Here is a 115,343-nt window from a genome sequence, read left to right on the forward strand (position 1 = left end):
GGCGGTTGCCCAAAGTCATATACATGTACAATCTGCAGACTTGGAAACAAAGCTTGACCAAATTCACCGACTCGTCGTAGCGCAAGGCTTGAAGCCGGAAATTGACATTATCTCTGATGGACTCTTGCGTTTTCGCGTGCAAAATTGCACGTTTTCTGAGTCTGCCAAAAAATATCCCAACTCCATCTGCAAAATGCATAATGCCTTGCTTACAGGAATATTTGAGACCTATCTGGGGAACATTGAATTACGAGAAGATGAATCGATGCAATGCGGATGTCAATCCTGCAATTATACGGTCATTCAGTATGGATAAGTCCAAAAAGTTCACGATTGTGTGAACAACTGCCAAAAAACCGTCATACCTTCCCGTTTACACGTGTTCACCTGTCCTATATAATGGGGAAGGAATCTTGTAAATATTGCCGATTACGCAAAAGGGGGGATACAGATGGATCGTATGTATCGCGTTCTTGGTTTCTGGACGATCGTGATCGCGCTGATGGCGTTCTGGGCACAGTTGTACCCAATGGCACTGATCTTCTTTGGTTTGACCGCTTTCTTCGTAGCCCTGAGCTACATGAATCTGACTGAGCGGGTATACTTAAACATTTTCTTTGGATTTATGTTCTTGTCCTTCGTAGGTTTCACCTACTATACATTCTTCGTAATGCCTGTAGGTCCACAAGAACACGCACTCCTGCAAATGATGCTGTAATAAAAAAAGATGCTCTCCATGAGCATCTTTTTTTAATGGAGAAAATGATCCGAGACTTACGACGGAAAAAATGAACAATCCTCCGCTACCTGTTTCCCCTGTACCATGACACGAAACCTGCCTCCCAAGCCCGCCGGATCGACAAGTTGAACGATCGCACGATTTCTTTTCATGGCGTGGCTAGTAAAAGGGTCCCGATCAGAATGGGCGACAGCCTTTTGCAACAGTCCGCTGCGCATGAGAAACTGATCCTGGCGCAAGTAGCTCAGAAGCTTCAGCCCCTCTTCTTCCCCTCTTCTCTTCCATTCGGTAAAGTTCACATGACTGGTGATATCCTGTTCTCCAACATTCAGAAAAGGATTATCATGCCCTTGATGCCGATGAAAACACATGAGGGTCCCTTTTTTGCGGCTCGGATGGTAGAGCTCCTCCTGCCAATCGCCGTAGTCGATCGTAATGACAAAGCCCTTGCTTAACAAGCGTGATACGTCATGGGCAGCCTGACCCATTCCCAGGTTTACCTCAATGCGCACTCCTTTTGGTACCTCAGCTCCATACTTTCGTACATACTCCTCTAGCTGTGGAGTAGGATCGCGTTCCATTTCAGCAAAACCATCCTCTGTGACGGTCACCCACACTTCACGCCAACCTGCATCTTTTTTGACTGCAAGATGTACCGGAAATGCATCCAGCCATTCGTTGGACAAAACAATTCCCTCGATGGGTCCCGCTGCCGCTGCTTCAGCCAGAGATCCGTGCCAGACAATCTCAATCTCATGACCCTGAAGATTTTCTTTTTGCAGTTGCCGATGATAGGGACTTGTCTCAATCATGATGACTTTTGCAGTCTGGTACAGAGCCGGGTCGCTCTCGCGCAGCCGATCTAACATATGCCGGCAAAGCACCCCCGTCCCTCCTCCGATCTCTACAAGGGTAGGTTGTCTGAGCTGCCCCGCATGGAACATCGCTATTGCTACATCCGCCAACGTTTCTGCGAAGACAGGATGGACGGTCGTACTGGTGTAGAAGTCCCCTTCCTTCCCTACCTTTTGCCGATCGGTCATGTAGTAGCCCCAGACAGGATGGTAGAGAGCAAGCTCCATGAACCGCATGAAGGGAATTGCCTGCTCCGGACTGCTTTTTATTTCTTCACGTATCCATTCGGTTAGACCCATTCTTCTCTTCTCCTGCTATCCAAATTCAACTCTATAAGGCTATAATACGAAAAGAAGTCATACAATGTAGAGACAAAAGTTCCTTTCAATAGGCCCAGAGTTGCCCATCACGATATAAAAGGTGAAAATATGCGCAAATTCCTGCTCATCCTGCTCCTCGTTCTGTGCCCCTTGACCGTGTTTGCCCAGGAAGAGCAGTCTGTTCCTCTGGAGCAGCTGATCTTGCAGCAGCATTTTACGCAAAAGGAACTGGAGCGAACGCTAACACTGATCAAGGATGAAGAAACCCGTACAAAAAGCGATATTGCCCGCCTGGAACTCGACATGCAACGGCAAAAACTAATGATAGATGCGATGCGCCGCCACGCGGGTGAAGTGGCGCGCGCCTATTACACAGGCGAACGCGCCGACCTCCTGACCCTGTTGTTTCAGGCAGAGAATTTCAATCAGCTGCTTCTGATGGTTGATTTTATGCAGTACCTCTACGAAAGGGATATCACAAGACTGGAGATGTTCCAGGAAGAACGAACCAGACTGGCAACCATGCAGGCCGATCAGCAGAACTACTTGACCGAGCTCGCTACGCTGCGGGCAAAATACGAAGTTCAGCTGACCGAAATGCTCGCCATTCAAGCGGAAAAGGAGCAAAATGTCCAAAAGCTGGACGACCCAACAAGTGTAGAATCTCTCATGGACCACCTGATCATTGATTGGCAGCAGCGCGGATTGCCTGCATTCCAAACCTTTTTCGGCATGCTTGCCAACGTTATGGTCCAGGTTCCGGAGCTGGCTACTCCTGAGCGGATCCAGTCAAGCGGCTTTTTCACCCACACGCTGACGATCAAACAGGATGAGTTCAATCAATTCCTCGCTTCCAAGGACGAAATGTTCAAGCAATCCAAATTTATTTTCAGCGATAACAAGCTGATCGTGGAAGGTACCTATGACCATATGGAGCTTCGGCTGATCGGACGGTACGAACTGGTCTCACCCAAGCATTTGAAATTCCATATCGATTCTCTCTATTTTGACGGGTTCGAATTACCGCGCTCTACAGTGGATGAAATGGAGAAGATGTATGATCTCGGCTTCTACCCAGAGCTGATCTCCCCGAATATCCAAGTTGAAAAGATGAGCTTGAAGGATGAGGAGCTTAAACTGCAATTAAAACTAAATCTGCCCTTTGGGATGGGCAAACAGTAAAGCCAGCTACTGCGTTAGCTGGCTTTTTTCTGCGTGACTTCTTGAATCACATGGACGGGAATCTCTTGCTGCAAACGATTCATGTACTGAATCGCTTCTTTGGATACATTTACATCTTTCTCACTATTCTTTAGTTTTTCCAATGTTTGGGGAACAGGATAGATCACGTAGCTGCGCTTGCCGTTTTTACGTGAAAAATAGACATAAGTCGGAATCATTTCAGCATGCTCGATACTAGCTTCGCCATTCTCGCCCTTGTGCAAGGTCAGCTTGAGTATAGCCCCTACATCCTTGTAGTCCCAGCGTTGAGCCGAGATAAAGTTGCCCAGCGAATAAGCGATCAATCCTTTGTGCTCCTGCCCATCCTCAAGGGTCACAGTCTTCCACTCGTACGGCTGCACGACATGGGGATGCGCACCGAGGATGAGATCTGCTCCGTACTGAAGCGCCGATTCAGCTGTTTGTTTTTGAAAAGCATTAGGTAGACGCTTGTATTCATCACCAAAATGGAGGGCAACCGCTACGAGATCCGCTCCTTTTTCTCTCGCTCTGGCGATGTCTTTTTTCATCAGCTCATGGTCAATCAGATTGACCAAATAGGGTTTGCCCTCGGGTATTGGAATGCCATTGGTTCCATAGGTGTACGAAAGCAAAGCCAGGGTCAGACCGTCTTTACTGAGCATAAGCGACTCATCCCGCTCCTGCGGATTTCGAAACGTGCCCGTGTGCAAAAGCCCCACCTGATCGAGATGCTCGATCGTTTTGAGAACACCAGCCTCTTTGCGATCCAGTGAGTGATTGTTGGCTGTGGAGACAGCGGTGAATCCGACATCTATCAACGTCTGTGCCAATGACTCCGGCGAGTTGAACATAGGGTATCCGGAGTAGCGGGCCTCCTGTCCGGTCAAGGTCGTCTCCAGATTGCCGATAACCCAATCCGCTTCTTGAAACAAGGGTTGAACATGGACAAAGGAAGGGAGGAAATCATAGGATTTTTCAGCCGAGTTCCATGCACCTTCCAGCTGCTGGTCGTGGACCATGATATCTCCTACGGCCATGACAGACACCCGTGTTTCGGGAAAGCGTGAGGCATTTTCTTCCTGCAGAGGTTCAGGCGGCGGCTCATAGCTCACTTGCTCTGTGGCAGGCTCAGTGGCTGCTGAGGGAGGCATCGGCGGTGGTGGTTGAACTCTATTTTGTTCTTTCAGCTGTGTATTCGGCGGGACACAACCTGCGACCATTGCCAGGGCAAGAGCAATCGCCAGCGCCCCGCAACGCCATTTCACTTTCATGCTTGTCGCTCCTTTTTCTTTCGTGACCCCATCTTGTTTCGCCAAAAGTTTACAATTTCCTCCAAGTCCTCGTGTTGTTCTCTCTGGCGACCTATCGAAGCAGCCCTGTTACGAAAGGATTGTAGGTCTTTTCCGTATCAATTGTAGTTTTTGGTCCATGACCCGGATAGACGATCGTCTCATCATCCAGCTCAAACAATTTATCCTGAATACTCATCATAAGCGTCTCGTAATCCCCACCCAACAGGTCTGTACGTCCGATACTTTGGGCAAACAAGACGTCTCCACCAAAGCAATGCTGTCCGATCACAAAGGAGCAGCTGCCTGGCGAATGTCCCGGTGTATGCAGAACGCGAATCGACAAACCAGCCAATTCCAGTAGCTGCTCATCCGACAGCTCTTGCTCTGCCCGTTCACAAACGATCGGCTCAGGCAAATTCCAGCGGCTGGAGCCATTCAAATCTGGATTCGTTAGCCACTCCTGCTCAACCGGGTGAATGTAAACCGGTGCATGGGTCAATGCTCTGACCTGGTTCAATCCGCCGATATGATCCAGATGAGCGTGAGTCAATAAGATTGCGACGACATTTTTGTTGGCAATTGCCTTTAGGAGAACATCTGGGTCCATCCCTGGGTCGATGACAATCGTTTCTCCGTTCTCTGTATTTGTCAGCACATAAGCGTTTGTCTGAAACATTCCCAGCGCATAGCTCTCGATAGTAAAGGATGCTTTATTCATAGGAACCTCCCTGTTTTTTTGGTACGATAAGGTAGAAAATCGTGATAGGTGGTGGGTCTCATGCAGCGTATGTACGGTATCGAAATGCACGTACCCGTCGGCAAATTGCCCGGCTTCTATGCTCAAGTCATACATAAAATCGGGGATCATGTCAATGTGTTTGATCGTGATGATCTGCTTTTTGTCGTGGAATCTGAAGAAGATTGTGAACAGCTGTCCACAATACTTCAAAAGTCGAACATGCTTGGCGACCGTTTTGAGCTTCTTTACGTTCCTTCATCGGCATCTCTTGAGCAGCTCCAGGATATAGGCTTCGTCAGTCAAAATGACCGTATGTATCTTTATGCAGACCGGGTCTCATGTTTTTCTTTTGATCTGCAAACAGGCAGCTCACAGGATCGTTGGGCAGCCCTGGAGCAATTAAAGGAGCATGTACGAGGAGAAATTCCTGGAGCGGATGGACAGTCCCCCCTCTATATCCTCGATAGCAGCATGCCCGATCTAGCAGAAGGCATCGCAAAAGCTTATCAAGTCTCGCTGCAATGGTTGCACCGCTAAGGTTAGCATGCCACTCAATTAGAAAACTTGGCTACGCCAAGCTTTTGGCGGAGCCTTAGTTGCACTTATACTATCTTCCGCTAATCTTTTTAGCGCTTTAGCGCACTTAAACTTTCCGATAGTACAAAAAAGTGCGTTCATCAAGAACGCACTTTCATCCTCCCATTACAAGCGATCAAAACGGAACCAGACAACCTGCTCATTGATAATTCCGAAGCTGGCCGTCTGCTTGCTGCCTTTGTACACCACTTCTTTTTCCCCAGCAGCTTCGCCATACAGTTTTTTCAATTGTACCTCGCTGTCATACATGGCCAAACCGCGATTCGTTTTAAGCTCCTGTGCTTGTTCCTCGGGTACTCCTGCCAGCATAATCGACTGGATCACCCCATGCTCCACCATGACGATGACCTGTGCACGATCTACCAGCATCATGCCCATCACCATTTTTCCCTGGCCAGACGCCATCTGCTCCACGGTGTATGCTTCGCGTGTCTGCATGTCCATAAAATCAGCCTTGGCCGGGCGCAGAATGTCGATAGCTTCCTGAATGTTCTGTCCTACATACGTACCGTTAATGCCGTATTCTTTTTGATTTTCCGGATCAAAAGAGTCGCCAAGCTCGCCTTTGGAAGCACAAGCCGGAAGAATCAATACCGCGATCAAAAAGAGCGAAACGATTTGTCGATGTCTCCAGTTCTTCATTGTCGCACACCATCTCCAGCCTGTTTGTACATCGTTATCTTAACTCAGGTACAACGATGGAGCAAGAGCGGCTATCGATCATCTCGAGGGCCCGTCACCTTCCGCCTCGGTCGGTTCGGCGGATGATCAGTCGAAACCTGCTGTTTGAATCCTTCCAAAATTTTCAATAGCGAAGCAAAAAAAGGTGATCCAAACACGGCTACAATCCCCCATAGCCACGTGCCGACTTGCCAAGGATTCTCTACGTATGCAGAGGTAGCGCCCAATAGGATGGCAGCTGGATCAAGACCCAAAGCTCCAAAAATAACCCCTGCTGATACGACAGAAATCAGGAGATTAAAAAAACGCTTGTAGTTCATAAACCGCGCTGCCTCATTATGATCCTCCCAGCAGTCTTCTTTCGGCTCGTAATCGGTTGCCAGGAACGGGACGATCGATTTGCACGCTTCTGTGACACCGGCAGCAGCGCTGGATACAGCCGTAATATAAATTAGAAAAGCGATAGATGAGTCCAGACTTACCATATAATACCTCCCCTCCTTCTTTACATATCTATGGGAGGGTGGACAAAAACATGTGGGCGATGCCATTCAAAAAACAGGCGATCCAAACTGTAAAACAAAACCGCCCCCAATAAGGGAGCGGTCCTTGTCGAGCCCGATATGCTTTTTATGGGGTATTACCGGTTATTCTCTTTGGCACTTCAACCTCCATTATAGAGTAAAGTCACCTAAAGAATTCGGTTAACGCCAACGCGACTTTCGTCGATTGCTTCATCATGGTTATCCACGGCTCTTCGCCTCCTAAAAGGTTGCACCGTTTTATCATGAATCATCGGGCTCGACAATAACTAGTATGTTCCGTTCTCTTCAGCCTATACATGTCCCTCACAATAAATCTGCGGCAAGCTGTGCCAGCACGCTTCGTTCTCCTTTTTCCAGCCTGATATGTCCAGCCAGCTTCTGATCCTTGAAAACCTCCACGACGTAGGTCAATCCGTTGTTGCTCTCATCCAGATAGGGATGGTCGATTTGTTCGGGATCCCCCATCAAAACAATTTTGGAGCCGTCCCCTACACGTGTAAGAATGGTTTTGACCTCATGCTTGGTCAGGTTTTGTGCTTCGTCAATAATGATGAACTGCTCGGGAATGGAGCGCCCGCGAATGTAGGTCAACGCTTCGACTTGAAGACTGCCCATTCCAGCAAGGATCTTATCCAGGTCACCTGGTCGCTTCGTGTTGAATAAATATTCCAAATTATCATAAATCGGCTGCATCCACGGCCTCAGCTTTTCTTCTTTTTCGCCGGGCAGATAGCCGATGTCTTTTCCTAAAGGCACGATCGGTCTTGCCACCAATAGCTTTTTATATTTTTGCTGATCTTCAATTTGCAGCAAGCCTGCAGCTAAAGCCAGCAATGTTTTTCCTGTCCCTGCCTTTCCTGTCATGGTTACCAGCGGAACATCATCACGCAGCAATAGCTCGATCGCCATGCGCTGCTGTACATTTCGTGCGCGAATCCCCCAGATCGGATCATCGTCTGTCACGAGCATTTCCAGGTTCTTACCATCGGTATCCACTTTTCCCACCGCGGATATGGAGGGATTGCATTCGTCTTTCAATACCAGAAATTGATGCGGATAAAAGCGATACCGCGGAAAACAGATGGGTAAATGCAGCTTTCGGTTTGCGTAGTACGATTTGATCACGTCGGATGAGACCATCATTTTTTGGTAACCGGTGTACAAGCTGGAGAATTCTCCTACTACGCGATCTGATAAGAAATCTTCCGCTGTCAGATTGAGGGCATCTGCTTTTACTCGCATCAGGGCATCCTTGCTGACGAGAATGACCGGACGTGGTTGTGGAGACAGATTTTCTTCCTCTTGCAAGTTGAGCGCTACGGCCAATATTCGGTTATCATTGCTCATTTCAGTGAATTGCTTTTGCAGCCTATGCAGGGATGAATGGTTCAGCTCTACGCGAAATAGTCCACCTGTCTCCAGGGTTATTCCTGAGTGCAGATGTCCGTGCTCACGAAAGCTGTCCAGCAAGCGCGATACATAACGGGCATTCCGTCCAATCTCATCCATATAGCGCTTTTTGGAATCAATCTCTTCCAATACTACAGCGGGTATGATGATTTCATTGTCAGCGAAGGAAAACATCGCCCGAGGATCTTGCAGGAGTACGTTGGTGTCCAGTACGTAGATTTTCTTCAAAATCTCGCCTCCTAATACCCATCTTATATACCCTATGCAATTTTTGAAAGGGATGCTCTGATGCAGGAGCGTGATGTACTACAGTCTATGTGGTTCTTTTAACAGATAGTCTTGGACCATTTCACAGAATGAAAACAGGTTGGTGGGAACACAATACTTTTATCCCTGCCCTTCTTTCGGAGGAAAATAAGGAAAAGGAGAATGCGTGTGAAACGGAGCGTAATTGGAACACTCAGCCTATGTCTCTTGCTTACGGCGTGCACGACGAACAACAAGCCACCTGCTAACCAAGCTGCTCCACAGCCGAATCAACATATTCAGAAGACACAGCGTGTCCAGCAAACGAATCCCACACCTCCCAAGAACCAGTCTGCCGCAGCAACTGCTGATCGTCTGGTTGAACTGGCCAAACGTGTCCCGAAAGTGAATGGGGCTACAGCTGTAGTGGTAGGAAAATACGCGGTGGTCGGCATTGACGTAAACGCCCATCTGGATCGACCTGAAGTGGGAGTCATCAAATACTCCGTCGCCGAGGCGCTGAAAGAAGACCCTCAAGGCGCCACAGCTTTAGTGACCGCGGATCCCGATATCGTCCAACGACTGAGGGAGATGGCCGCAGATATTCGCCGAGGTCGCCCGATTCATGGATTTGCCGAAGAAATGGGAGATATTGTCGGTCGCATTATCCCGCAAGCTCCCCGGCATGTTCAACAACGCGAGGACAAGCCTTCGCGTGAAAATGAGCAACGCATCAACAAGGATGGCAGGTCTAAGCCACATGGAAATGACAAGATCAATGCCAACCGTACACAGGCACCATAGGCTGCATAAGAAAACCTCTATCGAGGCCATTTCAATGACGTGCGACCGCGTTTTAGAGGTAGGTTATTCTTGCAGTATCGGGACGTTTTACTCACAGAAGTTTATACTTTCCGATACTGTAAAAAAAGACATTCGTCCCAGGATTACGCCCGGGAGAATGTCTTTTTCTCATTGATTTTATGTTCAAATGGCGGAAGTGAATCGAGTGCTTGTGCCAGATCCTGCACAAGATCCTCAGTGTCCTCCAAACCTGCAGAAAGTCGGATCAATCCGTCAGTAATTCCTCTTTTCTCCCGTTCCTCTACAGGCATGGATGCATGTGACATCGCAACAGGATACGAAAGAATCGTCTCTACCGCACCCAAGCTGACAGCGACGATCGGCAGCTTCACCTGATCAAAAATCGCTTTTGCCCGCTCCCGACTACCCACATCAAACGAAAGGACTGCGCCATGACCGCTCGCCTGTCTTTCCTGAACGTGGTGTCCCTCATGCGAATGCAAGCCAGTATAATAGACACGGCTCACAGCAGGATGCTCCGCAAGCCAATGGGCAATGTGGTCTGCTGAGCGTGTGCCGACATCCAGTCTTGCTTTCAGCGTTTTTAATCCTCTCATCACCAGCCAGCTATCCTGCGCGCCAAGAATGGCTCCCATGCCGTTTTGAATCATATACAGCTGATCTCCCAAGGCTGCGTCTTTCGTGACTGCCAGACCAGCCACCACGTCGCTATGTCCTCCGATAAATTTGGTTGCACTGTGAATCACCACATCTGCTCCCAGCTCCAGGGGTCGTTGATAATACGGCGTCAGGAAGGTATTGTCCACGATAACCAGCAGCTCGTGTTGTTTGGCCATTCTGCACACTGCCGCCAGATCTGTGACCTTCAGCGTCGGATTGGATGGCGTCTCCAGATAAATGCCTTTGGTAGCCGGAGTAATCGCTGCCGTCACTTGTTCCACGCGGGTCGCATCCACAAAGGTCACCCCGATCCCCATGCGGGACAGCACCTTGGTCAAAAATCGAAAGGTACCTCCATAGACATCCTCTGCGACAATGACGTGATCGCCCGAGGAAAAGAGCATGAACACACTGGAAATGGCAGCCATACCGGATGCAAAGGCAAAACCCCGCACTCCTCCTTCCAATACGGCAATTGCCTCTTCCAGCGCCTGTCTGGTAGGATTTCCAGAGCGTGCATAATCGTAGCGACCAGGGCATTCCAGATCTGCTTGATGAAAGGTCGAGGCTTGATAGATCGGTACCGAAGAAGCACCTGTGACCGGATCAAAACAAGATGTACCATGCAGCACTTTCGTTGCAAAGTTCATCGAACAGTCCCCCCTGCTACCAGGCTAGCGTCGAGTGCCTGTGTCAAATCCTCGATCAAGTCGTCAGGATGTTCAATGCCAACCGACAAACGCAACAACCGGTCACATACACCCACATATGCGCGAATTTCTTGCGGGATGTCTGCATGGGTCTGCGTTGCCGGATACGTACACAAGGACTCGACGCCACCCAGACTTTCGGCAAAAGAGATGACCTGCAGATTCTGTAAAATCACGGGCACCTGTTCAGCTGAACGGACACGAAAGGATACCATGCCGCTAAAGCCACTTGCCTGTTCCAACTGCGTCAGGTACCCAGTATGGTCCTGCAGCCCCGGGTAAAAGACCTCGGCAACGGCCGCATGATCTTTCAATCGCTGTGCTACTGCCCATGCATTAGCCTGATGACGTTCCATGCGCAGTGCCAGTGTCTTGAGGCCTCTGATCAACAGCCAGCTGTCTTGCGGTCCCAAAACAGCTCCGATGGTGTTATGCAAAAACTTCAGCTTCTCCGACAATTCAGCTCCTTTTGACACGATCAAGCCAGCCAGCACGTCATTATGTCCACCCAGATACTTGGTCCCGCTGTGCAGGACAATATCAGCGCCAAGCTCCAACGGCCGCTGACAATAAGGAGTCATGAAGGTATTGTCCACGATGGTCAACAGGCCATGCTCTTTGGCGATCTGTGCGATCAGACGAATGTCCGTGATCTGCATGAGCGGATTGGTCGGCGTCTCAACAAAAATGGCTCTTGTCTGCGAACGGATGGCAGTTCTCACTGCTGACGCATCACGCAGGTCCACATACGTAAATGCGAGTCCATAACGGGTCAATACCTGCTCAAACAAGCGATATGTACCGCCATACAAATCCAGTGAAACGAGAACGTGATCTCCTTGTGAAAACAAACCCATAACAGTGTGGATCGCAGCCATGCCTGAGGCACAGGCAAACCCACTGTCACCTGATTCAGCTGTCGCAATTGCCTCTTCCAGTATTGCCCTGGTCGGATTCGCCGTCCGCGTATAATCAAAGCCTGTGCTCTGCCCCATCCCCGGATGACGGTATGCGGTTGCGAAATAGACGGGAAAATTGATTGCCCCTGTGTTTTCGTCTCTTCCTACTCCTGTCTGAACCAGTTTTGTTTCCAAATGCATGATGATCTCGCTCCCCTCAAATTCAACTGCGAGGGCATGAAAAAAGCCCTCTTTCCTCTGAAAGAAGGCTTTGATTACGTCACCGTAAACAAATCCTTCTCATCTGTCAGAGTTGAATCACTCTGCAGGAATTAGCACCATTATCTCCCTGTCAAATACAGGTGATTGGTTGCCGGGCATCATCGGGCCAGTCCCTCCGCCGCTCTGGATAAGAAGAATACACTATTCATTTATGCTGTAATTGAACCTAATACTACCGGAATGGTTGCAATTTTGTCAAATCATTTTTTTCAAGAAAGTGGAATTGAATCTATGGACCTTTTCGAAGTGCTGCCATTACTTGACCATCCAGCTTCATCGCCGCATTTTTATCATACGTTTTCTCGTATTGTGGTTCTACAGAGATTCGGGAACCATAAAACATGATATCCCGGACCGAGTAAATCTCCATCTCAATCATCGCCAGCTTCAAAGGCACCTCTGCCATTCTGTCAGTCTTGATGGCTGCGCGTCCGTTGACAGCATATGAGGAGTCAGCTACGATCAGATGAAGCACGACCTCAGGCTGTTTGGCGATGTTTGCAAGGATCCGGGAACGGTTATTTACGGCGAAACGAATCAATTGCACAGATTCAGCAAACGTCCATGACAAAGAATGGAGCGCAGGTGCCCCTGTCTCATGGTCGATCGTCGCAAGTGTAACAAAGCGCTCTTGCTGCAGGAACGAAAACAATTCTTCGGACAATGTTTGGGAAACCGTTTCAGCCATGCCACTGCCCTCCCAGGAAAGATATGTAAATCCATTGTACTCTTCATTCGCCTGGATAGGCAACCGAAACTGCATGTTGGATCAAACCCGATCCAGAACAATCAGAAGGAGGCTAAAGCATGTCCCCAACAGAACGATTGCTTGCCCAAATCGATCATCTCTCCAAGGAAATCGCGGAAGTACGTAAACTGAATGAGCGAATGGACAAGATCGCCATGTTTCTTGAGGATATACGTTTAGCGGATGTCATTCAAAATTATACAGCCCCGCGCAAGCTGCTTTGGACGAATTTCCTCGCAGGTCTTGCCCGGGGGCTGGGTCTTACGATCGGGACTGCCATCGTATTGGCTTTATTCGGTTCACTTTTATCCCAATTTCTCTCGATTCCGATCATTGGCGATTACATCCGCCAGATCATAGACTATGTGGAGTCATATCGACAAATCAAATAAGATTAATCCTCATCTTCGTCATCATCGTCGTCATCGTCATCGTCTTCATCGTCGCGATCCTTGTCTTTCCCCTTCTTGTCCTGGTTTTTCCAATATCCGTAGGCATTGCCATTTGGATGCTTCTTATCTTTGGTCGTAACTGTTTTGTACGAGATTTCTTTTTCAATCACGAGCTTGCCATCTACATACAGCTCCAGCTTGACGTCGTCACCATTCCAAGACTTGTTTTTGCCAGAAAGAGAGAACGTGTGGTTGAACTCACCATGCGCATTTGGTTGTACAACCTTTTTCTGCCCATTCGGAGCGACAATCGCAAGACTTACATTTTTGTTCTTGTTTTTATCCCAGCCAGCAACCGTACCGCTGACCTTGATTTTTTTCTGCTTTGCATCGATTTCGGCAACTCCTGTAAGGGTATATTCCTTAGCCGTATTCTCCGTCTTATTAATCACCTGGACACCAATCGAAGAAGAAGAGAGCTTCTTATCTCCCTTGTAGATTTCTACCAATGCTTTTTCTTTCCCCTCTGTTACATCCTTGAGGGTAACGCTGAAGCTGCCTACATCATCCCACAGCTTTTGGACCTTCGCTGATTTTTTGACGCCATTGTAGGTAACGTATATCTTGTCTGCAGGCAACTTGACGATTCCGCGCAATTTCAGCTCGGATTTTTTGGCATCCAGCACCGAATAAGTATGCATCAAGAGCTGTGCGTCATCTTCTGTCTGTGGTACCAGCTTGACTTTTTCACTGTCCACCAATTTCGTTCCCGCATAGGCTTTCACAGTCGCATACTCATCCTTGGAGCTGCCATTCCACAAGAAACTGACGGCAAAGGTAAGCTCACTGGTCGGCACCACGGTGATGGAATCGCCATTCGGCTTGGTGACGACGATTTTGGTTACATCAGGTGTGACGATCCCTTTTATATATGCCTTGTCACCCTCGGTCTCTGCTTGGACACTGACGATTTCCTGATCATCCAGGAAGCGTACTTCCAGCCAAATATTCTTGTAGTGCTCCTGATAGATTCGTTCCCATTCCTCCGTATGGTCCTGCATGAATGTCTGCAAATGGGTATCCAGGTCGATTTCGTCTACAACCATATACAGATGCTCCGCTTGTTGCTTCAGCAGAATCTGCAAGGTGTCCGGATCGTTTAAGGCCAGGTCTTTCAAATTATAGCGCGTCGTTTTTTTCCCCTCGTCGTTCATGACGACCTTTGTCGATGTAGGCTTCAAACCGGAAGTAGCACTGGCTGTCATCTGGGCAGCTGGGCTTGCTGCTTTTTGCGTGCTCGCTATAAGCTCTTTGTTCGCGATCGGTGTCGTTGTGACTTCTCCCACTGTTACCTTGGCAGGGGTAGAGTGTGTTTCTACGCTTGCACTTGCCAATAGTGGTGTTACTCCACCAATCAAGACGGCCGTCGTTACAACCGCTACTACGGGCCTGGTCATATATTTTTTCATCGATGTTGCCTCCCTCAAGTCTACTAATATTTACCTACATCACCCTGCGGCAAACTTACTGACGAGGCGTATTCAAGAAAGGTTGCAACTCTTGAAAATCTATTTCTTTATACACAGGCCCAAAGTCCTCAGAAGTCAGCCTCCATGCATAAAAAGCTCCTCCAAGTCGCCCTTTGGATCTAGGGACTTGAAGGAGCTTTCTCATTTTGGCCTTTTATGTATTATACCGGGGTTCATTATTAATCGCGATCAACAAGGCTTGTACAGACTCTGCGGGGTATCTGCTTTCCCATTCTTCACTATCGGACCGCCCTGTCAAGACGTACCAATCACCATCCTGCCGATAAGACAGCTCATTCATTTCATGATCCTCACGCAACATCTCCCGAAAGAAAGAAGCTGTATTCAAAGCGGATTGATCATCTGGTCTGGCATCGGCTACGACTTGAATTTGAAGCCAGTTAAACAAGGCGTCATCACGCTTCATGCCGTATCCTCCTTAACTCCGTTTATTGGCATCAGGTTTAATCCGTACTTTCACAATCACTAAAATGGCGATCGCAACCATCATAGAGCTCTTCACCGGAAGCTGTACGTCTAAGATAGCAAAAATAAGTGAGCCAATAAACAAGAAAACAAGCAGCAATACCGTCTTCAATATCGGCATGCGCCAAGTGGTAGCAAATCCCAGATAGTACACGAGAATCAACTCCACGAAGATGATCCATGCCCGGTTGCTATCTGCCCAGATCCGAAAGCTATCATAGGCTGAGAGCTGGTCCGGATTTGCAGGAACGTATTGAGATGCAAGTATGAGCCAATCCATGTCTTATCCCTCCTGTTTCACCTGGGACAAGCCACTCTCGTGCAAGCCATGCAGGCAAACCTTTTCTTCTAGTACTTCATTTTCCTCGTCCACTGAAGCTTCCAGAATGACTGGCAGTTGTTCAAACATTGGAGATACGAAAAATTTCGTCAACGTCTCGCTGCAAACCGCATCCATGTCATTACGTATTTTCGTGTGAAGCCCCCGCGGGTTCCTGGTGAACGCCTGCAAGGACTCGGCTTCCATGTTCAACGCGTCCAGAGCAGTATGGTACTCATCCTGTTCGACGCGAATCTGGCATTCGACTTTCAATCCGGATCCACTCCTACATGATCAAGATCTATCCTTTTCACTTTATCAGGTGCACGTTGCCCTGTCAAAACTCCTGCTGCCCTGCACATCCCCGCGCTTCCCGAGCTGGCAAGCTTTGGAACGCACATGATATGATGGTTCTATCTGATAGAAAAAGGTGGGAATACCATGAGTATTTACGAGATTTCCGTCAAGACGATTACAGGAGATACGACTACGCTGGAGGAGTATAAAGGAAAAGCTCTGCTCATCGTAAACACAGCGAGCAAATGCGGTCTTACCCCCCAATACAAAGGCCTGCAGGAATTGTATGATCGCTATCGCGAGCAAGGCTTCGAAGTCCTCGGTTTTCCCTGCAACCAGTTTGCTGGACAGGAGCCCGGCAGTGAAGAAGAAATCGCTCAATTTTGCGATGTCAACTACGGTGTCACTTTTCCGCTCTTTGCCAAAATTGACGTCAACGGAGCAGATACACACCCGCTTTATCAGCATCTGAAAGCACATGCGCCCAATGGCGAAGGCCAGGACATCGAGTGGAATTTCGCCAAATTCCTTATCGATCAGGATGGCAGCGTCGTAAAACGAATTGGCGCTCGGGTACAGCCAGAAGAACTGACTTCAGACATCGAAAACCTGCTCAAGTAATGCCAACCAGCTCCTGCATGCGCAACGTGCGGGAGCTCCAAGCAGCATCCTCTTGAAAGCAAGAAAAAGCCGCCTCCTCCTGTACACAGGATAAAGCGGCTTTTGATCTATTTCATCCTTACGCTTGCGGCTGAGCTTCCCAACGTCTTTGCTTTTCGTAGCGCTCACGATCGGATTTGTTCAAATACTTTTTGCGGAGACGAACGGATTGTGGAGTTACTTCGCACAGCTCGTCGTCATTCAAGTACTCCAACGCTTCTTCCAGTGTCAAGATGCGTGGTGTTTTCATTTTCACCGTCTCATCCTTGGTAGCGGAACGAACGTTTGTCGCATGCTTTTCTTTACATACGTTTACCGTCAGATCGTTGTCACGGTTGTGCTCACCCACGATCATGCCTTCGTACACTTCAGTACCTGGATGAATGAACATAATCCCGCGATCTTCTACCGACATCAAGCCGTAGGTTGTCGCAGTTCCTGTTTCATGTGAGATCAATACACCTGCATGACGGCCACCGACAGCACCTTGTACCAATGGACGGTAGCTGTCAAAGGAGTGGTTCATGATCCCGTAGCCGCGAGTGATCGTCAGGAATTCCGTACTATAACCGATCAGTCCACGGGATGGGATAATGAATTCGAGGCGCACTTGACCGAATCCATTGTTAACCATGTTGACCATCTCCGCCTTGCGATAGCCCAAGGTCTCCATGACAGAGCCGGTATACTCCTCTGGTACGTCGATTACGAGCATTTCTGCAGGCTCCATCTTTTGCCCATCAATCAAGCGAATGATTACCTCCGGCTTGGAAACGGCCAGCTCAAAGCCTTCGCGCCGCATATTCTCCACCAGAATAGACAGGTGCAATTCGCCGCGTCCAGATACGACGAATGCATCTGGCGAATCTGTTTCGTCCACACGAAGAGATACATCTGTCTCAAGCTCAGCCATCAGACGGTCGCGAAGCTTACGAGAAGTCACGTGTTTGCCTTCGCGTCCTGCGAATGGACTATTGTTGACCAAAAACGTCATTTGCAGGGTCGGCTCATCAATTTTCAGCAGCGGCAGTGGATCTGGATGGTCAATGTGGCAAATCGTTTCTCCCACGTTAATGTCATCAATACCCGCAATGGCGACGATATCGCCGGCTTTTGCCGTTTTTTGCTCGACACGCTGCAAACCAGAGAAACCAAACAGCTTTTGAATCCGTACTTTTTTCACAGAGCCATCACGTGTCGTTACCGATACCATCTCGTTCACGCTCATGGTACCACGGTAAATACGGCCAATCCCGATACGGCCCAAAAAGTCATTGTAATCAAGCATCGTCACTTGCATTTGCAGTGGCGCATTCTCATCAGCCTCTGGAGCTGGCATATGCTCAACGATCGTATCAAACAACGGACGCAGGTCTTCCTCCAGCTTATCCGGCTCCAAACCAGCAATACCTTGCAGGCCTGATGCATAGACGATCGGGAACTCCAATTGATCCTCTGTTGCATCCAAATCAATGAACAAGTCGTAAACTTCATTAATGACTTCTTGCGGACGAGCATTCTCCCGGTCCACCTTGTTTACGACAACGATTGGAGTCACTTTTGCTTCCAATGCCTTTTTCAATACAAAACGCGTTTGCGGCATACAGCCTTCAAAGGCATCAACGATCAACAGAACGCCATCCACCATGCTCATGATCCGCTCTACTTCACCACCGAAGTCAGCATGCCCTGGCGTATCCAGAATGTTAATAGTGAACTCGTTATACTTGACGGAAGTGGTTTTCGCCAAAATGGTAATCCCACGTTCGCGTTCAAGATCATTCGAATCCATCATTCTCTCTTCTACTTGCTGGTTGCTGCGGAATGTGCCCGATTGGATCAAAAGCTTGTCGACCAGTGTAGTTTTCCCGTGGTCAACGTGGGCAATAATGGCAATGTTGCGTATGTCAAGACGCTTCATGTGTACCTCCTCTATTTTGCATACCTTCCATATTAGCAGTTCATGATTCTAGGCACAATGGGTAGTTTTAACGCCCCAAACTTCTGAGTAAATCCTCACATCCTTGCCATACTAAGGATGGAGGTGGCCCCCAATGACGAAACTCTGGTCCATGACCCTGACCATTTTTCTGTTGTCATCATCCTTGGTAGGTTGCGGAAACGCCGGAAATACCGGAAACACCGGACAGGGAACTGATAACAGTCTACAGTCCCAAAATTACCTTCGCCATGTACCCAGCCGTTATAACAGTATTGTTCACGACTTTAGGGCTTATCAAAAAGACACCAACGAAAACAACTATCGCAAAGGCTTTACATCCAATGGCTTCAACCAAAACCAGGCAGAATTGCTCTCGAGAGCGGCGAACGACATTCCTGGCGTGATCCGTACCAGCGTGGTCGTAAACGGTCCTGAGGCAATAGTCGGGATTATGACGCGAGATCATCATGTAGGACAACAGGTAAAGGTCATCGAGCAGCAGGTTCATTCCATTTGTCGTGCGACTACACCCAGTCTCAAAATCCACGTTACCTCGAACCCCGACCATTTTGCCAAACTGCGTGCCATGAATGCTGCCATTTATCATGAGTCCATCAATCGTGTGAACAACACTCCTGTGGCTCCCAATGTCAGTCAAGGCTCTGTGGCCACCGACTTTTCTGTGATGTTAAACGACCTCGGGGCAGGTCTTCGAACCAATCACCGCTAATCAATCCAGGAAGTACGTTTTACGCACATTTTTCACGGAAAAGAGGTGCGGACAAAGTTCCGCACCTCTTGAATACTTACTCATGAGTTACTTGCTTGCCATTTCAACGACTTTAATCTCAGGCTCAACTACTTGCAATTCACCAGTTCCACGAACCAGTTTCTTCGCGTAGGTTTTTTCCGGCTTCAGCACGGATACGAGATATTCAATGGCAACCTGTGGATCCACTGTGTCACCACAAGTGTAGCAATCCAAAGCAGCAAAGCCGCGCTCTGGATAGGTATGAATGGACAGGTGGCTTTCCGAGAGAAGAACCAGAACGGTAGCACCTTGAGGAGAAAACTGCTTCGCTTGTACACTCAGTACAGTAGCACCACACGCCTCAGCAGCCTCAATCATTTCCTTTTTCAAAAATTCTGCGTCGTTCAACAAGTCAAACTGAACTCCCCATGTGTCAACAGCAACGTGTCTTCCGAAAGTCGAGTATTCCATCTTTCGGTTCCCCCTTCCTAGCAAGTGTAATGTTAAACATCGCTAGGACCTGCGTCATTCACTAACGGGGGCGGTTTCTTCTTGTTATCCACCCTTTAAAGTGAATCCTGGTTCCTAATCCTGTTTCCAACGAAAACAAACATACCATGCTTATGCCTACTTTGACAATACCCTTTTTTGCGGTGAAAACTGGAAATCAGACAAACGTTAAAAATGTGCCTAGAGCTTGAACGGATCAAGTGTGGCAAAAGGCCGTTCTGACTGCATCACGCTAGGCGATTACGCGATTTGCCAAGCAAATGAGCACAAAAAAATGGGCGCTACAAGGAGCAGTCCCATTTTTTATCCTTACACTTCTAATTCAAATAATCGTTGAGACAATGCGGTTAGTCGTTCATCAATCGCACTTAGCTTTTTCGGGGCAGTTCTCTTTGCCCAATTTCGCAGATCCAGCCATCGGTCGGTCTCCTGACGAATCGACTCAATCTCCTCTTCGCCGCCTGTCTGCTGGAACAGCTGATCCAGCTCGCGCGAAACGTAAGAGGCAGTATTTTCAAAGATGGACAATTCTTCGTCACCGGTCACTTCATGGATACTGACTACCGATCCTTGATCGTAGTGGTATACCATCGTGAAGCCGTCGTAAATCCGGTGTACGATTCCTTGGCCTCGAAACGTTTTCATGGCTTTGCGCATCGCTTCAGCAAGCTGTCGATCCCGGATGAGATACGAGCTGTCGCATGAATATCGATTGCCTGCACGCAGGAAATTCAGCTGAATTTCTCCGCTCTTGTCATTCAGAATAACGTCGCGATCACCGTTGTCGCATACTTTGACATCGACTGAAATGTGTTCATTGGTGAAGAGAGAGACAAATTGTGCCAGCTCTTCTTCATTCATCGTAAAATAGGCCTTGGCGTAATTGGTTGCTAAACGCTGTGCCATACTATCTCCTCAATTCTTTTGGTTTGCATGGGCCAAATGTGACCGTTACAGCTTCCAAGTCATGAGGAGACACGCTAAGTGTCAACGAAGGAACGTTGTAGAACCTGGCCTTGCCCCGGGAATCGAGAATCGATTTGGGTATTGAAGGCGGATCACCTACTTTTTGTATTTACGAAACAGCCATCCTTGACAAATTAATTATACATCAAGGCTTATAAAAAGTCTTGAGCATTTAATGGATGAATTTTCGCAAAAAAGCCGATTATCCGGATTTAACCCTTGGGAGGGATGATCATCTCCCTCATTCTCTGCTATTCTAATCGTTTCAACGGAATTGCTCAGGTTCAAGCGCCGATTTGCGGATTCATCGCTTTACGGATGGCAGCCAGCTCCTCTTCGGATAAGGCGTATTCAGAATCTCCCGCTTGTACGGGCTTTGCATACACACGCGATTCTTCACGTCCAAAAATGCTCGTAATGACGACGCCATTTTGTGCGTCATCGACCAACGCCACCGAAAAGCTCAGGTCGCTGCCGCGTTCGCCAAACGCATTGTAGCGAATGACAGCAACATTGCTACATTGGCCAGCCATTCGTTGTGCAAGACGGTTGATTGTAAATTGCTGGTCACTTTGCAATTTTTTCACTTCACCCACCTGATCGAGCAGTCGATGCATACCTTCCTCCAAGTTCGTTCCACTTGTTCCCGTAAGAAGCCGATTCATGGATTTACGCAGTCGGCTAATACGGACAGACTGCATAATCATGATAAAAATGAGAATGACGAGAAGCACCAAGACGGCCAAGAGCAAGATCGGCATACTGGGGACTTGTGATAGGAGGTTTTCCATGAAACGTTTTCTTCCTTTCTATTGCTGGGGTTCCAAAAGACTTCTCCATTGTACCTCCACCGAGCCGACGGTTCAAATATTCATGCTGTATTTTGTGTAAGTTTGGAGGGAGACATACGGGTAAATGGTTCCGTTTCCTCTCACCAAAAAAAGCGACACTCATCACGAGATGTCGCTTTTTTTATTCCTTATACGTTTGTGTCGAGCTCATCGTCCTTTTGACATCCTCCAGTCGTGCTATACTTCGAGCAACAGCATCTCTCGGCGAAGTTGCTTCAATCTTTCTGTAGAGCGCTTCACTTGCGTTTTGTCTTCTTGTGTCAGAGCATCGAACAACGTGGCCAATTCATAGTCCAGCTCCAAACGCAACACGGGGATCCGTTCTTCTGAATCACGTCTCTTCAACGCGGCTATCACCTGGTCCATCGTAACGTTGCAAGATTTTTCGTAGATCACTTTTTTCTCAGCTCCTTTAATTTCCACTATTCTGACGGCTTCACCGTACCGAATGTACTTCATCAATACACTCTCGTCGTCCACACTTACCTTGACGACCGCATGCCCTTTCGCTTGCTCCACGAATCGGTACAGAATCACGGCTACCCGAGAATCCTGCACCGGGACACCAGCCAAATGGAGTCTGTATGAGCCATTTAGCTTTTGCATGATCCATTCGGTTTGACCATCAGTGGTTTTCACGAGGAGGTGAAACTTCTCGGGAGATTCTTTCCACGTGACATTCACCCCAACTTCCACCAGGGCCTGCAACATCGCGTGCAGTGTTTTTCGATTAAACCAAACAGCCAGATTCAAATACTCCAGATCATGATCCAGATGCATTCAGGCCCCTCCCAATTGCAGAATACTCTGATAAAAAAGGCGCCTGTTAAGGGAGCGAGTGGTATATCATATTATTCAGACTTCGGTTTTGCTATTCATTTCCTGGCGTGTATTTTTTTCCTGCTTGGTATGATATCATATGGAGGATTCCAAGCTCCCTTGACAGGGACGTGCGCCCTTTTCTTTTCAGTATCCGTCGATACTGGTTGAAAAGCTCCCCATCTCTTGTGCTGCCACTAATGCTTAAGCAGGCAATGCCGGAGGATTTCTTACGGCGTACGATGATTGTCCGAAATGAGGTGTCTGAACATGTCAACATTCAAAGGTTTTACGCAAGAAGATTTTGACGTTTTTGCCATTGACGGCCTAGACCCACGCATGGAGGCCATCAAGACCGTTGTCCGCCCCAAACTGGAGGCACTCGGTCATCACTTTTCTCCTTCCTTATCCATTGCTACTGGCAATGAAATGTTTTTTCACGTGGCCAAGCATGCACGTCGAACGGTTAACCCCCCAAGCGATACATGGGTAGCCTGGGCGGCTGACAAACGTGGATACAAAAAACATCCGCATTTTCAGGTCGGATTGTGGGGAACCCATCTGTTCGTCTGGTATGCTGTCATATACGAATCTCCAGTTAAGGATCAGATCAGCAAGGCAATGCGTGCCAACTTGGATGAAATTCTCTCCCTTGTTCCTGCGAATTTTCACTGGTCTCCTGATCACACCCTTCCCGACAGCACGCCCCAGTCTGAATTGGGCAAAGAAGGTGTGCTAAAGCTGGTGGACAGGCTGGCTCAAGTTAAAAAAGCTGAGATTCTCTGCGGTATTCAGATTGATCGTCATGACCCGATACTCGCGGACAAAGATGCGTTGCTAACTCGTCTGGACGAGACGTTTGCCATTTTAAGCAAATTGTATCGCATGGGCCAAAGCCATTCTTAATCCGCCTTCTCCCATGTTGATAAGATATATGCAAAAGAACAGGTCCGCTTTCTTTCGAAAAGCGTTTGCCTGTTCTTTTGTTTTTGGCATAACACCGTCACGAGGGGAACACTAATGAACGAAGCTACTTGTTCGAGTATCCCTGAAGTCGGTCCAATGTAGCCTCTACACCCTGAAACATACGCGTGAAAAGCTCCTGTACGGACGGTACGTCATCAATCAGACCGATGACTTGACCAGCCCATCCGAAGCCTTGCTCCGCGTTTCCTTCATAAATGAAGATGCAATTATTTTCGCCGCTGATATACGATTTTAACTGCTCATAGCCTGCTCCCTCTTGCTCCATTTGCAAGATGCGATCCGAGCCTTTCGTACGAACCACGCGTGCAGGAGCCCCCATGGTTCGCTTGATGACAGCGGTATCCTGCTCGGTTGCTTGCAGAATGGCTTCTTTATAGGCAGCATGCGCATGAACGCACTCCTGGGTAGCAATAAAACGGGTCCCCATTTCCACACCTTCTGCCCCGAGTGCCAATGCGGCAAGAATGCCGCGACCATCACCGATCCCTCCGCTTGCAAGGACAGGGATCTTTACAGAATCCACGACTCTAGGCACGAGCACGAAGGTGCCAATATCATCCCGTCCGAGATGGCCGCCACCCTCCTGACCAACTGCCATGACGGCATCTGCCCCAATCGCTTCCGCTTTCTGTGCCTGTCGGACGGAGGCGACCAGTACCAGCTTCTTGACATCGTGACCATCCAGCCTGCGAATCAAGGGCTCCGGATTTCCGCCTGTAACGGAGATGACAGATACACCTTCTTCCAAGGCGACATCTACCATACCCTCATAGGTGCGATTGTATTGTCCGATGGCAAAGTTTACACCAAATGGCTTATCAGTCAATAAACGTACTTTTCGAATTTCTTCTCGCAGCGCTTCTTCGGACGGTAGGGACATTGCTGTAATTTGACCTAGACCGCCAGCGTTGGAGACGGCAGCAGCTAGATCTGCGTAAGCCAGGTAGGCCAAGCCTCCCTGGACCACTGGATACTGGATTTGAAGCAGTTCACTTACCCTTGTTTTCATGCCTATCACCTCGTTACTGCTAAAAAATTCGCGGCACCTATTCCGAACTCCTTCTATGCCTATAATGATGAATAAAAATTCGCTTGCTTTCCCCCCCTATTTTGCTATACTCAATTTGTTTGTTTTTTCCCCTTTTATTCTTTATTCGTAAAGCGAGGCGATCGTAGTGAGACAAATGAAAACACCTTTGTTCAGCGGGTTGTTGGAGCACGCCAACCGGAACCCGATTCAATTCCACATTCCGGGCCATAAAAAAGGCATGGGCATGAATCCTACATTTCGCGAATTCATCGGCGAGAATGCTCTCTCGATTGACCTGATCAATATCGCGCCACTCGATGACCTGCATCATCCGAAGGCCATGATCAAAGAAGCTCAGGAATTAGCCGCCGAGGCGTTCGGCGCTGACCATACATTTTTTTCCGTTCAGGGGACAAGCGGTGCCATCATGGCCATGATCATGGCTACCTGCAACCCTGGCGACAAAATCATCGTCCCACGAAACGTGCATAAATCTATCATGTCGGCGATTATTTTTGCAGGCGCCTATCCGATTTTTATCCATCCCGTCATGGACGAAAAACTCGGGATTTCTCATGGAATCACCGTCAAATCCGTGCAAAGGGCTCTGGAAACCCATCCCGATGCAGCAGCCCTTTTGGTTATTAATCCGACTTACTTCGGGATTGCAGGCAACCTGCGAGAAATCGTTCGGACTGCGCATAATTATGAAATTCCTGTATTGGTCGATGAAGCTCATGGTGTGCATATTCAATTCCATGAGGATCTTCCTATCTCTGCCATGCAAGCAGGTGCCGATATGGCCGCGACCAGTATGCACAAGCTCGGCGGCTCTCTGACCCAAACCTCCATCCTGAATGTGCGGGAAGGCTTGGTTGACGTGGACCGGGTCAAAACTGTGATGAGCATGCTTACGACCACTTCTACATCCTATATTCTCTTGGCATCTCTGGATATGGCTCGCCAGCACCTGAGCCTGAACGGTCACCTATTGAATGAACGCGCGATGCAATTGGCTGAAAAGGCCAGAAACATGATCAACGAAATTCCTTGTATCCACTGCGTTGGCCGTGAAATTCTTGGTAAGCCAGCCACTTTTGCAATGGACACCACGAAGCTGTTGATCCATGTTCGCGATCTGGGCATAACCGGATGGGAAGTCGAAAACTGGCTGCGCGACAAGTACAGCATCGAAGTGGAAATGAGCGATTTGTATAACATCCTTTGTTTTGTCACAGCTGGAGATACCGAGGATACGATCCAAATTCTCGTGAATGCCTTGCGTGAATTGGCTGTTGAATTTGCTCATGTCCAGGCAGAAGACAAGCCGACCATTTCGCTGCCTGAAATTCCAGTACTTTCGTCAACACCACGAGATGCCTTCTACGCGCCAACGGAGACAATCCCCCTGACAGAAGCAGCTGGCCGGGTTATCACCGAATTTATTATGGTATACCCACCTGGGATTCCGATCTTTTTGCCGGGTGAAGTAATCACGCAGGAAAACATTGCGTACATCCAGGAAAATATCCGCGTCGGTCTGCCGGTGCAAGGACCAGAAGACGAGTCCTTGAAGACCATCAAGGTCGTGAAGCGACAAACGGCTATTTCGGGTTGAGCTACGAAGAATGAAGATAAAGCAGGCTGATTGGTATTCCACATACCATCAGCCTGCTTCTTTTTAGTCGCTTTACTTGTAAACGCGGATACTCAAATCATCCATACCGGCATCATCGAGTAAATCCAGCAAACGATCACTATCATCCAATGCATCATTCAAATATAGAACGATTTCTTTATTTGTCCGAGCAAAGGCAACAAAAGCAATGTCATCGAAATCATGGTTGTCTAGAAGGTCGAGGAACAGATCATCTTCCAATGCTTTGGCAAACGGATAATCGGTGTAATCCCCATAATCGATCCCGCCGTTATCTGTATCATCGTCGTCATCTTCGTCTTCACGTGCTTTTGCAAATGCCATCGTGTACACAAACGGATCTCCATCCCGCTCATCGATCCACACGACACGGTTTCCGCCTATGCGAGGCGATTCCATCTTCGCTTCGTCTTTCCAGTAGTACTTGCTGAAAGAGTCTTCTTCAACATCAAACAACTCAAAGTAAAAATCTCTAGGTTTAGGCGACAAGCGGTTGTCCGTAAAGAGAACCATGTTTCGCGACGCTTGAGGATCCAACTGATCACGAGAATTCCATCTCAGCAAAAGGTTGGTTCTACCACGATCGAGGTCGTAATAGTACAAATCCCAAGAAGGATCAGTACCTTCTGCATATTCGCTCCATACGACAAAATTGTCGCCAATGGAAGCTTTCTCCACTTGTACTCCTGAGCGAATTTTCGAGTCGCGATCTCTGTCGATGTCGTACAGGTAAATGGTTGCTTTGTTTCGGCTGTCCTCCAGAACCCAAGTGATGTATTCACCGTAGATGTCAATGCTTAACGGGTCTTTGCTCAAACGAGCGACATCTACATTTTTTCCGGTAGACAGGTTTGTTAAGACGAGCTGGTTTCTGCGATCTTCATTGATCCAGATCAAATTGTTGCCATCCAGCTCATAATAATCTCTGAGCGGTTTTACTGATTTATCCGTGACTTTGGACAATTTTCCTTTTCGGATATCATATGACATCAGAGCTTTATCCGACTTGTCATACCAAACCGCATAGCGGTTGCTTACCAACGGACGAATTGGATCTGAATCGGTCTTGCTGATGACTTGGCTTGCTCCAGTCTCCACATCGTACAAAATGACGTTAGAAGCTCGTTTTGCAGAGGAAACATACACAACATAGCGATCCGAGCCAGCAGGGTCTGAAGGATCACCTGATTCTCCGCCAAGTGTCACCTCTTCATCTTCATCCAGGTCGTACATATGCAGGCGTACTCTGCCTTCTTCATCAGTCTTGGCAAAGAGAATGTAGTCTTCACAGATGCGTGGCTGTAATCTGGAGTATACGCGAGAGGAGATTTTCTCCACATCATCTTCATCAACATCACCAAGCATCAGCGTGCTTTTGCTCAGGTACACGTATGTATCTTCATAGAGATGAGGTACACTTTTTATACTGCTGTCTGAAGTGAGCTTTTTATTCCTTTTGGTACGAATCGTATACATGTACAATTGGTCGCCACCGAATTGTTCGTAAACGATTTGATCGCCATCGATGACTGGGTTCGTTTGCTCCCCGGTGCTGACAACCGCTTCTTTTTCTTCCTGTGCTTTAATGTCGTAGTAATAAATATCAGCGTCTTTTTTATTGCGTTTATCCTGCCATGCTACATAGGATTGGCTTACGGTTGGCTTACTCGCTGCACCGCTAGTGGAAACCTGCTCCTCTGTATCTGTCGAGATATTATACAGGTATACATCCGTTCCTTTGTTGCGTGTGTCGGTCCAGACGATGTTGTTTCCGTAGATCTCGATATCTGTTCCTACTGTTGAATCACTGGTGATCCGCTTCTCTTTCTTTTTGGAAATGTCATAGAGATAGACATCCGAACCACCATGCCGCGAATCGATCCACACGACATACTTTCCGTCCACTTTCGGATTGGTTTTTGCAGATCTGCTATCTCCAATTTTCGTCTCGGTCGAATCATCAAGATCATATAGGGTAATGGTTTTTTCACCCTCTACAATCCATACAGCGTAATCTTCGGCAATGTCGAAACCGTCCTTGGAGATTTGCGGCTGTCCCGAGTTGATTTTCACTTCTGCTCCAACGCTATTGGCAAACGCAGGCGTCCCGCTCCACAGAGTGGTGACCAGCATAACAGCGGCCATCATACTCTGGATGGGTTTTCGCTTCATGCAAAGATTCCTCCTTTACCAACAATTTTCATTCTTCCATATCCACACTATTATCCCCCATCATGAAAAGGTTGTCAAAAAAAATAGGACTCTCCATGAGTCCTGCGTACCTAGTATATTAATGATTTTCTTGTTTTTCATTCAGACATCCGTCGCAATTGCAAACGGCATAAAGCGTTTTCACTTGATTGCTTTCGAAATGTTCGATAATCGTTCCACAAGTTTGACATACAATTGTACCCATGTGTCGTTCCCTCCGTCATCACCTTGCCTCAGGCAATGTGAGTGAAATCATGCTCAAATAAGATGGTACCTCTATCTTAATATGTTATACTATTCGGAGTCAATACGGTAATTTCACACAATTATTTATCAATTAGTATGTCACATTTCGTTTTATCTCTTGATTCATCCATTCTTCCATCTGGTTTAAAATTTGCTCTTTTTCCGGTTCATTCAAGATTTCGTGACGAAGCCCTGCATATTTTCGGAAGGTGATTTCCCCACGGACACCATCTACAAAATTTTCAACCGCTTTTGCATTTACCAGGAAATCATCGCCCGCTTGCAAAACGAGCATCGGTACATCCAGCTTGTCTCGATTCGCCCATGCTTGATCCATCGCATGATGCAGCTCCTGAAACCAGCGCACACTCACTTTATGATAATTAAACGGGTCCGTACGATAACGCAGTTGGATATCCGCATCCCTGGAAACCATATCCGGAGTTATGCCATTTGGAATGGTCAGTGTAGGCCAAAAGCGATTCAAAGCTTGCGCTAAATGTGCTTTCCACGCAGGCACTTCCAACTGCAACTGCAAACAGGGAGAAGTCAAGATAACCCCGCTTAGCTTTTTGCTCTTCTCGTCATTTTGTACAAATCTTGTCACGATCAAGCCTCCCAGACTGTGGCCCATAATAAAAACGGGTCTCCCCTCGGCATCCGCACAGGCTTTGAGCGTCCATTGCCGCACCGTGTCCACATATTCGTGAAAGGAATCGATATGCCCCCTCTTCCCCCCGGAACGCCCACAGCCAGGTAAATCGCCAGTATATACGTCCCATCCTCGCTCATTGAAGTAATTTGCAACATGCTCATAGCGTCCATGGTGCTCGCCAGTACCGTGTACAAGCACCATCGCTGCCTTCGGGTCTTTTGCAGACCATTTATGTGTGTACATGTTTATTCATCCTCCGATACCTATCCTGCATGACATCAGCTAAATAAAATCAAACGAGCAGAAGTATAAACTTCTGCTCGCTACCTAATACTGATTTTCTTCAAAGGAAATGGTAGGTAAACACTCGTGGAAAAACTGGGCGAGGGCTTCCGCTTCACTCGCAGAATCTAGGCGAAATACTTTTTGCAGATAACCTGGATTCACCGCATCCTCCGAACAAAGGAGTGTCGATTGCCCGGTTTGCATACAGATGACCAGAGGCTTTCCAAAAAACTTGTGGGTAAATACAATCCCGAAGTCATGTCGAGTTCCTTCTGAGGCAAATCCGAGAAAACGTACTTTGGCGTTCTCAGATTCGTCGTACAAGTGGTCGAAATGCTCCATCAGCAATCCCTCCTCGTTTGAAGTTTCACACCGAATCGAAAATTAATGAAATATTCGGTGTAACATTAAGTATAAAGCAATTACCCTATTTTTTCCACCCCCTATTATCAGCTAATCAGATGCTGTTGGTTGGGAATTCTGTCTTCGCCCTCCTGAATCCAGCGCACCTTTTCTGAACCGTGCAAGGATTGAGCCAGGAAGGACAGGCATTCAAAGAACAATTCTACTACTGCTGTACTGTAGCGTTCCTCCATTTTCTCCAAAGCATACGTCAAACGGAAAATAGAGGGTACACTTCGACGACTTGCTTCAATGACTTCTTTCCCTTTGGGGGTTGGATAGACATGAACGACACGTCCATCTAATTCTGACTTTTCAATCGTGACCATCCCTTTATCCATCAATTTCTTGATGTGGATGACGATCGACGATGGATGCCAAAAGGTCCATTCAGCAATCTGTGTGACACGCACCCCTTCGTAGCAGTAGATAATCCAAAGAATGTTCAGTTGAACAGACGAGTCCAGTTCAGCCTCTTTGGCAGCCCTTTCCCAGTCTTCTTTGTTCACGACATCAATGGCGCGCATCGTGTTTAATGCTTCAAAAACATTCCTGATAGAGACCTCCTGCATGGCTTATTCCCCCATGATCCTTTATCATTCTACGAATCTCATTTAAATAATAGTTATATTTTACACTTTTCAGAAAAGACACGCAATTAAAATTCGCTACAATTTGATACATTGCCAAAGAGTGGAAGCAATGCTACACTAAACAAAGTATTTCCATGTACGAGGAGTGATGGCAATCGTGAAGCTGCAATCCGCCTACATTTATTTTGTAGAGGGCTCAACAGCCACTCATGCAGACATTGAAGATGTTAAAGCCAAGTTTACACGATACATCGAAATGACGAAAAAGACCGGCGAACAGCTCGGTTGGTCATATGCCGAATCTGCATTTCCCTATGTGCTGGAGGAACGTCCAGAAGGGAAGGGCTCCTGGTTCCTTTTGAAAGGAATAGATCCCACTGTCTACAAAATGATCGTAATTGGCGTAGGCTCGAAAGAAGAGGACGGCAAAGAAAAACACTACGTGCAAGTCTCGCTACCTGAATCTTCAACAAACGGAGACAAGGGAAAGGCCAATGAATTCTGCCGTTATCTTGCACGTGATTACAAGGCAGAGCTACATCTTTTCAACAACCGCGTACAGTATTTCCAACCTCGCAAGCCTTAAAGGTTCAACCAAAACAGCCGCGCATCCTGCGGTTGTTTTCTTTTTTCCACCTTTCCCTCATACCGTTCGGACCTCTGTTCTCATACTATATAAGGAATTGTGAATATTGAAACGAGGTGACCGTATGGAGCAACAAGCTTTCATCGACCTGATCGCAGGGTCTGCACGTCAATCGTTTTTGACACATCATCTATTTCCCTCCGTCACGATCGCCCAAGCCATCCTGGAATCAGGCTGGGGCCAAAAAGTACCTGTCGATCCCGCAACGGGGCGTTCCTCCTATAACTTATTTGGCATTAAAGGTACGGGGCAAGCAGGTTCCGTCACCGTACGGAGCAAGGAAGTGGAAAATGGTGTTACAGTTGAACGACCTTCTCTATTCAGAGCTTACTACAACTATCAACAGTCCTTTGACGATCACGCCCAATTTTTACAAAAGCCAAACTACAAGTCAGTCCTAACATCCGCTACCCCTGAACAGGCTGCACAGGAGCTGGAAAAAGCAGGGTATGCCACGGACCCGCAATATGCTGAGAAACTGATACGCTTGATTCGCACCTATAATCTTACCCGCTATGATCAATTCTCACCGACACATACACTTCCTTACCCGCCTTGGAAAGTAGATCTGGGCAAACGAGCATTGACGGAAGGGCTGCTCACCTCACCCGAATGGCTGAGTAAGCTGGATGAACCCATGCCAGTCTGGGCTGTACTTGCAGTAGCTCTAAGGCTACTGGACCAACAACGGAATGGAAATTAGCAAAATAATGCCGGAGAAGGAAAGCAAAAGAAAAGAGGCCCCAAGACGTGAGCCTCTCTTGAATGAGCACGATGATCAAATCATTTGAGATCTCGACAGCGAGTAGAACCTTCCATCCACCATCCGGATTCCCAGATCGACGCAATAGGACAAGCCTTGCGTAACGCCGTAGAGAATCCACTCTGAAGAGAGGTGGTTGATATCAAAATCTGTGTAAAGGTCACTGCCATCCTCACGTATCTCTTGCCGGTCCGTCAGATCGAAAAGGCGAAGGACAAACGGTAGTTCGGCGAAGGGAATGGCGAATTTTTTCTCCACGTCCTGCTCGAACTCCTTTGTCATGCTCCACTTTGCCTGGATAGAATGCTCATCCTTCCAAGCAATGCAAATACTCGGGCCTTCTACGTCTGTTGATGACCGCGCGGGATTTGTCTCCATTTGCTCCCATCGTTCCTTTCTATCATGTACTTGCTGTTTACAGGTATTGATACATTTGTCTGTCATTATACCATGTTCACAAGCCATGTGAAAACGCATCCAAGCTATTCTTTTATCTTCCGACTGTAAAAGTATTCTCGCCTACCATGATGTAATCCTTCGATTTTTCGTATTTCATGTGTACCTGCACCTTGTATGTCCCGTATTTATCCAGCTTGGTCGAGACGAACGGTTCGGAGAAATAGAAGCTGTTTGCGTTTTGCGTCGAATACTTCCATTCTTTTCCCTGATCCACTTTCTTGCCATCAGGTGAAATCAATTCCACTCGCATTCTCAGGTCCTTCGCGATTGGTGCTTCATCTACCTCTACAAATACGTTGAATGTGCGCGGAACATCCTTGTCGCTGTATCCTTTGATCGGGTTGCTGAAAACCACCGTTTTATTGCGAGTCTGCTGAATTCCCTCGAGAACCAGTATATTCACGTTCGGCTTGATAATTTCCATCTTTCCCGTACGATCGTCGTAGTCGACAAAACCACCCATGCGGTTGATTACATCTTCTACTGGTTCAGCTGAGGAAGCCGGCAAATTGTTGGCAACTCGCTCACCACCAAGGAATACACGCATTTCCCCTTCTCCCACCGCAGCGCTGCTCCCTACACCCGCTACCGCCAGTACCATCAAGGCAGATAACCATACTTTTTTCATTCCACAATCCTCCAATATGAGTGCGCAACTGCGCGTATTATTCCGAAAATGTTACCCAATATATAAGACGCCCAAACACGCAAATAGTTGTGGCATCTTCATAAATTTTTTCAACAATATCCACACTATCCACAGCCCTCTGGATAATAGGCACAAAGACTTATACACAGGGTTTTGTGAATAATTTCAAAGGATCATGAACAAAAAAAGAGCATCCCCCTGTAGAGACGCTCTTACCCTCACTGATTATGCTTTTATTGGCTGTGAAGAGAGATACACAAAATAACGAGACACAGTCCGAATCGCCACATCGATTGCCTCTTCATTCGGCTCGATCTTCGCATGGTGCAGCCCAAATGGAGTATTGACCCCCAGCCAGAATAAAAAACCTGGTATCTCTGACAGGAAATAGCCAAAATCTTCACCCGTCATAGCTTCCGAACAGTGGATCAATGTAATGTCTGGACAAGCATCCTGTACCCATTCCATAAACGCTTCGGTCAAGCTTTCTTCATTATAGACTTGACAATAGCCGCATCCGTAATCAATTTCCGCAGAACATTCAAATCCTGCCTCGATGCCTTTTACGAGTGCCTCAATCCGGCCTTTGACACGAATCATGGATTCCATCGAGAACGTACGGATCGTTCCTTCGAGTCTGCCTTTTTCCGCAATGATGTTCTGTTTGGTCCCGCCCACGATCTTGCCAATCGTAATCACTGCGGAATCGAGTGGATCGATATTGCGTGCTACGACCGACTGCAATTGTGTCACCAGATGGCTCGCAGCGACCACCATGTCATTGGTCTTGTGCGGAAACGCAGCATGGCCGCCCTTGCCAAGCAGATCAACGAACAATTCTGAAGTGTTGGCGAATAGAATACCCGGTTTGGTAGCGATATGCCCTACTGGATACTCGGGAGCGATATGCAAGGCAAAGATGCAATCAGGTCTCCAAGCGGCGAATTCCTCACTTTGCATCATCGGCTCTGCTCCACCAGGCCCTTCTTCCGCCGGCTGAAAAACGAACAGCAAGTCGTCAGAGATCGGATGGTGAACAAAATGGGTCAAGAGACCAAGCGCAATGGCCATGTGCATATCGTGACCACATGCGTGCATATACCCCTCATGCAAGGAGCGGAACGGATAAGAGGTCTCCTCGTAAATCGGCAGTCCATCCATGTCCGTGCGCCAGGCAATCGTACGCTGCGGGTTCGTCCCGCTCACACGAACCAAAACTCCGGTACGCCACGTCTTGATCTGCATGCGCTCTTGTGGAAGGCTATTCAGATAGTCAAGAATGTAGCGCTGTGTCTTGACCTCCTGAAAACCCGGCTCGGGAATCTGGTGCAAATCCCTCCGGATCTGAACAAAGGCAGAGGTACTCATCCGTTACGCCTCCTTGGCAGAAATCGCGTTCAAATGTCGCGTGAAAACACCAAGGAAGAAATCGACATCCTCTTTGGTCAAGGTTAATGGAGGCAGAAGGCGGACAATCGTTTTTTGCGTAATATCGACCAAAATTCCGTCCTCCAGAAGATTTTGTTGCAAGCGACTGGCTTCCTCCGGAGACACACTCAGCGGAATTCCCACCATCATCCCTTTGCCACGCAATGCCTGCAGCTGCTCTGGCAAGCGCTCCTGCAAGCTGACCAAGCTGCTCCACAAGTATTCAATCACTTCCTCCACATGGGAGGCAAAAGCAGGATCTGTCCATTCATCCATGACCGCGTTCCCCAGGGCAGCGGATAGTGGCGAAGGAGCAAAGGTGGTACCGTGGTCACCCGGTTTGAACTGGTTCATCAGTCTCGGACCAGCGATCACGCCCCCCAAAGGAAGTCCTCCCCCGACGCCTTTTGCAAACAAAATCAGGTCTGGTGTAATGCCTGCGTGCTGGTAAGCAAACAGCTTTCCAGTTCTCCCCATCCCTGTCTGGATCTCGTCCATCGCAAGCAACATGCCTTCTTCCTGACAGACTGCAGCTACGTCGCGCAGAAAGTCCTCAGATAACGGAATTACACCGCCAGAACCAAGTACCGGCTCCATCAAAACAGCAGCAGGCTTCTCGTTTTTGCAGATCGCTCGCAAGCCGTCCATGTCCTCAACCTCCAGCTCATAGACAGGAAAGGAAGGTTGCGGGAAATCCTGGTACACATGAGCTTGTCGCGTGAGGCGAACGGCCCCCAACGTCCGGCCATGAAAGCTGTTGCGCAGGACGACAATCCCGTCTCTTCCTGCTCCATCGGTTTTCGACCATTTGTGGATGAGCTTGATGGCTGCCTCTGTCGCCTCCGCTCCCGAGTTGCTGAAAAAGACCTTTCCCGGGATTGTCGCGTCCACCAAACGTTTTGCCAGTTTGATAGCAGGCTGATTGAGGAAGATATTGGAGATGTGCAAGAATTGCGTGCCCTGTTCTTTGAGCGCCTCCACAATTTTTGGATGAGAATGACCAAGCACGTTAACAGCAAGCCCAGTAAACAGGTCTAGATAGCTTTTCCCTGTGGTGTCGTACAGGTAGTTGCCCTCACCCTTGGCAATTGCGATCGGCAAGCGTTTATAGGTTGAGATGATGTATTGTTCATCGAGCGAACGCCAGTCCATGAGTCAACTCTCCCTTAGAGCTGACGCAGCTCTTGCATGATTTCGGTTTTGGAGCGTGTTTTGTCATCGATTTGCTTGATCACGCGTGCAGGAGTTCCCGCTACTACCACGTTCGGTGGTACATCATCAATGACGATAGCTCCAGCAGCTACTACCGAGCCTGTACCAACGCGAACGCCTTCCAGGATCACCGCATTGGCGCCGATCAAAACGTCATCCTCGATGATTACCGGTGTAGCAGATGGTGGCTCTACAACACCCGCGATGACAGCGCCCGCACCGACGTGGCAGTTTTTACCTATCGTTCCACGTCCACCTACAACAGCATTCATATCAATCATGGTACCTTCGCCAATAACGGCTCCAATGTTAATGGATGCGCCCATCATAATGACGGCATTATTACCGATGGTAACCTGATCACGAATGATCGCTCCTGGCTCGATACGTGCTTGAATACCTTTCATGTCCAAAAGTGGAATAGCGGAGTTGCGGCGATCGTTTTCCACCACGTAGTCTTCAATTTTTTCGGCGTTCTGAGTCAATACAGGCTCGAGATCTTTCCATTCACCAAACACCACACCTGTATTTCCCGTAATGAACGCTTTGGAGTTCACACCAAAATCGATGCCTTCCAGTTCTCCTTTTATGTAGAGCTTCACAGGGGTTTTCTTTTCGCTTTTCTGAATAAACGCGATAATTTCATGGGCATTCATCATGTTCATGGGTAAAATCCTCCTTTTGATTAAAAAGCATGTAAAAAAGCAATGAGTGCACATGCTATCTCATTGCTTTTGATTTCTCGCCAGCAAATCGTAAATAGCACTCCAAAAAAGGCCCTATGCCTTCAATGACAGGATTTTGGTTCTTCACGTCAATCCCAGCTCTTGCTATCTACGGGGTGTAGCAAAAGCTTCGGCGCTTCAGCCTTTCCGTCTTTTCCTACCCCCCGGTAGTTGATGAAAAGATGTACTCTTCGTCAGCGCACCTCTATTTAGATTTATCTATTGAATTTCATTTAACTCTACCAAATTCAACTTCAGGTGGCAACAGCTTTCTCGACCATGAAGATGAGACTTTTATGAATAATCTCCTTAACAACAAAAGGAATTTTGTGGTACACTGTCGATCCACGTCTGATAATCAAGGAGAGTCAATCATGCTCATACGTAACCAAGAAGCCATTTATCTTCGTCCTATGCAAGTAAGCGATGCATACGAACTGCACTCCCTCCGCACGCGCAACCATCATTTCTTGCAGCCGTTTGAACCCATTCGTCCTGCTGCACATCTCACACTCACAGGTCAAACCGAGCAGCTAGCGCAAGCAGAACGTGATTTTGCAGCCGGGACCGGATATGCTTTTGGCATTTTCCTGAACGATACAGACCAACTGATCGGAAGAATCGCATTGTCCAATGTGGTGCGTGGTGCTTGGCAAAACGCAACACTTGGCTACTTTCTCGATCAAGCCCAAAATGGCAAGGGATACACTTCGATGGCTGTGGGTCTTGTACTGGACTTTGCGTTCACTACGGCTGAATTACATCGTGTACAAGCCGGCGTCATGCCTCATAATTTGCCTTCCATTCGCGTGTTGGAGAAAAACGGATTTCGTCGTGAAGGTCTTTCCCTACACTATTTACAAATCAATGGTAAATGGGAGGATCATCTGATTTTTGCTCGTACCATCGAGGATACTCAATCTCCTTCCTTATGATTCCGATCGTTTCCATAAGCATTGGTTTCTGAGTAGCTCTACGATGAATTGTCGCAAGTCATCTGCGTGGGCATACTGCTCTACTTTCTCCAGCTGTATTTCGACTCCCGTCTTCCTATGCTTTACAATGCCCTCTTCCACATGAAAACCGTACGACTTCAGCATAATTATTTGCTCCTCTGTCATCGAATGACCTCCAGGTACACGTAAGACCCTCGCCGTCAGCAAGGGTCTTACATGCGCTATCCTTTATTTTACTTCTACGGTGAATACCAGTCTTTGGACGATTTTTTCATCGTCGATTTTCTTTTTATATGCGCTGTATCTTTCCACAATTATGCACGTGCGGTACGTTAAGGTGTTCTCAACCTCTACTGTATATTCGCCTGTTCGTCCATCTTGTTCAATCAATCTGCCCAGATCAAGGGAATCGTATCCGCCCGGTTCATAGTCCTCTGATTTGCGCGGTTTATACGCTTTGATGACTTCCCCATTATACTTCACCACTAATTCGTTTTTGGCAGAAATCTCACCGTCACCGAAGTCAAACATCGCCCCATACGGTACGGCACCATACTCCCATTGCAGATTGGTGATGTAAAGAAATCTGTTGTCTTTCTTTCCTTTATCCCGCCTGATTTTTTTCAAGCCCTTGTTGATTACATGTGTGGCCGATAGCTGCAGCTCTTCCAATTCATCAGGAGAGTTGACAACCATTTTGTCACCATTTGCGTACTCCTTGCCATCCTTCGTACGCAGCTTCATCGGGGTTAGTGTAGGAACTGTCCCCTTGTCCCCAACCTCACAGGATTGGGTAGATGCGGTCGGTGGCGTGTCTTCAATAATTTCGATGTAGCCACACCAAGACAATTCAGGATTTGCTTTGCTGTAGTAATTAATTTTATGGCGTCCCGTTTTGTAGCGAGATAATTCCAGACCTGTATGATCCCCGTTGAGGTAGGAGGTGTCTACGACCACATTATTCACCGCCCAAACTCCAGGCCCTTCTTCTGCTGATCCAGAGCCAAACCTGAAATGATCCGATGCCGTAGCTACCCAGACCTTATGAATCGGATTTTGATAAATTTTTACGGTTGCATCCGATGAGTACAGGTTCGATCGCTCCTCCTGCAAAGAAGAGGATTTATTGTTCTGGACCAGGACATCCAATGTAGTTCTCGCTGAGCTCACATCACAGCTCTGAGAATCTCCAGGTATTTGGATTTGGATGGATGTCGCACTTCTCGACGCTCGCTCTGTTCCCTCATCTTGATCTGGTTCGAATGTGACGGAGATGGTCATGCCCTTCAGACTTTCTGGAATCGCCACATCAATGTGTTGGGAACCTGAAAGGGTCTGCCCTGTACCATCCACCCACCATCGACCTGAGGCGGATGAAAACAGCTGAATCGTTCCCGGCACTGATTCAGCTGAGATTTTTTGGCGATCAGATAACTTCTGACCATTCGAATCTGTTCCAAGGTATAGGGACGGAAGCCCTACCTGAATCGTAATCTGCCAAGGAGACAAATTCGCATCATCAGGTATAAAAGTCAGTCCGTAATCACCGGCTAGTAACACTCCCGTAGAAAAAACCTGCCCTGTGAAATGATTGACTTCACTATTGGAGCTTTTCTTCACAAGTTTCCATGTTCCAGATTTGTTGCTGGTATACACCTTGGAGCCGTACTGCCCAAAGAGGGATTCCGTTGCACCGGTGGGAATGCTTGCGCCTGCTGCCTGCTCTCCCGGATAAATAAACGGAAAATTATACGCCTCGACACGGAATCGCACATGTACCGTACTTTTCGTATCGACTGCATCCGAAACAACAAAGCTCAGTGTATGTACTCCTGCTGACAACTGAGCAGCTGGAATCGTAAAACGCGGAACCTCCCATCGAAATGAGGTCTGATTGTCAGCTGTCACAGATGAAAATTCCGGCATCAGAACGCCATCGAGATAAACCTCTTTTTTATTCATATTCGTGCCGCTGCCGAAGGTCGTTTGGATCAAATCAATATCGAGTGGCGTGTCAGGCGGTAGGATAAATTCGTCATTTTTTACCCAATTCCAGCCTTCTTCACTCAATCCCGCTACCTGATAATCATTGAATACAATCAATTCGTGAACTGGCTTTTGATGTTTGGTAGTCTGACTATCCCGTTTCACGGCTTTTGTCGCTCCAAAGGCAGGAGAAACAGAGGCTTCTGAGTAAAAACTGCCTGTCACCAGACATACCAGAAGCACGGATGCGAGCCATTTCTTCACGTTCTTCCTCTCACTTTCTGTATGGCAAACTTCATTTCGTTCTTATTCGACAAAAATGCTTGTTTTCCTGTCGTTTAGCAAAAATAGAAACGTATGTCTAACTTCCATTTCGATAGGTAAAAACTATTGGTTTTATAATTTATATAGATTTGACTTATAGTCTATCGGACTGGTAAAACAGGGGTAAGGAGGGGTTTTGATGAGTCAAGCGAATCAATGGAACGCAGAATTGTACGATGAAAAAATGAACTTTGTCTCCTATTATGGCAGAGGTTTAATCGAATGGCTACAACCTGTTTCAGGCGAACGCATTCTAGACCTAGGCTGCGGTACAGGAGATCTCACTGCCCAACTCGAAAAGGCTGGTGCCACAGTAACCGGGATGGATTATTCGAGTGAAATGATTGAATCTGCCAGAATAAAATATCCTCATCTCCCTTTCTTGGTTGCAGATGCTCATTCGTACCGCACAGATGAAATCTATGATGCCGTCTTCTCCAATGCAGCCCTGCACTGGATGACGCGGCCAGCAGAAGTGGTGCGCTCTGTCTGGCTGGCACTGGCCCCAGGGGGAAGATTTGTCGCTGAATTCGGAGGAAAAGACAACTGTCAGCAGGTCGTAGATGCGATCGGGACTGTTCTTGCCAAAAATGGCCTCTCCGCCCAAGAGCGCTTCCCGTGGTACTTCCCTTCCATCGGAGAATATTCAAGCCTGTTGGAAGCACAAGGATTTCGGGTAACTCTCGCCTCGCATTTCGATCGTCCGACGCGGATGCCTGACGGAGATCTTGGACTTCGCCATTGGCTGAATTCATTTGGTGATTCCTTTTTCGCAGGCATGTCTGCAGAGGAAAAAGACGAGGCCTGCGCACAGGTAACGGAGCTGTTGCGTCCAGCACTTTTCGACGAGGACGGCTGGATCGTGGATTACAAGCGAATCAGAGTGATCGCATACAAATAATAAATCCGGAGCTGGAGCTTGTGAAGACAAAGAGACACGATTGTAAGAAAAATCCCCGAAATGCAAGATGTAATGTCCTGCCAACGGGGATTTTTCAATTCAACACCGTTACATGCCGCCCATGAGCAGCACTTCGTCTCCTTCAGCCAAACCACTCACGATCTCCAGATAATCCGTACCTTCTACGCCAATCTCCACTTCTTTCGGCATCGGCTCTCCATTTTCCGGATTCTTCACCATCACCGTGCCTTTGCCTTCTTCCATGACTTCAACAGCATTCAGCGGCAGGCGAAGGACGTTCTCTTTTTGCTCGATGAAAATGTCGCAGTCTCCCGTCATACCATGCTTCATTTCAGATGACTCAGCGAGCTCTACCTTTACCTCGAAACGAACTGCCTTGTCCTCCTTGGTGCCTTCTTTTGGCACTTCAACGACCTTCCCGACAAAAGGACGATTTCCAAAGGCTGTCACGTAAACTTCTACAGCTTGACCAAGCTTGATTGCCGGAATATCGATTTCATCGACTGCTGCCATAAAGTAGACAGATGAGGTATCCATGATGACTGCTACAGGCTCTCCGCCACTTGGTGTTTCCCCTTCCTTGACATTGAGCTTGGTAATGACGCCGCTGATCGGTGCTTCCACTTGTTTTTTCTCAATCTCACGTTTCTTTTGCTCCATTGCCAACAAAGACTCTTTGACGGAAAGCTCTTTTTCCCGAAGCTCCAGCTCTGCTGAGGAAACATCCATCTTGAAGAGCACTTGGCCTTCTTTGATCATGTCGTCTTCCTTGAACATCACCGAATCAATTTTTCCATGTGTATCGGCAACGACTTCCAGGTCATCCGGAAGCTCCAACGGAGTGGGATACTGACTTGCAAATAAAACGCCTTTATCGTTAGTAAATTGTACTTCCCCCATATCTCCGGCATACAAGGCACCTTGCTTACGCACCAAGACTTCCACGTCATGCATACCGCCACCCACTCCCTGAACCTTAGAGCCAGTCAAATCTATTTTACTGATGGTGCCATCCACATACGTGAGGGAAGCCCTCAAAAACACCTTCACTTTTTGACCTACTCGAAACCGCTCGGCTTCGAAGGCAGTAAACTTGCCGTTAATTTTCAGATGGTCAGTATCGACAAGTTTGGCTACTACTGTATCTGGAGTCACTTCAGCGCCTTCCTTGACCAGAATCTCCTTCACTTTACCCGATTTTTTGGATATGATCCGGTCCTTTTTTTCCTTGAGTTCTGCCAGATCTTTTTGCGCCCGAGTAATCACGAGCTCCTGCTTTTGCAAATCGAGCAAAGCGTCTGTGGTATCTACCGTATACAGGAGATCTCCCTTACTTACCGTTTGCCCTTCACTGACCAGCAGCCGTTCCACTTTGCCGCTAACTTCCGGCTTTACTTCTTCTCTTGCTTTGGCTGCCACCGTTCCTCCTGCGAAGATGGTCTTCTTCACTTCCCCTCTCTCCACGTTTGCTGTCGGAAAGGAAGGCTGCTCCATCGTCATTTCGTCACCATTTGAAGGGGTAGCGTTTAAATAGGAATACCCGAAATATCCTCCTCCACCCAGAAAAACGACTACAGCTGAAATAATGATCCACTTTTTCTTATTCATCACATGTTCCCCACATTTCTTTTATTCAGATCGAATCGCTTGCAAGGCGCTTAAACGGGAAGCGCGAATGGCAGGGAAAATTCCAGCCAGCAAGCCGATAATAAATGAAAACCCGATTGCAAAGAGAGCCAGCCAGCCAGGAATGTAGGCAAGGCGCATATTTTCACCATTCGGCCCAAAGCCCATGTTCAGACTATCCATCATGCCGCTGGAGGACCCGAGGTAATTGACAATCTCGACCGCTCCCCATGCCATTCCCAATCCGGCCAAGCCACCAATTAAGCCGATAAAGCCCGACTCCATCAGGAACAACCAGCGAATGTTGAATACGGTAGCTCCAATTACCTTCATAATTCCGATTTCCTTGGTGCGCTCCAGGATGGACATGATCATCGTATTGACGATCCCGATCGTAGCGACCAGCAGAGAAATCGCCGCGATACCGCCCAGGACAAGCTGAATGACGAAGAAGAAGTTGTTAATCGTCTCCAGTTCACGCGCTGGCGACCAGACCTCAAATCGCTTCTCTTGCAGGGCTTTGACCACACTCTCAACCTGCTCACGCGATTCGACTTTAACTGTAATGGAATCGAACTCCATCTCATTTTGCTTGTTTGCTTGTTCACGAGTACGCGGCGATGACGTACTGCCTTCGTCCCCACGACTGCGCATGACCCAGTCATTCAATTCCTTAATTAATTCGATCGGAGCATAAACAGCTCGCTGATCCCGGTAGCCTTCCGTCTGGAGCAATTGCCCGACTACCCGTACACGCACTTCTTTTTTCTCGTATTTAGGCTCGTCATCTACGCGATATTCACGTGTTAATTCCAGAGTGGCTGCTTTATCCACCAGATTGAAGGAAGAAGCTTGCCCCCCCATATCAGGAGGCTGCTCCCACATCTGCGGATCGCCTTGCTGTCTGCCGCTGTCTGCATTGCGTCTGCGGGCTTCACGCTTTTCCCGCTCTACGTCGCGCAATTCGCGAGTGACACCGAAAGCCACTACGACTTCTTGGGGCGAACCACTTAAATAGGTTCCTTTTTCGATATCGTTTTTCCGGTAGTCTGCCGATTCTCGTACATCCACCCCGATCAAATCGACATGCCCTTCCCGTCTGCCGACTTTCAGCTTGGCTTGCTCGTACAACCGCTTCATCGGCATAACAGCTGCGACACCCGGAATCGATTTCAGCTCTTGCACAGCTGCTAGATTCAAACGCTTTCGTTGATCGTCCGGAATCATCTCTTCCGTTTTCAGGTCCCAGTACATCGGTTCTACGTCCATTTCAGTCAAATTCCCAAAATTCTCTAAGCTTTTTACAGCGTTGTCCTTGAGACCCAAGCTTAGTGCCATCATGGCTACAATAGCCGCCGTACCAATCATGACCCCGACAGAGGTCAAGGCGGTACGAAGCTTCATTCTCCAAAGATTTCTCCAGACAATACGAAAAGAATCAGTCCATCTCACTTGTTTCATTCACCTCGTAGCCAACTAGGCAGGCCTTGTTCTTTTTTGTACAATACGTCCATCCTGCATGTAGATCACCCGGTCAGAACTTTCAGCCACTTCCTGCTCATGGGTGACAATAATGAACGTTGTTTCATTTTCCTTGTTCATTTCTCTCATCAGCGTCAAGATTTCCTGTTCCGTCTTACTGTCCAGGTTTCCTGTCGGTTCGTCAGCGAGGATGATCGTCGGTTGATTGACAAGCGCCCTCGCGATACTGACCCTCTGCTGCTGCCCACCACTCAATTCGTTCGGCCGGTGGTGAATACGCCCTTCCAGACCTACGCGATTCAGAATTTCCGTGGCTTTCATTCGTCTTTTTTTAGGGCTCTCCCCCGAAAAGATCAACGGAAGCTCCACATTTTCCAATGCAGTCAAATTCGGAAGAAGGTTGTACGATTGAAAAATAAATCCCATGCATTTTCTGCGAAACAAGCAAAGCTGATTTTCATTAAAGCGTGAAATTTCTTCGCCGCTGACATAGATGCTGCCTTCTTCCGGCTTGGTCAGTCCAGCCAGCAAATTCAAAAGCGTGGACTTTCCTGAACCGGAGGAGCCGCACAGGGCGACAAATTCTCCCTTGTTGATATGAAGATTGATATCGAACAGCACCGGAACCTTGATCTTGCCTGTTCCATAGCTGTGATTAACATCCTTCACAGTCAATTCTCCTGCTGAATTCATCTCTTCTCTCTACACCCCTTTTACACATCGCTAAGAACATCATAAAGACATACTCCCATATAGACGTTACAAACTGGTAAAATGTAACGTCATTTTTGGTTATTATACAAATTTCATAAAAATGCAAGAAACTCTTCAAGAATATGTAACAAGCGCTTTAACATTTGCTCCCAGTCTCCTGATACAATGAAGTCAGTGAGAAACGAAGAGAGGGCAGATAGCGATGAGCATTTACCGATTTTTATTTGAAACCGCCACACGCCAATGGGTAGAAATCATCAAGGCACCGAGCATGTTTGAAGCCGCCAAGCAAGCGAAGCAGCTTGCTCTGAAACGCTCCAAGAGCATGTCTACGCCGATCCACTTCTCCTTTCATCACGCTGCTTCTGTGTAGACAAAAGCTCAAACAGAATCTACAGCCTTCTCCTTTATAAGAGAAGGCATTTTTGTTCGTTCCCCAAGGCGCATCCCTTATTGACATCGACCTTTTTTTCCTCTTCAATAAGAGATAGTACTAGATTCGCATTCCGTATTGTTGCGGTTATAAAAAGGGAGATAATCGAAAATGACTATTCGCAAAGCACTTACCATCGCAGGTTCAGACACCAGCGGAGGGGCAGGTCTTCAAGCAGACCTGAAAACGTTTCAAGAGCGCGGCGTTTTTGGAATGACTGCTATCACGGTCATCGTGGCACAAGATCCTCATAACAGCTGGTTCCATGAAGTGTTCCCCATCGATGTTGCCGTTCTGGAAAAACAAATCGAAACCGTACTGTCCGGGATTGGCGTAGATGCCGTGAAAACAGGGATGCTCGGCTCCACAGATTTGGTCGATCTCGCCGCTCGCAAAATGAAAGAATACAATTTGCAAAACGTGGTTGTAGACCCTGTCATGATCTGCAAAGGCGCGGATGAAGCTCTCCACCCTGAGATTGCGGTTAGCTTGCGAGAAGTTCTCTTGCCTCATGCCACTGTTGCTACCCCCAATCTGTTTGAAGCAGGCATCCTCAGTCAGCTGGGTGCACTGAAAAGCGTGGATGACATGAAAGAAGCAGCGAAGCGCATTCACGATATGGGTACTGCAAATGTCGTGGTAAAAGGCGGCGGAAAGCTTGCTCATGAACATGCTGTAGATGTTTTCTACGATGGACAAACCTTTGAGGTGTTGGAAGCTGAGCGTTTTCAAACAACCTACACACACGGTGCGGGATGCACATTCGCAGCAGCCATTTGTGCGGAGCTGGCAAAAGGGAATTCCGTACGTGAATCTGTGCTGGTTGCCAAGGATTTCATCACGGAAGCCATCCGCCATTCATTTGCACTGAATCAATATGTTGGCCCAACCCATCACGGTGCTTACCGTATGGCAAAACAAGGTTAACTCCAGGGCTAGAAAAAACTCCTGACTCTCTTGGCTGATCGGCCGAACTGTCAGGAGTTTTTTGCTTTTCCATCCTTATGTTCGCAGCGCAACTGGCTGAGATTTTTTCCGCAAGGAGCTGATCGTAAAGACGATCAGAGCTGCCCAGATGAAGGAAAAGCTGATGATATGCGTGATCGTAAAAGGCTCGCCAAAAATGAAAATAGCCGAAAACATGGAGATGGTCGGTGACAGATACTGGATGAAGCCGATCGTGGATAACGGCAGTGTTTTCGTTGCCTCGGCGAACCAGAATAGCGGCAATACCGTTGCCACCCCGGTCAGGGTCAGAAGCAGAATCTGCCAGCCTTGCATATCCCACGCCGTGGCCGTTCCGTTCGCTTGTATCGCGCTCAAATAAAGGAGGGCAACCGGTACGATCAGCAGGGTCTCACAAGCCACGCCGGTCAGCGCATCCACCTGCACCTTCTTCTTCGCCAACCCGTACAAGGCAAACGATAATGCGAGCGCAATCGCCACCCACGGAACTTCTCCGTATTGAAGGGTGTTGTATAGAACTCCGATGGCTGCTAGCGTTAGCGCAATCCATTGTCCCAGCTGCAGCCGTTCCCTTAAAAAGATGACACCAAAAAAGACACTCAAGAGGGGGTTCATGTAGTAACCCAAGCTCGTTTCGAGTACTTTTTCGTTATTAACCGCCCAGATATAAATGAGCCAGTTCGCTGATATTAAGATCGAGCTGAGAATCATCGCCCCTCTTACTTTAGCCCCAGAAAGAGCGCTCATCATGCTTCTCCAACGCTTCTTGATCAACAAGACGATTCCTACAAATACAAATGACCATAAGATCCGATGGGCAAGTATCTCAAATGCTCCTACGGTTTGAAACACGTTCCAGTACAACGGAAGCAAACCCCAGACCAAATACGCAATGACAGCGTATACGACTCCTCGTCTCATTCTCATTAGCCCCCAGTGGAGAAATGAAATCTCGTCTAATGCTCCTAGTGTAGCGGATTCACCCGATTCCTGCTATCACATTCTCGCTCTAGATTACAGGTAGACGGTTTTCTCCGTTATTTCACTACCACATTAGTAGAATAAAGTGCCAAAAATATTAATTGTACCAATTTTACCTCTATAGTACAATATTTTTATTCACCAAATTTTTATTGTATCGAAAGGAAGTTCACCTATGACATACTGGCGCTCTGTAATCCTCGTCTTGCTCGGGGCATGTAGCTATGGCGTATTATCCATGGTCATGAAGCTTGGTTTTTCAGCTGGCTACACACCCACCGAGCTGAGTGGCAGTCAGCTTCTTTTTGGCGGAATCATCATGTCTGTACTTGCACTCCTATTTTCCAAAGCACGGTTTCGCTTCAAATACGTCATGTCCCTTGTACCCGTCAGTCTGATGATGGCTTTTGCCAGTTATTTATATAATCTTGCCGTGAGTCATCTCTCTGCGTCGCTGGCTATTGTCCTGTTCTTTCAATTCACTTGGTTTGGCATTCTGCTTGAATCCATCTCCAAGCGTCAATGGCCAAGCCTGGATAAATGGATTTCGATCATCATGATCGGCGGCGGAACGGTTCTTGCCAGCGGCCTTGGCGAGACAGGCTGGAATGATGTCAGTCTGTTCGGCTTGGTATGTGGACTGTTATCCGGCTTTTCCTTTGCCGTCGTCATTTTTATGAGCGGCCGTATTCTTCCAGACCTGAATCCGTATCTGCGAAGTGCCATTTCGATCAGCATGGCATCCTTGATGCTCTCACTGGTGTACCCGCCGACCTTTTTACTGAATGGACGATTGCTGGACGGATTATTGCCATACGGGCTGCTCGTAGCCTTGTTCGGCTCGGTTATTCCGATCTTTTGTCTCTCCGTCAGTGTTCCCCGCCTTGGAAACGGATTGGTCACCATACTCAGCGCGATGGAGTTGCCTGCAGTTGTCCTGTTGGCCAGCTTTGTTCTACACGAGCCAGTCAGTTTGACCAAATGGAGCGGCGTCTTGTTGATCCTGGCAGCGATTGCAGTACCACAAATCAAATGGCGGCAAGTCCTCCCTCCATCACAAGCCATGAGGGAAAAAAGCGGTTGAGACGTCTATGCATACACAAGAAGCTGACTCCTGTCTACGAGAGACGAAGAGTCAGCTTCTTTTACAATAGAAAGAAACCAGCGATGCTGGCTCGAAGACCAACAAGCTGGTTTTGTTCGTGTACGTCCTATGTAGATAATGCGGTCGGCGAGACTCGAACTCGCACGGGTCGCCCCGCCACCCCCTCAAGATGGTGTGTCTGCCAATTCCACCACGACCGCATGGTTTAATAGGATAGTATATGTGTAGATTTTAAAAATGGGGCGATCGATGGGACTTGAACCCACGAGACGAGTTGACCCCGCCTACACGATTTCCAATCGTGCTCCTTCGGCCGCTCGGACATCCATCCAACATCATGCTCAAAAGACGAGCATGTGCAATGATTAATCTATCATAACTCTCCATTGAATTCAAGGGCAAGTCATGAGAGATTAACCACCCTGCTCCAGCACTTCTATTTGCACGACTCCCATCCGCTTCACATCATCTTCCACAATCGCAGACAGCTCATTCAAAAACTGCACCTGAAAGCTCCCTGGGCCTTCTTCTGCAGATTTTTTGGCCGCTTTTTCAGCTGCTACCCCATAGCAAACAAGGGCCGATGCCCCTGCCAGGAGCAGATCGCTTTCCACCGCAGCAAAAGCACCAATCACAGAAGTAAGCAGACAGCCTGTACCGGTCACCTTGGTCAAGATGGGATGACCGTTCCCGATGCGATACAGTGTTTTCCCATCGGTGATGACATCTTCTTTTCCCGTGATGGCAACGATCGTTCCTAATTGCTTGGCCGCTTTTTGGGCGAGTGCGACGACATCCTGATTTCCTTGTGCCGCATCGACGCCTTTGATCTGCCATTTTTCGCCGATGACATTCGCGATTTCTGCGGCGTTTCCTCTGAGAATCGAGATTTTGACCTGCTCGACGATTTTTTGAGCGGTTGCTGTACGGTACGCAGTAGCACCTACCCCTACCGGGTCAAATATGACGGGAACTCCATGTTCGTTGGCCGATTTTCCCGCAAGGATCATTGCTTCAGCTTCGGTTTCATTCAAGGTTCCCATATTGAGAACCAATGCACCTGCAATGCTTGCCATTTCGGCAACTTCCTGCTTGGCGTAGGCCATGACCGGCGAAGCTCCCAATGCTAAAAGACCATTCGCGGTGAAGTTGGTGACGACCACATTGGTGATATTGTGAATAAGTGGATTGCCTTGGCGTATTCTTTCCAGCGATTGTCCCACGACTTCCAATTGCACGGTAATTCCTCCTCTCTATGCGCTTGACTCGGAGCGAGAAAGAAGCTTATGTACCTCCAACACCTCTCCAAGCTCAGGATGGTATTGCATGACCCCCATAATCATATAAGATTGATTCAATTCGGGCAATTCACGTGAATGCGCCAATACCTTGTTTACTTCACCATCCAGGCAAACTACTTGGCCCAAATACACATAGTGACCGGGACCTTCCTTCATGATCTCGATCTCTTTGATGTGTCCTGTAATTTTTATCCTTTCGTCCTCTTCCCTAATCGCTTGCTCATCGACCCACTTTTGCTTCAAATCCTCGATGGACAATTCATGCGAGCGAACCAGAAAATCCCAATCTCTGGAATGCGGGAAAATATGCTTCGTTTCTTCTAAAAAAACATTATATTCATCATGCAAAAGATCTACATAGTGTACGACGTCCTCTGAGATGATCCGGATTGAATCCTCTCCACATTTATTGATGTGATAGGCAAGAAATTTGAATGATTCGATCATGTCAAAATTTCCCCATCCCCATGCCTGGCTTCCTAAGGAACCTCCTCTGGTCCCACACTTTGTACAAGTGAAATAATAGTAGGTTGTCATCGTGAGTTCCCCTTTATCCATTTTCTTCTCTATTCTGGTATCGGATGTGGAGGCTAAGGGTTTTATGCGCCGTTAGTCGCAACATTGCGTATCATTGAAAAAAAAAAAAAAATTGATCAAAACTAAACACCCCTCCATGCAGACAGGCAACTCCACAAAGGGGTTCCCATCTCATCATGAAGGGGTGTCAGTATCAGTCGTTCATCGCGACGTTTGATCAAGAAGTGTTTATTAGATGCGATGCGTACCACTACGCACATCTCTTTCATTATCGATGGTTCAGGGACACGCGCCCATGTCCGTGACCTTGATGAGCCTCCATTTGAGGTGCAGCACCAAGACCCATACTCCAGTTAATGACGCGACTGGAGATCACCACTGCAAGAATCGTGTAAAACATCTCTTTTGCAGGCAAATACCAGAAGGAAAGACTGAGGACCATCACGTCCATCAATAGGAAAATCGTCCCTACTGTAAGTCCTGTGTATTTGCTGAGCAGCAAGGAAAGGATATCGTCACCGCCTGTAGCGGCTCCAAAGCGCAATACCAGCCCTGTCCCAAGTCCAGTGAGGACACCGGACAACAGTGAAGCAAGCGGCATCATGGAGCTCATGTCCAAAACGATAGGCGAATACTTTTCAAACAGCTCGTAAAAACCCGTAAAAGAAAGAGATGCGACCACCGTGTTCCAGATAAACTGACGTCCTTTTACCAGCCATGCCACCAAAATAAGTGGGATGTCTAACGCCAGCATCATGAGTGCCGGTGACAAGTCAAAGATGTACTTGGCCAGTAAGCCCAGCCCGACGAACCCTCCTTCTGACAGGTGGTTCTGAAAATTAATGTGATAGTAAGCAAAAGCAAGCAAACAAGCTCCAAACAAAATCATACCGTAACGTTGAATGAACTGCAGCGCTCTCTTCATCTTGAATTCCTCGCATTTTTGTCGGTTTAGGCATGGGCTGCCAACCGACTACGGAGGATATTCGCAAGTATAAGTCGCTACTCATACAAATGGCCTCGCTTTCGTAGTAGGTTAACCGCCCGAGTGACGATCGACTACTACGAAGCTAGATGTAGGAGAGGTCAAATTGTTTCCAAATCGTCCTGTGGGGACGCATGGTATCCTTATCCCTTCCATTGCTTTTTTTTAATTATATCATAAAAAAAGCGATTATAGAAGCCTTCACAATGCCCGTTACCATGATCAGGACGATGGTCACACATGCTGTCCAAGCGTTACCCAAGGCTGCATGGGCTTGATCGCAAAATACTTTTCCAACAGCTCAGGATAATCGCTGCATTCATCCAGAACGATTGCATGACAGAGTCTGCTTTTTTGCCTACTGTTCAGAACAGAAAGCTCAACCATGGCTGCAATGCCGCTGTACTTGAGCACCCTGGCCTGCAGTCTACGATTGTCCTGGTGAAGCTCCTCAGGATGTTCCAGCAGTTCAGACAATGCCTCTCCAGTCGGAAACAGCGTTTTCATCCATGCATACGGAGTAGCCAGGTCCGCATATCGTTCCATGCTGTAAGGAACGGATGCAGCCGGAAGAAAACGGGTAAGCGCGTCTCTTAGGACCTCAAGCGGAGCTTCGCCTTGTTGAATCGTTGTTTTTATCTCTACCAGGTAAACGTAAGAAATCCATTCGGCTAGAGACGTATCCTGCAAAAAACGCTGGACGAGAGAGCTCCAAAGTCCCTGTATCGTCCCCTGATCAAATTGCTGTCCCGTTATACGGCTGACGAGCTGCGACAGTTTCTCATTGATCGCGCACTCTGCTTCCGGAAACAAGAGATACGTTCCGATGAGCCGCTTGCTATCCGAACGAAATCTTTCCTGCTGCAGGACGAATCTAGCCAAATCAAAGGGAGCTCGCTCTGGACGTTTCGGATCGGCTTGATTCTCGGCCAACAGTTCTGCGTCAACCTGGACATGGACTTTCATCGGCCGATCAATCTGTCCATGAAAAATAACGGCCTCTCCTTGCTTCAACCGAATGATTTCCTGGATCTGTTCATCATCCAGTCCGATGGCGTCACCAACCAATTGCCTGTCATCTTTGGCGAACAGCCGATGAATGATTTTCAGATTCGTATTTTTGATAATATCAGGAGACAGCTTTGTCGGTATCTGGTCTGCGATAATCATGCCCTGGCCGTACGTACGGATCTCGGAGAGCATGTGGTTGAAGGTCTCGACAGCTTTTCCCCGCAAATCGCCAATTTCCTGATTCGAGGAGCGTTGCGCATTTTCCAACAGGCGGTGAGCCTCTTCGATGACAAGCAAATGCTGAAGAGTGCCGCTATGCTTCCCCTCGGAGGAGTAGTGCTCGTAAATGGAGACGAGAAGCAGCCCCATGAGAAACACCTTTTCTTGGTCATCTCCGATATATTCGAGCTCCATCACCGTTGGCGTCTGCAAAAGCTCTGAGATGGAATGACCCTCCTGCGTGTTCAATATGCTCCCTTTCGCGCCACTGAGCAGACTGCCGATCCGCACCTTCAATGCCCCGCGAATATCGCTGGTCAGATCAGCTGAATAGCCTACAGCCTCTATAGCCTGATCGATGGCTTGATGCAAATCTTCCATAGTCGGGAAAAGCGCTTGGCGTTCCAATTGTTCAGCAAACAGATTGGTACCGGAAATGAAATCCCAGCCGGTGCGCTGATAGATGTGATAGAATGCCGTCTCCAGAATATAGGGCATCGGTCCATACATCGGAAAGGCTGCGACGAATACCGACTTCAAGTGATCCAGATGGGTCTGAATATGAATATGCTCTGGAAAAGCAAAAGGGTTGATCCGAAATCCATTTGCACCCTCGATGCCAAGTGTATAGCGACGCAGGTTCGGAACCTGATTTTCGAGGTATTTGTACTCGGTCTTAGCAGGCTCCAAGACTAAAAACGGCTTCTTCGCCTCTACGGCTTTCATCAGGAGGCTCTTGATCGTGCTCGTCTTCCCGCTTCCTGTGACACCCGAAACGAACACATGCTTTGTCAGATCCTTCAACGCGATCTGGACAGGAATACGGGTAGCGTGATGCTTGACCAGGGTACCCAGCTCGATTGCGGGATACTGAGGTTCTTGCAGATCGACGTCGAATTCAACGCGTCTGTTCAGCTTGATCCCAGGGACGCCGCTCGTCGGCAGCGCGATAATGGGTGCAATACAGTTCGCGGCAGCATAGTTGACATACTCCAGGCTGCTGCTGGCTTGTTTGCGCAGCTGATACATGCTGAGCGATCCAGAGCGTCGCGCGAATGACTCCATTTTTTTCGCTATTAGGGACGCAATGCCATCCCCAGCGTAAATATGATAGTCCACCTGCTTGAAAACAGTGCCTTGGGTGCTCAAGACGTAGAGATGATTCTCCAATACTTCCAGCTGTTGCTGAGCAGTCACATCCTTCAACTGATACGACGTGTTTTCTCCTCCAGCAATCATTTTCATCAGATTCTCACCAAGATGCCCCTGCTCGCCCACCTGAGTCATGCTTTTTTGCGAAAGCTTGGCAATGTGATCGTGCAGCAATCGAAGCTGTTCCTTGAAGACTGACTCTTGCTTCAGGTGGAATTTGACCTGGATGAGAAAATCCTCCCGTGGGATCATCTTCACAAGTTCGTCCAGCAGGTTTTCTTTTCTATCCTGTAAAACGAGTGGGGACACACTGCCCGATAGCGTTACTTTCTCCGCAGCAAAGGCTGTATCCAGGTCTCGAGGCAGCTTCTCCCACACGCACGAAGAAAAGTGCTTGTTCAATTTTTCGCGAAGCTCACTATCAGCGGTTCCCAGCATATAGGTGAGCTTTTCCTTTTGATAGACGATATAAAGGGACAGCGGTTCACTCGCCTGCGAATGATGCGCGATAAACTCCACAATCTCCTTGGCTATCGAAAAGCCGAAATTCAACTGGATCTGGATCTCGTCCTTACCCTGATAAAAATAATAGCTGTCATGCTCACTGGTCCGATCTAATTCTGTTAATTGATAAAATGGCACCTGCTTCCAACTCCCCGGTGTTCCATATCAAAATAAAATGCTCGCTTGCTTCATTCCGCACAAGCGATTGGAACAAGCTCTCCAATTCTGACGGTATCGCAGCTTCGTGCTTGTCCATCAGTTCTTTTAACTCATGCGGCCCATACAAGCCATTGAGCAGGCTGCTTTTGAGAGCAGGCTCCTGTATGTCATCCCACTGTGCAGCAGAATAGCATGCCGGTTCAACGCTTCCGCTTTGGAACAGCTGATGGATTCGGACTTCGATCTGTTGAGCAAAGGCATGCAGTTTTTCAAGCGAGTCCACTTTGCTGGCAAAAGGCAAATCCCGATCTGCTGCCGCAACAGAGCATGACGCGTACTGCTCATAGAGGGTCTGCAAGGTTTTATCGTCCGATTGAAGAATCAAGACTTTCATTTCCACTTCACTCACGCCCTTCCTTACTACAGGAACATAGCCATTTGTACGGATTGCTTAGGCAACCCCACAATCAGCTTCCCGCCTGCGTCTTGGATTTGTTCGATCACAGCTCTGGCTTGCTCTGGACTTTGCAGAAGCGCCTGTGCCGTATCTTCATTAATAACCACAAAGGAATGGTCCGAAATCTGTCTTCCTGCCTGAATCTGCTGCTGCAGCTCCCCTGCAGCCAGTTCTTGACGAAGATAGGGCATTCCGCCGTTCTTCACTTCGTACGAAGCAGAATCACCCTTCATCACATCGTAATTGGCATCCACCACCACGTGATCTTTGTCCAGTCTCAGCTCCCACTGCTTTAAGCTCGCGTCCGATTCAAGCAATTGAAGGTCAATTTTATTGCCAGTCGGGACGCCATCCAGCTGGACTCCGATTTGTGTCCGGACTTCGCCATGCTGCATGAGGACGGATTCCATCAAGCTTTCCCCGAATTGACCTTTCAAATGAATGTCATTGTAAGCTGCTCGCACCATCTCTGGCGAGTGCTGAGACAATTCCCGGAATTCGGCCAGTTTTTTATAGCGATCCTGCTCCAACAGGACGTTGATGTTTTCCATAACCTGCTTGTTCATTTGCAGCTCTGCCGCGCGGTTCCATTCTTGCGCCATACTGCTGACTTCTGCCAGCTTCTTGCCTGCCTCCTGAATCGCAAGCGTCTCTGCTGTCTTCTCCGCGACAACCGCCGTCATGACTGGTTCCATAGCCGCCCCTCCTCCCCTTTACATGCTCGCCTTTGCTTTTGGTGGCTCCAGCTCATATTGGACTTCTCCACGGCTGAGCAGCTCGGCTTGAGCCTCTTTTGTCAACCGGCTCAAGGGTACTGTTTTCCCGATCTGTTTTTGAATCCATTCGCCTTGTTGATTCTGAAAGTACATCTGGATATCGAGGCGGATGCTGTCAACCTCCGCTTTCTGCATACAGAATCTGCCCCCGACATAGTACAAGGAGCCTTTTTCTGATCCCAGCTCGATCATCCGATCACATTCATCCGAATATTGAGCTGCCAACTCATCCAATGTGACGCGCTGGTTGTCCTTCTTCATCTTGTGCTTCCACATGAGATAGCAGCCAGCTGTGACAAGCCCACCCACGATAATGGTTTCTTTAATCATGTTGTTCACCTTTTTCCGGATGGGTAAGTTCATAGGCGATCCGTCTTTCTTGTTTCAGCGCACGCCTGTCGTCCAAAATCAATAGCTCGATGGGATATTTGCTGCTTTTGTTCTTTTTCACAACCCATTCACCGTCCGTTTTTTGAAAAAAGGCCTCCATCCCGACCAGAAAATGCTGTTCGTCCTCCGTGATTTCAATAGTAAAGGAGCCACCTATGAATAGTAGCCTTTCGCGTGCAATCGCTGCGAGGATGACAGCGTCGCAATCCGCTTCGTAATGCTTGGCAATCGCTTCAAACGTGTTTTTTTCTTTGTTGAATTCAATGATCAGGTTTTTATGTAATAAGTCACTAAACTTCTCGACCGACTTTATCATCTTGCCCGGCATTTCTTTCACATCATCTCACCCCTACAGGATCAGCTTTAGCTCATCTTCCAGTTCTTTGGAAATATCGACTTCCTTGTTGATCACGCGGGCTTTCTGACGAATTTCAGGCGGGACCTCTGATTCCGAGACGCGCTTGGTTTCGGTGGTTTCATACCATTGTCCCTTGCTGTCCTGCTGATATGTCTTGGCAATTTCTTCGTACGCTTCTTTCATTTTTTTCAAAAAGATCTTTGCGCCGATCACCGTTGCTTTCACTGCTTTCCTTGCTTTTGCAACCAAAGATCGCATCCAGTTCTTGATTTCGTCCCAAAAAGAAATCGCCAATACGGCAACTGCGCCGATCAGTAACGCGGTAAGTATCACCCTACTTCAACTCCTCAAGCTTCAATTGGCTTTTGACGTATTCTTCACTGACTGGTCGCGTTTCCACTTTGACCGAATCGGAACGGTCGGACCACGTGTTATTCGCCCTTTTACTCTTCATGATTCCTTGCAAAGCATCCGCCAGGTATTCATGTTTGACGAGTGGTTCTTCCGCTCTCGCTGCACGAAAAGCCGCCATGAGAATCGCGTTGGAGATATCGCTACCGGAAATCTGGTCAAACTCTCTAGCCAATTCCTCTGTACGAATATCGTGTGGGAGCTTTGTCGGAATCAGCTTTTTCAGAAGTCGAACACGACAGTCAAAATCAGGCAGTTCAAAATCGATGTGTGCCAGGATTCTGCGCATAAAGGCTGGATCGTAATTGGAGATGTAGTTGGTCGCAAACAAGATGACACCCTGGTAATCGTTCAGAAGCGTAAGCATAACCGAGCGAGTCTGATTCACACTGGTATCGGTCGCATTGTTCATATTCGTTACTCTTCGACTCAGAATCGCATCTGCCTCGTCAAAAAATAAAATGCTGTCAGAATCTGTGGCGATGCGGAAAGCCTCGGTCAAATTTTTTGGCGTGTCTCCCACAAATTTGGACTCTATGTCGGCATAGTTGATGACTAACAGCTTTTTACCCAAATATTCTGCGATCGCATGAGCGACCATTGTTTTTCCCGTGCCCGGCGGACCGTACAGATTTAACCCTACCTTGCGCGAGTGTTTATGCGTTTCCGAAAATCCCCAGGCGTCAAAAACCTGATCACTTTTATCTTTGATCGCGAGCGCATTCTGGATGGCTTCCAGCGTCCGGGCTGGCAAAATGACGTCTGCAAAGCTGTACTTTGGCGATTGCGGGATAAATGAAGCCGCCTGGGGCTTGCTGTCTTTCCCTGCTTCTGCAACAGCCTGCTTTACTGGCTCTGTATTTTTGGGTCCAACGATAGACCCTTGTGCGCTCAAAGGCATAGTGGGCGTGCTTTGATCAATCCTTCTGCCGATTCCCATGTCAAATCCCCTTCCTCACTCAGTCCAATCTTATATGCTTGGTAATAACTCCGTTCGGATACTCGCGTTCGTCTGTCCAGCGATACACGCGTTCTTTTCCCTTGAAATCCAAGACCTCCAGTTTGCCCGTATCCACGAAATGCTGGACGGCTCTTCTCATCTCAGAGCGATCCATCTGACCTTCAAGTCGCAGCTTCTCGTGGAGCTCGTCCATCGTTGCCATTTCGATATCGAGAAAGATCCGCTTTACTTTTTGCCCTGTACTCTCCGGCTTGAAGTAGACGATGGCCGTCACAATCAGGCCGCACACGGCAAAAATGGCAATCGACCAGTAGCCGATGACGGTGTACAAATAGTAGAAACCATATAGAATACCGGCTGGGATCAGCACGTACAAAGAGAGTTTGAACAGCTTCCAAAGGATAACCAGAATGAAAACAATCGCGTAAAATAAATACTTGAGCAACGTCACGACCAAGCCAACTGCTATGAATAAAAGAACGATACCAATAATAATTTCCATGTTAAGTCTCCTTTGGCTATCGCGTCAGTTGAGCTTCCAGTTCATCTGTGATATCGGTCTCGCGGTACTTCTGGGCCATCGCTCGGATGTCTTCTGGAACATCTCGTTCGTTGACCTTTCTCGTGATCACCGTCTCCTGCCAACGTCCATTTTCCTTGGCGTAATGCTTGGAAATTTCCTCAATAGCCTCACCGATCTTCTTAATGAATACCTTGGTTCCATAGACAGCAGTCTTGATCACTTGTTTCACTTTTTGAAGGCATCGCTTGAGCCAATCGACAATACTGTTCCAATATTTCGCCACCAGGCTTCCCCCTACCAAAAGGGCAGCTCCTATCAATAACGCTTCAATAATCATTTGCATCGACTCCATTCCTCATGTTCCATTTAATACCCAGATCCAGACATGGATTAAACATTGCCTGCGACCCCATAAGTACATATACCCATATTCAATAGCCCCATAGACGGATTCTAGGGACTACTTGCTATAGAACTTTATTCCCACTAAATTATTTATCATACTACGATATTTTCAGACAATTGTCGATCTCAAAATTGCCAGTTTCTTCTGTCTGACAGCAATTCAATGATGAAAAAAAAGAAAGAAGGCATTGCTTCACCTTCTTTCTCACTAAAATTGAAAGGCTTGCTTTTTCATTTCCACCGGGATGCCAGCCGTGACGAGAAAAACCTGCTCACATTCCTGGGCAATACGCTGATTCATGATACCGGCGACATCCCGAAAGACTCTCCCGAGTGGATAATCCGGAACAATACCGTAGCCCACCTCGTTTGTAACAAGCAGTAGAGAACCTGGAAACGTGCGAATGACCTCCTGCAATGCCATAATCTGCTCAAGTAAATGCTCTACTGAAGGGTGCCCTTCTCCACGCACCAACCAATTGGACAGCCACAGAATCAGACAATCGACCAAAAGGACAGTGCGACCATCCTGCACGTCCGGCCGTCCACCTAGTTCCGTCAGTTTTTCCGCCAGCTGAAAAGGTTCTTCTACCGTCTCCCAGTGAAAGGGAGAACTCTCCCGTCTTACTTGGTGCTGCTTGACCCGCTGCTCCAATTCCTCGTCAAAAACGGGACTCGTCGCGATATAGATGCCTCGTTCCCCGAGATGAGCGGCGTATCGCTCCGCAAACGTACTTTTTCCACTACGGGCTCCGCCCGTCACCAATGCAATCATCCTGCACCCTCCAAACGCTGATCCTTCCCCTTGCGTCCTATCCACCTGCCTGCAGCATGATCTGCGGCAAATGATGAACCGGGTGCTCCAATACGATCGGTCTAGTGCCATAGACGTCTTCGATCAGACTGCTGCGCAATATTTCTTCGGGACTGCCCACGCTTACCTGCCTTCCCTTGTGGAGCATCAAAATCCGATCACAGTACAACGAGGCCAGATTCAAATCATGAAGCACCGCAACAACTGTAACCTGCGTCGTCTTTTGCCAGGAGCGCACGATATCCATCAGTTGGATCTGATAGCCGATATCGAGGTATGTCGTCGGTTCGTCCAGGAGCAGAACCATGGGCTTTTGCACCAATGCCTTGCCCAGCGCGACACGCTGTTTTTCTCCTCCACTCAAGTGATCGAGCGAACGCTGCTCAAGCTCACTCAGATTCAACATGTGAATGATCTCATCAATCAAGGGAGTAGGGTCCAAAGCTTCCTCGCCCAGCCAGTTCTGATAGGGGAATCTCCCCATCTCCAGCACTTCACGTACGAGAAATCCTACAGGTGGAAGAGCTTCCTGCTCCAGCACCGCCAGCATTCGGGCGAGCTCCTTGCGAGAGTAGCGCGTGAGCAGCTTTCCATCTAGACGAATCTCACCCTGGTCCATTCCGACGACACCAGAGATCAGCTTGCAAAGCGTCGATTTTCCGCTTCCATTCGGGCCGATGATGCCGAAAAACTCCCCCTTGCTTACGGAAAACTGGATATCCTGCAGGACAGGCGTCTGATTGTAGGATTTATGCAGTCCGCTTACCTGGATCATCTGACTATCCTCTCCCCTGTTGTTTTCTCTTCCTTAACAAATAGGCGAAGAAGGGCGCGCCCAGAAAGGCCGTAACGACACCCAATGGTATTTCTGTCGGGCTGAGCAGCATTCGCGCCAGCGTATCTGCCCACAGAACATAGATTCCTCCGAAGATCGTCGCCATCGGCAGCAGCAAGCGATAATCAGGGCCCATCATCAGCCTGACCAAATGCGGTACCACCAGTCCGACGAACCCGATAATTCCCGAGATGGATACTGCTGCTGCTGTTAACATAGTTGCTGTGACCAGGACAATCAATTTGGTTCGATCGACATGGACACCGAGATGCGCTGCCTGCCGCTCTCCCAATGCAAAAAGATTGAGTGAGCGCGCGTAGCTGATCAGCACAACCAATCCGATGATCAAATAAGGCAGCAGGACGTACGAAAACGCCCAGCCCCGAAAAGAAAGGCTGCCCAACAGCCAAAAGATGATCTCATTGACCATCTTGTCTGACAAAGAGACCATGAAGGATACCAGTGAGCCCAAAAAGGCTTGCACCACGACGCCAGACAGCAGCAAGGTCTCGGTCTGGATCTTGCCCTGTGTATTCGCGAGACGCATGACAATCCATAGACTGAAAAGCCCAGTCAGAAACGCGACTACGGGTGTGCTCCATTGTCCGAGAAAGGCAATTTGCAAGCCAAAAAGCAAGAGAAAGGAAGCTCCGACAGCAGCACCCGATGCTACCCCCATCGTGTATGGATCTGCCAGTGGATTGCGCAATACGCCTTGAAAGCCCGCACCTGCCAGAGAAAGGGACGCTCCCACCAGAATGGCCAAGACCACACGTGGGAAGCGCACCTTCATTACGATTTGTTCAGCAGACTCTGGCCAGGTGACCGGGATGTGCTCTGCCATACCAGGAAGCTGATGCAGAAGGATCAGCCACACCTGCGACAGCGGCAGGCTGGCAGCCCCCATCGATATACTCACGACGATAGAGAGGAGCAGCGTAGCAATTCCTACTCCTCCCCATGCAGCCAGTCGTCTCTTCATCCTACTTCACCCGATCGGGATAGATGGCCTTCGCCACTTCAATCAACCCTTGCGTGATCCGTGGCCCAGGACGGGACATGACATTTTCGTCCATGCCAAAAACCTGTTTTTCTTGGATCGCCTTGATTTTTTCCCATCCACTTCGTGTGACGATGATTTCCTCCAGATTTTTGCCGGTATTCTGATCGACGAGCCCTTTTGCATACAAAATCACGTCCGGATCATCTTGGACGATTTTTTCCTCACTGATCTGATTCCAGCCTGTAGTATCGGAAGCGATATTGATTCCCTTGGCCAGTGTAATCAGTTCATCCATAAACTCTCCCTTGCCCACCGTCCAGCCGGGAGCAAATTCGAGGTATACCTTTTTCATTTCCTCGGGCCCTAGATCTTGAACCGCCTCTGTAACCCGTTCGATATCCAGCTTCATCTGGCTGACAATCGCTTCTGCCTGTTCTTGCTTGTTGGTGATCTTGCCCATGAGCAAAATATTGTCCATGATTTCAGCCACGCTATTGGGGCGTGTGATGTAAATTGGCAAACCTAAAGATTGGAGCTTTTCTGCGATCGGCTTATCCATCGAAATGCCGCCGATGACCAAGTCTGGACTCTGGGACAGAATCGCTTCTTCGTTCGGCTTGACAACTCCCCCCACCTTTGGCTTCTTTGTTGCTTCGGCAGGGTAGTCATCAAAATCGGACACACCCACGATTTGTTCTCCAAGACCCAGGGCAAACAAGATTTCCGTCTCTGCAGGAGACGTGGAAACAATGCGCTCAGGTGCTTTTTCAAACGTGATCTCTTTTCCGGTCGCATCCTTGACCGTAAGTGGATACACGGTCTGCTTGGCAACCGATTCATCTGTATTTTGATGTGGTGTTTCCTGCTTTGCTTCAGGTGCAGGCTGAGCTTGAGGGGCTGCCTGCTCCGAACATCCCCATAATCCAATCGTCAACAGGACAGGGAGTCCCCATTTCCAAAAACGTTTCATCCGTGCTTCTTCCTCTCTTCTTCCATTCCATCATCACGATTCCTATGAAATCGACACCTACTAACGAAAAACCCTTTGAATCCACGAAGGAAACAAAGGGTCGGCTTTATGCTCAGGAGGCGTGGACACACAACGATATCCTATACTTCCCAATCCAGCCGATCCTCTCCGCGAAGGAACGCAGGTAAACGTACAACAGGCAGGTCTCCTGGCTCACGGGTATCAGATGCCCTCCCCTTCCCGTTTCCATAGAAACAGTGGCACGGAGGACCCTACCCGATTTACAGTGGCGGGACCGCGCCGGATTCTCACCGGCTTCCCTTTTCACCTGTCCATTTCGGACGAGGCACCTGTTGTTTTATACATAGTGAACGTGATGAATCAACCATATTCTCGTATCATCATAGCATTCCTGTCAGCAAAAAAGAAGGAGGAATGGCGAGGCTCACATGTATTTGTCCTGGTAGTGCGAAAGAGCGAGCAGAGGCCAGATCCACTGATAGCTATGGTAGGCAAAATACGTACCTCCTGGACGCCCACCCCCTGTGGGATAAAAGGAAGTCCAATCGCCAGCCGGCTTTCGTCTCGTCAAGAATCGAATGCCGTGCTCCACGGCAGGGGTAGGTTTGGGAGAGGCTGCGATCAGGGCATCAACCGCCCATGCTGTTTGGGAAGGCGTACTCGCTCCCAGAGGAATATAGGTTTTCTTCTCGTCGCTCAGACACGATTCCCCCCAGCCCCCGTCGGGATTCTGTATCCTTTGGAGCCAAAGAACCGCCTTTTGGATGGCAGGATAATCAGGCGGGAGACCCACAGCGATCATACCCGTCAGGGCAGCCCACGTCCCGTACACGTAGGCGATCCCCCACCTCCCGTACCAAGAGCCGTCAGCCTGCTGGTTTGCGAGTAGCCAGCTAATCGCACGAGCAATGCGTGGATCTGATACGCTCATCCCTGCATAACGACCGAGAAATTCCAGCGTCCGGCCCGTCAAATCCGCCGTGGAGGGATCTGTACTGACGGTATCCGCCCCTTCGATCGGCAGGTTTCGCACCAGCGCAGAATCCGTATTTTTTTCAAAGGCAGGCCACCCACCGTCGTCGTTTTGCATGGATAAGAGCCAAACCAGACCACGGTTCCAAGCGGCGGCTGCCAGTTGATCAGTCTTGGCCTGATTATGCAGGGCTCTCAAGGCAGCCGTCGTATCATCGATATCCGGATTCATCGTGTTGTGATCGGAGAATCCCCAACCACCGGGTTTCACTCCGGGATTGCGAATTTTCCAGTCTCCGTAAGTCGTTTGCTGTTTGCTCAGGAGATAACGATTGGCCTGTGAAATCGCGGGGTGAGAAAAGGAGAGTCCGCTGCGCTGCAAGGAATGGGACGATAGAGCGGTGTCCCAGACAGCGGAGGTCGCAAGCTGCAGGTGTACGCCAGCAGCTTGCGAGCATACAGAGGCTTTGAGCCCAGCTACAGCCTTCTGAATGACAGGATCTCGAGAAGAGTAGCCGCGTGCAAGCAGCGCATAAATCATGAGGGTGGTGGATGTGGAGTAATTGTACAGCGTTCCGTCCGGTTCAATACGCGAAAGCATAAACTGCTCCAGTCTTCGAAGGCCTACTTCGTGAAGCTTGCCAGGCAGAAAAGGAAGTCGCTGCACATAGTCGTGGGTCGAGGATAGCAAGGCTTGCCCATCTTTGGCGAAGCGTTCGAGGATACCATGTGGATAGATGCCCGGAGCGATGGGGTGAACGGCGTACAAATCAGACAGATCGGGTGTGTACGGGAGCTTTTTTACGTATTTTCGATCTGCACAAATCATCATAGGCGCCAAATGAACACGGGCATACCCGACAAAATCATAGAAGCTGACGGGCAAGCTCGGAGGAAGTAAAGCCAGCTCTACAGGAACGATAAAATGCGCAGGCCACTGGTATTGTCCTGTCAAAGCAGTTGTGATCTTGGTCAGCAGGTTCGCCTGGGTAAGCCCTCCCCTTTCTCGGATAAAGGAACGGGCTAGCGCCATTCTCGGCTCATTTTTCGTATACCGGCCAGAGAACAACAGGGCGTAGTAAGAATCAATCGTAGCAGACAAATTCCCTTGTGGTTCGTCCGGATACAGTTTCCATGAACCGTCATCCTGCTGCTTGGAAACGATATGGCTGACCAGTTTTTCAATCAATCCTTCATCATCAATAGAAAGGGTTCGCAATAGGATGATCATGTGCGAATCTGTCATGGGAGAGGTTTCTAGACAAAATCGCCAGGATCCGTCTGCCTTCTGCCATTCGACCATAGAGGTCTGAATACGCCGAATTTCCGTTTGTACATCGCTCACCTGGTTCACCTCCGCAAAAATATGCTAGTAGAAAACTTGGCTGCTCCAAGCTTTTGGCGGAGCCTAAGTACCCAAAAGGCACAGGTAAACTTTTCGATCGTACAACGAAAGGAGGAGAGATCTCATGGAATTACCGTGGTTCTTGGCTCCCCATCTCCTTTCCTTCGCTAAGGAATGTAAGAAGGTAAAGGCAAAAGGCCACGCAAAGCAAGCAGCAGCATCCCTTTCAGAGAAAGATCAGGAAACGATAGAGCGCATCCAACAACAAACGCGTGACTGGAATGGTGACAATATCAGTCGAACCAGTGCCTATCTAACTTTTTATCAAAAGCGCCCCGAGGTTCAATGGGCTTTACTAGCTCATCTGGTCTCCCGAAACGCCGGATGGAATATGACCGATCTGCGCGGAGAATTCCTTCCACGGCTGCTTTCAGCCAATTATTACTGTATGAGGAAAGCGTCAAGCAACAGACCAATCTTTTTCATCTACTCTCCCGGCTCCATGTCTCCTCGTTCATGCAGGGTGCCTGGAATCACTTTTGGAAAACAGGGGATCGCCAGCTTTTGACCATCAGCTTGATCATCAATGAACAGCACTATCTTGAAGAGCAGGTCATGCGAGATCAGAAGTACCAGAAAACAGTCATACAGACGCTGCCCTTTACCCTTCAGGAGCTGCTATCTCTAGGTCACATTCTTTTCCCTAGCCAGATGAAAGGATCAGGAGGAAGTCCGTTGCGGCTATACGGGGATAAAGTCTCACATTTTGCTTCCCTATCTGAGCGCATTGCATTAGGCAAAAAATTGTACGCGCTCTTGTTCAGGGATTCAGCTCGGTTGGAAGGAATTCTGGCATGGGCCGTCAACCAACCACACAGCGGGTCGAGAAAAGATTATTGGCCACATCTCTTTCACGATGTAAACGAATCGGTGCCCGGTCAGCCTAACGTCAAAAAATTGAGCAATTGTCGGCTCAGAGCCGGTGCGAAACGCCTGTATTCCCCTATTCTCCGGCATGCATGGGAGCCTGAAGAGCATGCACCACCGACGCATCAAGACTGGTATCGTGGTGATCTTAGCGTCTTGCGCATGTTCATCTCGTCCGAAAACCTTGTACGCGACGAAAAGATGGGGGACGTGTATTGCCACGCACTAGAGACGATCGAGCTTGCCGTGATCGCCCGAGGCAAAATTTTTCCTGCCTATCCTCGCTCTCCCCGAAAAAAACGGCTCCAGTTGCTTGCGCCGCCTTCTACGCATCGATCATCCTCTGAAGACGCAAAAAACCCTTGAATCCCTAAAGGGACCCAAGGGTTGGCAACTCAGCAGCCATGTGCATGTTAGGCATTGCTTTTCTTTTGCAAATAATCCTCAATCCCCATCGCACAAACACTAAGATCAAGCTTGATGATATCGAAAACAGCATGGCCATCGCCAATTCCAAGCGGCTTCAAATGTTCTGCAACTTTTGCCAGAAGTCTATCGCAAAGTACGTCATGCCCCAGACCTTCCGCGATGACTTTTTCTCCCTCCGCTACAAAAATCGGAAGCCACTCTGTTACCTGCCGGAACGCTTCTTCTACCTGCTCGCTCATGCCGAAATGCCCGAAGTACAGCCTGTCCAATTTTCGTTCCCGGAATCTCGCGATAGAAGCCAGCATCGCATCCGGGCTGAATTGGTTGGGAGATGTGGAGGGCAAGAAGAAATCGATTCCCTCCCTTTTCAAGGTGCAATAGTAGACACCTGCCGTATCTCCTGTAAACATCCCGTTACTCACCGGATCATAGATACTGAAATGATGATTGGCATGCCCCGGAGAATCCAGGAATTCAAGCGTGCAATCAGGCCCGATCGTCAGCTTTTCTCCATCAGCGCGAATGAGCAGCCTCTCCTCTGGAACGGGCAGGATCGGATCAAACAATTCATCGAACTGCTCGCCATAGACTGCCCTCGCTCCTGCAATCAGTCGGCTGGGATCTACCAGGTGGCGCGCTGCCTTGGGATGGAGCACGACTGTAGCGTTCGGGCACTCCTGAAGAAGCAACCCCGCTCCCCCAGCATGATCGAGATGAATATGTGTCAGGATCACGTATTTTACCTGCTCCAACGAAAAGCCTAGCTGCTTCAGCCCAGATCGGATGTATGGAACAGAAGGGCTTGGTCCCGTTTCAACCAAAGTCAGCTGCTCTTCTGCGATCACGTATGTGCCCGTTCGTTCCGGAAGCCCCCAGTCATAGCCGTCGATCAGATGAATCCGTTTGCCCAGTTCGATGGGTGAGTGGTCGTGCATGGTAACGCCTCCTTTTTCGATCACATCGGAATTGACCCAATATTTCCACTTTAAATGTAACATGAAAGCAGGCTGCCGGGCATCTCCCCACGGCAGCCTGCAATTTTTCTTTTTATAGTGCTTGGAACGTATCGGTCAAGACTGGTACAACTTGTTTCTTGCGTGATACGACGCCTTTGAGAACTGCCTTGTTGGCATTCAGCTGGACGTTGTAGGCTTTCTCAACGACGTGAGCCGCTTTTCCTAACGCCAAAGCCACGGAATCGTTATTCAAAATATCCGTTACGACGAAGAGGAACAAATCCAGTCCCTTTTCATCGATGATCGCGGTCAATGCCGCTTCCAGCTCAGCTTGACGATGCATGATATCATTTACATCTACTGCGTTTACTTGGGCGATTTCCACTTTCGCACTGCCCATTTGGAATTCTTTCGCATCGAGGGAGATCAGCTCTGCAATGGTTTTATCACTCAGGTCAGCACCTGCCTTCAGCATAGCCAGACCGTATGTTTGCAAATCTACGCCTGCGATTGCAGCGAGGTCGTGTGCAGCTGCCACGTCCTGCTCTGTGCAAGTTGGCGATTTCAGCAAGAGGGTGTCCGAGATGATAGCAGAAAGCATCAAGCCTGCGATTTCTTTCGGAATCTCCACGCCATTTTCTTTGTACAGCTTTTTGAGAATCGTGGTGGTGCAGCCAACTGGCTCTACACGCATATAGAGCGGGTTGCTGGTTTCGAAATTGGCGATGCGGTGATGGTCAATGACTTCCACCACTTGTACCTGCTCAATATCCGAAGCGCTTTGTTGACGCTCGTTATGGTCTACCAGAATGACTTCCTTACCTTCATTCGCTACGGTTTCTACCTGGCGAGGTGCTTCTACCTTGAAGTAGTCCAGCACGAATTGCGTTTCACCATTCAGTACTCCCAGGCGAACCGGTTCAACGTTTTCACCCAGTTTGGATTTCAGGTCTGCGTAAACCAGTGCAGAGCAGATGGAATCAGTATCAGGATTTTTATGGCCGAAGATCAGTTTTTTTTCCACGTCACATACTCCTTAATCTTGTTTTGGCGAGAAGATTATACCATAGTTTAGAGGATATTCGCACGTATCATTATAGGTTCATCTCGAAGGATTGGAAAGCCTTGCCTGTCGGTAATGCACGACTGCCGATTGTACAAACGCGATGATTTCGGGATCGATCGGATATTGAAAAGCAAGCTCGGGTGCTTCCTTCTGAATACGCCACGCCTTTTTTTGCAATTCTTCTCTTCCGGCAAAAATCTGATCCGACGCCTCCGCGATCCTCCGTGCCCAGCTTTGTGCCTTTTCCGATAAGGGATCGCGTTCCCCATCCTTTTTGATTTCGGAAAAAACCTCAATAAACACATTGGTTCGTGGGTCATCTGACTGCATGAGCGGAAGCTGTGTCCGTAGAAACTCCAGCTCATCCGGTGTGAACAGATGGTGTTGCACATGTACCTTGGAGTCTGGCTTTTCCTCATAAAGGAGGTAGAGATACCGGAATAAATTCTCCCAGTCCATTTTTCCCTCGAGCTTGATCGATCGTTGCACCACAAGGACGATTTCCTGCATGAGCTTGTATTTTTTCAATTGCTTTTCAATCTCTGTCAGCTGCTGTTGCAATAAATCCTCCCAGCCGAGAGCAGCTTCCTCAAAGATTAATTTTACTTGCTTCAGACTTAAGCCAAGCGATTTGAGCAAGCGAATCTTGTACAATTTTTCAACATCTTCATCGGTATACACACGATGTCCGCCATCCGAGACAAAAGACGGCGTCAAGAGGCCAATCTGATCGTAGAATCGGAGCGTTCGTTTGGTTGCACTGAGTTTTTTGGCGATTTCACTGGTGGAGTAGGTATTTTGAGTCAAGCTGGATCACTCCCTTACCGCTCATTGTAACGAATGAGAACGATGGTATGCAAAAAAGCTGTCAGCCTCTTGGCCAACAGCTTTTGGCAAAACACTCCTTTATCGAACCATGACTCCTCCGCCATCCACCATGATGGTCTGTCCCGTGATGTAATCAGAATCCTTGGAAGCCAGGAATACGGCTGTCCGACCAATGTCCATTTCGCAATCGCCAATTCGCTTGATCGGCAGTTTGGCGAGGGAAGCCTCGTAGGCCTGTGGCTCAGCCTGCGACCATGCAATCATTCCTGGAGAGTTGGCGAACGGGCAGATCAGATTGACGTTGATGCCCACGAACCGCTTCTTTTGCCGCTGCATAGGCTGCTTGACCGTATTGCCCGTCGATAGCAGCACCGGGAACACTCCTTGCATGAAGAAGAACGTGGACAACGTACCGGTCGAATACGCAAGGTGCAAGTCATCTGCAGTCATGTGCTCAAACGTCTTCACGCGTGAAGCTTGGGCGTTGTTGACCATGATGTCTACAGTTCCCCACTTCTCAACCACGGTATCGAGCGTCTGTTTCACCTGCTCCTGATCCAATACGTTGCAGGAAATGGCCATCGCTAGCGCTACGCCTCGTCCAACACCACGACCTGCTCCAGTGACAATAACAATCTTGCCTTCTAGTCGTTTACTCATATCTATCATCCTTTCGCGCTCTATCTGCAAGGTAATGTTCCATATAGATTGGTTGTACCAAGCTGTTCGTCACATCCTCATTGTAAAAGGTGACGTAACGTCACGTGCAAGAGGGTTTTTACATTTGAAAACTTGGCTACGCCAAGCTTTTGGCGGAGCCTTAGTTGCACTTATACTATCTTCCGCTAATCTTTTTAGCGCTTTAGCGCACTTAAACTTTCCGATAGTACAAAAAAAGGATGGGAAAAGTCCCATCCTCTTCGTTACTAGTGTTCTCCTACTTCAGCAGGGACACTAGCTTTTTTTATGATCTCGATTTTTCGCACACGATGCTTATCCTTTTTCAATACGGTAAACACCATGTCCTGGTGCTGCCACTGACTGCCTTCCTTCAACGCAGGGTTTTGATTGTACAGCCACCCACCAATGGTATCCAATTCATCTTCCTCGATGGATGCGCCCAGCAGGTCATTCACATCGGAGAGCAGCACTTTTCCATCCACAATCAGATGTTCATTTGGCTGCAACACTTCAATCTCCGCTTTTTCCTCACTGTCAAACTCGTCTCGGATCTCCCCTACGATTTCTTCAAGAATATCCTCGATGGTCACCATACCTGAGGTACCGCCGTATTCGTCGACCAAAATCGCAATATGTGTCCCTCTTTTTTGCATGGTCTTGAGCAAATCCTTCACGGGTGTTGCTTCCGAGACGGTGAGCACAGGACGAATCAGTTTTTTCAAATCGAGATTGCCGTCTTCTGCATAGCGCAGGAAGAATTCTTTCGTATTGATAACCCCGACGATCTGGTCCTTGCTCTCTGCAATAACAGGAAAACGTGTATATTGTTCTTCCTTGATCGTTTTCATGTTCTCTTCCAAGGAATCCTCACGATACAAGCAGATCATATCCGTACGCGGCACCATAATTTCGCGAGCAAGCAGCTCGTCGAAGTTAAAGATGTTGCTTACATACCCGTACTCAGATTGATTGATTTTTCCACTTTCGTAGCTTTCAGTCAAAATAATGCGCAGCTCTTCTTCAGAGTGGCTATCTTCATGCTCTTTTGCTGGTTTCATACCCATCAGCTTGATCAGCTTTGCAGCGGAACCATTGAGCAACCAGATCGCTGGGTAGAGTACCTTATAGAAGACAATAATCGGCTTGGCAACCCACAGACTGACTGCCTCCGCTTTTTGAATAGCAATGGTTTTCGGCGCCAGTTCCCCGACTACTACGTGCAAGAAGGTGACGATCGAGTATGCGATCAAAAACGAGAGAACGGCTACCACCTGTTCCGGCAGGAAAGGCTGCAAGATAGGATACAAAATGGCTTCTACGGTCGGCTTACCCAACATACCCAAACCAAGGGCAGTAATCGTGATACCCAATTGACATGCAGACAAGTAGCCATCAAGATTGTTCGTTACCTTTTGTACGGCAAGCGCGTTCTTTCTCCCTTCCATGACTAGCTGGTCTACCCGACTTGGGCGAAGCCGGATGATTGCAAATTCCGTCGCTACGAAGAATCCGGTAGCAAAGATCAGAAGTGCAATCAAGAACAAATTTAGCGTAAGCAATATCCTATCCCCTTCATATAGCTGATTTCTTATATGTACTTAATTGTAATGGATGCAAGGGAAACGTATCAAATCTCCCTGAAAAGGGTTCTGGCTGATTTTTACCCGTCTGGGGTGAATTTTTGATATTACGTCTATCGCTCTCCCGCTCAACTCTTCTTTTGACAATTAGCTTGACTAGTCATAATATGAGTTCATAAGAACTTAAAAATAAGGGGGACGTTATGGAAATCCTACAACTAACCCGAAAAGAAATGTCACAACTGCTACTCTGCTTGAATGGAGCTCGGGAAGACTCCCCTCTCACGATTCTTCGGGAAGCTTGGTCAAGCACGCATCAGCATGCCATTCAAAATGGACAAAGCTTTTCAGCCTTTATCACCACTTCTCTTTCTCCGATTTTCGAAAAGCTGATCAAGGCTGATAAAACCGAGCGCGGTCTCTCGCTGCATGATATCGTAGCACTGGGTAACCAGATTGAGTACACACACTTTTCGGTTACTGCCGTACAAAACTGGGTCAAACGAGATATGAAGGAATGGATTGGTACTCCCCGAAACGGGAAAAAGTATTCCATTGAGCAGGCGGCACTGCTGTACATTATAGAGGATCTGAAGGCAACGCTTGATTTCGAATCCATTCGCAAGCTGTTTTCCCTAATTTTCAACAATCCCGAGGATCATAAAGACGACCTGATCAATCCAATCGATCTGTATGCTGCCTACTCGTCCATTTTTGAGGAGATGGATGCGGACAACGATCATATCGTCGATACAGCAGCCGTGCAAAGCACGGGAGGCAGGGCAAAACCAATGATGGATTCCCTTATTCAGATCAAAGCAAGGGACTTTGCGGATACACTGACACACCTCAACGCCGATCAGAAGGAAGCTATCATTCATACTATCGTCATCGCTATCCTTTCCATACAATCCGCATTTTTCCAAACGCTGTCCAGACGTTCCTTGAATGCTGCACTTTTTTTGAGAAATCTTCATTCCTAATCCAACACGCAAAAAGGACCTCACCTGCATTTAGCAGATGAAGTCCTTTTTTTCTTTTCAGTCTGGCTTTAAGGAAGCATGTAGCTTTTCATAACCAATGTCATCTTGTCGTACTCATATCCCCCAATCATTTCCGCAGGTCGAGAGGCTACCTGTTCTCCTGTGGGCAGGCCGTAGCTGCCATCCATCAAACGAAGGGAAACGGGAGCCGTAGGAGTAGTGGTTTTTAACCGAAGAGTGACCCGCAGGCCCTCTACCGGCACCTGGTAGTACCTCACTCGCCAATTCCAGTTACGCTGCTCTGCGTAACGGTAATCAGGGGCGTTGCCATTGATTTGCACTTCCTCCACATCTGCATCCACTACTTCCAGCATGATGTAGTCTTTGGCACCCCTCCCCGTATTCAACAGGAGCTCAACCGTGCGGTACTCTCCGTCCTTCTCGTCCTGGAGTACAGACAATTGAGGGGACGACAATGCTTGATAGTTCGCCTCCTCAACCCAGACCCTCCGCTCTCTTCCTCCATCGATGATGAAATCGTTGAGATTGGTCTCATGAGGTTGCTGGAGAATGGTGCTGATCCATGCATCAGGACCTGTTCTACTCACCCAGTACGAGCTGCCTGTATCCGCATTTTCCACAAAAAACAGGTTGTTCAGTTCCGGCGTATCAGCACTTGGCTGGGTTTGATAATGAAAGCTCCCAAGCAAGACAACAGAAAGTACGACGAGTCCTAACGCAATGAGTCTACTACCCTGATTCACAAGAACGAGAAGAGACGGGTACATCCAAAATCCGATCAGGACAAATAACGTAAACAGGACAGGCATGAAGACGAGCGGCAAAAAGTGAATCAGAATGAAGAGAAAGGGCAGGAAAAACCAACCTACTAATGCAGCACTGGCTGCATGAAGCAACCATCCCCGCTCCCCCTCACGCTCACTTTCTTTTCCAAAAACAAACAGAGCATAATGCAAAAGAAAAGGGAACACAAAGAAAAAGCTGGCACCTGGAAGATAGAGCGTCGTGAGCCATAGCAGCAAGAGACTGATCAGCACCCCTGCTGCGTGCATATGCCGCAAATCGGCCCATCTCTGCAAAATGGGAAACGTACAGGAGATCAAAGCCAGGATCAATAAAAGCATCGCTGCTGCCATCCATTCGATTCGGTACAACAGCATATCTGTCGTCCAAAACATGGTTACAGCAGACCAGATCGCATACATCATGGCCCATGTCCCTGCCAATCCCCCCAAGATGAGCAGAATGGCCTTGCCTAAACTTTTCCACTGCAAGCACTGCGCTTTTCGGCGACGAATCAGCGTGTACACAATCACTGCTGTGATGAGCAGAGCAATGACAATACTCCATGTTTTGGGATAGGAGATCACTTGGTTCAACATCGAGAAATAAATGCGATCCGGTCCTTTGATCTCCAAAAGGTCAGCATGGCCAAAATGAACGATCGACTCAAAGACATTCTCTCCTTGATGCTGGAGCGAGCGCATATTGACATGTTCTAGATCATCCAGGGCGATATGATACGTATAGCCGCCTTCGCCGTAAGCAAAATTCAGCCCGATCACACCTTGCTCCCGTGCTATCGTAAAATCTGTATCATTGTTCAAAATTTCGTATGCATTGCTCATGCTGGAATTCGTTACAGGGTGCGGAAGAGCAAGAGCCATTTGCTGAATGAGCCAGCCATTTTGTTTTCCGGTTTCAAACATCATCGATGGTCCGGATGAACCTTTTGATTCATAATTCAGAACCATTCCCACGTCCTTTGCCCACGGATGGTCTCTCCAGAACGCACGGGCCCCTAATAAATCCAGCTCTTCCCCATCTGAAAAGAGAAAGATGACATCATTTTTCAATGGTTCCAGGTAGGTAAGTGCTCGCATCGTCTCCAAGATCGCCGCAACCGCTACTCCATTGTCATTCGCACCAGGGCTGCCGATTGCCGAATCGTAGTGAGCGGAGACAAGAATGGCCTTGCTGGAGGATGCACCCGGGACTCGTACAACAATATTATGCAAGGTGGCTGAGGTGACCAGGTTCCGATTTGCCCCTGTCAATGCATACTCGGCCACCTGAATTTCCGGCTTGTAGCCCCATCGCTCGGCCTCTGAAACAATATATTCCCTGACACGATCGTTTTCTGCAGAGCCTGTCGGATGAGGTGCACGGGCAATTTCCTGAAGAATCGCATACGCCCTTTGTGCAGAAAAGCTGTGATCTGCCGCTTGTGAGAGAGGCACCGGCGGCTGAATTTGCAAAATTGAGACAACAGCGACTCCAATGAAAAAGAACAAGAGTACTGCTTTTTTCAGGTAAGACATGTGTACGCCCCCATTGCACCAGTTCCATGATGTACCTATTTCTATGTAGTAAAATGGCCCCTTCATTGGCATGCTTCAACAAGACTGAAGTGATGAACGCTTAATGATCCCGCCATTTCGAATGCATGAAGCAGGCTTGTAATGGCAGGGTGGAGCCTTTGTTTTTGCTAAACATTAAAAATCCTTTTATTGCTCAGACTATTTTACCACCTCCTGGCTTGGGAACCCATCCCTTTTTTCTTCATTCTTTGCAAAATGCATTGGGTATTTTTTACCATTTCAAAAAAAGAAGTGTCCCCCAAGTCATTTCCAACTGAGGGACACCGTTCAAGCATTCGTTTACATAGTTACTTTGTCGGTTACCTGCGACTTTTTCGATGCACCGTACAGATAAACAAAAGCCACGACCGCCACCAACGTCACCAACCAGACCCAAACAAGCGAGATTCCTTGCCACACGCCTACCAATGACAAAAATGCAGGAACCGTAGCCGTGATCCAGGATTGAATCAACGTAACAAAACCGGTATACCGTCCAATATCTCGCTTCAAACCCAATAAGATAAAGAAGAGCGTCCATAAAAAAGACCACATCAACCAGATGATTCCGAATTTGATATCTCCAAAGTACATAAAGTTCACGAGAGAATACCCAATGGCTAAAATCGCCACCCACAAGGAATACCACCCAACCCCAGTCGTGTCCAGCTTGCAGAGGTTGGTAATTCCGACGTACAAATACGTAAATCCAAAAAGAAAGATGCCGGAAGCACCGAGAATAGCGGCAGTATCACCCTTTGCCTGAAAAATCAGGTACAGCGGAGTGATGACTTGAAGGACACCTACGAACAGATTAAAGATGCCCGCACTCTTCCCTTCCACTCTCCCCAGCAGCATGATGCTATTCAGAAACAATACTCCTCCAACGTACAAGAGACCTACATCTGACATCAGACATCCCTTCCTCTAGACTCTCAATGCCCTACCATCCAGGGTCTTTTGGGAGCGTGTTGATGAGAGTGATTGCTTTTGGCATGGGAGTGACCGCCTTGCTGACAGCTTCCCCCTTCATGCGAATGACTTTCTTTCCTCACGATCTTGGGTTCAACTCCCCGTTCAATGCGCTGACGCAGTGCTTGAGACGTGAAAATGAGACCAGGTGCAGAATACGCTCGATTGCTCATTTCTTCGCATGCTGGACAAATGACTTGCTCGGTGACCTCACTCATGCTCATCCATTGGATGAAAGGACCACACGAATCACATACATATTCATATCTAGGCATCGTTTTCTCTCCTTTTGCCAGGTTCACTGTCAGGTATAGAAGATGGGGAAAAAAGAGCAGGGCGAACATCGTGCCCCGCTCTGTCTTTCCGCTGTTACTTGGGCAGGATGTCGCGATCAAAGATGCTGGTCGGGATGGACAACGTGCAGCATGCATTGGGTATATCGACAATGCCGGCGATTCTTCCCTCCACCGGAGCCGTGCCGAGAAGCATGTATGCCTGTTCACCAGTAAAGCCCATTGCCGTTTTCAAATATTCAATTGCATTGAGGCATGCATTGCGATATGCGACATGAGCATCCATATACAACTGCTCTCCTGTCGTCTCATGGACAGAAATGCCTTCAAACACGAGGTACTCGGAATAATGCGGCTCTACTGGACCCGGCTTGAATACGGGGTTGTTAATGATGTTATATTTCGCCATACCGCCCTTGATCACATCCACATGCAAATCAAGCCATCCTGCCATCTCGATGCCTCCGCAGAAGGTGATCTCACCGTCTCCTTGGGAGAAGTGCAAATCACCCATCGACAGCTTTGCCCCTTCTACGTAGACAGGGAAGTAGATTCGCGTTCCTTTGGACAGGTTTTTAATATCGCAGTTTCCACCGTGCTCACGAGGAGGCACCGTACGCGCTGCTTCTCTGGCAATCCGATCAAATTCTGCTCCATGCAATTTACCCAGCACCGCACTTTCCGGAGTAGGCAGATTGGCAAGAGGAGGAACCCTTGTGGGGTTTTTCGCTACGAGTTCACTTTCGCGTTTGTTCCAACGATCCAACAATTGGTGGGATGGTGCTGTTCCAATCAAACCGGGATGAAGGATTCCAGCAAATTTGACGCCTGGCAAATGCCTGGAGGTTGTGTAAATGCCATGGAAATCCCAGATGGATTTGGCCGCCTGAGTATAGTGGTCGACAAGGAATGAACCTCCATTCTCTTTGGCAAAGATTCCATTGAATCCCCATTCGGAGTTCGGCAAGGCTCCGATATCCAGAATATCGACGACCAGTAGATCTCCCGGTTCTGCGCCATTTACCCAAACAGGCCCGCTGAGAACGTGAACGCGGTTCAGATTGACATCGCGAATGTCGGAGGGGTCGTCATTGTTGGAAATTTGGCCATCGGTCCAGTCTTTACACTCCATCCGAAACACAGCGCCTGGATTGACGGACACAGTCGCTGGAATATCCGGATGCCACCTGTTGTGTCCAGGAGCTTCCTGTTCCTCCATCGGCTTGTTCAGGTCTACACGAAACAATACGTCTGGCATGCTATTTCCTCCTTATACTCATCTCGGTCATTCACCCTAAGACAGAAGCAAAAGACATGCCAAGAAGACTTCGTAAAAGAGAAATTCGACGGAGAGTCCATATTTGCCTGATAAATCTGACTTTGTTGGACTACCTGCCGGATGATTCAGGTATACTAAAGAAGAGTGTGTGTCTCATTTTCAATCACCTACCATCATCCTTTTTCGAAAATGGCTTCGTTGGTTACCTGTGATCCTGCTCTTTGTCTCGTATTCGGACAATGTCTCATGATCGGACAATCCAACCATTTGCTGAAGGAGGCTGGCCATGTATGGAAAGAAATGATGATGCAAGCTTGCACATCCCCTTAGCGGGTGTTCCTCCTGATGTGGCAACTTCTCCTTGTCATTCGCTTCTGTGCGCATGGGGGAAGGTCAGTCAAGAGTATGTCATCGCAGTTGCTCGCAACCGTGTCGTCTATTTTGTCAACCGCCGTGCATCAGAGCGCTTTACCCTCAGACCTGGCTCTGTGCTAGACGATGACTGGGAACAGCTGATACAGAAAGAATGGACGATCGAAGAGGTTGATTTGGAAGAAGAGCAGCTCTATCGCCTTTATTTCATCCGTCCCAAGCTAAAGCCCAGCGTAGAAGCAAATGCCGCCTCCGCTTTTCCTGCCATCAAAACCAGCAGCCCGCTGTATCAAGCTCAGCTACATACCGCGCGAGTCGCCGCTCACTCCGTCTCCAACACGATGATTTCGGGTGAAACAGGATCGGGAAAGGAAGTGTTGGCCCGTGCCATTCATGCCGCAAGCAATCGCAAAGATAGGCCTTTTATTGCCGTTCACATCGCCTCTCTCCCTCGTGAGCTATTAGCGAGTGAGTTGTTCGGGTATACCGACGGTGCCTTTACAGGTGCAAAAAAAGGGGGAAAAATCGGAAAGCTGGAAGCAGCCAACGGTGGAACGCTGTTTCTGGATGAGATCGGCGAATTGACGCCTGAGATGCAAGTGGTTTTGCTGCGCGTTCTGGAGGAGCGAAAGATTACTCGATTGGGCGACCATGAGGAAAAGCCTCTCGACATCCGGATCATTGCTGCCACCAATCGTAAGCTTCAAGATGAAGTGACGGCGGGACGATTTCGCGCTGATTTGTATTACCGGCTGCATGTGCTTCATGTCAAGATTCCCCCGCTTCGAGAACGAAAGGAAGACATTCCCGATCTGGTTGAACTGCTCCTCCACAAGCTACAGGCTCAATACGGCAGAGGACCGCTTTCCGTATGCAAGGCTGCCTGGCAGCTCTTGCTTTCACATACCTGGCCAGGCAATATCCGAGAGCTTCGCAACGTCATGGAACGAGCCTTTTTGCTGGCGCTAGACGAATCGATCATCACCATTTCCCACCTCCCTGTAGAATGGAACCACTCCGCCCCAATAGTGGAAGCAACGGGCTTCAGACGTTCGTCACTGCGGGATCTGGAGAGGGAAACGATCCAGCGCGCACTCGCTGACGCAAAATCCATCAGTGCTGCAGCCAAACAATTGGGCATTGCGCGCAGTACCCTGTATCGGAAAATGAGCGAGTGGCACGGTGTTTTGTGAACGTAATAAGGCGTTCCTTCTGTCTGTGAAAGACTTTGGGAACGCCTCGTTGTTTTTTTATGCCTACAGGTTATTCAACGGTCGCATATTCAAAGTAAGTATGTCCGATGTAGTTTTTCATGACACCTTTTACATGCGGTTTCGCCAGGTAGGTATCCTGGTAGAAATAGAGTGGGAAGACAGGCATTTCGTCCATCAGGATTTGTTCAGCCTTGGCATAGTTAGCAGCGCGCTTGGTTTGATCTTGAATTTCCCGGTTTTCTTTCAGCAAGGCATCGTACTCCGCGTTGCTCCAGCGAGGGCCGTCTTTGGCATTGACGGTTTCAAACAAGGTCAGGTTGGTCATCGGATCCAGATAGTCTCCCGTCCAGCCATCGCGAGCGATCATGAAGTTGCCCATTCTCATTTCATCCCAATAAATTTTGGACTCCAAAATATTGATGGTCACTTCGACACCCAGGTTTTCTTTCCACATGCTGTGCAGGGCTTGTGCGATATCCTTGTCGGTATTGCCGGACATCGTCATGAACTCGATCTCTGGCAAGCCTTTTCCATCCGGATAGCCTGCTTCAGCCAAGAGACGTTTTGCTTCTGCTACATCTTCCTTGAACAAATCTCCTACCACATCGCGGTATTCCTTGGTAGGATCGACGAGATCTGGCATGCCGTAAGGGACAAAACCAAAAGCAATTTTTTCATTGGATTGCAGAACGTTTTTCACAATCGCCTCACGATTGATGGAAATGGCGAACGCTTTTCTCACGCGAGGATCATCGAAAGGCTTCACGCTGGTATTGTAGTCAAAGTAGTAGGTACCAATACGTGGCTCTGCAAAAAATTCAGGTGTGTTCAAGTATTTTTGCAGCGATTCATTGTTGATGTTATCGGAAACGTCGATCTCACCATTGGTATAAGCAGCCAATTCGGCTTCTGCCGCTTCGATGAAGACGATTTCCAAAGTATCGAGCTGGACTTTATCTGCATCCAAATAATTCGGGTTTTTCTTCAGCACGTATTTTTGCTTGGGATGAATCTCCGAGAGAGTGAAAGGACCTGTGACCAGATACGTCTCTGGTGTTTTTGTCCAGCCATCATTGCCGTCCACAACATCTTTACGGACTGGGTAATAGGACGTTGCACAAAGCAGGTTCAGGAAGTAGGTGGTCGGATTCTCCAGCTCCACCTCAAGTGTTTGATCGTCGACTGCTTTTACGCCAACCTGGTCGGCTGTCGCCTTGCCTTCGTTGTATGCCTGACCGTTTTTCAGATAGAACAGGTCAAAAGCAGCTTCAGAAGCAACATCAGGATTCAACACCCGTTTCCAGGAATATTCAAAGTCATGAGCTGTGACAGGTTTGCCATCACTCCATTTGGCATTTGGATTGATCTTGAAGGTGTATTTCGTCCCTGTCTCGTCGAGTTTCGTTTCACTAGCCAAAGATGGAACAGGAAGCCCGTCTTGACTAATTTTGTAAAGTCCTCTGAACAGGTTTTGCATCACGATGGACGAACGTGAGTAAACGTTCAGCGTAGGATCCAGCGTTTCTGGTTCGGAAGGCAATGCGTAAATGATTTTCTTTTCTTTTCCAGTTGATTCCGCAGGCTGTTGTGTTGCTGGCGCCTGTGTGTTCGTGTTGTTGTCCGTGCTTGGTGCTGCTGTGTTGCTGGAGCTACAACCAGCAACGACTACCGCTACTAATGATAACTTGAAAAAAAGGCCGACAAGCTTTTTCATTTTCTTCCCCCTCTGTCTTGTTTTCTTATGAAAAACTGTCTGTGACAGCTTCCATACCTACTGTTTCAAGCATGATCCGGCATAAGCTTTATCATGAAGAGACGATGTGACAAGCGACCTGGTGTCCACTGCCGATTACCTTAAGCTCTGGTTTTACTTCTCGGCAAGTCGCGACGGCATAGGCACAACGCGTCTGAAAAGCACATCCCGGCGGCGGATTGAGCGGGCTTGGGACATCTCCTTGCAGATGAATCCTCTCACTCTTTTCTGCCAGGTCCGGATCTGCGATCGGCAAGGCAGACAACAAGGCTTTTGTATAAGGATGCTGCATGTTCGTGTACAACGTGTTGGCGTCTGCGATTTCGACCAAGCTGCCCAAATACATCACCCCAACTTTGTGGGAGATGTGACGCACCATCGACAAGTCATGCGAGATAAACAGATAGGTCAGACCGAATTTTTCCTGCAGTTCTTCAAGCATATTGACCACCTGGGCCTGAATCGAGACATCCAGCGCGGAGATTGGTTCGTCACAGACGATAAACTCTGGTTCCACAGCTAGCGCGCGGGCGATGCCGATACGCTGTCTTTGTCCACCTGAGAATTCATGGGGATAGCGGTTGATATGATCCTTTTTCAATCCAACCAGCTCTATTAGTTCCCGAATCCGATCTGCTCGATCTTTACCGCTGCATATCTTGTGGACATCCAGGGGATCGCCGATGATCTCACCGACCGTCATCCGAGGATCGAGTGAAGCATAGGGGTCTTGGAAAATCATCTGCATCTTTTTGCGAATGGGAAGGATTTCCTTGAACTTCAAGTGCTCAATCGGTTTTCCCTGAAACAGGATTTGACCTGAAGTCGGTTCATATAGCTTGAGCAGTGTTCGGCCTGCAGTCGTCTTGCCGCAACCAGACTCCCCTACGAGTCCAAGTGTTTCTCCCTTTTTAATGGAGAAGCTGACGTCATCCACCGCTTTTAGCTGGCGATCGCTTCGAGAGAACAATCCTTTTTTCACATCAAAGTACTTCTTCAAGTTTTTGACTTCAATGAGATTCTCGTTATTTTCCATCAGCTGCCCACCCCTCTTTCCACCTTTGCGGCTTTCGGGTGCATCAACCAGCATGCTGCCCGATGGCTTTCACTCAAGGAGATCGGGACAGGCGACATTTGCGTGCAAATCTTCATCGCGTGCTCACATCTGGCTGCAAATGCACAACCCTTGGGCGGAGATAACAGATCGGGTGGACTACCCGGTATCGGGATCAGTTTTTTCTTTTCACCCTCTGTGACTTTGGGCATGGAGCGCATCAATCCCCATGTGTAGGGATGCTGCGGGTTGTAAAAAACTTCCCGGGTCGTTCCTTCTTCTACGATCTCTCCACCGTACATGACGATGATCCGGCTGCACATGCTGGCTACGACTCCCAGATCATGCGTGATCAACACAATCGAGGTATTGCCCTTTTTCTTCAAATCGCTCATGAGATCCAGAATTTGAGCCTGAATCGTCACGTCCAGTGCCGTTGTTGGTTCATCTGCGATGAGCAGCTTCGGATTACAGGAGATCGCGATGGCAATCATCACCCTTTGTCTCATCCCGCCAGAAAACTCGTGAGGATATTGATTGAGACGGCTCTCCGGGCTGGGGATTTCCACCATCTTGAGGACCTCGATCGCTCTTTTTTTGGCTTCGGATTTGGACAGCTTTTGATGAATCCGAATCGGTTCCATGATCTGATCTCCGATAGTGAATAGCGGGTTTAGCGAAGTCATCGGATCTTGAAAAATCATCCCGATGTCGTTGCCGTGCAATCTTCTCATCTGCTTCTGGTCCATATCCATAATTTCCGTACCGTCAAAGGTCAAACGGTCGGCATCAATCTTTGCATTTTCGGGCAGCAAACGCATGATAGACAGCATCGATACACTTTTTCCTGAGCCAGACTCTCCAACAATGCCGACCGATTCTCCTCTATCTACATGAAAGGAGATACCGCGAACAGCTTGTACTTGTCCTGCTTCGATATGAAAAGTCGTTTTCAAATTGTTGATTTGCAACAGCTTCACCGGTAACCCCCCTTTATTTCTTCAGACGTGGATCAAGCGCATCCCTTAACCCGTCACCTATAAAATTAAGTGAAAACATCGTGAGACTGATCGCAAGTGCAGGGAACAACATCTGATAAGGTTGGGTAAAGATGGTAGGGATCGCATCATTCACAAGCGTACCCCAACTCGCAATCGGAACCTGGATACCGATTCCGAGAAAGCTGAGGAAAGCTTCCGAGAAAATGGCAGATGGCACCAAGAACGTCACTGTTACAATAATCGGGCCAATGCTATTCGGAATCAGGTGCTTAAACAAGATCCGCAGATTGGATGAACCGATGGAACGAGCGGCCAGCGCATACTCCTGATGCTTCAGCGTAACCACTTGAGAACGAACGATCCTCGCTGTACCGATCCAGGACGTCAGGCACAAAGCGATTAGTATACTTTGTATGCTGTTGCCCAGGAACATCATCACCAAAATGATGTACAGCAAATCCGGAACCCCGATCATGATATCGACGATCCGCATCAGGATCATATCAACCCTTCCGCCGAAGTAACCGGATAAGCCACCGTAGATAACCCCAATGACCATGTTGATGGCGGCAGCAACGAAGCCGATCAGCAAGCTAATTCTTGCGCCGTACAACGTCCGAACGAAAATATCCCGCCCAAACTTGTCCGTACCGAACCAGTGCTCCGAGGATGGGGGTTGGTTTCCATTATTTAAATCTTGGCCATCATATGTATATTGCGAAAACATTGGACCGAATATTGCGAAAACAGCCATAATCAAAACGAAGCATAACCCGATCATCGCCAAGCGATCCTTGCGAAAGCGCCCCCAGGCATCCTGCCAGTACGATTTGCTTGGGCGGGAAATCTCTTCATTGTCTTGCTTCGAGTCTTCTCCGACCTTCTCGAAAAGTTCATCTGGAAGTTCGTTTATGTGTTTCCCTGGAAAACGATCCTCTTCCTTGTCATTCATATGAACCGAAATACTCAATTTCCTCACCCCCTCTACTCATCTATTTTGATGCGACGATCGATTACCGCATAGAGAATATCGACAATGATATTGCAAATCACGATAAAAGCACCGAAGAAAACCGTCATACCCAAAATAACCGAATAGTCACGATCGCTGATCGAGGACACGAAATCCCTGCCGATGCCTGGAATGGAGAAGATTCTCTCAATGACGAAGCTCCCTGTCAACAGAATCGCAACCAGCGGACCCAAATATGTAACGATAGGAATAATTGCATTTTTCAAAGCATGCTTGCAGATGACTTGCAGCTCGTGTACGCCTTTTGCACGTGCCGTACGGATGTAGTCGTAACGCATGACTTCCAGCATGCTGGATCTCATCAACCTGGCGATGTAAGCGATCGGACTAAAAGCAAGGCATGTCACGGGTAGAATATAATGCTGCCACGAAGTCAACCCGAATGTAGGCAATATCTTCAATACGACTGCAAAAAGGAACAGCAAGAGTACGGATAGAACAAAGTTGGGAATCGAAATGCCTACGGTCGCAATGATCATGGATAGCCAATCAGCCCACTTTCCCCTTTTGATCGCAGAGGTGATCCCAAGTGGAATACCGACTAAAAGAGCGACGATGATCGCGATCAGACCAACCTTGGCAGATACCGGAAAGCCTTGTTCGATCAACTCATTGACCGTTACACTGGTTTGCTTGAACGAGATTCCGAAATCTCCCTGGGCAAGGTTTTTGAGGTAATTTACATACTGAATGTGCACTGGATCATTCAATCCGTATTTTTCCTGAACTTTTTCCATAACAGCCTTCGGTACCTTGCGTTCCTCAGCAGGGCTAAACGGTCCCCCTGGAATGGCATGCATCAAGAAAAAGGTAACCGTAGTCAGAACAAACATAGTAATGAGACCAGCAATGATCCTTTTGATGATATAACGACCCATTTCCTCACTCCTCTCCTTCTGGACAGTAAAGCACTACTGCAATCTTGTGTAAGACTTTTAAAAATTTTCTACCAAATCGAAATTATAGATCAATTATAGCTTATGAGTCATATAAATCGTCAAGTAGTAGTAAACATTTGAAGATAATTGCATATATTTGTTTAATCTAACTCTCTATAAAAAATTTTTATAATGGATATTATTTTAGTGAATATTAAAAACCCATCCTGCTTTCACATCCAGGATGGGAGCCTTTGTATCATAAAATTGGTGTTGCACATAACTCGTATCAAACCAGTGAAATTCCTACAAAAACGCCGGACAAGCGATACTCTGGTGGAGGCGGTTCATAGGCCTCCATTGAACCATAGGAACCTTCCCCAAAGCTGAATACCGAGGATCCCATTGAACAAGAACAGCACGAGCGGTGAATCTCTTCGCATCGGTTCTCCCATCCTATCACTGCGATTCGGTCCCTCCCGTTACACCTCAAACATGCGGACGAATCAACGAGGCGAATGTTACCCCATATGTCTCCTCAAATGGTTTTTTCAAGGTAACTCGCCTTCTCCTCATCCATTTTGTATTCGGGTTTGTAGCGATTGAATGGCAGCCGTTATTTGCAAGATTTCAGCAAGATACTCTCAAAATATAGAAGTCTCCTCTTATGTAATTTTGAAATGATAGCACAAACAGGAAAAGGCAGGCAAGGCACCCAGATTCCCGATCGCAAAGCTGACGCCAAACATCAGAGTAATGCCCATAATCCCCGCAATCGTAATCAAACTCGCACCGTGTAGGGAAAATGAAGGGATCCCATAGATTCGTAGCATGACGCCTGCTCCCAGCACTTGTATGAGTGAAACACCCATAATCATCGTGAACAGTCCCTGTTCCTTACCGATTAATGCATTCAGCGAGCTTTGCACCGCTCCTATCAACCCCGCCGAAAAAGCTAGAATCATGCTGATTACATAACTGCTCACAAAGAGATCTCCTTTTCGTTGACCGATGGTATACGAACGAATTTCAAAATAGAGATCAACGTAAAGCGTGAAAGCGACCGCCTGCCTGATCAGAACCAGGAGACGATCGCTTTCATAGCTGAATGCAGAAAAACGGTTTTACTTGGTAGAGATGATGGACTCGCCTTCCACTTTCTCTAGTTCCTTGCCTAAAAACTTGGCCAGTTCCAGCATGGCATACGTACCTGCCGCTGCTTCTGCATCCGAGTTGTAATTGGTGTTAGTATTGATGTCATAGGTGAAGATCTCTCCAGCCTGATTGCGGATGAACTCGATCCCGGCGATCTGGATCTTGTTGGCGGCCAGAACCTCCTCGTACTTTTGAATGATCGGATCTTGGAAGTTCTCGATGACCTGGAACTTCGGCTTTTGTGGCGCTTCCTCACCAGCTGGGCAGAACAGGTCACCGATCTGGCATGCGTCTGCCGGGCACAGCTCAAAGCCTTCCGAGGTATCGACGCGTACAGCATAAAGAAACTTGCCGCCGATAAATTCGCATCGTGTGATGAATGGCTCAGGTGCCTGAATGTACTCCTGGATCAACGTGATCCCGTCAACCGAATCTTCGAATTCCGGACCAAACACGTAATCCTTCAAGCCCTCCAACGAGTAGAACAGTCGAACTCCCAGCCCTTTTCCCGCACGGTTATGCTTGGTGATAAACGGCTTGCCCAGGAATTGTTCAGCTGCCTTGACGATCTGCTCTTTTCCTACTGCAGCAATGGTTTTCGGCGTTTGAACGCCATGCTGATTGAGAGTGACGTACTGGTATACCTTGTTTACCTCCAGCTGGATGGCACGACTGCCATTGAACACCTTACGTCCATGGTGCTCCAGCCAGGACAGGACAACGCCTGTCAGTTCAGGCGCGTAGCGGTGGCCGCGCGTGTGGGAGGATGCACTCATGCGATTGTAAAAGACGCCCTCTGGCGGAGCGGAGGCGAGGTCAACCAACCCTTGATCCAAAAACCATTCCTCATAGGGCAGTCCCAGCTCTTCCAATCGGCGTGTCAAATGAACGGTCCATTCGCTGTTTTCGTGGATGATATGTATCTTTTTCATGGCATGACGCCCCTTTCCAGCTCTATTAGTATCTTACGAAAGCTTCTGGATGACTTTGGCGATGAGCAAAGTCCTCTCTACCAGGGAATCGATTTCCAGGTATTCTTCTGCGCTGTGTGCATGTGCACCAACCGGTCCCAGACCATCGATGGTCGCGACGCCTACCGCAGCGGTCAGGTTGCCGTCAGAGCCACCACCGCTCTTGATGTCTGTGATCTCGACGCCCAGCTCACGCCCTGCCTCCTGTACAACAGCGAGGAGCTCACGTGATGCGTCACTCAGGATGAGGGGCGGTCTGCGCATCTTACCCGTCAGCTCGATGCTCGTACCCTCTACATCGGGAGTCGCACAAATCTCGCGGATTTTCCGGTCAATTTCTTCGGCCTGTTCCGGGGTTTCCACGCGCACATCCAAGGCTCCATAGGCGTGAGGGGAAATGGTATTGACGGAAGTCCCCCCGCGGACGATACCGACATTGAGGGTCACCCCTGCCTCCAGATCGGTTAAAGCATGCAGCTTCACAATCTTATGTGCCAGCTCCTCGATTGCACTTCGTCCTTTTTCCGGTTCACCGCCCGCGTGTGCTGCAATTCCGCTGACTTTGAGAAAGTACTTTCCGCCGCCCTTTCGCTGGGAGACGACCGTTTCTCCGGATTGGGATGGCTCCACGATCAAGGCGTACTTTGTTTCTTTTGCAACTGCTTCGATCAAGGGACGAGATTCCGGAGAACCGATCTCTTCATCCGTGTTCAACAAAATGACGACATTTTTATAGGCTTCTGCGTTTTCTTGAATCAATGCCTTCAATGCGTAGAGCAAGGCCACCTGGCTGCCCTTCATATCGTGGACTCCCGGCCCGTAGGCACGCTTTTCATCTCTAGTAAAAGGGCGTTCACTCACGGTTCCCTCTACAAATACCGTGTCCATATGCGCAATTGCAAGAATCTGCGGATCACTTGCATCCTTGTGGCGAAAGGTTAGATTGTTGCCGCGCTCGGGCTGTTGGTCTACCTTCACCACGTAACCTAGGGCTTCGTATTCTTTTTGCAGCACTCTGCCTACTTCGTCGATCCCGCTCTTCACGTACGTTCCGCTGTCGATATTCACCAGCTTCTCCAGCAAGTGAAGCATCTCCTCTTGTTTGGACTGCAAGTAATCTTTCATTCTGCTCGCTCCTCTCAACCTGCCTCTAGTGATGTTCGTGAGTCTCATCGTACAAATGACACTGCACGTAATGATGGATAGAGATTTCTTTATTTTGCGGAACCTCCGTCCTGCATCGTTCCATCGCAAATGGACATCGGGTATGAAAGATACAGCCCGACGGAGGATTCAGTGGAGACGGGACATCCCCTTGCAGCAAAATCCGTTCGCGTTTGATTTTGGGGTTGGGAATGGGTACCGCTGACAACAGAGACTTCGTATAAGGATGGAGGGGTTGAGAGAACAATTGCTCCGTCGGTGCCTGCTCGACCAGCTGACCCAAATACATCACCCCGACCCGGTCTGCAATGTGCCGAACAACACTGAGATCATGGGCCACGAACAGATAGGATAACCCCAGCTCGGCCTGAATCTCCTGCAGGAGGTTGATCACTTGAGATTGGATGGACACATCCAAGGCTGAAACCGGCTCATCGCAGACAATCAGCTTAGGGTTGAGCGCCAAGGCCCGAGCAAGGCCGACGCGCTGACGCTGCCCACCGGAAAGCTCATGGGGATAGCGATAATAATACTCTTTGCTGAAGCCCACTTTGTGCAAGAGTTCAAACACCTTTTGGGTGCGCTCCTCCTTTGTTCCGAGTCGATGGATGATCATCGGCTCCTCGATCGCATAGCCGATCCGCTTTTTCGGATCGAGGGAGGAATGAGGGTCTTGAAACACCATCTGCATTTCCTGGCGAACGGAACGAAGCTCGCTTCCTTTCAGCTCCAACAAATTTTGTCCTCTGTAGAGGATCTCCCCCTCTGTCGGCTCGATCAAGCGCAGGATGCTTCGGCCTGTCGTGCTTTTTCCGCAGCCGGATTCTCCTACCAGTCCAAAGGTTTCTCCTTCATAGAGATCAAATGAAACGGAGTTGATCGCCTTCACATGGTTGATGGTACGTCCGAGCGTGCTTTTTACAGGGAACCACTTTTTTAATCCCCTCACACGCAGGAGGAGTTCTTTCTCTTCAGTCCAGATGGTGGCGTTCATGTTCCTCCCCCTGTGTCATAAATTTAGCAGCATGCCAGCATCTGACCTTTTGCTTGGGCGATATCGCATGAAGCTGCGGCGGTTCCTGGCTGCATTGGCTATCCGCATACTCACATCTCGGGGCAAAACGACACCCCTGTGGAATCTGATGCAGCGATGGAACCATTCCTTTGATGACGTGCAGCTTCTGCTTGCGATCTCCGTCGATGGTAGGCACAGCTTTCATCAGACCCTGGGTGTAGGGGTGAAGCGGATTTTCAAATAGCGTCTCGACATCTGCTTCCTCGATGACCTGCCCCAGATACATGACCACGACACGCGTACACACCTCTGCCACTACACCCAAATCATGCGTGATCAGGATGATGCCCATCTGCGATTCTTGCTTCAGCTCTTGCATCAGTTCGAGGATTTGCGCCTGGATCGTCACATCCAACGCAGTCGTCGGCTCATCAGCGATCAACAGATTCGGCTGACAGGCGAGAGCCATGGCAATCATGGCGCGCTGCCGCATACCTCCGGAAAGCTCATGCGGATATTCGTGTACTCTTTGCTCGGGTGCGGGGATGCCCGTACGGCGGAGCAGCTCTACTGTCCGCGAGAAGGCATCCTGCTTTGAGCACTTTTGATGTTGCGTGATCGCTTCCGCTATTTGATCTCCGATGGTAAATACCGGATTGAGTGATGTCATCGGGTCCTGAAAGATCATGGAGATCTCATTACCCCGAATTTGCTGCATCTGATCGATTGAAAGCGCAAGAAGGTTGGTTCCCTGGTAGCAGATTTCCCCTAGGTAGTTCGTCTTTTTCTCGTCCAGCAGACGCAGTATCGATTCGGCGGTAACACTTTTTCCGCAACCGGATTCCCCTACGACCCCGACTGTCTCTCCCGCATCGACATGGAAGGAGACGCCATCAACCGCTGTAACCACACCGCGTTCCGTAGAAAAGGAAGTCTTCAATTCCTTGATCTCCAGCAGATGCTTATATGCCATGCTTCCTCCCCCTTCTCTACTTTTTCGTCTGGCTGTTGCGGGGATCGAGCAGATCGCGCAATCCATCACCAAACAAATTCAGCCCAAGCACCATCGCCATGATGAAGACTCCCGGAAATACCGTCATCCACCACGCGTTAAAGATCACGGATTTGCCGTCCAGAAGAATGTTTCCCAAGCTGGGATCAGGTGCCGGAATCCCTGCTCCAAGAAAACTGAGCGCCGCTTCTGTCAATATCGATGCGGCAAAGATATAACTCGTCTGGATAATCAAAGGTGATGTCGAGTTCGGGGCCATGTGCACCCAAATGATCCTCCACGCACTCGCTCCTTGGGAACGCAAGGCTTCGATGTATATTTGCTCCCGAACGACCAAGGCGACAGAGCGAACAACCCGGGCCACGGATGGCGTGTAGACGATGACCAGTGCCAGGATTACATTGCTTTTCATCGGCCCCATCGCTGCGACGATCGCAATCGCCAATAATATAGAAGGAAAAGCGAATAAACCATCGCAAATCCGCATGAGAACATGGTCCAAAATCGCGTAGTAGGCACAGAGCAACCCAATGACCAAGCCAAGGAAGGAAGCGACCAGCGCGACAGAAAAGCCGACTGAGATGGATACCTGCGCTCCATACAGAACACGGCTGAATAAATCCCTGCCGAAGTTATCGGTTCCAAACCAATGCTCAGAACTCGGTGCCTGCAATCTGTTTTTCGGATCGACCTCCAATGGCCCATAGGTCGTCAAAAAGGGAGCAATCCATACGAGCAGAATGATGACAAGCAAAATCGCGGAGCCCGTAACTGCAAATCTGTTGCCCCAAAAACGGCGGATATTGCGCTGCCGATGCTCTCTTTTGATCTCCAGCATCGAAAAAACGTCCCGTTCCGTAATCACTTTCATGCGAACTACCTCTCTTTACGATTCAGACGAACCCTGGGGTCAACAATCCCGTAAAGCAAGTCGACGATTAAATTGAGCAAGACATATGTGACCGTGATCAACAGTACTGTGCCCTGAATGACAGCATAATCCCTTCTCTCCACAGAGCTGATGATCAATTGACCGATACCCGGAATATTGAACACCGTTTCCACGACAGCAGCACCCGTGACCAGTCCGCCAAACGTCTCGCCGATCACCGTCAAAATCGGAATACATGCATTGCGGAGAGCATGCTTATAGATGACCATTGTCTCTTTCAAGCCTTTGGCTCTCGCCGTTTTGATGTAATTGTCTGCGATAATGTCCAGCATCGAGGAACGGGTCATCCTCGCAATCAAGGCCGCTTGCATGAAGCCGAGTGCAAGTGCCGGCAGGATGAGATAGCGCAGGTGGTTCCACAAGCCAGAGCTGAGCGGCTTGTACCCTGCTACCGGGAGCCATTTCAGCTGGACGGCGAAGAGTAGAATAAGGAACAAGCCAAGCAGAAAGCTGGGCACCGAGATTCCAAACAAGGACACGCCCATAACGGCCTGATCGATCATGGTCCCTCTGCGCCGTGCAGCCATAATCCCGATCGGTATAGCAATCAGGATCGCGATAATCTGCGCCAAGATCGCAACAGAAACGGTCGGACCCAGATGTTCCCAAAAAGCCTGGGTGACGGGTACATCCGAAAAATAGGATCTGCCCAAATCACCCTGCAAGACATTGGCCAGCCAATGGAAGAACTGAACGGCAAGCGGGAGATCGAGGCCGAGCTGTGAACGCAGCTCGGCTATCTCCTTTTCTCCTGCCTCATCCCCCAGCATGACCGCCGCCGGATCGCCTGGAGTGAGATGTACAATCATAAAAACCACGACGGCTACTACTGCCAGAATGGGTAGCATGGATAGAAGACGCTTCAGGATGTATCCACTCAAACCAAGCTACCTCCCTACTTTTTCGTTGTACTTACATTCCACAGGATGGGTCCGATGACGTCCTGCAGTCCTTGCACATGATTGGCCACAGCAGCCATGTTCACGCGATTCCCCAGCTTGATGATCGGCAGTTCTTGCCACACCAACGCTTGCAGCTGATCCACCAGGGGCTTGGCTTCCGCGATGGACGGTGCGCTCTGAATCTCATCCAAGAGCTTGTCGATCTCCGGGCTGTTCGTCCAGCCTGGATAGCCGCCGCGAGAATCCAGGAATGGCAGCTGATGCAAGGTCGGACGAACCGCAAAGCCGACAACGAAGAAATCCCATACCTTCTCATCCTTGCGTCGTTCTTGCATCGTCGGCCAGTCGTACACATCCAGCTTGGCATTCAACCCGATGGCTTGGAGCTGCTGCTGAGCCACAACCGCAGCATTGTAATAATCGGGGTAGTCGCGGGTCACCAGAATCGTCACTTCTTCCCCTTTGTAGCCGGATTCAGCCAGAAGCTGCTTTGCTTTGTCCAGATTGTGCTGATTGTATTCTTCTTTCCCTGCCTGGCTGTGCCAGTCGGACTGATTCGGTAGGGCCAATCCGGAATCGAGGGTGTAATAGCGTGAATCCCGATAAGCCGAGATCAGGATTTCCTCGATGTCCAATGCTGCATTGACCGCTTGGCGTGCTTTCACATTGCTGAAGAGGCCAGATTTCTTGTTAAACACAAAGGTCGTCATGCCGCCCTCACTGACAAAGCTGCTTACATCTGGTGAGTTTTCGATTTGCTCAGCGTTGTCAAACGGGATACTGAAGGCGATGTCGTATTCCCCTGTTGTGATTCCCGCCACCCGCGTCGACTCGTCCGTGACATAGTGGAAGTACAAATCATCCACCAGCGCTTCCTTCTTGCCGCCCAACCCGTCACTTGCTTCAGTACGAGACGCATAGTCCGGATATTTTTTCAGATGCACGTATTGGTCCTGCTTCCATTCCTCCAGTTGGAAAGGACCTGTACCGATAAAGGTTTTTACGGCCTCTACGCCGCTTTCCTCGATGATTTCCTTTGGCATGATCGCAGGAAACGGAGCAGTATCCGCTAAAATATGTAAGGTCAGAAGTGAAGGCTTTTGCAGGGTCAAAACCACCGTGCCTGGATCTTTGGCTGTGAATGCAGCCCCAGACAGATTGGCTTTTCCTTGTGTCGAAACCTTCAGCCATTTATTCATGGACGCAACCACGTCGTCAGCTGTCATTTCCTTGCCGTTATGGAATTTGACGCCCTTTCGCAGAGGGAAGGTGATGGACAGTCCATCCTGGCTCACCTCATAGGATTCCGCAAGCATCGGTACCACTTCGTATTTGCTGTTCAAGGTCACCAGCGGCTCAAAAATCTGCCGGGCGATGTCTTTGGTCGAGGCATTAGTTGTCGTGTGCGGGTCAAGCGTTGCTGCCTTGGCCGGATAGGCGATGTTGATAACTCCCCCAGTGGCTGGGCTCTCCGCTTGGGTGGAATTGCCTTGAGCTGATGTCGAACCGGAGCCGGCATTCCCCTCGCTAGTATGACCACCTGTCGTCTGGCCGCCGCATGCTGTCAATGCAAAGACACTTGCCAGAAGTATGGGCAACAGCTTCTTTTTCAAAGGTGAATCAGTGAATAAGCTTCTTCTTTTCTCCATGATGGCTCCCCCTTTTGTGACTCTCTTCTGCGTTTGAAAGGTTCGAGAGGTACCTCTCGTTGTCTCAAATCTCTTCCGCTAGCTGCAACCTTTTGCAGGACGTAAACCCCGATTGGTTTGCTTGGAATTGTTATACAATAAAATAATCCTCAAATTCTCATCTGTCAAGTCGGAATTACACATTCGTCTTTTTTTCATGTAAAACGGGACACGAAAAAACCCTCGAATCCATCTTCGAGGGTTAGGATTTTGGCTATTCGCCAATGGCTCTTTACATGTCTCGCATAACCGGCGGCACTTCCTTGTAGCCCTTTGACTTGATAGCTCCCAGGATCACCCCTGCCAAAAGCCAGCTTCCACCTACGACGTAGGTCATGGTGTCAAAGCCTGACCAGACAAAGATGTAAATGTCCGCGGCCTGCTAGTGTTGTTCACTGCTCTCTCTCCCGTAGCTGCTTCATTTTAGACCCTATTCGCTCAACGCTTCATCTACAACCAGCAAGACTTTCCCCGTACTTTTACGACTTTCCACCCATTCATGTGCTCTGGCAGCCTCACTCAGCGAGAAAGTACCCCCGATTTTGATTTGCAATCGCCCCTGAGAAAGGAAAGGGATAACTTGTTCGGCAGTACGGCGCAGTTGTTCCGGACGTTTTTGCCGAGTGGTGCCAAAGCTGAATCCGAGAACAGAACGGCAGCTCGCATGCAAATCCACCGTCTGGAAGCTTCCGATCTCTCCACTGGCATTTCCGAAATGGACGAGCCGTCCGTATGGAGCCAGGCACGTCATGCTTTTTTCAGAAACGCGCCCGGAGATCGAATCCAAAATGATATTGGCTCCCTCCCCTTGTGTCCATTCATTGACCTTCTCGGCAAAATCCTCCTGTTCATGACAAATCACGTGATCCGCGCCAGCCTCAAGTACGATCCCCGACTTGCTCTCACTACCCACGGTTCCAATCACTTTTCCTGCTCCCAAAAGCTTTGCCAGCTGGATCGCGGTCGTTCCGATTCCCCCTGCTGCTGCATGGATCAGTACGGTTTCTCCCGATTCTATTCTTGCTACCTCGGCAAGCAGCTTGTACGCGGTAAAAGAGACGATCGGACTCGCTGCTGCCGCCCTGAAATCCAAGCTGTCCGGGATGGCAAAAGTCAGCGCTTCATCCGCTACGACATACTCCGCATAGGAACCCTGGCTTGGGAAAGCGATGACTCTTTGCCCTATTTGAAAATGTTCCACTTCCGTACCCACACGCTCGATCACTCCGGCGACATCCAATCCCGGAATAAAAGGAAGCTTTCCCCCTTTTTTCCCATACCGGGATTTGATATCAGCAAAATTCACACTGGTCGCGACGGTTCGGATCAAAATCTGCTTCGGCATCATTTCCGGCATCTCGACGTCTGTATAGATCATGTTTTCGGGTCCACCGTACCCCGTAACAAGAATAGCTTTCATCTGTATCTCCTCCTACTCGCATGATTCAAGGTATCGCGCTTGGCCTTTGAATACTTCGTAGACTTCGTCCTTCATATCGTAACATCATTTGGAATTTTTCTGCTGAATATGTTATATTTTCAGAAGATTTAAAATTAAATCTTTCACTCGAAAGGGAGACTGATCTTTCATGGTTCATGCATCTAAAAACAGCGTCTGGCAGTCGTACCGTTATCCCATCATGCTCCTGATCTGCATTGCGATCGGGGCTATCGCCGGCACGATTATGGGGAAAGATGCCGAGGTATTGAAACCATTCGGGGACATCTTCATCAATATGATGTTTACGGTTGTCGTCCCCCTCGTCTTCGTGAATATCAGCAGCGCAGTCGCCAATATCGTCGACTTGAAGCGCTTGGGAAAAATCCTGGGGATCATGCTTGCTGTCTTCATCATCACCGGGATCATTTCCGCCACAATGATGCTCGTCGGTGTCTCCATCTTTCCTCCAGCCGAAGGAATCAATCTGGAATTAAAGGCACCAGAGGAAATCAATCAGCTGAATACAGCAGACCAGTTTGTTCAGGCATTTACCGTCTCGAATTTCAGTGATCTTCTATCCCGAAAAAATATGCTCGCACTTATTGTCTTCTCCATTTTATTTGGGTTATCGGTTAGTCTGGCCGGAGAGAAGGGGCGAAAGGTTGCAGATGGACTAACCGCCTTGTCAGACGTTATGATCAAGATGATCAAAATCCTGATGTATTACGCGCCTATCGGTTTGGGAGCTTACTTTGCCAACCTGGTTGGGGTGTTCGGTCCAGACCTGCTTGGATCCTACGCCAGAGCGATGGCCATCTACTATCCGATTTCCTTTCTCTATTTCTTCCTTGCATTCACGATTTACGCGTATTTGGCAGTGGGAAAACAAGGGCCTCGCATCTTTTGGAAAAATGCCATCTCCCCAGCTGTCACTTCCTTTGCGACTGGCAGCAGCGTGGCCACTATCCCAGTCAACTTGTCTGCAACAGAGAAAATCGGTGTACCCAAAGACATTCGCGAGATCGTCATCCCGCTGGGCGCGACTGCTCATATGGACGGGTCCTGTCTGAGTGCAATCTTGAAAATTTCATTCATCTTCGGCCTTTTCAACATGCCTTTTCATGGAATGGATACCTATTTAACCGCGATCATGATCGCTGTGCTGAGCGGTGTGGTGATGTCTGGCGTTCCAGGTGGTGGATTTATCGGGGAAATGCTGATTGTCACCATGTACGGCTTTCCTCCAGAAGCTTTGCCGATCATTGCGATGCTGGGCACGCTCGTCGACCCTCCTGCCACGATGGTAAACGCTACGGGAGACACAGTCGCAAGTATGCTGGTAGCGAGAATCGTCGACGGCAAGGAATGGATGAAAAAGAAAGTGATGGGCAGTCACAGCGAAACTGCTTAATGTAGAAGGAGTGCACGGACATGACGGCAAAAACGATTCCTTTTTCAAAAATGAATGGCTGTGGCAATGACTTCATCGTCATCGACAACCGCGAGCAAATCATGGATGGCTTCGAGCTTTCCACCTTTGTCAAAAACATCTGTTCACGGGGCACCTCATTGGGCGCTGACGGATTTATGATGCTCGAAAGCTCAGATCTCGCGGACTTCAAGATGCGCTATTTCAATGCAGACGGCAGCGAAGGAGAAATGTGCGGCAACGGTGCGAGATGCCTGTCCCGCTTTGCTTACCTTGCCGGAGCGGTCAAGGACACGATGACGTTTGAGACGCTGGCCGGGGTGTATCAAGCTGAAATTTTTGACAACAAGCAGACGGTGAAAGTAAAGTTTCCAGACGTCTTATTAGACGAATTAAAGCTTCACCAGCCCTATCCGCCCGGCGGTCCAGCGGCGAACTACCACTACGGGTTTGTCGGGGTTCCACATACAGTCTGGTTTGTCGAGGAGCTAGCCAAGATCGACGATCAGCAGATTATACAGTGGGGAAAACAGGTTCGCTATAACGAGCAGCTTTTCCCTCAAGGAACCAACGTGAATTTCATCGAAGTAATCGGCCGACAAACCCTTCAGATTCGCACGTATGAGCGCGGTGTAGAGGCGGAAACGTACGCATGCGGCTCAGGATCGACAGCCGCAGCCATTATCGCTGGAATCATGGAAGTGGTCGATCCCGATTTGCCCGTGTACCTGCAAACACGAGGAGGTTTGCTTACGATTTCCTATGAATTGGCAGGCGGTGTTTCCCGCGACATCTTTATGGAGGGAAATGCCAAGCTCGTAGCGACCGGCGAGCTGCTGCCGGATTCCTGGATGTAACATGTCAGGCAAGCTGACAAGCATCAGCTACACAAACAAGCCTCCCTTTCAAGCAATCGCGGAAAAGGAGGCTTTTCCTTTTATGTTAAACGAGATACGATTACAGGCAACAGTTTCCCATTAGGAGGCCTTCTCTTTGGATAGACTTGCGATCATCGGTCCCATAGATTCAGTTGCATACATAGCAGGAGTTTGCGAGCAACAAAATGTATTCGAGCCCGTCCCGCTTCCCTACTCGCGCATAGAAGAGTGCAGAGAACTTATTTTGAACAATCGGCACCGCATCGATTTTTGGTTGTTTTCCGGCCCTGTCCCCTACTCTTATTGCGTCGAACAAGAATGGGTGACAGCTAAGAATGCGGCCTATCCGCCTTTGAACGGACGCGGCCTGACTAATGTATTATTTCGTGTCTTTCGAGAACGCACTCCGATTGCCGGAATCAGCTTTGATACATTTTTGCAAAATGAAATCGATGAAACCATGAACGAACTGCATCTTACAGATATTCCGATCACAACCTACGGATACGTCGGCTATCTCGATGCCAGTCAGATTCTTGCGCATCATCGCACGATCTGGGACGCAGGAAAGGCAGACATCATCGTCACCTGTATCCACAGTGTCTATGAAGAACTGCGGGCACAAGGACTTCCCGTCTATCGCGTAAGCCCTCCCATCTCCGTCTTGCGCCAAACCTTGCAAATAATTGAGCAGCGACTCAAATCCGAAAGATATCAGCTCTCCTCCGTCGTCATCATGGCCATCGAGGTCACCTACCCTGTGGAGAGTGAACAGGGCTTTTCCAACGAATCGGAGAAGTTGCGCTTGCAGCTCTACTACGATTTGCTCGATCTGGCTGAAAAGGCAAACGGCGCTCTATACCCCAGTACACCAAACCTTTTTCTCCTGTATACGACGTGTGGCGAGCTTGCCAACTTGAATCAAAAGCTGAGCCTTTATGAGTTTTTGCAAAATATCAAAGTAATGCTATCTGTCGAAGCCAAAATAGGAATCGGCTATGGACTGAATGTCCATCTCGCCAGAAAAAATGGACAAGCCGCCCTCGAACACGCCAAGCAATCTCCTGTATCCGGCATTTTTGAAGTGAGTGAAGACGGCAGCCTGCATGGCCCCTTAGAGCCGAAGAAACACGGCAATGACCATTGGGAGAGCATGATCAAGGAATCCTCTCTCAGCCCGATGCTCCTTGCACGCATGGAAGCATTCACCAAGCAATACGGTGTCAGAGAAGTGACACCTCAGGAATTAGCCCGCTTTCTGAAAATGACAGAGCGAAATGCACGCCGGATTTTGCAGGAAATGGAACATTCCGGTCTTGCCAGCCACGTTCGGATCGAGCAACCAAACGGTCGAGGTCGACCGAGAAAGGTTTACAAGCTGTTCCATTGATCCTCCTGCTCTCTATCCACATCAAATACCCCCGCTGCACATGAGACAGCGGGGGTATTCCGTGCTCCACCAAACGAAAATGGCAGACCATCAATGCAACGCAACTCCAATCGTCAATCGAGATCCCGTTTGGCGAAATCCTCCATGATGGCTGCGATATGCTTGATTCCTTGGATGTAATCCTCGACAAATATATTCTCGTTCGGTGCGTGATTATTAGACTGAAAATTACCCACCCCAACGGAGACAGCAGGAACACCGATGCTTTGGCATAGCACGTACATGGGTCCTGTGCCCGGCGACATGGGCATAAGAGTAGGCTCCATTCCGTATACCTCGATGCACGTATCCCGTACACTTGCTGTCAGGGGATTGACGATCTCGGTACGAGCCGGATAATCGAGCGAGTAAGCTTCTATCTCGATATCGGAGAAGCCATGCTTGTCCAGATGCTCCCGTAGCAAGCGCAAAATTTCATGCGGGTCCTGATTCGGAACGAGGCGAAAATCAATTTTGGCACGCGCGACAGATGGAAGCACCGTCTTCGTTCCTTCTCCCGTATAGCCGGATTCGATTCCACAGATCGTACACGTAGGTTGAAAGACCAGCTTTTCCTTTAAGGGAAGTCCGGACAAATCAAGCAGGAAGGATTCCAAGCCAAGGTTCTTGAGCATGCTCTCCTCGCTGTAGATCATCTGGTCCAGCGCTTCATAATCCTCCGGCGAGAGAGTGGCTACCCGGTCATAAAATCCTTCAATCTGAATCCTTTCATCGGGGGTTTTCAAGGTGGACAAAGCCCAGTTCAGTCGCCATGCAGCATTTTCGATAATGGCGGCATTCGCGGAATGAAGATCTGTGTTGGCGCCCCGACAAGTCAATTCCACATAGCACATTCCTTTTACGCCCAAACTCACCTGCGGACGTCCATCAGCATTCTTGTACCCAAACTCCCAGATGCAGCCGTCCGCGCGGAGCAGCTCTTTATGCTGGTGAACGAATTCTTCCAGACTGGTACTTCCGATCTCCTCTTCTCCCTCGACGATGAACTTGACCTGAAGGGGCAATTCACCGCGAACCTGCTGATAGGCGTGTACAGCAGCCAATCGCGCCATCAGATTTCCTTTGTTGTCCGCTACCCCTCGCGCATAGACGCGACCGTCTCGGATCTCCGCCGCAAATGGCGGGGAGTCCCACAGCTCAATAGGATCTTCTGGTTGAACGTCATAGTGATTATAAAAGGAAAGGATTTTGGATTTATCCGGATTAAATAATCCATACACGACAGGATAGCCCGAAGTGGACACCTGCAATGTCTCGGCACCCAATTCCTTCAGAATCTTCTCCACCATTTCGGCTGTTTCCTTCATCCCCCGATTTTGTGCTGCCACGCTTGGCAGCCGACAGATTTCCTGCAGCCAGGTGAGGTACATTTCTCTATTGTTTTCAATAAACGCAAAGACATCCTCCATCGCGATCCCTCCCATTAAGGAAACATTCCTAAATAACCAGATATTTACCCATTATTGAGAATAATATGTCAAATTTTCTAGCTATGTCAATTGCTGATTACTCTCTTCAAAATCAACAAGAGGATTTCCGTCGCACACCGCGAATTAGTACTTCATCATTTAAGGACTTTTTCCTAAATACATCGCAATGGATATCCGTTGAGATGAACCTGGATCGGAGTTGAAGCAAACATGAAAACGCAATGGCTGGATGACGTCGACCTCCTCTACCCTACCTTGGTAGAATGGCGAAGAGATTTTCACAAATACGCTGAGTCCGGTTGGGTTGAATATCGGACTGCAGCCAAAGTCGCTGGCCTCCTATCCGACTGGGGATATGAGGTCAAAGCCGGAAAAAAAGTGATCCACGAGCATGCGCGTATGGGCGTTCCTCCACTAGCTTTCTTGCAGGAGCAGGAAAAGCGGGCGTTGGAGCAAGGTGCAGATCCCAAGTGGGTCGCACGTTTCCAAGGTGGCTTTACAGGAGTCACAGGGATTCTTGAAACAGGCAGGCCCGGTCCTACTGTCGCTTTTCGCTTTGACATGGACGCATTGGACCTCGAAGAATCAAGCAATGAGCAGCACCTGCCGGAAGCAACCGGCTTTCGATCGATTAATGCCGGCATGATGCACGCCTGTGGGCACGATGCCCACACCACGATCGGACTCGGCTTGGCCCGCATCCTCATGCAGCTGCGCGAGCATTTGAACGGCAGAGTGATGCTAATCTTCCAACCCGCCGAAGAGGGCGTACGTGGCGCCAAATCGATGGTCGAAGCAGGAGTTGTTGACGATGTCGACCTCTTTTTTGCCTGCCACATCGGAACAGGCCCCTCCTTGGGAGAAGTCGTTTGTGGTGCAAATGGCTTCCTATCAACAACCAAGCTCGACGTCACCTACCGTGGGGTCGCCTCCCACGCTGGTGCCAGACCGGAAGAAGGGAAGAATGCTCTGCTGGCTGCTGCGGCCGCGGCCCTGCATCTTCACGGAATTTCCCGGCACAGCGATGGCGCATCCCGCATCAATGTCGGTGTCTTGACTGCAGGCAGCGGCAGAAACATCATCCCCGACTCAGCTACCCTCAAACTGGAAACGCGAGGGGAGACTTCAACGATCAATGCCTACATGGTTGAGCAGGCCATGAACGTCATCAGAGGCACCGCAGTCATGTACGGCGTGGATGAAACGGTCCTCGTACAAGGTGGCGCCCAAAGTGCCGAACCGAGTGAAGCGCTGATCCCCTATATTCGAAATCAGGCCAAGCAGGTGCCAGGTGTCAAGCGAATCATCGATCTCCAATCCGCTCTTGGTTCTGAAGATGCTACGTTCATGATGGAACGCGTCCAGCAGCAAGGCGGTCTGGCTTCCTACCTGATTTTTGGCACAACTCTCGCAGCTGGTCATCATCATGAGAGGTTCGACATCGACGAGGATGTCATGAAAATCGCTGTAAAGACACTCGTTCACTGTGCATTACATACAGACCAGCTCACCCCGATCCTGCATGCGAAACCGTGAGAATTTGGTTAGAAAACTTGGCTACGCCAAGCTTTTGGCGGAGCCTTAGTTGCACTTATACTATCTTCCGCTAATCTTTTTAGCGCTTTAGCGCACTTAAACTTTCCGATAGTACAAAAAAGGTGCTGCCCTCAAAAAACCTTGGGACAGCACCTTTTGTGTACACTCCTCTCGTTACGTACCCGTAATCATGCGATTGACCTGACCCGTAAGCAACAGCATCGCCTGCACGACGGGCATGATGCTGGCCATATCATCGCACTGGTAGCGCACCGTACGTCCATCAATCAGCTCTACTCCCGGCATCCAGCTAACCGCTGTGGCAAACTGCGACTTCGTAAATTCGATTTCAATCGTATTGACCTTTGGCAGTTCAATCGGCTTGACCTTGCTTCTGTTGAGCAGCGCCTCTTCGGCTGTCTGGCGTATCAGCTCTCGCGCCCGCTGCGGATGTATAGCGAGAGAGGATAGTCCGGTAATACCCGATTTGACTGCGACAGTATAGACGCCCGGGATATCAGCCTCTACCTCCTGCGCCGTCTGCGTATCGCCCGTAACCAAGACGACTGGCACGTTGAACACTCCTGCGATCGCGGCATTCAACCCTGCTTCCCCCACTTCTTTTCCGTTCAGGACCAGGCGATGGATGGCAACACCGGACAATGTGTGGTTGAGCACAGCCTCACCCAAGCCTGCCCTTCCGTGATAGCCGATGAAAAATGCTGCGTCACATGTGTCATCGATGCCTTGCATCATGCAGAGCGGCTTGAAAAAGCCACGGATCACGTCAGCCGCAGGATGCAACTCTTCCAGGAGCAGATTGTTCATCGGACCATGCGATTCATTCACGATGATCTGCGTAGCCCCTGCTTCCAAAGCCCCCTCGATCGCCGCGTTTACATCCTGTGTCAAAAGACGCCGACCTGCCTCATAATGGCGTCGACCCGGAATGACATCCTCCCACTCACTAATGCCCGAGATGCCCTCCATATCCAATGAAATAAATACTTTCATGAACCATCCGTCCTCTCACTTCTGATCATGATTCCACTTTGGGCAGTTGGCGCGAACCCAGGGCAAAGCGCTTGATCTCACCGTCTTGATTTCGTACAAAACGGACGAGCGTATCGATCTCTCGACGAGTAAAGAGGAATGCATCCTCCCCAATCGAACGTAGCGGCAACGTTTCTTTTCCCATCTGGATGTGCAGCTGACCTGCTTCCTCATCCAGCTGGATCGTCACTTCATCGCCTTCCCCCGATTTGAACGCTCCAGCGTAAGATTTCATCCTGGCAAGTGGAACCTCGTAATCGGCAAAGGTCGCAAATGGCGTCTTTAACGGGCGATCGAAGAGGCTGTTCAACAGGCCCAGAGTCAGCTCCGTAATCGGGGCATCATCCACGTTGGTCAATAGGATGCCTGTCAGACCTGCCTCAGGCAAAATCAGCATGTGCGCTGTAATGCCCTTCAACCCCCCCGTGTGCTGGATGAGCGTCACTCCTTCCGCAAAAGAGAGCATGCCTAGACCGTATCCATAGCTGCGCAGGGCATCCACTTTGGCATGGGGCGAAACCATTTGCGTCACGCTATCTGGCGTAAGGAGGCTGGAGCCGCCAGCTATCCCTCCTGTCCGGTATAGCTCTGCGTATCGGAGCATGTCACGCGCGGATGCCTTGAGAAAACCAGCCGCCCGCATGGAGGGTGAGTCCCACCAGATCGGAGCCCGGTACACTTCCTTTGCGCCGTCTTTCTCTCTCGTCGAGTACAGGACGGAGTGATTGTCATCATCCAGCTCCTCTACGAAAAAGACCGAGCGATCCATGCCGAGCGGCTGCAGAATATGATCCTTCACATAATCCTCGAAGGATTTGCCGCTTACTCGCTCGATGATCGCACCCAACAGTCCAAAGGCGTCGTTCGAATAGCTGAATTCGGTCCCAGGTGGCCCCAGCAATTCGATGGGTTGATCCCCGATGTAAGCCATCAATTGCTCAAAGGTGTCGATCGGCTCTTTTTCCGCAAACTCCGGATGCTTCAAAAGCTCTTCTGCAGCCGGATCGTCTTGCATACTGCGCAGCATGGCCGGGATGAGCGACGACAGCGGCGGAAGTCCCGGTGTATGGGTCATGAAATGGTGAATCGTGACCTTTCGCGTATGTTCTTCATCCGGCGTACGAAATTCCGGCAGGTAGGTCACTACTGGATCATGGACGGACAGCTTTCCTTCCTCTTGCAACTGCATGATCGCGACGCAAGTGAACGATTTTGTAATCGAGCCAATGCCAAATACGGTTTCCAGATCAGGCGGCAATTGCGCTTCGCGGTCACGGTAGCCAAATCCCTTTTCATAGATCAGTTCTCCGTCTTTGGCGACAGCGACGACGGCACCCGGCACCTGCAGCTCATCGAGCAGCTCCTGGGCAAACGTCTCAAAGGTTTGCTCCCACGCCTTGGTCTTCATCTCGTGCCTCCTTTTTGTGAAAAAAAATCACCTTGAATTTCGTTCGTCAAGCAAGCTGGTCCTGATCGCTTTGCTTGATGAGCTGACGAAAATGGAAGGAAACCCGACTGACATCGCCAGTCTCCGTGCGAATAAAGCGCATATACTTCTCCAGTCCGGTCCCCATTTTAAAGACAAAGCAGTCTTCCTTCACAGGCCGCAACGGGAACGTCATGCCTTGCAATTGCATTTCCAAGCCCGCTTCATTCAAGGAGACCTGGACTTTTTCTCCCTCACCGGACTTGTACTCTCCGACAAATTCATTCAAGGTATCTGCTGAAACTGCGTAATCAGGATAGAGCACGACCGGTTCTTCTACAGGCAGACCCTGAGCGGTATTCAAGGTCGCTGCCAAAAGCTCTGTAGATGGCGAACCATCCAGGTTGGTGAGAATCACGCAGGTGATCCCCTGCTCGGGTACGATACAAAGCTGTGCCGCCACCCCTTTTATCGCGCCTCCATGCTCGATCAAAGTCCCGCCGCGGAAATCCGGTGTGACCATAAAGCCGTAACCGTAGTGACGTGTTGGCTCCAAACCCGCATAATTGCCAATCATCTGGCGGACGCTGTCCTCAGACAAAATTCGGTGATCTCCCACCAAACCGCCCGTACGGAAGATTTCGGCATAGGCGAGCATATCGCGTCCCGTAGATTTTATGAAGCCGGCTGCACGCATCGACGACGCATCCCACCAGAGGGGAGCTGCGAACACTTCCTTGCCTTCTTCTCCCTTTTTACTGGTGTACAGGGTCGTAATGTTGTCATATTCACCCAAATCTTCGATCAAAAAGACAGTGTGCTTCATCCCCGCTGGCTCCAGAATATGCTCCTGTATATAGCTTTCATACGTTTGTCCGCTGACGCGCTCGATGATGGCACCGAGCAGGGCATAGCCATCATTGCTGTAGCTGAATTCGGTTCCTGGTTCTCCGAGCAGCTCTACGTCCAGACTGGCGATAAAAGCCATCAGTTGTTCGTACGTATCAATCGGTTCATGCGCCGTGAGGTCCACACTGTTGTTCGGATTTTCCTTCACCGCAGGGTCGATCTCCATGCTGCGTCTCATCGCATAGTAAAGCGTCGGCAGCGACGGCAAGCCAGATGTATGCGACATCAGATGGGCGATCGTGATTCGCTTCGTCCGCTCTTCATCTTTCGTCCGAAATTCTGGCAAATAGGTGACCACTGCATCGTGAACGGACAGCTTTCCTGCTTCTTGCAGCTGCATAATCCCTACGCAGGTAAAGGATTTGGTAATTGAACCAATGCCAAACACCGTATCCTCCGTCACTTCTGCCTGCTGCTCCAGATCGCGAAGCCCAAGCCCTCCAGCGTACTGCATTTCCCCATCCTTTGCGATCCCGATAAACGCTCCAGGCAGCTTCGCGTCTTCCATCAGCTTCCCGGCAAATGCTTCCAATTGTGTCATGTCACATTTCCCCCTCGACGATTTTTTCAAGCACGTACGCATGCACCGGTTCTTCTGTTTTCAGCACACCGATAACCGTATAGCCTAGCGTAAAAGCCGACTTGCACATATTGCGCAAAGCAAGGCGCCATTCCAGTGCGACCTCGAGATGTTCCTGCTTGATGGAATGAATCGTCGCCGGGACGGATAGCAAGATGCCGGTATGCTCGCCCAGCCCTTCCCGAATGAGCGGGCGAGGTTGTTTTTGTTCGTCGTATTCCCAATCGATCAGTCTGGGATAGCTACTCCAGGCGCTTTCTTCGCGCTGCCTTCCTTCGATTCCCATAACGACTCGCTTGGAATCCAGCTCCCACTCCAGCAAAAAGCGGTCTGACGGCAATCCTTTGTTGATGCAGTCGCGCATTTCCCCGTAGTAAGACTCCATGTAATGTCGCACCTTGCCCCCCAGCTTGCTCAGGTTGAGATAGGCGTTGCGAGCCTCCAGAGGATCATACGTCCAGGTGATCGTCTCGTACCCATAGTCCAGAGCCCATTCCCGCTGCAGAAGCTTGAGTCTTCTGCCGATGCCCCAATCTCTGTACGCAGGCAGGATTCCCAACATGTGTGAGCAAAGATGTGACTTCCCTTGCTTGAAGCCAGAAAAACCATAGCAATATCCAACTGGCACATCCCCGTGATAGGCAGCGATGACGACTCCTCCGTTGTGAGACGCAGCCAACAGCTGGGCGACAGGAATCACGCTGCTTTCGCCCCATATTTGTCGTTGAAGGTCCTCGATTTCGTTCATCCGAGTCGCGGATGTGACGATCGCGTATTCCAATTCCGGCTTCATCTGTCTTTCACCTCAAAATCATGATGTCACGTCTGCCATGGTGTAGCTTTTTTCCTCGACCTGCAGTGCATGGACTACGCGCCAATTGATGTCATAGCCTATTCCTGGACCTTCTGGAACACCGAGGATGCCGGGCTTGAGAAAGTTCACCTCGGGAACGACAATATCCTCTGCCCAATAACGGCTGGACGCAGACGTGTCGCCGGGAATCGTAAAGTTGGACAGAGAAGTTATCGCGATATTGTGCGCTCGGCCTACTCCACTCTCCATCATTCCGCCACACCAAACAGGTACCTGATGGGCTTCACATAGATCATGGATTTTCTTGGACTCGGTGAGTCCCCCGACACGTCCGATCTTGATGTTGATGATTTTGCAGCTACCCAGCTCAATCGCTCGTCTGGCATCCTCTGCTGAATGGATGCTCTCATCCAGGCAAATTGGCGTTTTCAACTGTTTTTGTAATACAGCGTGATCGACAATATCGTCGTGAGCAAGCGGCTGCTCGATCATGATCAGGTTGTACTGGTCCAGCTTCTTCAGCACGTCCATCTGATCAAGGGTGTATGCCGAATTGGCATCCGCCATCAGCGGCAATGAATCCCCAAAGCGCTTGCGCAGGGCATCGATCAGGGCGATATCAAAGCCGGGCTTGATTTTCACCTTGATCTTCTTATAGCCTTCTGCTACAAACCCCTCCACCTTTTTCACCACGTCCTCGACGGATGGCTCGATCCCTACACTGACACCTACATCGATTTCCTTGCGCTTTCCGCCAAGCGCTTGAGCAAGCGAAATGCCCTTCTGCTTGGCGTACAAATCCCAGACGGCTCCTTCAATCGCCGATTTTGCCATATTATTGCGGCGAATAGGCTCAAACAGACGGCTCACATCCTCCGGAGCCTCAATCTTATTCGTCAGCACCATCGGAATCATGAAGGTTTCCAGCATGTAGTGGATCGTATCCGTTGTCTCTTCATTGTAGAAGGGAAAAGGCATCGCTACGCTTTCCCCATATCCTGTCTCCCCTTCGCCATGCGCGCTGATCAGCAGGAAATCACGCTTTGCCAGTACGCCAAAGCTGGCCTCGAACGGATTTTTAAGCGGCAGATGCAGTCGTCTTACCTCGATTTTCTCGATCTTCATCAATGATCGCTCCTTTCAGGTGACCCGTAGAGATGGCAAGCAACGGCATGATTTCGTTCGATTGCAAGCTCCTGGGGCCGTACTCGTTTGCAAATCTCCATAGCCTGACTGCATCTGGGGTGGAAGGCACAGCCTACCGGCGGATTAGCCGGACTTGGCACGTCTCCGCCCAGTACGATCCTGTCTTTTTTCTGATTGGGATTAGGGATCGGAACTGCGGACATCAAGGCTTGCGTGTAAGGGTGCAACGGCTGCTGAAAGAGCCGCTTCTTGTCTGCGATCTCGACGATTCTTCCCAAATACATGACGGCAATGCGATCGCTAATATGCTTGATCACACCCAGATCATGCGAGATAAACAGGTACGTCAACCCCAAATCATCCTGCAAATCCTGCATCAGATTTAAGATTTGTGCTTGAATAGAGACATCCAGCGCGGATACTGGCTCATCAGCTACGATGAGCTTTGGCTTCACGGCAATAGCGCGAGCAATTCCGATGCGCTGCCTTTGTCCTCCGCTAAATTCGTGCGGATAGCGATCCGCGTGATTGGGATTCAATCCAACCAGCTGCAGGAGCGCCAGTACTCGTTCTCTCATCTCATTGGTTTCCTCTTGTCTGGCTCCAACAGAAAGAGCTTCCGCCAATATCGTCGCAATGGTCAGTCGCGGGTTGAGCGAAGCATACGGGTCCTGAAAAATGATCTGCATCTGATTGCGCATGCTCCGAAGTTTTGCATGCGGCATGGAAATCAGCTCTTCTCCGCCGAATCGGACTGAGCCGGAACTTGGGCGAACCAGCTGCAAAATACTGCGTCCCGTCGTCGATTTGCCGCATCCGCTCTCCCCGACAATTCCCAAGGTCTCCCCCTGCCTCAATTGAAAGGAGACGCCATCCACGGCTTTGATATCGCCTGTTTTTTGTCCGAACAAACCTTTCTTCAGCGGAAAGTAGGTTTTGAGATCTTCTACGACCAGCAGATATTCACTCATATGGCCACCTCCTCGTCCGCATACATCCAGCACCGCACGGCATGTTTGCCAGTACGAACCACGGGCGGCTTTTCCTGCGCGCACCTTTCGATAGCTTGCGGGCAGCGAGAGAGAAACGGACAGCCTTCGTGCACTTCTCCCAGGATCGGCACATTGCCTTCGATTGGGGTCAATCTCCTGTTCTCCCTCTCCAAGCTCGGAATCGACTGAAGCAGTCCCACCGTATAAGGATGCTTGGGAGAAGCAAAGAGCGTTTGTACATCCGCCTCTTCGACGATTTCACCGTAGTACATCACCATGACACGATCTGCCATCTCCGCCACGACCCCTAGATCATGCGTGATCAGCAGAATGGCCGTGTTCACCTTTTGCTTCAGGTCATTCATCAGGTCGAGAATTTGCGCCTGAATCGTCACATCCAAAGCCGTGGTCGGCTCATCCGCAATCAGCAGATCAGGCTGACAGGCCATCGCCATCGCGATCATGACGCGCTGCTTCATCCCGCCCGAAAGCTGGTGGGGAAAGTCCTTGACGATCTTCTCCGCACGAGGAATCCCCACTTTCCTGAGCATGTCGATCGTGTGATTGCGCCTTTCCTCCTTGGTAGCATCCGTGTGCAGCCGAAATACCTCATCGATCTGCCTTCCGATTGAATGGACTGGATTCAGCGAGGTCATGGGCTCCTGGAAAATCATGGAGATATCACAACCGCGTATGGCTCGCATCTCACGCTCATGAAGTTGGTTCAGGACCTTGTCCTTGAAACGAATTGTCCCGTCAATCTTTCCTAGTTTTTTCGCGATGAGTCCCATGATCGACAGAGAGGTCAAGCTTTTGCCACAGCCTGATTCACCGACCAGCGCTACGGTTTCTCCCGCCTCAATCTGAAAGCTGACTTGATTGACCGCCGTAAACGTACCTCGTTCCGTTTTCAGATTCACAGAGAGCCGATCAATATCCAACACTGTCTTTTTTTCCTTCATCGTGCAGCCCCCTATCCTTGCAATCCCATTACTCGTTCACGAAATGCTCATAGGCGGTTTGGGCCAGCCGGGCAATCATGCGCTCCCCTTCTTTGGTGGATGCATGACCAAAAGATAAAGCCGTGATGGTAAATGCTCCTTTTTCCTCGGGAAGGTAGACGATACCGACATCATTCACCACATGGCCGACCGTACCAGACTTGCTGGCTACTACAGTCTGATCCGGTAGTAGGTACGGGATGCGATTGCGCAGCTGCTGCCTTTTCATGATGTCGAGAATGCCGTCACTTGCCGCTTGTGAGGAAAGCTGTCCTGTGCCAATCCATTCGAGCAGCTGGTTCATGTCAGCAGGTGTGGTGACGTTGTTTTCCGGTGTTGGTTGAAAAATGACGCTGTCCGAATCGAAGCCGGATGTCTTAAAGACTTCGGTCACCTTATGAAAGCCTTCAGCCCCTTTTTTCTCACTGCCCATTCCGGCTCCCACGCTGAGCAGCTCCCAGCAGCTCTGCTTGATCGAGATATTTTGCAGGCCCAGCTCTTTCATGTAAGCGTCGACACGTTCGGCTCCGATCAGCTCCAGAATCTTGTCTGTGGCCAGATTGTCACTGACGATAATCATCAGCGTGGCCAGATCCCTCAGCGCTACGTCCGCTCCAGGAAGAAACTCCTTCAGTACGCCAGAGCCAGGAACCAAATCATCCTCCGTCAAGCGAAAACGCTGTTCCAAGCTACATGTTCCCTCGTCAATATCACGAAAAAGTGTCGCCAGAATCGGCACCTTAAAGGTACTTGCCATTTGAAAGTATTGCTCCGGACGAACCCTTGCCTCTTCTCCTGTCCCCAAGTGCTTGACAACCACCCCGAAGGTTGCTGAACTTTCTGACAACACATGTTCCAGCTTTTCCTGCAAGCTCATATCGTCATTCCTCTCCTTTACCCGTTCCGTTATTTTGGATCAAGAGCATCGCGCAGCCCGTCACCCAACAAATTGAAACCCAGCACGACCAGCATGATCGCCAAGCCAGGGAATATGGACATCCACCACGCCTGCCCCAAAAATGCCTTTCCGACGTACACCATCGCACCCCACTCCGGTATCGGCGGCTGCGCACCCAATCCGAGAAAGCTGAGGGCTGCTGCGGCCAATATACTGGTCCCGAATTGCAGGGTCATCAAGACGATGATCGGCGATAGAATATTCGGCAGGATATGCTTGGTCAAAATGACGATATCGCGTATTCCCAATGCCTTTACAGCTTCGATGTACTCTTTTTCACGAATGGAGAGGACCGAAGCGCGTACCACCCTGACATAGGAAGGAATGACCGCGATGACGATAGCGATCATGGCATTCGTCAGCCCTGGACCGAGCACCGCAATGATGGCAATCGCCAGCAGCAAGGCCGGAAGGGCCAGCATAATGTCCATCACCTGCATGATATAGAGCTCCACTTTGCGGTAATAGCCCGCAATGATCCCGAGTGTCACCCCGATCAAGGAGGCGACCGTGACTGTGATCAGCCCTGTCAAAAGGGAGATTCGGCCTCCATACAGCAGCCTGGAGAAGATATCTCGGCCAAAATCATCCGTCCCCAGCAAATGCGTAGCACCTGGTCCCATCAGCCGATCCTTGAAGTTCATCTGATCGATCGGATAAGGAGCGATCAAAGGCGCACTGGCACACCCAATCGTAAACAGGAATAGGATTACAGCCCCGAGCATCGCCGTCTTATTGCGTGCCAACCGCTTTCCCACCTGAAGCCAATAGGATGAAGGTGGAGGTGCTGCCTGTTTCTCAACCGCTCGGATCGGAGGAGGCGTCTCATGGGCTACTTCAACCTGACTCAAGTTTCCACTCATGGTTTCACGCTCCTTCCTACTCGTATTTAATCCGCGGATCAAAAAGGGTATACAGCAAATCAACCAGCAAATTCGTCAGCGCAAACAGCACGGCAGCGAAAAATACAATTCCTTGAATGGTCGGCAGGTCCCGCTTGCCTATTGCTTCAATCGCGAGACTTCCCAGGCCCTGCAAGGAGAAGACCGTCTCCGTCACGATAGCCCCTGCAAGCAAGGAGCCGAATTCGAGCCCGATCAGCGTAATCACGGGAATAATGGCGTTTTGCAAGCCATGCATGATGATGACCGATGTCCGGGGCGCTCCTTTGGCTTGCGCTGTGCGCATATATTCCTGCTTAATCACATCGAGCATACTGGAGCGCGTCATCCGGGCGATCATCCCCGCTCCCCCCAACGCAAGCGTGATCGAAGGCAGAATGAGCGAAAAAAAGCCGTCGTATCCGGAGATTGGAAAAATGGAGAGCTGGTAGGCAAAGATCCAGATCAAAAACAGGGCGATCCAAAAGCCTGGTGCCGAAATCCCCAGAAGAGAGAAAAATACTACCAACCGATCCACCCACGTATTCTGCTTCACCGCAGCGACCATCCCAACCACAACACCGATCACAGTCGCCAGAATGATGCTGTACAAAGCCAACTGCATGGTGATCGGAAAGCGATCCTCGATCTCCTGCCACACCGTGTAGCCTGTGATGTAGGACGTCCCCAGATCCCCCTGCAATAGCTTGGCGACAAAGCTGAAATAGCGGACAATCCACGGTTTATCCAGCCCCAGCTGGGCATTCATAGCAGCGATGGCTTCTTCCGTAGGGTAATCCCCGAGCAAATACTGCACGGGGTCCCCAGGAATCAAATGCACCAACAGAAAGATGAGGATGGTGACGCCCAAAAGCGTTCCCAAGAGTGACAGCAATCTTCGAAAAAGATATCGATGCAAAAGGACCTCATCTCCCTTTTTCTCGTCATGTTTATAAGCCGGTATGCTTATTTGGTGAGCTTGATGTCACCGAACAGGATATCACCCGTGAATGGATTCAGCTTGTAGCCTTCAATATCACGCGTGGCTGTTACGGTTTCACTCACGTACAGAGGAACCCATGGCGGATCGTTTACCAGGATTTCCATTGCTTCCTCGTAGACTTTCATTCGCTCTTCCTCTTTCAAGGTCGTGCGTCCTTTAGCCAAAAGTTCATCTACCTTCGGATTGGAGTAATGGACACGCTTGGAATTGTTTGTCTCCATCAGCAAATAAAGAATGTCCGGATCGTTCAAGCCGAAGTACAGAAGGAATAATTCATGATTCCCTTTAATGGCCCGATCCTTTACGGTAGCTGTATCTGTCACGGCGATCTTGATATCCAGGCCGATTTCTTTCAGCTGGTTTTGCAGGATTTGCGCTACACGCTGCAAGGCGGGATCTTCTGACAAGAGCAGTTCCAGCGAGAAAGGCTTGCCGTCTTTCTCTGCAATGCCGTCTCCGTTACTGTCGGTATAGCCAGCCTCCGCGAGCAGCTGCTTCGCTTTTTCGACGTTGTAGGCATACTTTTCCTTCGCCATGTTTTCGATTCTCTCGCTGTGGCCCGGAATGGTTGGGGGCAGCGGACCGTAGATCGGCTTGGCAAAGCCAGACAACGCGTATTGTACGATCGGCTCTCGATCTACTGCCATTGCGATCGCTTGCTTCACTCGTACATCCTTGAAAATATCCTTCTGGTTGTTGAAGCCCAAATACTTCATGCCCTGTTCCATGCTAGTCTCGATTTTGACACCAGGCACGTTTTGCAATTCCTGGATGTAGGTGCTCGGCACCTCCTGCAAAATGTGGATGGTCCCTTTCTTGAATTCGAGAATACGGGTATCGTCATCTTTCAGGAAACGGAATACCAGTTTGTCAACATAAGGTGCTCCCTGATTATCCGCATAGACCTGGCCCCATTTATAATCCGGGTTTTTTACATACGTCAGAGACGCGCCACGCTTGATCTCCGGATTCATGAAAGGCCCCGTCGCCAGCGGTGCTTCTCCGAACTGCTCACCTTTTTCTTTCAGACGCTCGGGATCCAGAGGTGTTATAAAGGTACCGAGAAGCATGTTGGCAAAAGGAGCAAACGGCTCTTTAAAGTAGACCTTGACCGTATGTTGATCCGTCGCTTCGACCTTCTCAATGGGTCCTGCCAGGTCTTTGACGGGCGAGATCTGGGCGAAGCGCTCAATCGATACCTTGGCCGCTTCCGCTGTCATCGGCGCACCGGAATGGAAGACAACATCCTTGCGCAGCTTCAATGTCCATACTTTGCCGTCTTCCGATACCTCCCAGGACTCCGCCAAATGCGGAACCAATTTCCCTTGCATATCCCGGCTTAAAAACGAATCATACGGTTGGCTGTTGGTTGTATCCAGCCACGTTGTTTTTTGCGGGTCCAATGTATCCGGCTCCACAGGGGCTGCAATGACGAGTGTGCCTCCCTCTTTTGCTTGTGCCTGCTGCTGTGGAGCAGCTGGTGAATCCGTGCCTGTCGGCTGCTGGGTGACACTCGTGTTGGTTGAACATGCGGCAAGCAACAAGGAAATACTGAGTCCAATCGTTGCCAAACTTCTGTTGCGCCTTCTCGATCTCATCATGTCATACGCCCCCTTTGACCTGTTCACTTTTTATTCTTTTTGTTGAAAGAATGGGTAGAACTGCTCGCTGGTCTGGTCATAGCGCTTGATTCGTTTTTGTACCTGCTCCCGATCTGCCTGGGACACACCGCTGACGAGCACGTTCAACAGCGTAAAAATAGCAGACATTCCTTTCAAAGTAGCCGGAGAAGGCGTAGAGACTTTGAGCAGTACATCTGCAACAGGACCAAGCGGTGACAAATCATGATCCGTAATGCCTACTATCTTCGCTCCTTTTTCTTTGGCTGCCTTGGAAAAGAACAGCGTCTCCTGCAAATAACGGGGAAAGTACAGAACGATGATCAGCCAGTCTTCATTGGCTTCCGATATCAGATAATTGGCATCGTCCACTTGCCCTCTGTAGAGATGCGTATCTCCCCTGACAATATTTAAGGCATAGGCTAGCCAGTAGGCCGGTGCATAACTGGTCCGCCCTCCCAGCACGACGATTTTCTTCGCTTTGATGATAGCCTCAACTGCCTGATCAAACACGCGGCGGTCCAACCCATTCAAGGTTTTTTGGATAAAAGCCAGGTCCTGTTCCATCGTAAATGAGATGACATCCTCGCTATCCTTGTACTCATAAGCAGAGTCGTGGAAAGTTTGCACAATGTTCTCACGAATCACCGGAAACAACAGCGACTGGCGGATTTCGTTTTGCAGTTCGCTATATCCTGAGTAGCCAAGAGAATAACAGAGGCGGATCACGGTAGTCTCACTGGTTCCGGTCATGGACCCGATTGCTTTTGCTGGATGAAGAGCAACTTGATTCGGCTCATCGAGTAGGTATTTTGCTACTAATTTTTGCTGGTTCGTCAATTGTTCGTATGATTTGCGAATTTTCTCCTGCAAGCTCTCCATCGAATCACCTATTCCAATAAATATGGCCTTTCTATTAAAATCGTTTCTTTCTATCAGGTTGGATTAGCGCGTGACAGCATCCAGCGGATAGACGGGCCTGTTCAAGCGTTTGTAGTCAAAGGATTGGAAATTCAGCGTAGTCAGTCCTGGTGAGTCTACCGTAATGATCTGGGCGCTTATCGGTTCAAAGCTAGCACGGAAATGCTGGCTGGACTTCAGCGAAACAATTTTGTACTGTGTGACATCGATGCCGTGTAGAAGGAAAATTTGTTCATCGAGCACCTGTGTTTTCACCGAGCAGACGAGGATATCGACACCATTGGCCTGCAAGCGTACCGACTTGCCCAGATGGACGGGGGAGCCTTTGCCCATTGGCGAGGAGGTGATGAACGAGCCGTCTGTCAGTGCTTTTACATACGCCTTGAGCTTGATCGGTTCACCGTGCAGCTTATCCGTTTTGCCACCAAGCTCGACCTCGATGGTAGCCCCTACTCCTTTTTCATGAGCAAACGCAGCCACTTCTGGATCGTAGATAAAGCCAAAGCATGCGTCTTTCAGATCTGCTGCCAGCATGGCACGAAGCAGGTAGGTTCCATCTCCAGGCGTCCCTCCGCCCGGATTGTCGGAGGTTTCATTGATGACGACAGGGAACGCGTTCGCTGCTTTCGCCAAGGCCAATCCTTCTTCTGGAGAAAGAATGTTCAGTGAAAACTCCTCTCTTTTTTCCCAGATCGCATTGGCTACATCTTCTGCCGCTCGCTTTGCCAATTCAGCATCGTTGTTGGTCACGGCTACGACCGTAACGCCTAATTCTGGAATATCCGTGTAGGGAAAACCGTGGAAAAACGCACAGTCCACCACCCCTGGTTCTTTTTCCCATTTGTAGCAGACTTCGTTGATATCTTTTGCTGGGGAGAGATTCGTGGTAGAGGTCGGAACGATCAATGGGAGTTTAGCCCGATACATGCGTGGAACGAGTGAGCCGTTCACCATTTTTTCTGCCAGCTCTACAGCTTCCAGTCCGCGTTCATAGCAATCTGTATGCGGGTAGAGATGAACCCCCAGCAGGATGTCAGCCTCTGTGATCATCTCCTCTGTGATATTTCCATGCAAGTCAAGTGTCACGATCAACGGAATGTCATAGCCTACCTGCTGACGAACGGATTTGATCAGGGCTCCTTCCAGGTCATCGATGCCTTCTGCGACCCCTGCACCGTGCAGAGACAGGCAGATCGCATCTACCTTGCCAGCTGCAGCGATTCCCGAAAGCAATTCGTCCAGAAGCGCGTCATAGGTTTCTTTAGTGATAGTTCCTGCCGGATACGCACTGGCAGCAAACGCCCCTACGACCTCAATTCCGCGCTGTTCCGCTGCATCGACCATCCCTCCAAGAAAATCGCGAACCCCTCTATGCGCGTTCACGATCTCTTCCCCTCTCGTCCATTCCCACAGTTCAAACAGGTCCCTCGTAGTCGGGACATTCGAAAACGTGTTCGTTTCGTGCATGACCTCCGCAATTACGATTCTCAATGCTCTCTCCCCCTGTTTTTC

At 49.1% G+C, this 115,343-nt stretch carries 112 protein-coding genes, 1 tRNA gene, 1 pseudogene and 3 riboswitches (1 of these 117 only partly in view); of the genes and pseudogenes, 24 read left to right on the forward strand and 90 right to left on the reverse strand.

What is annotated here, in order from left to right; all coding sequences use genetic code 11:
- Positions 1-316: the end of a helix-turn-helix transcriptional regulator gene (locus EDM52_RS03920; protein WP_122907698.1), read on the forward strand. 389 nt of this gene lie to the left of the window's left edge; 316 of the gene's 705 nt are visible here — the last part of the coding sequence; its start codon lies off the left edge, out of view; it ends in the stop codon at positions 314-316.
- 135 nt (positions 317-451) lie between these two features.
- Complete coding sequence (locus EDM52_RS03925; protein ID WP_122907699.1) at positions 452-718, forward strand: DUF2626 domain-containing protein; 267 nt, start codon at positions 452-454, stop codon at positions 716-718.
- Between the two features lie 56 nt (positions 719-774).
- Here EDM52_RS03925 and EDM52_RS03930 read toward each other — a convergent pair whose 3' ends face one another.
- The gene (locus tag EDM52_RS03930; RefSeq protein ID WP_122907700.1) at positions 775-1,893 is read right to left on the reverse strand and encodes a class I SAM-dependent methyltransferase; all 1,119 of its coding nucleotides are present in this window, start codon (positions 1,891-1,893) and stop codon (positions 775-777) included.
- A gap of 129 nt (positions 1,894-2,022) precedes the next feature.
- On the opposite strand from EDM52_RS03930, the gene EDM52_RS03935 reads away from it, so the two are divergent.
- Positions 2,023-3,096 carry a coiled-coil domain-containing protein gene (locus EDM52_RS03935; protein WP_122907701.1) on the forward strand — a complete coding sequence of 358 codons (1,074 nt, stop codon included), beginning with the start codon at positions 2,023-2,025 and terminating at the stop codon, positions 3,094-3,096.
- 14 nt (positions 3,097-3,110) lie between these two features.
- On the opposite strand, the gene EDM52_RS03940 is transcribed toward EDM52_RS03935, so the two are convergent.
- Positions 3,111-4,388: a CapA family protein gene (locus EDM52_RS03940; RefSeq protein ID WP_122907874.1), complete on the reverse strand. Its 1,278-nt coding sequence runs from the start codon at positions 4,386-4,388 to the stop codon at positions 3,111-3,113.
- A gap of 91 nt (positions 4,389-4,479) precedes the next feature.
- A complete protein-coding gene (locus tag EDM52_RS03945) occupies positions 4,480-5,127 on the reverse strand; it encodes an MBL fold metallo-hydrolase (RefSeq protein WP_122907702.1) in 648 nt (215 codons plus the stop codon).
- A 60-nt stretch (positions 5,128-5,187) separates the two neighbouring features.
- On the opposite strand from EDM52_RS03945, the gene EDM52_RS03950 reads away from it, so the two are divergent.
- The gene (locus tag EDM52_RS03950; protein WP_122907703.1) at positions 5,188-5,685 is read left to right on the forward strand and encodes a hypothetical protein; all 498 of its coding nucleotides are present in this window, start codon (positions 5,188-5,190) and stop codon (positions 5,683-5,685) included.
- Positions 5,686-5,850: 165 nt separating this feature from the next.
- Here the strand turns inward: EDM52_RS03950 and EDM52_RS03955 are convergent, their stop codons facing one another.
- The 3 genes from EDM52_RS03955 to EDM52_RS03965 all read right to left on the reverse strand — a co-directional run bounded on the left by EDM52_RS03955 (position 5,851) and on the right by EDM52_RS03965 (position 8,609).
- The gene (locus EDM52_RS03955; protein WP_122907704.1) at positions 5,851-6,387 is read right to left on the reverse strand and encodes a hypothetical protein; all 537 of its coding nucleotides are present in this window, start codon (positions 6,385-6,387) and stop codon (positions 5,851-5,853) included.
- 71 nt (positions 6,388-6,458) lie between these two features.
- Positions 6,459-6,911 (reverse strand): hypothetical protein, encoded by a 453-nt coding sequence (locus EDM52_RS03960; RefSeq protein WP_122907705.1) that lies wholly within the window; start codon positions 6,909-6,911, stop codon positions 6,459-6,461.
- A 363-nt stretch (positions 6,912-7,274) separates the two neighbouring features.
- Positions 7,275-8,609 (reverse strand): PhoH family protein, encoded by a 1,335-nt coding sequence (locus tag EDM52_RS03965; RefSeq protein WP_122907706.1) that lies wholly within the window; start codon positions 8,607-8,609, stop codon positions 7,275-7,277.
- A 201-nt stretch (positions 8,610-8,810) separates the two neighbouring features.
- On the opposite strand from EDM52_RS03965, the gene EDM52_RS03970 reads away from it, so the two are divergent.
- Positions 8,811-9,431, forward strand: coding sequence for a YhcN/YlaJ family sporulation lipoprotein (locus tag EDM52_RS03970; RefSeq protein ID WP_122907707.1), 621 nt, complete (start codon positions 8,811-8,813; stop codon positions 9,429-9,431).
- A 143-nt stretch (positions 9,432-9,574) separates the two neighbouring features.
- Here EDM52_RS03970 and EDM52_RS03975 read toward each other — a convergent pair whose 3' ends face one another.
- The 3 genes from EDM52_RS03975 to EDM52_RS03985 all read right to left on the reverse strand — a co-directional run bounded on the left by EDM52_RS03975 (position 9,575) and on the right by EDM52_RS03985 (position 12,691).
- Positions 9,575-10,762 carry a trans-sulfuration enzyme family protein gene (locus EDM52_RS03975; RefSeq protein WP_122907708.1) on the reverse strand — a complete coding sequence of 396 codons (1,188 nt, stop codon included), beginning with the start codon at positions 10,760-10,762 and terminating at the stop codon, positions 9,575-9,577.
- Complete coding sequence (locus EDM52_RS03980; RefSeq protein ID WP_122907709.1) at positions 10,759-11,922, reverse strand: aminotransferase class I/II-fold pyridoxal phosphate-dependent enzyme; 1,164 nt, start codon at positions 11,920-11,922, stop codon at positions 10,759-10,761. Before EDM52_RS03980 ends, EDM52_RS03975 begins: the two co-directional genes overlap by 4 nt.
- Positions 11,923-12,018: 96 nt before the next feature.
- Positions 12,019-12,137: riboswitch (SAM riboswitch) on the reverse strand.
- A 95-nt stretch (positions 12,138-12,232) separates the two neighbouring features.
- Positions 12,233-12,691 (reverse strand): pyridoxamine 5'-phosphate oxidase family protein, encoded by a 459-nt coding sequence (locus EDM52_RS03985; RefSeq protein WP_122907710.1) that lies wholly within the window; start codon positions 12,689-12,691, stop codon positions 12,233-12,235.
- Positions 12,692-12,810: 119 nt separating this feature from the next.
- On the opposite strand from EDM52_RS03985, the gene EDM52_RS03990 reads away from it, so the two are divergent.
- On the forward strand, positions 12,811-13,143 hold the full coding sequence (locus tag EDM52_RS03990; protein ID WP_122907711.1) for a DUF5665 domain-containing protein: 333 nt from the start codon (positions 12,811-12,813) through the stop codon (positions 13,141-13,143).
- A 2-nt stretch (positions 13,144-13,145) separates the two neighbouring features.
- On the opposite strand, the gene EDM52_RS03995 is transcribed toward EDM52_RS03990, so the two are convergent.
- The 4 genes from EDM52_RS03995 to EDM52_RS04010 all read right to left on the reverse strand — a co-directional run bounded on the left by EDM52_RS03995 (position 13,146) and on the right by EDM52_RS04010 (position 15,750).
- Positions 13,146-14,612 carry a hypothetical protein gene (locus EDM52_RS03995; protein ID WP_245996505.1) on the reverse strand — a complete coding sequence of 489 codons (1,467 nt, stop codon included), beginning with the start codon at positions 14,610-14,612 and terminating at the stop codon, positions 13,146-13,148.
- Positions 14,613-14,826: 214 nt separating this feature from the next.
- Positions 14,827-15,099 (reverse strand): hypothetical protein, encoded by a 273-nt coding sequence (locus EDM52_RS04000; protein ID WP_122907712.1) that lies wholly within the window; start codon positions 15,097-15,099, stop codon positions 14,827-14,829.
- 12 nt (positions 15,100-15,111) lie between these two features.
- Positions 15,112-15,438 carry a YlaH-like family protein gene (locus tag EDM52_RS04005; protein ID WP_122907713.1) on the reverse strand — a complete coding sequence of 109 codons (327 nt, stop codon included), beginning with the start codon at positions 15,436-15,438 and terminating at the stop codon, positions 15,112-15,114.
- Between the two features lie 3 nt (positions 15,439-15,441).
- The gene (locus tag EDM52_RS04010) at positions 15,442-15,750 is read right to left on the reverse strand and encodes a hypothetical protein (RefSeq protein ID WP_122907714.1); all 309 of its coding nucleotides are present in this window, start codon (positions 15,748-15,750) and stop codon (positions 15,442-15,444) included.
- A 168-nt stretch (positions 15,751-15,918) separates the two neighbouring features.
- On the opposite strand from EDM52_RS04010, the gene EDM52_RS04015 reads away from it, so the two are divergent.
- Positions 15,919-16,395 (forward strand): glutathione peroxidase, encoded by a 477-nt coding sequence (locus EDM52_RS04015; RefSeq protein ID WP_122907715.1) that lies wholly within the window; start codon positions 15,919-15,921, stop codon positions 16,393-16,395.
- Between the two features lie 118 nt (positions 16,396-16,513).
- Here EDM52_RS04015 and typA read toward each other — a convergent pair whose 3' ends face one another.
- Positions 16,514-18,355, reverse strand: coding sequence for a translational GTPase TypA (gene typA, locus EDM52_RS04020; protein ID WP_122907716.1), 1,842 nt, complete (start codon positions 18,353-18,355; stop codon positions 16,514-16,516).
- Between the two features lie 133 nt (positions 18,356-18,488).
- On the opposite strand from typA, the gene EDM52_RS04025 reads away from it, so the two are divergent.
- The gene (locus EDM52_RS04025) at positions 18,489-19,106 is read left to right on the forward strand and encodes a YhcN/YlaJ family sporulation lipoprotein (protein ID WP_122907717.1); all 618 of its coding nucleotides are present in this window, start codon (positions 18,489-18,491) and stop codon (positions 19,104-19,106) included.
- Positions 19,107-19,193: 87 nt separating this feature from the next.
- On the opposite strand, the gene speD is transcribed toward EDM52_RS04025, so the two are convergent.
- From speD to EDM52_RS04045, 4 genes are all read right to left on the reverse strand, one after another.
- The gene (gene speD, locus EDM52_RS04030) at positions 19,194-19,598 is read right to left on the reverse strand and encodes an adenosylmethionine decarboxylase (protein ID WP_122907718.1); all 405 of its coding nucleotides are present in this window, start codon (positions 19,596-19,598) and stop codon (positions 19,194-19,196) included.
- A gap of 348 nt (positions 19,599-19,946) precedes the next feature.
- On the reverse strand, positions 19,947-20,543 hold the full coding sequence (locus EDM52_RS04035) for a hypothetical protein (RefSeq protein ID WP_122907719.1): 597 nt from the start codon (positions 20,541-20,543) through the stop codon (positions 19,947-19,949).
- A gap of 344 nt (positions 20,544-20,887) precedes the next feature.
- Complete coding sequence (locus EDM52_RS04040) at positions 20,888-21,394, reverse strand: DUF4446 family protein (RefSeq protein ID WP_122907720.1); 507 nt, start codon at positions 21,392-21,394, stop codon at positions 20,888-20,890.
- Between the two features lie 237 nt (positions 21,395-21,631).
- Positions 21,632-22,234 (reverse strand): hypothetical protein, encoded by a 603-nt coding sequence (locus EDM52_RS04045; RefSeq protein WP_122907721.1) that lies wholly within the window; start codon positions 22,232-22,234, stop codon positions 21,632-21,634.
- A 309-nt stretch (positions 22,235-22,543) separates the two neighbouring features.
- Here EDM52_RS04045 and EDM52_RS04050 point away from each other — a divergent pair, with 309 nt between their 5' ends.
- Complete coding sequence (locus tag EDM52_RS04050) at positions 22,544-23,179, forward strand: YktB family protein (RefSeq protein ID WP_122907722.1); 636 nt, start codon at positions 22,544-22,546, stop codon at positions 23,177-23,179.
- A gap of 124 nt (positions 23,180-23,303) precedes the next feature.
- Here EDM52_RS04050 and EDM52_RS04055 read toward each other — a convergent pair whose 3' ends face one another.
- Positions 23,304-24,269: an NAD(P)H-dependent flavin oxidoreductase gene (locus EDM52_RS04055; RefSeq protein ID WP_122907723.1), complete on the reverse strand. Its 966-nt coding sequence runs from the start codon at positions 24,267-24,269 to the stop codon at positions 23,304-23,306.
- A 166-nt stretch (positions 24,270-24,435) separates the two neighbouring features.
- Here EDM52_RS04055 and EDM52_RS04060 point away from each other — a divergent pair, with 166 nt between their 5' ends.
- A complete protein-coding gene (locus EDM52_RS04060; RefSeq protein WP_122907724.1) occupies positions 24,436-25,908 on the forward strand; it encodes an aminotransferase class I/II-fold pyridoxal phosphate-dependent enzyme in 1,473 nt (490 codons plus the stop codon).
- 72 nt (positions 25,909-25,980) lie between these two features.
- Here EDM52_RS04060 and EDM52_RS04065 read toward each other — a convergent pair whose 3' ends face one another.
- The 5 genes from EDM52_RS04065 to EDM52_RS04085 form a co-directional block, all read right to left on the reverse strand.
- Positions 25,981-28,119 carry a hypothetical protein gene (locus tag EDM52_RS04065; protein ID WP_122907726.1) on the reverse strand — a complete coding sequence of 713 codons (2,139 nt, stop codon included), beginning with the start codon at positions 28,117-28,119 and terminating at the stop codon, positions 25,981-25,983.
- Positions 28,120-28,237: 118 nt separating this feature from the next.
- Complete coding sequence (locus EDM52_RS04070) at positions 28,238-28,363, reverse strand: GapA-binding peptide SR1P (RefSeq protein WP_122907728.1); 126 nt, start codon at positions 28,361-28,363, stop codon at positions 28,238-28,240.
- Between the two features lie 132 nt (positions 28,364-28,495).
- Positions 28,496-29,302 (reverse strand): alpha/beta hydrolase, encoded by an 807-nt coding sequence (locus tag EDM52_RS04075; RefSeq protein ID WP_122907730.1) that lies wholly within the window; start codon positions 29,300-29,302, stop codon positions 28,496-28,498.
- An 84-nt stretch (positions 29,303-29,386) separates the two neighbouring features.
- A complete protein-coding gene (locus EDM52_RS04080; protein ID WP_122907731.1) occupies positions 29,387-29,686 on the reverse strand; it encodes a DUF3055 domain-containing protein in 300 nt (99 codons plus the stop codon).
- Between the two features lie 107 nt (positions 29,687-29,793).
- Positions 29,794-30,318 (reverse strand): MarR family winged helix-turn-helix transcriptional regulator, encoded by a 525-nt coding sequence (locus EDM52_RS04085; protein ID WP_122907733.1) that lies wholly within the window; start codon positions 30,316-30,318, stop codon positions 29,794-29,796.
- 178 nt (positions 30,319-30,496) lie between these two features.
- Between EDM52_RS04085 and EDM52_RS04090 the strand changes: the two genes are divergently transcribed.
- Both EDM52_RS04090 and EDM52_RS04095 read left to right on the forward strand, forming a co-directional pair.
- Positions 30,497-30,925, forward strand: a complete 429-nt coding sequence (locus EDM52_RS04090; protein ID WP_122907735.1) for a DUF1885 family protein — start codon at positions 30,497-30,499, stop codon at positions 30,923-30,925.
- Positions 30,926-31,049: 124 nt separating this feature from the next.
- Complete coding sequence (locus EDM52_RS04095) at positions 31,050-31,688, forward strand: glycoside hydrolase family 73 protein (RefSeq protein WP_122907737.1); 639 nt, start codon at positions 31,050-31,052, stop codon at positions 31,686-31,688.
- Positions 31,689-31,763: 75 nt separating this feature from the next.
- Here the strand turns inward: EDM52_RS04095 and EDM52_RS04100 are convergent, their stop codons facing one another.
- The 5 genes from EDM52_RS04100 to dapD all read right to left on the reverse strand — a co-directional run bounded on the left by EDM52_RS04100 (position 31,764) and on the right by dapD (position 36,161).
- Positions 31,764-32,126: a DUF4912 domain-containing protein gene (locus EDM52_RS04100; RefSeq protein WP_122907876.1), complete on the reverse strand. Its 363-nt coding sequence runs from the start codon at positions 32,124-32,126 to the stop codon at positions 31,764-31,766.
- A gap of 112 nt (positions 32,127-32,238) precedes the next feature.
- Positions 32,239-32,835: a hypothetical protein gene (locus tag EDM52_RS04105; RefSeq protein WP_122907739.1), complete on the reverse strand. Its 597-nt coding sequence runs from the start codon at positions 32,833-32,835 to the stop codon at positions 32,239-32,241.
- Positions 32,836-33,081: 246 nt separating this feature from the next.
- On the reverse strand, positions 33,082-34,224 hold the full coding sequence (locus EDM52_RS04110) for an N-acetyldiaminopimelate deacetylase (RefSeq protein ID WP_122907740.1): 1,143 nt from the start codon (positions 34,222-34,224) through the stop codon (positions 33,082-33,084).
- Positions 34,225-34,227: 3 nt separating this feature from the next.
- Entirely contained in the window at positions 34,228-35,436 is a 1,209-nt protein-coding gene (locus EDM52_RS04115) for an aspartate aminotransferase family protein (protein ID WP_122907742.1), read from the reverse strand.
- 14 nt (positions 35,437-35,450) lie between these two features.
- Positions 35,451-36,161 (reverse strand): 2,3,4,5-tetrahydropyridine-2,6-dicarboxylate N-acetyltransferase, encoded by a 711-nt coding sequence (gene dapD, locus EDM52_RS04120; RefSeq protein ID WP_122907743.1) that lies wholly within the window; start codon positions 36,159-36,161, stop codon positions 35,451-35,453.
- A gap of 87 nt (positions 36,162-36,248) precedes the next feature.
- A riboswitch (Lysine riboswitch) is annotated at positions 36,249-36,437 on the reverse strand.
- Between the two features lie 158 nt (positions 36,438-36,595).
- Here dapD and EDM52_RS04125 point away from each other — a divergent pair.
- Entirely contained in the window at positions 36,596-37,156 is a 561-nt protein-coding gene (locus EDM52_RS04125; protein ID WP_122907745.1) for a GNAT family N-acetyltransferase, read from the forward strand.
- On the opposite strand, the gene EDM52_RS04130 is transcribed toward EDM52_RS04125, so the two are convergent.
- Both EDM52_RS04130 and EDM52_RS04135 read right to left on the reverse strand, forming a co-directional pair.
- Positions 37,151-37,342 (reverse strand): hypothetical protein, encoded by a 192-nt coding sequence (locus EDM52_RS04130; RefSeq protein WP_122907746.1) that lies wholly within the window; start codon positions 37,340-37,342, stop codon positions 37,151-37,153. The two genes, EDM52_RS04125 and EDM52_RS04130, sit on opposite strands and share 6 nt — an antisense overlap.
- 63 nt (positions 37,343-37,405) lie before the next feature.
- Positions 37,406-39,427 (reverse strand): hypothetical protein, encoded by a 2,022-nt coding sequence (locus EDM52_RS04135; RefSeq protein WP_122907748.1) that lies wholly within the window; start codon positions 39,425-39,427, stop codon positions 37,406-37,408.
- Positions 39,428-39,626: 199 nt separating this feature from the next.
- On the opposite strand from EDM52_RS04135, the gene EDM52_RS04140 reads away from it, so the two are divergent.
- The gene (locus tag EDM52_RS04140; protein ID WP_122907750.1) at positions 39,627-40,388 is read left to right on the forward strand and encodes a class I SAM-dependent methyltransferase; all 762 of its coding nucleotides are present in this window, start codon (positions 39,627-39,629) and stop codon (positions 40,386-40,388) included.
- A 108-nt stretch (positions 40,389-40,496) separates the two neighbouring features.
- Here the strand turns inward: EDM52_RS04140 and EDM52_RS04145 are convergent, their stop codons facing one another.
- The 3 genes from EDM52_RS04145 to EDM52_RS04155 all read right to left on the reverse strand — a co-directional run bounded on the left by EDM52_RS04145 (position 40,497) and on the right by EDM52_RS04155 (position 44,210).
- On the reverse strand, positions 40,497-42,017 hold the full coding sequence (locus EDM52_RS04145; RefSeq protein WP_122907752.1) for an efflux RND transporter periplasmic adaptor subunit: 1,521 nt from the start codon (positions 42,015-42,017) through the stop codon (positions 40,497-40,499).
- 21 nt (positions 42,018-42,038) lie between these two features.
- Positions 42,039-43,439, reverse strand: coding sequence for an ABC transporter permease (locus EDM52_RS04150; protein ID WP_276531613.1), 1,401 nt, complete (start codon positions 43,437-43,439; stop codon positions 42,039-42,041).
- A 72-nt stretch (positions 43,440-43,511) separates the two neighbouring features.
- Positions 43,512-44,210, reverse strand: a complete 699-nt coding sequence (locus EDM52_RS04155; protein ID WP_122907756.1) for an ABC transporter ATP-binding protein — start codon at positions 44,208-44,210, stop codon at positions 43,512-43,514.
- A gap of 223 nt (positions 44,211-44,433) precedes the next feature.
- On the opposite strand from EDM52_RS04155, the gene EDM52_RS24490 reads away from it, so the two are divergent.
- Both EDM52_RS24490 and pdxK read left to right on the forward strand, forming a co-directional pair.
- Positions 44,434-44,604: a hypothetical protein gene (locus tag EDM52_RS24490; protein WP_183184820.1), complete on the forward strand. Its 171-nt coding sequence runs from the start codon at positions 44,434-44,436 to the stop codon at positions 44,602-44,604.
- Between the two features lie 171 nt (positions 44,605-44,775).
- On the forward strand, positions 44,776-45,591 hold the full coding sequence (pdxK, locus tag EDM52_RS04160; protein ID WP_122907758.1) for a pyridoxine/pyridoxal/pyridoxamine kinase: 816 nt from the start codon (positions 44,776-44,778) through the stop codon (positions 45,589-45,591).
- Positions 45,592-45,666: 75 nt separating this feature from the next.
- Here the strand turns inward: pdxK and rarD are convergent, their stop codons facing one another.
- Entirely contained in the window at positions 45,667-46,551 is an 885-nt protein-coding gene (rarD, locus tag EDM52_RS04165; protein ID WP_122907760.1) for an EamA family transporter RarD, read from the reverse strand.
- A 235-nt stretch (positions 46,552-46,786) separates the two neighbouring features.
- Here rarD and EDM52_RS04170 point away from each other — a divergent pair, with 235 nt between their 5' ends.
- A complete protein-coding gene (locus EDM52_RS04170; RefSeq protein WP_122907762.1) occupies positions 46,787-47,695 on the forward strand; it encodes an EamA family transporter in 909 nt (302 codons plus the stop codon).
- Positions 47,696-47,834: 139 nt separating this feature from the next.
- Here the strand turns inward: EDM52_RS04170 and EDM52_RS04175 are convergent.
- From EDM52_RS04175 to shc, 18 genes are all read right to left on the reverse strand, one after another.
- A tRNA-Leu gene (locus EDM52_RS04175) sits at positions 47,835-47,916 on the reverse strand.
- Positions 47,917-48,129: 213 nt separating this feature from the next.
- The gene (thiM, locus tag EDM52_RS04185) at positions 48,130-48,954 is read right to left on the reverse strand and encodes a hydroxyethylthiazole kinase (RefSeq protein WP_122907763.1); all 825 of its coding nucleotides are present in this window, start codon (positions 48,952-48,954) and stop codon (positions 48,130-48,132) included.
- A gap of 15 nt (positions 48,955-48,969) precedes the next feature.
- Positions 48,970-49,464: a hypothetical protein gene (locus tag EDM52_RS04190; RefSeq protein WP_245996506.1), complete on the reverse strand. Its 495-nt coding sequence runs from the start codon at positions 49,462-49,464 to the stop codon at positions 48,970-48,972.
- Between the two features lie 358 nt (positions 49,465-49,822).
- Positions 49,823-50,479 carry a YitT family protein gene (locus tag EDM52_RS04195; protein WP_122907767.1) on the reverse strand — a complete coding sequence of 219 codons (657 nt, stop codon included), beginning with the start codon at positions 50,477-50,479 and terminating at the stop codon, positions 49,823-49,825.
- 294 nt (positions 50,480-50,773) lie between these two features.
- Positions 50,774-53,563, reverse strand: coding sequence for an ATP-binding protein (locus EDM52_RS04200; protein ID WP_122907768.1), 2,790 nt, complete (start codon positions 53,561-53,563; stop codon positions 50,774-50,776).
- A complete protein-coding gene (locus EDM52_RS04205; protein WP_148038726.1) occupies positions 53,523-53,993 on the reverse strand; it encodes a hypothetical protein in 471 nt (156 codons plus the stop codon). Before EDM52_RS04205 ends, EDM52_RS04200 begins: the two co-directional genes overlap by 41 nt.
- Before the next feature lie 11 nt (positions 53,994-54,004).
- Complete coding sequence (locus EDM52_RS04210; protein ID WP_122907772.1) at positions 54,005-54,736, reverse strand: hypothetical protein; 732 nt, start codon at positions 54,734-54,736, stop codon at positions 54,005-54,007.
- A gap of 18 nt (positions 54,737-54,754) precedes the next feature.
- The gene (locus tag EDM52_RS04215; RefSeq protein ID WP_122907773.1) at positions 54,755-55,147 is read right to left on the reverse strand and encodes a hypothetical protein; all 393 of its coding nucleotides are present in this window, start codon (positions 55,145-55,147) and stop codon (positions 54,755-54,757) included.
- Entirely contained in the window at positions 55,140-55,544 is a 405-nt protein-coding gene (locus EDM52_RS04220) for a hypothetical protein (protein ID WP_122907775.1), read from the reverse strand. Before EDM52_RS04220 ends, EDM52_RS04215 begins: the two co-directional genes overlap by 8 nt.
- A 12-nt stretch (positions 55,545-55,556) precedes the next feature.
- Entirely contained in the window at positions 55,557-55,898 is a 342-nt protein-coding gene (locus EDM52_RS04225) for a hypothetical protein (RefSeq protein WP_122907776.1), read from the reverse strand.
- A gap of 1 nt (position 55,899) precedes the next feature.
- Complete coding sequence (locus EDM52_RS04230) at positions 55,900-56,916, reverse strand: ATP-binding protein (RefSeq protein WP_122907778.1); 1,017 nt, start codon at positions 56,914-56,916, stop codon at positions 55,900-55,902.
- 19 nt (positions 56,917-56,935) lie between these two features.
- Positions 56,936-57,439 carry a hypothetical protein gene (locus EDM52_RS04235; protein WP_122907780.1) on the reverse strand — a complete coding sequence of 168 codons (504 nt, stop codon included), beginning with the start codon at positions 57,437-57,439 and terminating at the stop codon, positions 56,936-56,938.
- A 16-nt stretch (positions 57,440-57,455) separates the two neighbouring features.
- Positions 57,456-57,803: a hypothetical protein gene (locus EDM52_RS04240; protein ID WP_245996509.1), complete on the reverse strand. Its 348-nt coding sequence runs from the start codon at positions 57,801-57,803 to the stop codon at positions 57,456-57,458.
- A 270-nt stretch (positions 57,804-58,073) separates the two neighbouring features.
- Complete coding sequence (cobU, locus tag EDM52_RS04245) at positions 58,074-58,640, reverse strand: bifunctional adenosylcobinamide kinase/adenosylcobinamide-phosphate guanylyltransferase (protein ID WP_122907781.1); 567 nt, start codon at positions 58,638-58,640, stop codon at positions 58,074-58,076.
- A gap of 37 nt (positions 58,641-58,677) precedes the next feature.
- On the reverse strand, positions 58,678-59,454 hold the full coding sequence (locus EDM52_RS04250; RefSeq protein WP_122907782.1) for an ABC transporter ATP-binding protein: 777 nt from the start codon (positions 59,452-59,454) through the stop codon (positions 58,678-58,680).
- A gap of 4 nt (positions 59,455-59,458) precedes the next feature.
- The gene (locus EDM52_RS04255; RefSeq protein ID WP_122907784.1) at positions 59,459-60,496 is read right to left on the reverse strand and encodes a FecCD family ABC transporter permease; all 1,038 of its coding nucleotides are present in this window, start codon (positions 60,494-60,496) and stop codon (positions 59,459-59,461) included.
- 1 nt (position 60,497) lies between these two features.
- Positions 60,498-61,487, reverse strand: coding sequence for an ABC transporter substrate-binding protein (locus tag EDM52_RS04260; protein WP_122907786.1), 990 nt, complete (start codon positions 61,485-61,487; stop codon positions 60,498-60,500).
- 181 nt (positions 61,488-61,668) lie between these two features.
- A riboswitch (cobalamin riboswitch) is annotated at positions 61,669-61,856 on the reverse strand.
- A gap of 76 nt (positions 61,857-61,932) precedes the next feature.
- Complete coding sequence (shc, locus tag EDM52_RS04270; RefSeq protein ID WP_183184822.1) at positions 61,933-63,825, reverse strand: squalene--hopene cyclase; 1,893 nt, start codon at positions 63,823-63,825, stop codon at positions 61,933-61,935.
- A gap of 124 nt (positions 63,826-63,949) precedes the next feature.
- On the opposite strand from shc, the pseudogene EDM52_RS04275 reads away from it, so the two are divergent.
- Positions 63,950-65,118: pseudogene (locus EDM52_RS04275) on the forward strand (DUF2515 family protein).
- A gap of 47 nt (positions 65,119-65,165) precedes the next feature.
- Here EDM52_RS04275 and EDM52_RS04280 read toward each other — a convergent pair.
- From EDM52_RS04280 to EDM52_RS04300, 5 genes are all read right to left on the reverse strand, one after another.
- Positions 65,166-66,116, reverse strand: coding sequence for an MBL fold metallo-hydrolase (locus EDM52_RS04280; protein WP_122907790.1), 951 nt, complete (start codon positions 66,114-66,116; stop codon positions 65,166-65,168).
- Between the two features lie 112 nt (positions 66,117-66,228).
- Entirely contained in the window at positions 66,229-67,161 is a 933-nt protein-coding gene (locus tag EDM52_RS04285; RefSeq protein WP_122907791.1) for a manganese-dependent inorganic pyrophosphatase, read from the reverse strand.
- A 78-nt stretch (positions 67,162-67,239) separates the two neighbouring features.
- Positions 67,240-68,010 carry a MerR family transcriptional regulator gene (locus tag EDM52_RS04290; protein WP_122907793.1) on the reverse strand — a complete coding sequence of 257 codons (771 nt, stop codon included), beginning with the start codon at positions 68,008-68,010 and terminating at the stop codon, positions 67,240-67,242.
- A gap of 99 nt (positions 68,011-68,109) precedes the next feature.
- Complete coding sequence (locus EDM52_RS04295; RefSeq protein WP_245996511.1) at positions 68,110-68,691, reverse strand: SDR family NAD(P)-dependent oxidoreductase; 582 nt, start codon at positions 68,689-68,691, stop codon at positions 68,110-68,112.
- Between the two features lie 266 nt (positions 68,692-68,957).
- Complete coding sequence (locus EDM52_RS04300) at positions 68,958-70,271, reverse strand: hemolysin family protein (RefSeq protein WP_122907794.1); 1,314 nt, start codon at positions 70,269-70,271, stop codon at positions 68,958-68,960.
- A 224-nt stretch (positions 70,272-70,495) separates the two neighbouring features.
- Between EDM52_RS04300 and EDM52_RS04305 the strand changes: the two genes are divergently transcribed.
- Positions 70,496-71,275, forward strand: a complete 780-nt coding sequence (locus tag EDM52_RS04305) for a DUF1836 domain-containing protein (RefSeq protein WP_122907796.1) — start codon at positions 70,496-70,498, stop codon at positions 71,273-71,275.
- Positions 71,276-71,343: 68 nt separating this feature from the next.
- Here the strand turns inward: EDM52_RS04305 and EDM52_RS04310 are convergent, their stop codons facing one another.
- The 4 genes from EDM52_RS04310 to fmdA form a co-directional block, all read right to left on the reverse strand.
- Positions 71,344-73,617: a M28 family peptidase gene (locus tag EDM52_RS04310; RefSeq protein ID WP_183184824.1), complete on the reverse strand. Its 2,274-nt coding sequence runs from the start codon at positions 73,615-73,617 to the stop codon at positions 71,344-71,346.
- Positions 73,618-73,956: 339 nt separating this feature from the next.
- Entirely contained in the window at positions 73,957-74,568 is a 612-nt protein-coding gene (locus tag EDM52_RS04315; protein ID WP_122907799.1) for an AmiS/UreI family transporter, read from the reverse strand.
- Positions 74,569-74,591: 23 nt separating this feature from the next.
- Positions 74,592-74,903: an FmdB family zinc ribbon protein gene (locus tag EDM52_RS04320; protein ID WP_122907801.1), complete on the reverse strand. Its 312-nt coding sequence runs from the start codon at positions 74,901-74,903 to the stop codon at positions 74,592-74,594.
- A gap of 94 nt (positions 74,904-74,997) precedes the next feature.
- On the reverse strand, positions 74,998-76,179 hold the full coding sequence (fmdA, locus tag EDM52_RS04325) for a formamidase (RefSeq protein ID WP_122907802.1): 1,182 nt from the start codon (positions 76,177-76,179) through the stop codon (positions 74,998-75,000).
- A gap of 311 nt (positions 76,180-76,490) precedes the next feature.
- Here fmdA and EDM52_RS04330 point away from each other — a divergent pair, with 311 nt between their 5' ends.
- Positions 76,491-77,765 carry a sigma-54 interaction domain-containing protein gene (locus EDM52_RS04330; protein WP_183184826.1) on the forward strand — a complete coding sequence of 425 codons (1,275 nt, stop codon included), beginning with the start codon at positions 76,491-76,493 and terminating at the stop codon, positions 77,763-77,765.
- Between the two features lie 70 nt (positions 77,766-77,835).
- On the opposite strand, the gene EDM52_RS04335 is transcribed toward EDM52_RS04330, so the two are convergent.
- The 14 genes from EDM52_RS04335 to EDM52_RS04400 form a co-directional block, all read right to left on the reverse strand.
- Positions 77,836-79,500, reverse strand: a complete 1,665-nt coding sequence (locus EDM52_RS04335; protein ID WP_122907806.1) for a peptide ABC transporter substrate-binding protein — start codon at positions 79,498-79,500, stop codon at positions 77,836-77,838.
- A 91-nt stretch (positions 79,501-79,591) separates the two neighbouring features.
- Positions 79,592-80,575, reverse strand: coding sequence for an ABC transporter ATP-binding protein (locus EDM52_RS04340; RefSeq protein ID WP_122907807.1), 984 nt, complete (start codon positions 80,573-80,575; stop codon positions 79,592-79,594).
- Complete coding sequence (locus EDM52_RS04345; protein WP_122907809.1) at positions 80,575-81,573, reverse strand: ABC transporter ATP-binding protein; 999 nt, start codon at positions 81,571-81,573, stop codon at positions 80,575-80,577. The genes EDM52_RS04340 and EDM52_RS04345 overlap by 1 nt, the downstream gene beginning before the upstream one ends.
- A gap of 13 nt (positions 81,574-81,586) precedes the next feature.
- The gene (locus EDM52_RS04350) at positions 81,587-82,546 is read right to left on the reverse strand and encodes an ABC transporter permease (RefSeq protein WP_122907879.1); all 960 of its coding nucleotides are present in this window, start codon (positions 82,544-82,546) and stop codon (positions 81,587-81,589) included.
- 32 nt (positions 82,547-82,578) lie between these two features.
- Complete coding sequence (locus EDM52_RS04355; RefSeq protein WP_122907811.1) at positions 82,579-83,505, reverse strand: ABC transporter permease; 927 nt, start codon at positions 83,503-83,505, stop codon at positions 82,579-82,581.
- 665 nt (positions 83,506-84,170) lie between these two features.
- Positions 84,171-84,491, reverse strand: a complete 321-nt coding sequence (locus EDM52_RS04360; protein ID WP_122907813.1) for a hypothetical protein — start codon at positions 84,489-84,491, stop codon at positions 84,171-84,173.
- A gap of 138 nt (positions 84,492-84,629) precedes the next feature.
- Positions 84,630-85,592 carry an ATP-grasp domain-containing protein gene (locus EDM52_RS04365; RefSeq protein WP_122907814.1) on the reverse strand — a complete coding sequence of 321 codons (963 nt, stop codon included), beginning with the start codon at positions 85,590-85,592 and terminating at the stop codon, positions 84,630-84,632.
- Positions 85,593-85,625: 33 nt separating this feature from the next.
- Positions 85,626-86,756, reverse strand: coding sequence for a M20 family metallopeptidase (locus tag EDM52_RS04370; RefSeq protein ID WP_122907815.1), 1,131 nt, complete (start codon positions 86,754-86,756; stop codon positions 85,626-85,628).
- A gap of 25 nt (positions 86,757-86,781) precedes the next feature.
- On the reverse strand, positions 86,782-87,789 hold the full coding sequence (locus EDM52_RS04375; protein WP_122907816.1) for an ABC transporter ATP-binding protein: 1,008 nt from the start codon (positions 87,787-87,789) through the stop codon (positions 86,782-86,784).
- Positions 87,767-88,783: an ABC transporter ATP-binding protein gene (locus EDM52_RS04380; RefSeq protein ID WP_122907817.1), complete on the reverse strand. Its 1,017-nt coding sequence runs from the start codon at positions 88,781-88,783 to the stop codon at positions 87,767-87,769. Before EDM52_RS04380 ends, EDM52_RS04375 begins: the two co-directional genes overlap by 23 nt.
- Before the next feature lie 16 nt (positions 88,784-88,799).
- The gene (locus tag EDM52_RS04385; RefSeq protein ID WP_122907818.1) at positions 88,800-89,693 is read right to left on the reverse strand and encodes an ABC transporter permease; all 894 of its coding nucleotides are present in this window, start codon (positions 89,691-89,693) and stop codon (positions 88,800-88,802) included.
- A gap of 5 nt (positions 89,694-89,698) precedes the next feature.
- A complete protein-coding gene (locus EDM52_RS04390) occupies positions 89,699-90,655 on the reverse strand; it encodes an ABC transporter permease (RefSeq protein WP_122907819.1) in 957 nt (318 codons plus the stop codon).
- A gap of 14 nt (positions 90,656-90,669) precedes the next feature.
- On the reverse strand, positions 90,670-92,325 hold the full coding sequence (locus tag EDM52_RS04395; RefSeq protein WP_122907820.1) for an ABC transporter substrate-binding protein: 1,656 nt from the start codon (positions 92,323-92,325) through the stop codon (positions 90,670-90,672).
- A gap of 469 nt (positions 92,326-92,794) precedes the next feature.
- Positions 92,795-93,784: a quinone oxidoreductase family protein gene (locus EDM52_RS04400; RefSeq protein ID WP_122907821.1), complete on the reverse strand. Its 990-nt coding sequence runs from the start codon at positions 93,782-93,784 to the stop codon at positions 92,795-92,797.
- A 169-nt stretch (positions 93,785-93,953) separates the two neighbouring features.
- On the opposite strand from EDM52_RS04400, the gene EDM52_RS04405 reads away from it, so the two are divergent.
- The 3 genes from EDM52_RS04405 to EDM52_RS04415 all read left to right on the forward strand — a co-directional run bounded on the left by EDM52_RS04405 (position 93,954) and on the right by EDM52_RS04415 (position 97,502).
- Positions 93,954-95,216: a dicarboxylate/amino acid:cation symporter gene (locus EDM52_RS04405; protein WP_122907822.1), complete on the forward strand. Its 1,263-nt coding sequence runs from the start codon at positions 93,954-93,956 to the stop codon at positions 95,214-95,216.
- Between the two features lie 20 nt (positions 95,217-95,236).
- Positions 95,237-96,091: a diaminopimelate epimerase gene (gene dapF, locus EDM52_RS04410; protein WP_122907823.1), complete on the forward strand. Its 855-nt coding sequence runs from the start codon at positions 95,237-95,239 to the stop codon at positions 96,089-96,091.
- A 136-nt stretch (positions 96,092-96,227) separates the two neighbouring features.
- Positions 96,228-97,502 (forward strand): helix-turn-helix domain-containing protein, encoded by a 1,275-nt coding sequence (locus EDM52_RS04415; RefSeq protein ID WP_122907824.1) that lies wholly within the window; start codon positions 96,228-96,230, stop codon positions 97,500-97,502.
- A gap of 113 nt (positions 97,503-97,615) precedes the next feature.
- On the opposite strand, the gene EDM52_RS04420 is transcribed toward EDM52_RS04415, so the two are convergent.
- Complete coding sequence (locus EDM52_RS04420) at positions 97,616-98,971, reverse strand: M20/M25/M40 family metallo-hydrolase (RefSeq protein ID WP_122907825.1); 1,356 nt, start codon at positions 98,969-98,971, stop codon at positions 97,616-97,618.
- A gap of 231 nt (positions 98,972-99,202) precedes the next feature.
- On the opposite strand from EDM52_RS04420, the gene EDM52_RS04425 reads away from it, so the two are divergent.
- Positions 99,203-100,528 carry an amidohydrolase gene (locus EDM52_RS04425; RefSeq protein ID WP_122907826.1) on the forward strand — a complete coding sequence of 442 codons (1,326 nt, stop codon included), beginning with the start codon at positions 99,203-99,205 and terminating at the stop codon, positions 100,526-100,528.
- A 174-nt stretch (positions 100,529-100,702) separates the two neighbouring features.
- Here the strand turns inward: EDM52_RS04425 and EDM52_RS04430 are convergent, their stop codons facing one another.
- The 13 genes from EDM52_RS04430 to EDM52_RS04490 all read right to left on the reverse strand — a co-directional run bounded on the left by EDM52_RS04430 (position 100,703) and on the right by EDM52_RS04490 (position 115,322).
- Complete coding sequence (locus EDM52_RS04430) at positions 100,703-101,542, reverse strand: M55 family metallopeptidase (protein WP_122907827.1); 840 nt, start codon at positions 101,540-101,542, stop codon at positions 100,703-100,705.
- Positions 101,543-101,567: 25 nt separating this feature from the next.
- Positions 101,568-102,989: a serine hydrolase domain-containing protein gene (locus EDM52_RS04435; protein ID WP_122907828.1), complete on the reverse strand. Its 1,422-nt coding sequence runs from the start codon at positions 102,987-102,989 to the stop codon at positions 101,568-101,570.
- 46 nt (positions 102,990-103,035) lie between these two features.
- Entirely contained in the window at positions 103,036-104,457 is a 1,422-nt protein-coding gene (locus EDM52_RS04440; RefSeq protein WP_122907829.1) for a serine hydrolase domain-containing protein, read from the reverse strand.
- A gap of 1 nt (position 104,458) precedes the next feature.
- Positions 104,459-105,289, reverse strand: a complete 831-nt coding sequence (locus EDM52_RS04445; protein ID WP_122907830.1) for a GNAT family N-acetyltransferase — start codon at positions 105,287-105,289, stop codon at positions 104,459-104,461.
- An 18-nt stretch (positions 105,290-105,307) separates the two neighbouring features.
- Positions 105,308-106,435, reverse strand: coding sequence for an o-succinylbenzoate synthase (gene menC, locus EDM52_RS04450; protein WP_122907831.1), 1,128 nt, complete (start codon positions 106,433-106,435; stop codon positions 105,308-105,310).
- A complete protein-coding gene (locus EDM52_RS04455) occupies positions 106,435-107,427 on the reverse strand; it encodes an ABC transporter ATP-binding protein (protein WP_122907832.1) in 993 nt (330 codons plus the stop codon). The genes menC and EDM52_RS04455 overlap by 1 nt, the downstream gene beginning before the upstream one ends.
- Positions 107,424-108,410 (reverse strand): ABC transporter ATP-binding protein, encoded by a 987-nt coding sequence (locus EDM52_RS04460; RefSeq protein WP_122907833.1) that lies wholly within the window; start codon positions 108,408-108,410, stop codon positions 107,424-107,426. The genes EDM52_RS04455 and EDM52_RS04460 overlap by 4 nt, the downstream gene beginning before the upstream one ends.
- A 28-nt stretch (positions 108,411-108,438) precedes the next feature.
- Positions 108,439-109,326, reverse strand: coding sequence for a serine hydrolase (locus EDM52_RS04465; RefSeq protein WP_122907834.1), 888 nt, complete (start codon positions 109,324-109,326; stop codon positions 108,439-108,441).
- A 29-nt stretch (positions 109,327-109,355) separates the two neighbouring features.
- A complete protein-coding gene (locus EDM52_RS04470; RefSeq protein ID WP_122907835.1) occupies positions 109,356-110,270 on the reverse strand; it encodes an ABC transporter permease in 915 nt (304 codons plus the stop codon).
- A 16-nt stretch (positions 110,271-110,286) separates the two neighbouring features.
- Positions 110,287-111,207, reverse strand: a complete 921-nt coding sequence (locus EDM52_RS04475; protein WP_122907836.1) for an ABC transporter permease — start codon at positions 111,205-111,207, stop codon at positions 110,287-110,289.
- Positions 111,208-111,254: 47 nt separating this feature from the next.
- A complete protein-coding gene (locus EDM52_RS04480; protein ID WP_122907837.1) occupies positions 111,255-112,892 on the reverse strand; it encodes an ABC transporter substrate-binding protein in 1,638 nt (545 codons plus the stop codon).
- 30 nt (positions 112,893-112,922) lie between these two features.
- Positions 112,923-113,792, reverse strand: a complete 870-nt coding sequence (locus EDM52_RS04485; protein ID WP_122907838.1) for a MurR/RpiR family transcriptional regulator — start codon at positions 113,790-113,792, stop codon at positions 112,923-112,925.
- Between the two features lie 63 nt (positions 113,793-113,855).
- Positions 113,856-115,322 (reverse strand): M81 family metallopeptidase, encoded by a 1,467-nt coding sequence (locus EDM52_RS04490; protein WP_122907839.1) that lies wholly within the window; start codon positions 115,320-115,322, stop codon positions 113,856-113,858.
- Between the last annotated feature and the right edge of the window lie 21 nt (positions 115,323-115,343).

Origin of the sequence: Brevibacillus invocatus (assembly GCF_003710915.1) — a bacterium.
In the GTDB taxonomy this organism is placed as follows: Bacteria; Bacillota; Bacilli; order Brevibacillales; family Brevibacillaceae; genus Brevibacillus; species Brevibacillus invocatus.

What these genes read in the sequence shown, in the direction of transcription:
- menC (WP_122907831.1), bottom strand. Translation starts at nt 106,435, where the DNA reads ATGAAGATCGAGAAAATCGAGGTAAGACGACTGCATCTGCCGCTTAAA.
- rarD (WP_122907760.1), bottom strand. Translation starts at nt 46,551, where the DNA reads ATGAGACGAGGAGTCGTATACGCTGTCATTGCGTATTTGGTCTGGGGT.
- EDM52_RS04405 (WP_122907822.1), top strand. Translation starts at nt 93,954, where the DNA reads ATGGTTCATGCATCTAAAAACAGCGTCTGGCAGTCGTACCGTTATCCC.
- EDM52_RS04115 (WP_122907742.1), bottom strand. Translation starts at nt 35,436, where the DNA reads ATGGACTGGCGTTCGCTCGATGAACAATACATCATCTCAACCTATAAA.
- EDM52_RS04480 (WP_122907837.1), bottom strand. Translation starts at nt 112,892, where the DNA reads ATGATGAGATCGAGAAGGCGCAACAGAAGTTTGGCAACGATTGGACTC.
- EDM52_RS03970 (WP_122907707.1), top strand. Translation starts at nt 8,811, where the DNA reads ATGCGTGTGAAACGGAGCGTAATTGGAACACTCAGCCTATGTCTCTTG.
- EDM52_RS04465 (WP_122907834.1), bottom strand. Translation starts at nt 109,326, where the DNA reads ATGAGCTTGCAGGAAAAGCTGGAACATGTGTTGTCAGAAAGTTCAGCA.
- EDM52_RS03980 (WP_122907709.1), bottom strand. Translation starts at nt 11,922, where the DNA reads ATGCATTTGGAAACAAAACTGGTTCAGACAGGAGTAGGAAGAGACGAA.
- EDM52_RS03940 (WP_122907874.1), bottom strand. Translation starts at nt 4,388, where the DNA reads ATGAAAGTGAAATGGCGTTGCGGGGCGCTGGCGATTGCTCTTGCCCTG.
- dapD (WP_122907743.1), bottom strand. Translation starts at nt 36,161, where the DNA reads ATGAACATGATGAATGCCCATGAAATTATCGCGTTTATTCAGAAAAGC.
- EDM52_RS04320 (WP_122907801.1), bottom strand. Translation starts at nt 74,903, where the DNA reads ATGCCTAGATATGAATATGTATGTGATTCGTGTGGTCCTTTCATCCAA.
- EDM52_RS04050 (WP_122907722.1), top strand. Translation starts at nt 22,544, where the DNA reads ATGTCAACATTCAAAGGTTTTACGCAAGAAGATTTTGACGTTTTTGCC.
- speD (WP_122907718.1), bottom strand. Translation starts at nt 19,598, where the DNA reads ATGGAATACTCGACTTTCGGAAGACACGTTGCTGTTGACACATGGGGA.
- EDM52_RS04190 (WP_245996506.1), bottom strand. Translation starts at nt 49,464, where the DNA reads ATGATCGAATCATTCAAATTTCTTGCCTATCACATCAATAAATGTGGA.
- pdxK (WP_122907758.1), top strand. Translation starts at nt 44,776, where the DNA reads ATGACTATTCGCAAAGCACTTACCATCGCAGGTTCAGACACCAGCGGA.
- EDM52_RS03955 (WP_122907704.1), bottom strand. Translation starts at nt 6,387, where the DNA reads ATGAAGAACTGGAGACATCGACAAATCGTTTCGCTCTTTTTGATCGCG.
- EDM52_RS03950 (WP_122907703.1), top strand. Translation starts at nt 5,188, where the DNA reads ATGCAGCGTATGTACGGTATCGAAATGCACGTACCCGTCGGCAAATTG.
- EDM52_RS04385 (WP_122907818.1), bottom strand. Translation starts at nt 89,693, where the DNA reads ATGAAAGTGATTACGGAACGGGACGTTTTTTCGATGCTGGAGATCAAA.
- EDM52_RS04355 (WP_122907811.1), bottom strand. Translation starts at nt 83,505, where the DNA reads ATGGGTCGTTATATCATCAAAAGGATCATTGCTGGTCTCATTACTATG.
- EDM52_RS04370 (WP_122907815.1), bottom strand. Translation starts at nt 86,756, where the DNA reads ATGAAAGATTACTTGCAGTCCAAACAAGAGGAGATGCTTCACTTGCTG.
- EDM52_RS04080 (WP_122907731.1), bottom strand. Translation starts at nt 29,686, where the DNA reads ATGGAGCATTTCGACCACTTGTACGACGAATCTGAGAACGCCAAAGTA.
- EDM52_RS04210 (WP_122907772.1), bottom strand. Translation starts at nt 54,736, where the DNA reads ATGGAACCAGTCATGACGGCGGTTGTCGCGGAGAAGACAGCAGAGACG.
- EDM52_RS03925 (WP_122907699.1), top strand. Translation starts at nt 452, where the DNA reads ATGGATCGTATGTATCGCGTTCTTGGTTTCTGGACGATCGTGATCGCG.
- EDM52_RS03960 (WP_122907705.1), bottom strand. Translation starts at nt 6,911, where the DNA reads ATGGTAAGTCTGGACTCATCTATCGCTTTTCTAATTTATATTACGGCT.
- EDM52_RS04425 (WP_122907826.1), top strand. Translation starts at nt 99,203, where the DNA reads ATGAAAACGCAATGGCTGGATGACGTCGACCTCCTCTACCCTACCTTG.
- EDM52_RS03975 (WP_122907708.1), bottom strand. Translation starts at nt 10,762, where the DNA reads ATGAACTTTGCAACGAAAGTGCTGCATGGTACATCTTGTTTTGATCCG.
- EDM52_RS04075 (WP_122907730.1), bottom strand. Translation starts at nt 29,302, where the DNA reads ATGTACACACATAAATGGTCTGCAAAAGACCCGAAGGCAGCGATGGTG.
- EDM52_RS04295 (WP_245996511.1), bottom strand. Translation starts at nt 68,691, where the DNA reads ATGAGTAAACGACTAGAAGGCAAGATTGTTATTGTCACTGGAGCAGGT.
- EDM52_RS04195 (WP_122907767.1), bottom strand. Translation starts at nt 50,479, where the DNA reads ATGAAGAGAGCGCTGCAGTTCATTCAACGTTACGGTATGATTTTGTTT.
- EDM52_RS04335 (WP_122907806.1), bottom strand. Translation starts at nt 79,500, where the DNA reads ATGAAAAAGCTTGTCGGCCTTTTTTTCAAGTTATCATTAGTAGCGGTA.
- EDM52_RS24490 (WP_183184820.1), top strand. Translation starts at nt 44,434, where the DNA reads ATGAGCATTTACCGATTTTTATTTGAAACCGCCACACGCCAATGGGTA.
- EDM52_RS04365 (WP_122907814.1), bottom strand. Translation starts at nt 85,592, where the DNA reads ATGAAAAAGATACATATCATCCACGAAAACAGCGAATGGACCGTTCAT.
- EDM52_RS04380 (WP_122907817.1), bottom strand. Translation starts at nt 88,783, where the DNA reads ATGGCATATAAGCATCTGCTGGAGATCAAGGAATTGAAGACTTCCTTT.
- EDM52_RS04155 (WP_122907756.1), bottom strand. Translation starts at nt 44,210, where the DNA reads ATGAATTCAGCAGGAGAATTGACTGTGAAGGATGTTAATCACAGCTAT.
- EDM52_RS04430 (WP_122907827.1), bottom strand. Translation starts at nt 101,542, where the DNA reads ATGAAAGTATTTATTTCATTGGATATGGAGGGCATCTCGGGCATTAGT.
- EDM52_RS04420 (WP_122907825.1), bottom strand. Translation starts at nt 98,971, where the DNA reads ATGGAGGATGTCTTTGCGTTTATTGAAAACAATAGAGAAATGTACCTC.
- EDM52_RS04230 (WP_122907778.1), bottom strand. Translation starts at nt 56,916, where the DNA reads ATGGGAATCGGCAGAAGGATTGATCAAAGCACGCCCACTATGCCTTTG.
- EDM52_RS04240 (WP_245996509.1), bottom strand. Translation starts at nt 57,803, where the DNA reads ATGCAAATGATTATTGAAGCGTTATTGATAGGAGCTGCCCTTTTGGTA.
- EDM52_RS04280 (WP_122907790.1), bottom strand. Translation starts at nt 66,116, where the DNA reads ATGCACGACCACTCACCCATCGAACTGGGCAAACGGATTCATCTGATC.
- EDM52_RS04150 (WP_276531613.1), bottom strand. Translation starts at nt 43,439, where the DNA reads ATGAAGCTTCGTACCGCCTTGACCTCTGTCGGGGTCATGATTGGTACG.
- EDM52_RS03930 (WP_122907700.1), bottom strand. Translation starts at nt 1,893, where the DNA reads ATGGGTCTAACCGAATGGATACGTGAAGAAATAAAAAGCAGTCCGGAG.
- EDM52_RS04055 (WP_122907723.1), bottom strand. Translation starts at nt 24,269, where the DNA reads ATGAAAACAAGGGTAAGTGAACTGCTTCAAATCCAGTATCCAGTGGTC.
- EDM52_RS04340 (WP_122907807.1), bottom strand. Translation starts at nt 80,575, where the DNA reads ATGGAAAATAACGAGAATCTCATTGAAGTCAAAAACTTGAAGAAGTAC.
- fmdA (WP_122907802.1), bottom strand. Translation starts at nt 76,179, where the DNA reads ATGCCAGACGTATTGTTTCGTGTAGACCTGAACAAGCCGATGGAGGAA.
- EDM52_RS04485 (WP_122907838.1), bottom strand. Translation starts at nt 113,792, where the DNA reads ATGGAGAGCTTGCAGGAGAAAATTCGCAAATCATACGAACAATTGACG.
- EDM52_RS04310 (WP_183184824.1), bottom strand. Translation starts at nt 73,617, where the DNA reads ATGTCTTACCTGAAAAAAGCAGTACTCTTGTTCTTTTTCATTGGAGTC.
- EDM52_RS04445 (WP_122907830.1), bottom strand. Translation starts at nt 105,289, where the DNA reads ATGAAGCCGGAATTGGAATACGCGATCGTCACATCCGCGACTCGGATG.
- EDM52_RS04255 (WP_122907784.1), bottom strand. Translation starts at nt 60,496, where the DNA reads ATGAAGAGACGACTGGCTGCATGGGGAGGAGTAGGAATTGCTACGCTG.
- EDM52_RS04460 (WP_122907833.1), bottom strand. Translation starts at nt 108,410, where the DNA reads ATGAAGGAAAAAAAGACAGTGTTGGATATTGATCGGCTCTCTGTGAAT.
- EDM52_RS04140 (WP_122907750.1), top strand. Translation starts at nt 39,627, where the DNA reads ATGAGTCAAGCGAATCAATGGAACGCAGAATTGTACGATGAAAAAATG.
- EDM52_RS04250 (WP_122907782.1), bottom strand. Translation starts at nt 59,454, where the DNA reads ATGATCCAGGTAAGCGGACTGCATAAATCCTACAATCAGACGCCTGTC.
- EDM52_RS04215 (WP_122907773.1), bottom strand. Translation starts at nt 55,147, where the DNA reads ATGATTAAAGAAACCATTATCGTGGGTGGGCTTGTCACAGCTGGCTGC.
- EDM52_RS04095 (WP_122907737.1), top strand. Translation starts at nt 31,050, where the DNA reads ATGGAGCAACAAGCTTTCATCGACCTGATCGCAGGGTCTGCACGTCAA.
- EDM52_RS04130 (WP_122907746.1), bottom strand. Translation starts at nt 37,342, where the DNA reads ATGACAGAGGAGCAAATAATTATGCTGAAGTCGTACGGTTTTCATGTG.
- EDM52_RS04125 (WP_122907745.1), top strand. Translation starts at nt 36,596, where the DNA reads ATGCTCATACGTAACCAAGAAGCCATTTATCTTCGTCCTATGCAAGTA.
- EDM52_RS04040 (WP_122907720.1), bottom strand. Translation starts at nt 21,394, where the DNA reads ATGGAAAACCTCCTATCACAAGTCCCCAGTATGCCGATCTTGCTCTTG.
- EDM52_RS03935 (WP_122907701.1), top strand. Translation starts at nt 2,023, where the DNA reads ATGCGCAAATTCCTGCTCATCCTGCTCCTCGTTCTGTGCCCCTTGACC.
- EDM52_RS04005 (WP_122907713.1), bottom strand. Translation starts at nt 15,438, where the DNA reads ATGGATTGGCTCATACTTGCATCTCAATACGTTCCTGCAAATCCGGAC.
- EDM52_RS04315 (WP_122907799.1), bottom strand. Translation starts at nt 74,568, where the DNA reads ATGTCAGATGTAGGTCTCTTGTACGTTGGAGGAGTATTGTTTCTGAAT.
- EDM52_RS04350 (WP_122907879.1), bottom strand. Translation starts at nt 82,546, where the DNA reads ATGAATGACAAGGAAGAGGATCGTTTTCCAGGGAAACACATAAACGAA.
- EDM52_RS04070 (WP_122907728.1), bottom strand. Translation starts at nt 28,363, where the DNA reads ATGGGTACAATTGTATGTCAAACTTGTGGAACGATTATCGAACATTTC.
- EDM52_RS04235 (WP_122907780.1), bottom strand. Translation starts at nt 57,439, where the DNA reads ATGGAAATTATTATTGGTATCGTTCTTTTATTCATAGCAGTTGGCTTG.
- EDM52_RS03945 (WP_122907702.1), bottom strand. Translation starts at nt 5,127, where the DNA reads ATGAATAAAGCATCCTTTACTATCGAGAGCTATGCGCTGGGAATGTTT.
- EDM52_RS04065 (WP_122907726.1), bottom strand. Translation starts at nt 28,119, where the DNA reads ATGAAGCGAAAACCCATCCAGAGTATGATGGCCGCTGTTATGCTGGTC.
- EDM52_RS03985 (WP_122907710.1), bottom strand. Translation starts at nt 12,691, where the DNA reads ATGGCTGAAACGGTTTCCCAAACATTGTCCGAAGAATTGTTTTCGTTC.
- dapF (WP_122907823.1), top strand. Translation starts at nt 95,237, where the DNA reads ATGACGGCAAAAACGATTCCTTTTTCAAAAATGAATGGCTGTGGCAAT.
- EDM52_RS04375 (WP_122907816.1), bottom strand. Translation starts at nt 87,789, where the DNA reads ATGAACGCCACCATCTGGACTGAAGAGAAAGAACTCCTCCTGCGTGTG.
- EDM52_RS04435 (WP_122907828.1), bottom strand. Translation starts at nt 102,989, where the DNA reads ATGAAGACCAAGGCGTGGGAGCAAACCTTTGAGACGTTTGCCCAGGAG.
- EDM52_RS04000 (WP_122907712.1), bottom strand. Translation starts at nt 15,099, where the DNA reads ATGAAGCGTGATGACGCCTTGTTTAACTGGCTTCAAATTCAAGTCGTA.
- EDM52_RS04260 (WP_122907786.1), bottom strand. Translation starts at nt 61,487, where the DNA reads ATGAAACGTTTTTGGAAATGGGGACTCCCTGTCCTGTTGACGATTGGA.
- EDM52_RS04085 (WP_122907733.1), bottom strand. Translation starts at nt 30,318, where the DNA reads ATGCAGGAGGTCTCTATCAGGAATGTTTTTGAAGCATTAAACACGATG.
- cobU (WP_122907781.1), bottom strand. Translation starts at nt 58,640, where the DNA reads ATGATTGCATTGGTGACGGGCGGAGCCCGTAGTGGAAAAAGTACGTTT.
- EDM52_RS04105 (WP_122907739.1), bottom strand. Translation starts at nt 32,835, where the DNA reads ATGAAAAAAGTATGGTTATCTGCCTTGATGGTACTGGCGGTAGCGGGT.
- EDM52_RS04035 (WP_122907719.1), bottom strand. Translation starts at nt 20,543, where the DNA reads ATGGCACAGCGTTTAGCAACCAATTACGCCAAGGCCTATTTTACGATG.
- EDM52_RS04045 (WP_122907721.1), bottom strand. Translation starts at nt 22,234, where the DNA reads ATGCATCTGGATCATGATCTGGAGTATTTGAATCTGGCTGTTTGGTTT.
- EDM52_RS03995 (WP_245996505.1), bottom strand. Translation starts at nt 14,612, where the DNA reads ATGAAAAAATATATGACCAGGCCCGTAGTAGCGGTTGTAACGACGGCC.
- EDM52_RS04470 (WP_122907835.1), bottom strand. Translation starts at nt 110,270, where the DNA reads ATGAGTGGAAACTTGAGTCAGGTTGAAGTAGCCCATGAGACGCCTCCT.
- EDM52_RS04395 (WP_122907820.1), bottom strand. Translation starts at nt 92,325, where the DNA reads ATGGAGAAAAGAAGAAGCTTATTCACTGATTCACCTTTGAAAAAGAAG.
- EDM52_RS04400 (WP_122907821.1), bottom strand. Translation starts at nt 93,784, where the DNA reads ATGAAAGCTATTCTTGTTACGGGGTACGGTGGACCCGAAAACATGATC.
- EDM52_RS04170 (WP_122907762.1), top strand. Translation starts at nt 46,787, where the DNA reads ATGACATACTGGCGCTCTGTAATCCTCGTCTTGCTCGGGGCATGTAGC.
- EDM52_RS03990 (WP_122907711.1), top strand. Translation starts at nt 12,811, where the DNA reads ATGTCCCCAACAGAACGATTGCTTGCCCAAATCGATCATCTCTCCAAG.
- EDM52_RS04305 (WP_122907796.1), top strand. Translation starts at nt 70,496, where the DNA reads ATGGAAATCCTACAACTAACCCGAAAAGAAATGTCACAACTGCTACTC.
- EDM52_RS04100 (WP_122907876.1), bottom strand. Translation starts at nt 32,126, where the DNA reads ATGGAGACAAATCCCGCGCGGTCATCAACAGACGTAGAAGGCCCGAGT.
- EDM52_RS04015 (WP_122907715.1), top strand. Translation starts at nt 15,919, where the DNA reads ATGAGTATTTACGAGATTTCCGTCAAGACGATTACAGGAGATACGACT.
- EDM52_RS04145 (WP_122907752.1), bottom strand. Translation starts at nt 42,017, where the DNA reads ATGAATAAGAAAAAGTGGATCATTATTTCAGCTGTAGTCGTTTTTCTG.
- EDM52_RS04440 (WP_122907829.1), bottom strand. Translation starts at nt 104,457, where the DNA reads ATGACACAATTGGAAGCATTTGCCGGGAAGCTGATGGAAGACGCGAAG.
- EDM52_RS04455 (WP_122907832.1), bottom strand. Translation starts at nt 107,427, where the DNA reads ATGAGTGAATATCTGCTGGTCGTAGAAGATCTCAAAACCTACTTTCCG.
- EDM52_RS04110 (WP_122907740.1), bottom strand. Translation starts at nt 34,224, where the DNA reads ATGAGTACCTCTGCCTTTGTTCAGATCCGGAGGGATTTGCACCAGATT.
- typA (WP_122907716.1), bottom strand. Translation starts at nt 18,355, where the DNA reads ATGAAGCGTCTTGACATACGCAACATTGCCATTATTGCCCACGTTGAC.
- EDM52_RS04330 (WP_183184826.1), top strand. Translation starts at nt 76,491, where the DNA reads ATGGAAAGAAATGATGATGCAAGCTTGCACATCCCCTTAGCGGGTGTT.
- EDM52_RS04025 (WP_122907717.1), top strand. Translation starts at nt 18,489, where the DNA reads ATGACGAAACTCTGGTCCATGACCCTGACCATTTTTCTGTTGTCATCA.